A 115,343-nucleotide genomic window follows, 5' to 3' on the forward strand; every position below is an offset into this window, starting at 1 on the left:
GCTTGAATCTCGTTATCAGCCGCGTATGCTGGACAAAAGCTTGGAGGAACGTGTAGCTGAGTTAGCACAAATACAGAACGAGAATGGGTATATGGTTGATTGGTCGCCAACCCAGAACGATACCTATACGTTTAGCGAGCATAATTGCCCGATCGCGCAAGTCGCGAATACATTTGGGCAGGCGTGTCAGTGTGAACTTGCCTTGTTCCGGAATTTGCTTGACGCGAGTGTCGAGCGAACAGAATGTTTAGCCAAGGGCGGAAACAAATGCGTCTATATTATTAGCAAAAAATAAAAAAAGGCTGTCCGAAGCGTAGTATTCTACTCTTGGGACAGCCTTTTCTTTTGATTTATGATTGCCGTATAGACAAGCAAACGACAGGTTGCTATTTCAGAATAGAACTCACAGCCGATCGTAGTTGCTTTCAAACTAACGCCGAAAACTCCTGTTAATTATCACTTGCAATCCTCGTATAACCCCAATAACTGGAATTTCTCCAGCTATTTATTTCCCAGCCCCGCACAGAGATCAAATCAGCGGTAGATTTTCCTTTTATCCCAGCTCAGCAATTATCGCGAAGCCGCAAGCAGGCGGGCAGCTTTATCTGTTACCCATTCGAAGCGACCGGCTTCGATCTCTTTTAGATTAATGAGCGAGCCGCCAATCCCTAATCCATAGCAGCCTAGATCCACGAATTGCTTAATGTTCTCTTCCGTTACGCCACCAACAGCCATCATAGGAATATGGTCCAGCGGCCCCATTAGTTCCTTGATGTAGGTCAGTCCAAGGCTGGCGCTTGGGAAAATTTTGATCGCTGTCGCGCCTGCTTTCCACGCTTTGACGACCTCGGTTGGTGTCATCGCTCCCGGGAAAATCGGAACCCCCTCACGGTTTGCATAACGAATGACGTCCTCGTCCAAATTCGGCGTTACCAGAAAAGAAGCGCCTGCTTGTACAGCTTTCTGCGCATCCTCCACATCTAGCACAGTGCCTGCGCCAATATACATTTGTTTACCCAACCTAATCTGCAGCTCACTAATCATCGCCAAAGCGCCAGGTGTGTTGAGCGTTACCTCCATTACAGTGACTCCGCCTTTCAAGAGCGCTTCTGCTAAAGCAACAATATGAACTTCCTTCACGCCTCGAACAATGGCGATAATGCGCGTTCGTTCAATTTCCTTCAATCCTTGCTCTCGGTTCATGTGGCTCCTCCAGATGTTCATTTGTTTTTCATTATGACAGGTCTCTGAAATTTTTCCAGTTTTTTTGTGTCAAAACAAGCTGCTCCTACCTATACTGTAGTAATTCATAGGCATTCGTCTAGAAGCCGTCATCAATCACACAGTTTGCAGACCCAGGAGGTGCCCGTCATGACTTGGATGGAGATTAGTGCCGCTATTTCGACTCTTGCTTTTATCGTTCTTGTCGCCTTTGCCGTTCGTACGCTGATTACAGCAAAACACTTGTTACAACAGCTTAGGGAAACGGTTGCTCAAACGGAGCAGCATGTAGCAAAGGCAGCAGGCGAAGCCGAGCAATTGCTGAAGCAAGCGGGACAGTTGACCGAAGAGGTGCATTTGCAGGTGCTGGCGTTAGAGTCAACCGTTCAATCCATCGAGAAGACTGGAGCAGCTATAGGGGATGTCGCTTCGGTTCTTCGCAAAGGTGCACGCATGATGAATGAGTCGCTTCACGGTGCGGAAAAGGTCGTACATACCCACCAGAAGCGTATACAGGACGTCATGGAATGGGCAACAACGGGTCATGAGCTGTGGGTAAGATGGCAGGCGAATCGGAAAGCCAAATCAGACCATTAAGGAGTGGATTTCACATGGCAAGCGAAAAAAAAGGTAAAGATCTTCTCATCGGAGCGATCGTAGGAGGTTTACTGGGCGCAGCAACAGCTCTGCTGTTCGCACCGAAATCCGGACGCGAGCTTAGAACCGACATTGCGGACAATGCCAAAGCGGTTAGCGACAAGACGGTACAACTGGCCAACTCAGTCACTCAGAAAACGCAAGAGGTTGCCAAATCCGTCAGCACAACAACATCTGATTTCGTAGGCAAAGCGAAAGATACGGCAACAAATGTGGTAGACACTGTTCGTTCCTGGAAAGAGTCCAAGATTGACAATGTGGAATTGCAAGATGATGTGGAAGCATCCGAAGCAGCAGAAGATTTAGTCATCCTAGGCAATCGCTAAAATGGAACAAAAAGCAGCAAGCTCAAGAAATAGAGCTTGCTGCTTTTTTCATTTACCACTTCGACGGGTCAATCTTGCTAATGTCCAAACCTTCCCAGACATTCTTGATAGGTGCTGTTTCCGGATGCTCGAAGACCAGCCATGCCGTAGGCAGATACCTCTCCCCGTATTCACTGGATGGCTTATTGATGATGGCATTGTTGTGTACTAGAACGGTAGAGGCACCACCGTCTAGATTAGCAGCAGTGACAGCGCCGTGTGCCAGGAAAATCTCCTGAATATCGTACAGCGTTGCTCCTATGCTGTGCTTTTGCCTGCCGTCGATGACAGCGAATAGAATGGACCCGTCTTTCGTTTGCGCCATACTGGTTCGCGGAGCAATGCCCCAGCCGTCGGCTTGGCTTTTGATTTGTCCAACACCATTGACGATGAACCGTGGAGAGAAGGAAACAGCTTCCTGAACACCCATAGCCACCAGTTCGGAGACTTTATATTTGCCGGCAATCATGCGGCCTTCTTTATCGATGCCGACCACTTGTACAGTGCCGTTCATGCCTTTGTCATTGTAAAAGATTTTGCCTCCGGACATGACAATGCCTTCCGGTTGAAACCCGTTCCCCTCCCAATTGGGGTCGATGAAACCTCCGCCGTTAACGCCGAGAATCGCTCCCGTTCTTTTGACCATGGAGGATACTTTCTCGCCTTTGCCTACTTTCTCAGGTACGGCAATGCGGAGCTTTTTGGGATCAGAAATGGTGACAAGCTGTCCTTTGAAATTCGTCCCCGAAATGGGTTCGATGGTCACGAGCTCCTTCTTGACCGCGGCCGCTGGGGCCGCCGGGCTCACAGGTTCAATCTGAACAATCCCTTTGTCCTTCTCATCACCCATTTCGTCAAACTGCTTCCAATAAGCTTCTACGCGCTTCTGCAATTCCTCGGAGCCAATCAAATATTTGGCCCAATCCCGATGCTGCGTTGTAATCAAAGTATCCGCCATCATGAGTCGAACGCTCGTGCCTGAGGCTGTAAGGAAAAACCAACATAATGACAGAATAGAAAGAAGAACAAAACTTAAAATCGTATAGAGAAAAAAACGCATGCCCACAGAACGTTTTCTGTTCTTTCTCGTTAGTCGAGACTGTGTGTGGGCGGTCTGTTGAACGGCCATGAATTCATTACCAACCCTCTCTACCCAAAAATCAATATAATCAACCTTTATAGATAGACGAAAAAAAAGGAGCAAAGTTTCATTCTGGATGAACTTTACTCCTTTTTAATAATTGTTATTAGATGGGGCGCCTCACAGAGGATAGCAAGGAATCTGCTGCTGATGGACGCTCGTAGTGAAATTCTAAGCCCACGCCCGTATTTCGAGCTACGCTGCGCAGAATGAGGTCGTGGTACTTCTTTTGGCGAATCGCAGCAATAACAACAAACTTGGAGATCCCAAGTGCGTCAAAATAAAGTTTTCCTTCTCGTTCATTGTACTTTTGCACATGATTCATATTGACGAAAAGGTCAGTATCCATCTTTTTGAAGCCCATTTCTTCAAGCTTATCCATGAAAACACTAAAATCAAGCAAGGAAGTTACAGCTTGGCTTATGCGTTCAAAACGAGTATGATAAATCATTTCTTTCGAGCTGACTTCAATAAATAAAGTATCGTTCATAGAAACGGGTTCCTGCAAGGCGGCTTTGCTGCTGCCAACTTGCTCACTCTCGTTCTCGAGGTAGCCGGCTTTCTCCATTAAATCCGTGTACGGAATGTTGTAGGCATCCGACAGCTTTTTAAGCGTAACAGGCGATGGGTTGATTTTCTCATTGGTCGAGCGATTGCGCTCTAATTCCAAGTCTCTGATGTAGGCGTGTGAAAGTCCGCTTTTGTTAGCTGCTTCGCGCAGGGACATTTTGCCCCGTAAGCTTTCCAAAAATTTACCGAATCCTTCTAATTGCTTCATAGTGATGAATCCCTCCATATTGTTTAATTGTAAATGAGTTTCTTGGAAATGAAAATGTTTAAGCGTGAATTGGTGTCATTTACCTGAAATCCCTGCCATGTGGGCTGCGTGCATATTTATGCTTAGTGATTGGAAAATTAGTAGCATCATCTTGGAAAGAGGCTGATCGCATGGCAAGAGATTTACCCATTGGGAACGGGAATGTACTCATTAATTTTGATGCTGCTTATAATATTCGTGACATGTATTACCCTTTAGTAGGTCAAGAGAATCAATCTAGCGATCATCTTTCACATTTTGGTATTTGGTGTGCGCGAGATTTCTTCTGGATCGACCATCCGGAAGTTACCAAAAAGCTGAATTACCTAGAAGATTCGCTGGTTACAAACGTTGAATGCGCCCATGAGAGACTGGGATTAAGCTTCGTTATTCGAGATGGTGTTGATGTGCAACAAAATATTTTTTTGCGCAAAATAAAGGTGGAAAACCATTTTGATGAGGAAAGAGAGATTAAACTTTATTTTCATTTGGATTTGCAAATCTATGGCAATGGTGTCGGAGATACGATTTATTTTGATCCGGAGTTGAATTCGCTGTTGTTTTATAAAGGCCATCGCTACATGTCATTGTCGGGTTTATCTCCAGATGTAGATAAGCCGTATCCGAGCGGCTATGCAACCGGTCAGAAAGGTATACATGGTCTCGAAGGCACATGGCGCGATGCGGAAGACGGTCAGTTAGGGGGAAATCCGATTGCTCAGGGATCGGTTGATGGCACACTTGAGTTGACGATGATGCTGCCTCCTAGAAGCTCCAAAGAAGCGTGGTTCTGGGTTTGTTTCGGTCATACGAAGCAGGAGGTTGAGAGATTGGAAAGCTTGCTGCGCACAGAATCACCACAATCTCTTCTGCAGCGCACCCATGATCACTGGGTAAAATGGGTCAATCAGGATGCTCATCAGCTTACCTTGCTGAAGCCGGAACTTTCTTCCTTTTATAAAAGATGCCTGCTGATCACAAGGACGAATGTTGACAATCGTGGTGCTATTATTGCAGCAAATGATTCGGATATTTTGAAGTTCGCCAAAGATACTTACTCCTATATGTGGCCGCGGGACGGGGCTCTGGTGTCCCATGCCTTGGATCGGGCTGGTTACTATGAACTGTCCAGGAAGTTTTTTGACTTTTGTATAAAAGTGTTGACACCTGAAGGGTATCTCATGCACAAATACAATCCGGACAGCTCCGTAGGCTCAAGCTGGCATCCATGGGTGGATGGTCAGGGGAAAAAGCAGCTGGCCATTCAAGAGGATGAAACAGCACTCGTTCTGTACACGTTGTGGCATCATCATAAGCTGGCAGGCACGATAGAGCACTCGCGGGAAGATTACGAGAAGTTTGTGAAACCCGCTGCGGACTTCCTGGTTCATTACCGGGACGCTTCAGGGCTTCCGCTGCCTTCCTACGATCTCTGGGAGGAGCGTTATGGCGTATTAGCCTTCACAGTCGCATCTGTGTATGCGGGTCTAGTCGCTGCTGCTCGTTTCGCTGAATATCACAAGGATAAAGCGCGGGCCGTTTATTATGCAGATATCGCAGATCAGGTGAAAAAGGCAGCGGAACAGCAGTTGTTCGCGGCTGATCAGAATCGCTTTTTACGTGCTTTATATTGGAGCTATGAGGAAAATAAATATGTGCCTGACTGTACACTCGATATGAGCATGTATGGGCTATTCGACTTTGGATTGTTCGAGCTGGAGGATCCTAGGATTGTGACTACGATGACGATTCTAAAGGAGAAATTGTGGGTACATACGGATATAGGCGGCATTGCCAGGTATGAAAATGACTACTACCATCAGGTAACGAATGATATTGCCAAAGTGCCAGGGAATCCGTGGTTTATTTGTACGCTCTGGTATGCGGAATGGTTGGTAGCTTCGGCTAAAGTGATGGAAGATCTCCAAGAAGCGGAGAATCTGATGCACTGGGCTATACGCCATGCACTGCCATCCGGCACGATGGCGGAACAGGTGCATCCTTTTACAGGAGCGCCGCTCTCTGTCTCGCCACTGACATGGTCACACGCATCTTTCATTAAAGTAACGCAAGAATATTTGTCAAAACTAAAGAAATTGACCTCGGCGGGAACCAAGCAAGCGGCAGATGCCAGTGAAGACAAAGTTCTGGAGCCGGTTGTTCAATAGCTGGGAGGAGATGATGAGATGAAAGCGATTCGCGTCAAACAACTACGACAAGGTAACCCTTCGATTGCGTTAGAAACCGTGGACGATCCCGCGATTTCTCATCCGCAAGAAGTGATTGTCAAGGTATTGGCAGTAGGCTTGGATGGGACCGATAAGGAGATTCTGCAGGAAAAATACGGCGTTCCCCCGCAAGGGGAGGACGATCTGACGACGGGTCATGAATCCTTGGGCGTCGTAACCGAAGCTGGCGCAGAGAGCGGATTCCAGGCTGGAGATCTTGTGACTGCTATTGTGCGTCGGCCCTGCCGAAATCAAAGCTGTGTCAATTGCCGGAACGGCCACTCCGACTTCTGTCAGACCGGCGAATTTGTGGAGCGGGGCATCAAAGGTGCGCATGGCTTCCTCTCGGAATACTACAAAGAAGAAGGGCGTTACCTCGTGCAAGTTCCAACTGAGCTGCTTGGGCAAGGCGTGCTGGTCGAACCGCAGAGCATTGTTGAGAAGGTGTGGGATCAGGTGCTGCGGGTGCAGCAGAGGCTGATCTGGGAGCCGAAGACAGCGCTCATCCTGGGCTCGGGCCCGTTAGGGCTGCTTGCTGCGATGACATGCAGGCTGCTCGGCTTGGACGTGCACGTTTGGTCCAAATCCCCGCAGGATAGTCTGCAAGCGCAGCTTGTTAAGGACTGCGGGGGCGTGTACCAACCGGCGGGCGAGGGCGCCGAGAGCTTGACGGCTTATGCAGAGGGAGTCGGCAAGCCGTTGGATTTTGTACTCGAATGCACGGGCTTCAGTCCGCTGGCCTTCGAGGCTATGGCTGTGCTAGCGCCGAATGGCGTGCTGGCGCTGCTTGGGGTTACACCAGCTGATCGCAAGCTGGAGATTTCCGCGGACATGCTCAATCAGAGCATGGTGCTGGAGAACAAATGCGTGATCGGTTCAGTGAACGCGGCACGCAAGGATTTTGAGACGGCCATCTATCGGCTGCAGCAGATGGAGCGGATGTACTCCGGTTGGCTTGACCGACTGGTCACCAACCGGATGAAGCTAGAGGCTGTGCCGGAGCTGGATTTTGCCAGCATCCCGATCAAAGCTGTCGTCGACATCGTTCCGCTGGAACAGTGGCGCGGGCTGGTGAAACAGACGAAGGAAGTCGAGTATAGCTTCTCGGTTTAAATGAGCCTCGCACTCTCAAAAGGTTAGACTTCCCTCCTATATTTTTCTATAATAATGGGGAAGGGGAGGACGAGCACAAATGTCAAAAAAATTCTTAAGAGAAAACGGCATGCACCTATCGTGGCTGCTAGCTTTAATCGCCACATTAGGGAGTCTGTATTTCTCGGAAATTATGCATTTTATACCTTGCAAACTATGTTGGTATCAACGTATTCTCATGTATCCACTGGCTGTCATTTTGGGAATCGCTGCTGTCCGCAGAGACTACAAGCTGACGATTTATGTATTACCCTTGACGATTTGGGGAGCTTGTATTTCCGTTTATCACGTATTGCTCCAATCGGGAGTTTTTCACGAATCCGCAACAGGCTGCGGGCCAATACCATGTGACGTAGATTACTTGAACTGGCTTGGTTTTATTACGATTCCAATGCTTGCCGGAACTGCTTTTATTTTGATCACCATTCTTCAATTCCTGACATACCGAGCTACGAAATAAACCCTCGTACCAAAAATAGGCAGGTAATTTGTCTAGCGCTGTCGAAAGGAGTACTGAACGTATTCCTATCAAGCGAGGTGCTACAGATGACATCAATTACCAAAAGTGCTGCACTGCTGATCCTTTTAAGCGCAACATTGGTCGGTTGTGCAGACAAAAGCCTGCTTTCACCTGCTGCCGAAGCGGTAACGACACCAAGTCCGCAAGCAACAACAAAACCGGTGGCGCCAACGCCAACTCCTAAATCAACAGCAAAGCCCATAGCTACTCCAAAACCAAGCGTAGTACCGAGTGCAACTCCGCATCCCACGACTGCCCCCAGCCCTACAGCGTCAGCAAAACCTGCTGCAGGCACGACAACTACAAAACCAATCGCAGGAGACAAAACCCCATACTCATGGTATTACATGAAGAAGAAAACAGGTCAAGTTCCCGATTTTCCGAAAGAAACGAAATCTTTTACCGCAGATCAGAAAGCCGTTTGGGTAGGGACTGGGAAAAAGGTTTATTTAACAATTGATGCGGGAGGCCCGCTGATTGAAGTGGATCTCATGCTTAAATCTCTGAAGGAAAACGGCGTGAAAGCGAACTTTTTCATATCAGGAAACAATATTAAGTTAAATCCGGATTATTTGAAAAGAGTTGTGGCAGACGGTCATTTTGTGGCCAATCATACGATGACGCACAAGGATTTCAATGAGCTGAGTGATGACCAAATTCGCAAGGAAATTACCGATTTTGAAGCTTTATATAAGAAGCTGACGGGCAAGGAAGTCGAGAAATACTTTCGCTTCCCTTACGGTCACTACAATATGCATAATTTAAGTTTGGTATCCAGCATGGGGTATACGTCTGTCTTTTGGTCGACGGCCATGCGAGATTGGGAACCGAGAGAGAATGGAGCAGAGGATCCGTACAACGATATCATGAATAATTTGCATGATGGCAATATTATTTTGATGCATCAGGGGTCCTTGGAAAACATGCAGGCGCTTGCGCGCATCTGCAAAGAAATCAAGAAACGTGGCTATGAATTCGCACTAGTGAATGATTTGCAACCCAAAAAATAAGTGACCGACCACCGATAATCAGTGTTGTAAGCCTAGGTACCTTTCAGCTTGTACGTTCATATTCTATCCATGTAGCCTGTGAAATTCATTAACCGGCAAAGGATGCGGATAGGTGTGCAGCAAGCGATAGCCGTACTGGACTCCGGAGTCGGAGGATTAACTGTAGTAAAAGAACTCATGAGGCAGCTGCCGCAAGAAAAAGTCATCTATTTCGGTGATACGGCTCGAAGTCCTTATGGACCGCGATCAGCTGTAGAAGTACGTATATTTACCCGGCAAATTGTGGATTATTTAATTCAATTTAACCCTAAAATGATAGTGATTGCTTGCAATACGGCGACTGCGGTAGCCATAGAAGATATTAGAGAACGTGTTTCTATTCCGGTTTTGGGTGTGATCTCGCCAGGTGCGAGAGCGGCAATTAAGCACACACGAACTGGGGTTGTTGGGGTTATTGGCACGGAAGGGACGATCAAAAGCAAGGCATATGAACATGCCTTAAAGTTAATTTCGCCGAACATTCAGGTGTATAGCGAGCCTTGTCCGCTTTTGGCGCCTTTCGTGGAGAAAGGGCTTTTCGGCAGAGAGCAAGAGCAGGAGATTGTTGAGCAATCGCTCCAGCCGCTAATCGGCAAGCCAATTGATTGTTTAATACTGGGATGTACGCATTATCCCTTTCTGATGGAGCCGATCTCCCGAGTTATGGGGCCGGACGTAACTTTGATTTCATCTGCAGACGAAACAGCAAGAGAGATCAGCACGATTCTGTACCACCGTGATCGGATGGAAACATCGGGAAAACTGCCGATTCACCAATTTTTTTGCAGTGGTGAACCTACGTTATTTAAGCGTATTACGGAAAGCTGGCTCAAAGATCAGATTGCCATTACACCTGTCGTCTGGCAGGTGCCAACTATTTTTTGAATAGACCCTCAGGGGTCTATTTTTTTGTTGAGGCATGCCTCAAACATAACTTCGCTATGCCGCATGTTTCTAAGGGAGCAGGCATATTCATAACCTACGTAGGAGATCAAAGAGCTGTGAGGTGGTCGTATGTTGGGTTATGGGTATGGGACGTTGTGTGATGAATTAAATCGGCTAGGCAGGATCTATCCTTTCCTGCATGTCGAAGTTATAGGGGAAAGTGTGATGGGCAAAGGCATACCGGCACTGCGCATCGGTCAAGGGGCTAGGGAGCTCCATGTCAATGCGTCGTTCCACGCCAATGAGTGGATTACGACACCGCTTATTATGCAATTCGTGGAGGATCTTGCTTGCTCTTATGCCAGAGGGACGGCATGGCAGGGCAGAAACACCAGACGCCTGCTCTCAGAGTATTCCCTATGGATTGTTCCTATGGTGAATCCAGATGGCGTAGAACTTGTTTTGAACGGCATCAGTCCTGATCATCCGTATCAAGCGAACTTGCTGGAATGGAACGGAGAACAGCCGGATTTTAGCAACTGGAAAGCGAATATAAGGGGTGTAGACCTCAATGATCAATTCCCCGCACATTGGGAGGACGAGGCTGAGCGTAGAGGGAAGTTGGGCCCGGGGCCGCGGGATTATGGCGGTGAAACGCCGTTGTCTGAGCCAGAGGCTGCAGCGCTTGCGCGTTTTACAGAATGTCACCCCTTTGAGCTTGTCGTTGCCCTACATACCCAAGGGAGAGAGATCTATTGGAATTACCGTGGGTATGAACCAGCGGAATCCGAGTCGTTTGCTGAGCAATTAGCGATCGTCAGCGGCTACGAGGCTGTGAAGTTAACCGACAGCGATGCAGGGTATAAAGACTGGTTCATACAGCATTTCAGAAGACCTGGATTTACTGTTGAGTTAGGTGTTGGCGTCAATCCGCTGCCAGTGGAATCCTTTGCCGATCTCTATGCGGAGATCGTTCCGATCCTGCTGACTGCGCTGGAATTACAAACAGTTAACCGTTAGACAAGTACCGTGAACATAACCTTGTTTCTCAAGAACCGATCTGTCCATCCTTCATATACTGGAGTAAGGAGACGGTTGGGAGGCGAGGTTATGGCACCACCTAAAGGTAAAGGCAAGGTTGCTAAGAAGAAAGTGCTATCTTCCAGAGAGCAGTACACGATGAGAATTGTGGAGTCGTCAACGTGCGCGGTTTGTAAAACACAATGTACAAGAGGACTTCGTTATTTAGAGCAAATGTCTCAACCGGGGGCTGTTGGTAGAGGGGTTCCATGTATTTTGACCAGAAAAAAAATCAATTAATTGAAAAAAAGTCCACGCCTAATGGAAGAGAGGCATGGACTTTTCTTTATTTATGACTTTATTTGTGTCCTTTATTGCTCTTCTGATCTTGCGTTTTGGTCGTTGTGTTTTTGCGGGATTGCCCTTGCTGTTTATGATCTGCTGACATGTTTGTTCCTCCTCGATTATCGTTGTTGGAGAGCGCGTCATTATTATGATCAGTTGGTTGATTTTGATACGGCTCCAAGAGGAAAATAAAAACCCAACGGACGATGGTGATCGTTCGTTGGGCTGTATGCGAAGATGGTAGGGTACAATTAATGGTTAGGAGGAAGCAGCTTATCTTCGAGACGTTGCTTTACTTTCTTGATGGCATCTCTTTCTAATTTGTGGTTTAAGTTGAACTTCGCACCTGTTAATGCAAGCGCTTCCTTAACAGTCATTTCTACATAAATAATCTCTTCACCTTGACGAATTTGAATAGAATTTTGTTCCATTACCATCACTCCTATGTCAACTTTTTGAAGAGGAAACCTTGATTTGTCGCACTTTTAATATAACATACCATGTAAGGTTAAACAAGGGTCATTAAGACCTATTTATAGAAAAACAATGTCGGAAACCAAGCCGAGCGGCAAAGAAAAAAACACGCAAAACGGCAGCATATGCTAGGCCAATTTGCGTGTTATTGATCATTAACTATAGCAGCGAATCTCTACAATTTCAGCTCTCTCAGCTCCATTTGTTGACTCTACAAGCAAGCGTAATCGATTAGTTACTACGGTTTCTGGGAAGGTATGGATATGATGGCGGGTGTGATTATTAAGTTCTTCAGCGACAGTTTTCCACTCTCCATGAGCGAAGGCTTGCAGCTTGTAGTCCTTAACTAATTCAGGAATAACCTCGAACTCTGTCCGATGATGATGCAAATTAATTAGATCCTCATGGACATCATCATTCAGTGTAAGCTGTACGCTGCGGATCGGCACTTCGTTCGGCCAGCTGATTTCTAGCCATTCCGGTTGATCAGCTTCTATACGAGCTGAAGACCACATGTTTGGGCCGCCGTAAGGCCTTTTAAAGCCATTAGCCGCTTTATCTGCGGAGTAAGCCGAAGTAGGCGAGAGCAAGCGGAAGCAGATGGGCTGGCGGTTGAACTCTCTAGGTGTCCAATCAACAACAGGCTGATTAGGTGTCGTGTCACCATAATCTGCTGAATTACCATTATCTTTGTATTTAAGTCCAAGGACACCAGACTGTAATTTGTCGGACTTATGAATAGATAGCGCAGGATTGCTGCGTAAAATAATAAATGCATTTTGAGCGACATCCGGGTGCCAGCTCAGCGGAACAGGGATCCACTGCTCTGATCCTTGCGAGACGGCTACTTGGACGGCTGCTACTTGCGTGTGCGGGACATAGTTCTGCGGCTTGCCCGTGCTCCACAACTCAACGGTTAGCTCCGTATTCTCCGAAGCGTCAAGCAACAGCTCTATACCTTCGATGTGTGGGTCTACGGGCACGAGAAGTGCCACACTGTCGGTGAGCGGATACACCGATGCGGACGTTTCAACCGCCAGCTGACTCAAGGTGCTGGACGCTGTCAAGGACGCGCTCAGCACGAGGTCGTCAGCGTCAGCGTTCTTGATCCCGAGCACGGAGGCATCCTGCCGCAGCAGCGTTTGCTGCAGCTCGCACAGATGGCTGCCATGCAGCTCGCGAGGGGAAATGCCTTTCGCTGCGCAGAGGGCAGCGCCCGTTCCTGCGGCTTCGCCGATGACGGCACAAGTCGCCATGACGCGCGTTGTGCCGAAAGCAACGTGGGACGCGCTGATATTGCGCCCAGCCATGAGCATATTCGTCGTATTGACCGAATAGAGGGAGCGGAACGGAATGTGATAGCTGCCATCCACATGCATATGTTTAGAGCCCTTCGCCGTAGCATACATGCCTTGCGGCGGATGCAAGTCAATCGACCAGCCGCCGAAGGCGACACGGTCTTCGAATGGCTCCTGCGCGATGACATCGTTTTGATTCATCACGTAGTCCCCCACGAAACGACGATACTCTCTTTTGCCTGGAAGGGAACCGATCCATTCAAGGGTAAGGTTATCGGCTTCGAACTTACCGGAATTTTTGATATAATCCCAAATCCCGTAGATCACGGAGGACAGCTCATCGCGGATTTTCTCATTATCATGAACGGTATCCAATTCACCGCCCCACTCAATCCACCAGTAAGCGCAACCATTATCACCGCTGCGAATTACCCGTTTCATAGGGATAGTAGTCTGTGTAATATCTTTAGCGAAGCTTGGCGCGATATATTTCACAGGTCGGCCCACGTCTTTGGTATAGAAAAGCAGGGTGCTCCCTAGCGTAATATCATCTGGAACGAGAGGTGCCCACTCTTCGCTAAACTCCTCTTGCGCTTCACGTCCAATACGGAACTTCGCGCCCGCCAGGAAACCGACGAGCCCGTCGCCTGTGCAGTCCAGATACACGCGGCTTTCGAAGCGGATACGTCGTTCTGATCCCATCATCCAGCCTGTAACGGATCGGATCGTCCGGGAATCCTCATCCCCATCCGCATCAACTTCATGAACATCTGTGTTTAGGAAAAGGGTAATATTTTTCTCCGCTTTTACTTTTTCGAGCACAATCAGATCCCACAGATATGGGTTACCATCGATATTGCGGTATTGGTTCTCAACAAACATTTCGCCCATGATACCGGTTTCACGCGCATACCGATGAAGGCCGTGGGAAGTAGCTCCACAAACCCACACGCGAACTTCACTGCTGGAATTCCCGCCAAGAACAGGCCGATTTTGAACAAGAGAAACAGTTTGACCTAATCGGGCAGCTGCAATTGCGGCACATACCCCTGCTAAACCCCCGCCGACAACGGTGATGTCGGATGTAACGATTTCGTGTTTCATGACCAGCACCTCACTAGTTATAGAATATCCTTGATTTCATTGTAAAATAATTTATTTCCATTGAACATGCAGTTAGTTACAATGGACATATACTTTATTTCACATGGAGGAGAGCGAGATATGGCTTTTCGTGATGTGGCAGTAAAACTCATTTCCCATGTTTATTGGCATCATAAAGAGGAGTTTATGTATAACGAGGACACCTATCCTTACTGGACGTTATTTGCCGTGGAAAAGGGGAGATTTGTCTATGGAATCGGGGAGCAAAAGGGTGAAGCAGGATTTGGCGACTTTGTCATCTGCCCGCCTCATACCGGTTTTCGAAGGAGGACACTCGAGCCGCTGTCGTTTCATTTTCTGCATTTTGTCTGGCTGTCAGAACCGAGCTCAGAGGAAGCGAGCAGTTGGAGAGGCAAACTGGTCATTAAGGATGTAGAGAGACTAGCCTCGAATTATCACTATTTGAAGAAACTGCCGGGTTGGGATGAGGAGAGCACGCTGCATAAGCAGTACATGCTTAGCGATATGTTTAGGCTAGTCGCCATGGAGCGAGAATACAAAGACGAACTCACCACAGAAACTGATATTTTGATGGAAAAAGCACGTAAATATTTGTCGAATCACGCCTATGGAAGTTTATCGCTGCTCCATTTAGCCGAGAGCTTGGGGCTTACTCCCGTGCAGTTTACTCGAAGGTTTCGCAGAGCTTTCACGCAAACACCTTCTGAATTTCTGAATGAACTGCGGTTAACGAGAGCGCGCCATTTATTGGAAGGGTCGACCTTGACACTTGATGCAATCGCTGGAAATTGCGGATTTGAGAACGGTTTTTATTTGAGCCGCGTGTTTACTCAGAAAATCGGGATGGCTCCATCGGTGTACCGCAGCATGTATCGCGTTTAACACGAAAGGGGCTGTCCCGAAAGTTATGTAATGCCCGAGAGACGGCCTTTTTGAACTTTTGGGAGCACCTCTTAAGAACAACGGGAAATACTACCGCTAAATCTTTGCAAAACAAAGCAACAGATATGAATAAATGGAATTTCTCCAGTTAATGCGGAAGATTGAGCTTGGAAGCATGATTAAGGTGCGATTTAAATGGGATTTTTCCAATTATTGGGTCTACGCAACAAGGTCCGGTTTGAAATAAAGGGAGTTTCTCCCGCTATTTCATTCGGCCATATAAAAAAGAGGCGATCCCAAGTCAGGGACAGCCTCTTAGATGTTTATGGCCCGGCTGAAGGAGACCTGCCCTGAGCATATTCATCCTCAGGTTTGCGTATCCAGCGCTGGAAATAACCTTGTGTATACAGGGCTTTGAGCAGAATGATTAAGACAGGCGAGAGGATGACTCCAGCAACGCCAAATAACGAGAGAGACACGATCATGAAGGCTAACGTCGTAAAGGCCGACACGCCTAGGGATTCACCTGTAATTTTAGGTTCCATGATCTGTCTGACAAGGATAACGACAAGCAGCAGCGCGCTTAACCAGATTGCAAGTGTTGTCTGACCCACGATAAACAAGTAAATGATCCATGGAATGAACAACGTGGAGACACCCAGCAAGGGCAAAACATCGAAGATGGCCGAGAGCAGGGAGATAGAAAACGCATTATTGACGTTGAGTAGAAGCAACGCGAAAAAAACGACGACAAACGTTAGGGTAATCAGTTTAAGCTGAGCTTTTACATAAGAGACAATACCCTTCACGACATTTTCCTTCAGAAAGAAGAAAACGGACTTAAACGTTCTTGGTGTTTTCTCACTGGCAAGGCGTTTCCAAGAGTCAATTTCGATGCTGAGGAAGTAGGCCAAAATGATTCCGACAATGAAGTTGAACATGAAGGTGGAAAAGGAAGTCAGCGAGGCTACTAAACCGGATAGGAAAGAAATAATGAATCTAGATGCATTTCCTGCGAATTGTCCTGCATATTCTTTGGCTTTGATAATGACATCAGGGGGCAATGTTTGGAAACGATCATTTAATTCGCTAATCTTATGTATGATTTGGTCATTAAAAACGGCTTGATAATCGTCTACTTTATCGACAAGGCTCATGATCTGGCTTGTGAAAATAACAGCAGCACCTGTCAGCGCGCCCAAGATAATCAGGACGAAGAGGACCGTCGAGATCGCTGATGCAATCGACTTTCGCATCCCTTTGCGATTCAGAAACCTAGCAAAAGGCTCGATCATCATGAAAATGATCAGAGCCAGAAAGATAGGCGTCGCGATGCGGTACAGATAGCTGAACAACAGCATGAAGAGGTAGACGGTTAGAACAATGAGAGCAATGTCAAAGGCAGTTCTCCAATATTTCTTGTAAAAAGAAATCATGCATGTTCCTCCGGGGCTTTATGTTTATTGTTCCGTTAAAATTATTGGTCCTTGGCTTGTAATGGCAATCGTGTGTTCATATTGGGCAGATAGACTGCCGTCATTGGTTCTTGCTGTCCATCCATCGCTATCTACCTTGGCATGATATTTGCCGACATTCAGCATCGGTTCGATGGTGAACACCATACCCTCTTTAATGCGCGGCCCTTTGCCTGCTGGTCCGTAATGCGGAACCTGCGGTTCTTCATGCATCTCGGCGCCGATTCCGTGTCCGATAAAGTCTCTGACGACGGAGAAACCATGTGATTCTGCGTACACCTGGATCGCATGTGCAACATCGCCGATGCGGTTGCCTGGGATTGCTTGCTCAATGCCTTTATATAGGGATTCCTTGGTTACTTTAAGCAATTTCTCGGCAGTCGGAGAGATGTTACCAACGGCATAGGACCAAGCGGAATCCGCCAACCAACCATCAATCCGAACAACCATATCAATGGTTACGATATCGCCGTCGTTCAAGGCTTCTTTCTTCGGAAACCCGTGGCAGATGACGTCGTTAACGGATGCGCAAGTGGCGTAAGGGTAGCCGTGATATCCTTTTTGTTCCGGTGTTGCGCCGTGCTTCGCCAAAAAGCCCTCTACGAATTGGTCAATTTCCCAAGAGGTGATGCCGGGGCGAATCATGGTGGCAATTTCTTTATGGCAATCGGCCAGAATGCGTCCAGCTCTGCCCATCTTTTCAATTTGCTCTTTTGTTTTAATGATAATCACGTAAGTCCAACTCCTCAGCTGTTATTCAATCATTATGTCCACTTTGCAGACCATAGCTTCATTTCTTTTAATATTTGATGCAAATCCTGGCCTTTAGGTGTCAAAGTATACTCAACAGTAACAGGGACAGTAGGGTATGCCATCCGCTCCAAAACACCGTGATCCTCGAGATGACGGAGAATATCGGTTAGAGATTTAGGGCTGATTCCAGTCACTTGACGCTGTAGTTCGCCGAAACGCTTCGTACCGCAAAAGAGTTCCCGAAGAACGAGAAATGCCCATTTCCCACCGATTACTTCCAGTGTGCGTTCTATAGAGCATTCAATTTCTTTCGGTACTTTAGGGACATAGTTGCTGAGTGGGGCGACTTTTTCATTTTCAAGAGTTGACATTCAGAAACGCGTCCTTTCCATTTTTGGAATGTACATAACTATCCATGAAGTAAGTAAGTTACCAACTTGTATTTAGGGTAAAATAGTTTCACTACTATGTATTTTAAAGTTCGTGAAGCCAATTAGCAAGAGTAAGGCTTTATTGTGAAGATTGTAAATCCCTTTCAAGACAGTCATGGACAAAGGTTGATTTCGCGTCTTAGATTCTTTACAATAAGAAATAAAATTATTGTTTCAGGAGATGTGTACATATGAACGTCAAAATTTCCCGTAATGCTGCGAAAGTACTTCAATTGGAACTTACAAAAGAAGAAAACAAAGGTCTGTTGGTTCGTGTACAAGTGACTCATAAGCATGGTGACCATGCTCACTATGGCTTGGGTCTTGACGATAAATCAGATAATGACGTCGTTGTAAGCACTGATAAAGGCATAGATGTTTTGTTGGATCAAAGTGAACCATTGCTTGATGGTATCCGTATTGATTACTTCTACACACCAGAAGAAGGTTTCATGATTACGAACCCAAGCAAGGGGAACACCGGAGATCACTAATGCGTAATGATATTCGCATTTGTGATAAATGCAAACATATGAAAGTGAAATCTGCACTTTCAAAAATTAATGCTATTGCACCTGATGCTGAAGTCAAAATTGCCTGCAAATCCTATTGCGGTCCTTGCTCTCGTTTTGCTTTTATATTCATTAATGGCCGCTATGTGACAGGAGCAACAGAAGACGAAGCAATCGAAAAGGCTAAAAAATACGTGAAATGAAAAGAACCGTCTAGGCGATCAAAGCCTTGACGGTTCTTTTTAGATTAAACCTGTACGGTGGAATTCGCTAGCAACTTACGAATTTGACTTTCAATTTTGCGTGGCGTTGTAGTGGGTGAGAATCTTTTAATAACGTTGCCGTCTTGATCGACTAGAAATTTAGTGAAATTCCATTTGATGCTGGCGCCTAGAAGACCGGAAGCCTGCTGCTTCAAGTAGCGATAAAGTGGATGTGTGTCAGCGCCGTTGACATCAATCTTGGAGAACAAAGGGAAGTTCACACCAAAGTTGATTTGGCATGCCTGTTCAACCTCTGCGTCGTTGCCAGGCTCTTGATCTTTGAATTGGTTGCACGGGAAGCCTAACACGTTAAAACCCTGATCTTTATATGTGTCATGAAGCTCTTGTAGTCCCTTAAATTGAGGAGCGAATCCGCATTTGGTTGCCGTATTTACAATGAGCAGCACTTGTCCTTTATAGTCTGCAAGGGACTTATCTTCACCGCGGATCGTCCGGGCAGAAAATTGATGAACGGTCAAAAGGATCACCTTTTTCACAATTATTTTATACAATTTAATTTTACACAAATTTTATCGGTTTGGGAAGCGAATATTTATAGGGCAAAAACCTGGATAGAGCCATGCTCGAACATCCAGGTTTATTTGTTCACGATATCCGCTAGCGCATCGTCAACGTCGTTATATGTAAAGGTAAAGCCATGCTGAAGCAGGACGTGCGGCAGTACTTTCTGGCCATCCAGAAGCAGTGTGGACAATTCTCCGAAAGCAAGCTTCATGATAAAAGCAGGGAGAGGGAACAGATTCGGTCTGTGCATCGCTTTGGCGAGCTGCGCTCCGAACTGCTTGTTCGTAACGGGATTCGGCGCTGTGGCATTGACAGGTCCGCTGATTTCTTCGTTTTGCAGGCAGAAATCGATCAGCCTCACCATGTCTTCTATATGAATCCAGGATAGCCATTGTTTGCCGCTGCCGATAGGGCCGCCAACGCCAAGTTTATACGGGAGGGCCATTTTCGGAAATGCTCCCTCTTTCCCATCGAGCACAAGACCAACGCGAATTTTTACGATTCGGGGGACTTTGATTTGATCTGCCGCCTCTTCCCATTCCACCACAACACTAGATAAGAAATCCATCGAATGGTGGGGGCTGCGTTCATCGAAAGTTGCTGTCTCTGATGTGCCATAAATGGACATGCCAGAAGCGTTAACGACGATTTTAGGTTTCTTGTCTAATCGTTCTACCAGTTGTCCAACTTGCTGTGCCGCTTTAATACGGGATTCTAAGATGCGCTGCTTAGCAGCAGCCGTCCAGCGCTGATTAATCGATTCACCTGCCAAATTAATAACGGCATCCAGGCCTTCAAGCTTCTCAGGCTCATCTTGCAGTTCTTCCCAGGTTATCGTGCGTGCACCTTGTACAACGGCTCGGGATGAGCGTGAAATCGTAATCAGATCATGGCCCTGCTGATGGAAATGGGCAATTAAACGTCTTCCAATAAAGCCGCTGCCACCGGTTACCGCTATTTTCATGATTGAACACCTCCGTTTGAATGAAATTTACAAATTTTACATATTGACTTAATGCTGTGTAAATTATTCTCCATTACTCTTTTAAAGATGTATCTATGGAAGAGGAGATGGAACTTACTATGAAAACAACATTCAAAATGATCGCTGGTTCAGCGCTGGCTGCCCTTCTGCTGATGCAATCCAGTGCTTTGGCCGCTGAAGAAAGACTGCCTTTGCGCAGTCAACTTGAAGCGACAGGAGCTTCAGTGACTTGGGAAGTAAGCACGAATACAGCATTATTTACGTTGAAAAATGGCGTGAAAGGTTCCGTTACCGTCGGAAAGAAAGAGTATGTACTAGGCGGAAAAAGCGGGAAGCTGAGCAACGAAGTGGTGAATGTAGAAGGCAGTCTGATGGTGTCCGCTGAACTCTTCCAGGCTGTAAAGGAATCTGATGCGCAAGGAGAAACAAAGCCGGCGGCACCTACTAGTGTGCAAGTTCAGGCTGATGCGGAAACAGGCGTTGTGGAATCTAGCAGCGACGCGGCTGATGATCCTGCCGTATGGGTGCATCCGAGCGATGCGTCGAAAAGCAAAATCATTGCCACGAATAAAGGTGGCGGCGTGCTTGTTTACGACTTGGACGGGAAGCAGGTTCAGTCCTATACCATTGGCAAAATGAACAATATTGACGTTCGTTATGGGCTTCCGCTTGGCGGTGCAAAAGTCGATATCGTAGCGGCTACGAATCGGACAACCAACACAGTCGACGTGTTTTCCATTAATCCGGAAACGGGCGCGTTAACGAACATTGTAGATAAGCCTATCCACTCCGATATGGGAGAGGTTTATGGTTTTAGTTTATATCACTCCACACGTACGGACAAGTTCTATGCACTCGTTCTGGGCAAAAATGGTGAATTTGAGCAATATGAGTTAAAAGATAACGGCAGCGGCAAAGTTGAAGGCAAAAAAGTTCGCGATTACAAATTCAAAACGCAGGCAGAAGGCTTGGTAGCAGATGATGAGTATGGTGTCATGTACTTAGCTGAAGAAGACGTGGCTATCTGGAAAATGAACGCAGAACCAGATGGCGGCAATGACGTGGTCAAGCTCGCTGAAGTGGATAATAAAACGTTAACTGCTGATATTGAAGGCCTAACGATCTATTATACGGCAGATGGCAAAGGATATTTACTCGCTTCAAGCCAAGGCAGCAGCACTTATGCGGTCTATAACCGTACAGGTAAAAATGAATACTTGGGCAGCTTCGCTGTAACTGACGGAGCTCAAGTAGACGGTACTTCGGGAACGGACGGCATTGATGTGATTGGATTAAGCTTGGGTGCCAAATATCCCAATGGATTGTTTGTCACACAGGACGATGAGAATTTCGAAAAAACAGAGAAATTGAATCAGAATTTTAAAATGGTGAGCTGGGACAAAATCGCCAAAGCGTTCGCAGAACCATTGACAATCGATACCTCAGTCAATCCGCGCAATTTCGTGAAACGCGAAGTTAAATAAAAAATTGAACGAAAGGGCTGCTCACATTGGGTGAGGCAGCTCTTTTTGCATTGACAAGAAATAGCAAACAAATGGTATATTGGAAATAGGAGGGATGCCTATGTTTCGTTTTTTATTTGGAAAGTCATCTAAACCGCCTAAGCGCAGTCGACCTGGTAAAGCTAAGCCAGTCTATCGGGCCTCGGAATTGCCACATGGTTTAGGGTTGCTTCAAGGTATTCCGTTAGATCGTATTGTCGCTAAGCTGAACAGTTCAATTCCAACAGACTATGCTGAAAGAATTCAATATCGGGTGAAAACCGAACATCCACGTATAACAGACGACGAATATGCTTGCAAATGGTTCGAATTACAGCGTTATTTTGTCATGAGCCTAGTAATGAAATCAACACCGATGTTTAGCAGTGAAATCGATGACTTGTGGCACGAAATGTTGATGTTCACAAGGGAATATCAGCGTTTTGGCGAACAATTTGCTGGAGGCGTCATCCATCATTCTCCAGAACGTGAACCCAAGCAGATGCCTGGAGAACGCGCTTGGTTTGACTGGGTGTATGCTCACCTGTTCGAGTTTGCGCCGAGCAGCAAGCGCTGCTGGAATGGATTTTTCCGGAATGCGCTTGATCCTGAACGTACAGAGCTGCTTCGTGAAGGCAATGTAGATGCGATCTCTAGCAGCTTGTTCAATATGGATCAAGCAGGCCGATATCCCGAGGTGGCAGAGACCATTCGCCTCTTAGTTGAGCAAGCCATTCTTGAAGCGCAGAAGGCCGCAAACAGCCGCCAGTTCAAGGATACAGGCTGGGATTATTCAACAGCAAATCCGAACTCAATGCTCTATCTGGCAGGTGCTATGATGTTCTTCTCCATCCAAAGTCCACACAGTTATGCCAGCGATATGAATGCTAATTTCCCGGAGAATACCCCAGAAGACCCGCGTGATAAGCATAGCAGCTGTTCTTCCTCTGGTTGTGGAACGATTGGAGGAAACAGTGATAACTCCGGAGATCAGGGGGGAGGCAGTTCCTGCTCGTCCAGCTCATCTTGCTCATCAGGCTCATCTAGTTCAAGTTGCGGGTCCAGTTGTGGTTCAAGTTAGTGGTCAGAAGCACTTTCCTGGGAGATCTCAGGGAAGTGTTTTTTGTATGAGAGGGCATGCTAAAATTTAGACTAGAAAAATTCAGATGCCATATGCTATACTTTTTTTCAAACGGGAGATGATCAGATGAATTCTAAAATGTCCTTCCAGCCGCTGAACCGCCCAAAGTTGGTAGACGATGTAGTGAATCAGCTGCAGAAGAAAATTTCAGAAGGTGAAATTAAACCTGGCGACAAGATTCCGACGGAGCCGGAGTTGATGCAGCAGTTCGCTGTGGGTCGTTCAACGATCCGCGAAGCGGTCCGTGTCCTTGTGCATGCTGGTTTGCTTGAGAAGAAGCAGGGCTTTGGCACCTTTTTAAAGGCACAGTCAGCTGTGCAGGAACCGCTTGACCACAGGCTGCGCAGAGCGCAGATTCTAGAGGTTTACGAGGTTAGAAGGATGCTGGAGCTGGAGATTTCTCGATTGGCTGCTGAGCGCCGCGATGACAATGATCTTGAGCAGATGCGAAGCGCGCTCGATCAACGTTTTGAGGCATTGGAGAAAGGTGACACGGATACATATTTGCGTTTTGACGTGAAGTTCCATCTATCTATTGCTATCGCCAGCAAAAATAGTGTTGTCATCGACCTGTATCGTTCGTTCACATCGGCGCTTCTCGAAGCCTCCCAGAAATTGATCGTGACAATGCAAGATCCGCATCATCTGTTTCATGAGAATATGTACTTAGCTATCAAAGACAGGGATGTCGCAGCAGCTGAATTTTGGACCATGAAGAATCTAGATGAAACGGTCACACAGCTTAAACAATTTGTAAACCAGGAGTAGTTTCACTCTCCTATATTTTTAAACATCAGATGATATGATGAAAGGGGTTAGTTGCCATGTCAGATTCAAGTTCAACACGCAATCATACGGTTTATGCTATTTTATTCTCGATCTCTCTAGTCCATTTATTGAATGATGCCATTCAATCCGTTATACCAGCAGTGTTCCCGATACTTCATAATTCGCTGCAGTTGAGCTTTACCCAAATCGGGTGGATCGCTTTTACACTGAACGTAACAGCTTCCATGTTCCAGCCCTTGATTGGGCTTTATACAGACGCAAAACCAAAGCCGTTTTTATTGCCCGCAGGTGTATTTTTCTCTTTATTAGGTGTCATTTTGCTCGCCGTAGCGTCTTCGTTCACTCAGGTGCTCGGGGCTGTTGTGCTTGTGGGTCTAGGCTCCTCTGTACTTCATCCTGAAGCATCACGCGTTGCTTACTTAGCTGCTGGTCCTCGCAGAGGATTGGCGCAGTCGATTTTCCAAACAGGCGGTAATATCGGGCAAGCGCTTGCTCCCATTTTTACAGCGCTCATTTTCGTTCCATTCGGTCAGTTCGGAATCATTTGGTTTTCGTTTGTCGCGGCAGCAGCGATTGTCGTTCAATTTTTCGTGGCCAAATGGTATCGTAATGCGGGCAGCAGCCGGTCAGCGGCATCAAGTAAAGCCTTTGTTAGCAAGCAGCCTCTGCCGCGTAAAACCGTCACTTATGCCATTTCGATTTTGATCATGCTCTTATTTTCCAAGTTTGTTTATGTGGCCAGCATGACTGGTTTCTACGCTTTTTACTTGATAGAACACAATCAACTTTCCGTTGAAAAAGCACAGCTATTCCTATTCACTTTGCTTGCCGCTGGAGCAGTTGGTACATTCTTAGGCGGCCCGCTTGCGGATCGATTCGGCAGAAGAAACATGATCTGGTTTTCCATTTTGGGAACGGCTCCGTTTTCGCTGCTATTGCCATATGCCAATTTGTTTTGGGCTGGCGTGTTGTGTGCTTGCATTGGATTCATTCTGCTATCCGGTTTCTCCGTCATTGTCGTTTATGCGCAGGAACTTCTGCCTGGCAAAGTAGGGACGGTATCCGGCTTATTCTTCGGCTTAGCTTTCGGGTTAGGCGGGATTGGTTCAGCCGTGCTAGGTACGCTTGCGGATGCAACCAGCATCTCGTTTGTTATTAAACTCTGCGCTTTCTTGCCTCTAATCGGGCTGTTGGCTGCTTTCCTTCCTTCTGATAAAAAATTGAACATGACGCAAGTTGAATTACCGCAAAACGTTGCAAAAGCCTGATTAATTAAGAGGTGAAACGGAATGACACCAATTATTGAAATGAACAACGTCTCCTGGTATAGAGATAATAAAACGATATTGAACCAAGTGGACTGGCAGGTGACCAAAAATGAGCACTGGGCCGTACTCGGTTTGAACGGTTCAGGCAAGACGACCATTCTGAATATGATTAATGGTTATATCTGGCCTAGCCAGGGGCAAATGGCTGTACTTGGTCACCCGTTTGGAACGGTGGATCTAAGGGATCTGCGCAAAATGATTGGCTGGGTGAGTTCATCCCTGCAGGAGAAGCTATATGCCTCTGATAAAACGCAGCATGTCGTTATAAGCGGTAAACATGCTTCAATCGGGCTGTATGAGAAACCGAGCATGGCAGATTTCGAACAAGCCAAAGAGCATATGCAGCGGCTTAATTGTTTGCATTTATATGACCGGACTTATCAATCATGCTCACAAGGTGAGAAGCAAAAGCTACTAATCGCACGTGCTCTCATGGCCTCACCGAAGCTGCTGATTCTGGATGAAGCTACGAATGGCTTAGATTTTCTTTCCCGGGAAGCTTTGCTTTCCAGCATTCAAGAATTAGCCAAAGAACCGGATGCTCCGACGTTAATATTCGTGACCCATCATATCGAAGAAATTCTTCCCGTCTTCAATCAAACTTTATTAATTCGTCGCGGTGAGGTATTTGCAAAAGGGCAGTCGCGTCATGTCTTGACAAGCGAAAGTTTATCCTCTTTTTTTGAGACGGAGGTTGAAGTGAAATGGCAGCGTGAACGACCGTGGCTTTCGATCCCTGCGAGTGATGAGTGAGGTATGATTCATACAAAGTTTCTAAGAGCCCTTTCTTTATGGAAGTGCTCTTTATTTTGTGGAAATTATTGACATGAGCTTCTTGATAACCTACTATATATTTAGATATCTAATTAAATGGTGAGGAAGGAGGTTGCAGAATGACATCATGCCCGATTAATCCTCGTAAATCACTACTGAAGCCCAGGTTTTTCGGCTGTCTCATCTGTTATGCGGCTGGTTGGATTTCATATTGGAATGCGAAGAGGAAAATGTCCAAAGGCCAGTATTAAGTATACTTGCTTACAATATGTTCATCAGTGAGGTGATCGTATATAATGGCAATATAACGCTAAGCAACTTGTAAAGGGAGAACCAACATGAACGCTACACTACATGGATCTATCGGATTCTGGTTGAAGAAGAATTATCGCAATGCCTGCAATTATTTGGATCAAAGGCTAGAGGAGCAGGGTGTCACGAACTCTCAGCTCGGTGTCCTTATGATTCTATGGGAAGAAGAAGGACGGACCCAAAAAGATATGGTGCACATTTTAGGCATTCAACCGGCTTCCATGACCTTTCTTCTTCGTGGATTAGAAGATAGAGGGATGATCTATCGTGTACATGACAAGTTGGATACTCGAATCAATCGTATTTTTTTGACGGAGAAAGGCTCATCGATCCAAGATGCTTGTTTAGCTATTGTCGAAGAGGGAGAAAGGATGATTCGCCAAGGTTTTTCCGACCAGGAGATCGCCTTGATGCTGCATTGGATGAAGCGAGTTGACAGTAATTTTCAAATGTAAGCAGACTGACAGGTTAAGGTTACGTGCAGTCTTTTTTTTGAATATATAGTTAGATATCTAATTAATTGTAATTCGGATTGATTTTATAATAGCTTTAATTATAGCTTATTTCATGCTAATGGTGTAGATATAGATGAAAATTTAACAAATAAAGTTTAAATATATATTTGTTGACAGTCCAAAATAAGTTAGATATCATAATGTTTAAATCATAGAAATGGAGGAATATGGGAATGAATCTTAAAAATTCTAATTCATTGTATGAACGCAGTAATTTAAGAAGGGTTGCTGAGCTGCAGGAGATTGCACCACAAGGTTCCAAAGCATTTTTTCAATTTATGGGTGAAGCTTTTGCTGAGAAGGCTATTACTTCGAGGACGAAAGAATTAATTGCCGTTGCTGTTACGCATGTTACAGGATGTCCTTACTGTATTGATGTTCACACGGGTAAATTCAAAAAGTTGGAAGGTTCTATTGAAGAGGTAGTGGAGGCTATTCTTGTTGCAGGGGCTGTGAATGCAGAAACGGTTTTATTCCATAGTGTGAATGCATGGAATACCATGCAGGATCTTGTTACCAATGAGCTATATGCAGCGAGCAACGCAAGTAAACTGCCGCAGGTGAAGGAAACGCGTCCAGAGACATTCGCTGCTTTCGAGCAATTCCAGTCCACGGCCATGGCGGATGGTGCTATTGATGCCAAAACGAAAGGGCTGATTGCAGTCGTCATCGCACATGTGAATGGCTGTGCTTATAGTATTGACAACCACACTAGAAAATTCAAAGAGTTGGGCGGCACAGCGGAGGAACTCATGGAAGGACTGCTAGTCGGCGGTGTTGCGAATGCAGGCTACGTCTTGACTCATGGAATTAACGCGCTCAATGCCTTTGATTATCAATCGGACGCAGTAGCCCAGAATTAGTAACGAAGTTAAATCATGCTTCACGAGGGAAGGAGGCGTACAATGTCCACGTTAACGATGGTTGTTGTTGGATGTTTGCTAGTCTGTTGCTGCGCATTTATCGTAATAAGTAAGATGCGTAAACGATCGAAATGAAGTAAGAGCAGTTTTTGGCCAGCAATTCAACCATCTTTGGGTCTAAATCTTGCATGGCAAGGATGGTTGGATGGCTTACATCAAGATGGGAAGGTGAGTGACAGATGCAACTTGAATTAAAAGGTGCTCCCTCCACAGCATCCGGAATGTATCAGGTAATGGTAATTAGTCTTGGGTTGTTTGTCATCTTTCTCGACAGTACGATTGTCAATATTGCACTGCCAACGATGATCGAACAATTTGCCATTTCATTAAAAACGGCCGCCTGGGTGATGAATGCCTACACGATGACTGTAGCCATTTTACTCATATTTATGGGAAAGCTGGCTGATCTCTACGGGAAAAAGCGGATGTTTACACTAGGATTGATGTTGTTCATGCTCAGCTCAGTTTTGTGCGCTTTGTCTCCAAATGCTGCTTTTCTTATCGCAGCCAGAACCCTGCAAGGAATCAGTGGAGCTATGGCCATTCCCGCAAGTATGAGTCTTGTTCGATCTATCGTTCCAAAAGAAAAAGTTGGCGCAGCTATGGGGATTTGGAGCGCGGTTGGCGCATTAGCCATTGCCATCGGGCCAAGTCTAGGTGGTTTAATAACGGAAGCGTTCAGTTGGCATTGGGTTTTCTACATGAATGTTCCTGTCATCCTTCTCGCACTTTTTCTACAGAGAGTCGCGTTAAAGTCTCATCAGGACCAATTGCAACCCGGTAAGCTTGATTGGTGGGGCACTTTGTTGCTTAGTTTGGGTTTATTCTGCTTTATTAATGGATTCTTGCAGGTGACGGAATCTGGTTGGTTAAGCGAGGCGGTCTGGTGGCAAATCTTGATCGCGTTACTCACGCTCAGTGGATTCTTATGGACTCAAACAAAACGTGCAAAACCTTTATTAGATCTCACTATTTTCAAAAACCGTCAGTACTTGGCTGGTCTCCTTTCGAATACATTAGGCGGTCTCCTGTTAATGGGAACGATGATGATCTCCCCGCTATTTTTAACTCGCATTTTGCATTTCAGCACACTTAAAGCATCTATTCTGATGACGCCATTATCTGTCAGCTTACTGCTTATTGCACCATTCATTGGTAAGTTGATCGACAAAATCGGTAGTCGAATTCCACTAACAATCGGATATGGCATTACCATTATCAGTTTTATCCTCCTTGGAACACTTCATTTACAATCTTCATTAGGTTTGTTTGTTGGTTGCTTAGCTTTAGCAGGAATTGGGATAGGTATTTTAGCTATAGCGAGTCTCACGCTAAGCACGATGTCTATCTCAGAAGATCAACTGAATATAGCTTCAGGCACCTTTGCTATGTTTCGTAATCTTGGAGGGGCGCTTGGAATTGCTTTGTTCGTTTCAGTTACTTTGGGAAGCGCTGCTGCATCTGCGAGCGCTGTGAATACATTTCGAACAGAGGGGTTTCAACATGCCTACCTTAGCGGTGCTATTCTAGCAATTGGTTTTATGTTTTCATTAGTGCTTTTGAACAGGAAGAAAGAGGGGGTAACCCAAAACTAAGGGGGCTAAACATGTCTACGTATGGTGAGTTTTTTGAAAAATCGGTCAAAATGGGCATGGACCCTGTTGGCAGCGTTATAGCGTCAATCAAGTCCATCTATCAATTGCCAGATGAGTCCCAAAACGAGATGAAACTAGAGCTGATTAAACATAGTTTCCAATATCACTATACGCATAATGCCCTTTATAACAAAATTTGTGAAGAGAAAGGAGTGACATTGACGAATTTACAAAGTATCGAGGATGTAACGTTGATACCAACGATCGGTATTGGAAAATTTAAGGATGTTAATGCTCATTTGTTGTTAACGAAACCGATTTACGAAGTAGAACATGAGTTGAGAAGCACAGGGACTAGTGGAATACCGAGTATTTCCCGGCGGGATGAGCAGACATTAACTCGCAGTGTGCTCAGTATTTTTTCCATGTTTCGCGAGATGTTTGGATTTTTTGGCGGAGCGGCCATTTATTTAGCGCCATCCGCGGAGGAAATGCCAGAGATGGGACTCGTAAAGCTGATTAATATGTTCTCGGGATTGTTGGATTCAAACCGATTTTTTATTAGCGGGCATGCGTTTGATCCAGAGGCCGTTATTCAACAATTGAGAGACTGGCAGCATGTGCATACCCGTCATATTATCGGACCGCCCTTTCTGGTCGAAAGGTTAGCTGCTTATATCGAGGAACATCGAATTGATATTCAACTCGACAAGCAATCACAAGTTATTACACTAGGAGGCTGGAGAAGTTTTACGGGAAGGGAGATTAACCGGCTTGAGTTTTATGAACAAATTGCGCAAGTCTTTGGCGTCCGTCAGGGGCAAGTGCGTGATATGTTCGGCTTAGTCGAAACGAATTTCATGGCTATCGAATGTGAGCATCATGCTAAGCACGTTCCTCCTTGGGTTCATTTTTCCATTCGCAATCTGGATAAGTTAGAACAAGAGGTAGCGCATGGTGAGCCAGGACGCTTGGTCGTGTATGATCCTACTTCGTTATCGTATCCGGGCTTTATTATGACTGATGACCTTGTGTATGCGGACAGTAATCCTTGTCCTTGTGGCAGGAAGGGACAAGTCGTGAACTATATGTACCGTATCAAAGGGGCCGAAGTAGGCTGCTGTGCGATTAATTTGGAGAAATTTATGTCAGATCGAGATGCAAAAATTACACAATGCCCAATTGGATAGAGGGATACTCAACCTAATCAAAGGAGAGTAGTAGAACATGTATAATGCAATTATTTCTGATCATTTTATGAATCCTAGAAACATTGGTGAAATTGTCCATCCTGATTTGGAGTTCCGAATCGGTAACCCGATATGCGGGGATACGATACATGTTTGTGTGAATTTTCATGAAAGTAGAATAAAAGAAATTAAATATAAGGCATATGGATGTGCAACGTCGATTGCAACAGCAAGTATTTTTAGCGAATGTGTACAGGGTAAAGCGGTGGATGAATTAATTGACATCACGCTTGCATGCCGTGAAGAAATGCTCGGCGAGCTTGAGCCTAACCAGAAGCATTGCCTCGATATCTTAAATGAATTATTCAATTCTTTTCAAGAAGGTCAAGTGTGGAAACCGTGATAGGCCGTTATTTTGATTATAATTCCACGACGCCAATCCATCCGCTTGTACGAGAGGTTATGACGGAAGCTTTAGAAACTTTCGGCAACCCTTCAAGTGTTCATCGTATTGGTAAGGATGCCAAAGTCGCACAACATCTAGCACGCGAGCAGATTGCCGGATTATTGAAATGCGAGCCAAGTGAGCTGTATATCACCTCAGGTGGAAGTGAAAGTAACAATTGGATTATTAAAGGTTATCTAAGCCGGTGGACTGGAGCGCATTTTCATGTAATCTCATCTGTCATTGAGCATCCGTCTATTCGAGAAACGCTGCGGCACTGGTGCCGCTTTGCGGGCGGGGAGGTTACATTCGTCCCTGTGGATGAGAATGGATCTATTTCCTCTGAGATGGTGATGAACGCGATTCGACCAGACACCAAAATGATAAGTATCATGCTTGCCAACAATGAAACGGGAATGATTCAACCCATTCAGGAGATAGCTGCAGTTGCCAGATCAAGAGGAATATTCTTTCACACGGATGCTGTTCAGGCTGTAGGGAAAATTCCAATTCATGTGCAAGAATTGGGAGTCGACGCGTTATCTTTCTCCATTCATAAGTTGTATGGTCCTAAGGGTGTCGGCGGGGTATACGTGAATAAAGCGTATTTGCTGGAACCGCTCATCCATGGAGGCGGGCAAGAGCAAGGACTGAGAAGTGGTACGGAGAACGTAGTTTCATTGCTTGGTGCAGCAGAAGCATGCCGCGTGGCTCAAGTAGAGATGGAAAACTTGTATGGAAGAATGACATCCTACAAACAACTTTTAGTTGACCAGCTGAGTGTGCTTGCTCCGAATCTAAGGATTAATGGAACTTTGGATTCAGTATGTACGTTGGCCAATACCCTTAACTTTGCAATTCCAGGGATCCGAGGAGAGGCGCTAGCCGCCTATTTAGACCAATGTTTCGGAATTGCTGTTTCTGTTGGCTCGGCTTGCAGTTCAAACCATGAGAAGAAGCTCTCCTATGTTTTGCAAGAAATGGGGCGTGACGAGGATGAGATTCGCTCGTCAGTCCGGATAAGCATGGGCTTATTTACAAGTAAATCGGATATCCATTATTTCTTACAAAGCATGGAGCGTTCATTAGCTCATTTCTTTCAGTGTATGCCAAGCAAGTAGACGAAATGGAGAGGTGGATCCTATGGAAAATAAACCAAAGCATTATGATAAAGCAGAAATAGCGAAGCTGATTAAGCAAAAGATTATTATTGAAAACTTAGAGTTAAAAGGGGTTTCACCGGATGATATTGTAGATCATGCGCCTTTGTTTGGCGAGGGGCTGTGTTTGGAATCCGTTGAAGCATTCTATATTGCCGGTGGCATTGAACAACAATTCGGAGTTCAAATTGATCGTACGAAACTTCATCAGTTGCGGCATCATTTTCATTCTGTTGATGCACTGACTTCTTATGTTTACGAGCGTATGGCATCTTCCATTTCATAATAAGGGTGTAGGGAATATATGGAAATCAGCATAATGAAAGCAACCATTCATTCGAATCTTGTGGACCTGCTGCAGTATCGGGCATTAGTCACACCTGATCTTAAGATGTACACATATTTGGTTGACGGAGAGAATCAAGAAACGAGAAAAACGGCGGCTGAGTTGAACAAACGAGCAATGACGATTGCTTCAGCTATTCATAGGCGCAGTAAGCGACATAAGACGGCATTGCTGCTTTATCCACCTGGTCTGGAGTTTATAGCTGGATTTATGGGATGTTTGTATGCCGGAGTGATTCCAATTCCAGCGTACCCTCCTCATATGAGACGTCCAACACCGAGACTTGATGCCATTATTCGCAACTCGAGCACCGAAATCGCGTTATCGACGGATAAATTAATTGTAGACGTATTATCAAGTGCCGATAAAGATTCCGTGCTGCCAAATTTGGAATTTATGGCTACGGAACATCTAGTCTCAACTGGCAGTTTCTTCTGTATGCCTTGTAAGGCCGATGATATTGCCTTCTTGCAATATACATCCGGTTCGACTGCAGATCCCAAAGGGGTCATGGTCAGCCATAAGAATCTAATGCATAACATGTCATTAATCGCGAAGTATTTTCAACTTTCAGAGACGACTCGTATTGTGAATTGGCTGCCTGCTTACCATGATATGGGCTTAATTGGTCAATTGCTTATGTCTTTATATTTGGGCTGCGAACTCACGTATATGTCTCCGGTTAGTTTCATGCAAAAACCAATACGGTGGTTACGGGCAATCACTAAATATCGTGCAACGTACAGCGGAGCTCCTAATTTTGCCTACGAGCTATGTGTAGAGAAATTTAATCCGGAGATAGACGGAGATATCGACCTTAGTAGTTGGGCACTAGCATTCAATGGCGCGGAGCCAGTTAGAAAAGAAACATTGGAAAAATTTATTCGCGTCTTTGTCCCATACGGGTTTCAGGCTAACAGCTTAGCGCCATCTTATGGGTTAGCCGAGGGCACCTTATACGTTTCTGGGTATAAGAGAGAACAAACGTATACAACATTATGGTTGGATGCCGATCTTCTTGAGATGGATCAAGCTGTTCCTGCTGCCGAAGATTCGGAGAATGTTCGAGCGGTTGTTGCATGCGGGATAGTAGTTCCCGAACAACGTACAGTTATCGTTAGCCATAAAGATGGCCAGCTGTGCAACGAAGGCATGGTTGGAGAAATTTGGGTAAGCGGGTCCAGCGTTGCACAAGGCTATTGGGAGAATGAGGGGGCAACGCAGCTGTCTTTCCAAGGCGAGTTGGCTCATTTCCCAGGTGAAAGCTTCCTACGTACTGGGGATTTAGGCTTTATCCAAGACAATGAACTTTATATAACAGGTAGAATCAAAGATGTATTGATTGTGAATGGGCGAAATCTGTATCCGCAAGATATCGAGTTCTCCGTGCAAAATAGTCATCCAGCCGTGCGTAAAGAGTACCTTGCTGCTTTTCAACGACAATGTGCCGATGGTAGCGAAGAAATCGTCGTTGTTGCAGAACTCAATCGCGAATACAGGAGTCGCAGCAAGGTGGAAGAGAAGGTTAGTGATAGAAGCTTACAATTACAGAACGAAGTGTTAACGGCAGCCCGAAGAATCTTATTGGAGCAGTGTGATATTCACCTGAACGATCTTATTTTGATTCGTACAGGGACAATTCCGAAAACCTCCAGCGGCAAAATTCAGCGCAGCTTGACGAAAAAATGGTATGAAACAGGCGAACTTCAACGAAGTTGACTAGCTGATTCGGAGGAATAAATTCATGAAGCCAAATGAAGTGATGCATTGGTTAAGAAGTGAAATTGCGCTCATGGTTGACCGAAAGTCGGAGGAAATTGATATTCATGAGCCATTCAGCTCTTATGGACTTGATTCATCAAAAACGATGCTGCTATCAGGTGAACTAGGGGCAGCGCTGAATATGCCTGTTTCTCCGACGGTTTTTTGGGACTACCCGAACCTTTACGAGTTATGTCATTATTTGGGGGGAAGCGCAGAAACGCAGAAGCTCAATCAGGAGCCTGCCGCTTCACGAGAAATGTTGGATCGACGCGATCCCATCGCTATTGTAGGCATTGGCTGCCGCTTTCCGAGTGTATCTGGAAGCGGGCAGTTTTGGGAACTTCTGCTCCAGGGAGGCGATGCAGTCAAGCAATCCCCACCTCATCGCGAGCAGTTAGGCGAATTGAAAGTGGAAAGGCAAGGTGGCTATCTCGATCAGATCGATGGTTTCGATTACCCTTTCTTTAACGTATCATACAGGGAAGCGATTCGAATGGACCCGCAGCAACGACTGCTGTTGGAGGTTGTGTGGGAAGCGCTCATGGATGCTGGAATTTCCCCCGAATCGTGGGCTAACACGAATAGCGGTGTGTTTATTGGAATCTCCAATAGTGACTATGGAAGGAGGGAACTGGAGTCCTCTGATGACTTGCATATTCATTCGGTCGTTGGCGGTGCCTTCTGTATAGCGGCAAATAGATTATCTTACTTTTTGGGCCTTCAAGGACCAAGTATGGCAATTGATACGGCGTGTTCCTCATCATTGGTCGCTGTACATCAAGCTTGCAGCAGCATTTGGTCAGGGGAGAGCGTACAGGCCATTGCCGGCGGTGTGAATGTCATCCTTTCGAGCGAAATTACATCAAGTTTAAGCAAGGCTGGTATGCTGGCAGCAGATGATCGTTGCAAAACCTTCGATGCTCGGGCTGATGGATATGTTCGAGGAGAAGGCTGCGGAATTGTTGTGCTTAAGCCGTTATCCAAAGCGCTTGGGGATGGCGATGAGGTTTACGCTGTCATTCCGGGTAGTGCCGTCAATCAGGACGGCCGCAGTAACGGAATGACAGCGCCAAATCAATCCTCACAGGAGAAACTGCTCGAGTCGGCCTATGACAAAGCTGGTATTCAGTCTCATCAAATTGGCTATATCGAAGCACATGGAACAGGTACTTATCTGGGCGATCCTATTGAAGTAAAAGCACTTGGAAAGGTACTTTCTCAAGACAAGGATGCTGCCGAAACTATCTATCTGGGTTCCGTGAAAAGCAATATTGGACACTTAGAGTCTGCGGCAGGAATTGCTGGTCTCATTAAGACTGCACTGATTATGAAGCACGGGGTCATTCCGCCAAGCTTGCATTTTCAGAATTGGAATCCTGAGATTCCACATGAGAGTTTTCCTTTTGTAGTACCTACGCAAAGTGTAGAACTACGATCTGGGAACGAGGTATACGCTGGGGTTAGTTCGTTCGGGTTTGGCGGGACCAATGCGCACGTTGTGTTTGGCAGGCATATTCATCAATTGCCACCGCAATCGGACTGTTCACCATTTCTATTTATGCTGTCTGCTGCGCGAAAAGATGGTTTAGCGGTATTGGCTCAAAAATATGTGGATTGGTTGAAGCTCACGAATCTGCCTGATCTGCCCTCGATTTGCTCAACCTTGCTTAGGGGCAGGAAGCATCACGAACATAGACTTGCCATTGCAGCAACATCCAAAGATACTTTGCTGGAAGCATTGCAAGAGTGTGTGAGCTCCTTTAACAGCAATCTCCTATGTAAGAGCTATGGTCATGTATTACCTAATTCATCAGGCGTGGTGTACTACTTTCCGGAGCATGACACGAGAAGTGGAGATGAAATGAAGGAAGTACTGACTTGCGATGCGATCTTTCAGCAATCATATTTTGTCGTGAGCCAGCTGTATCGTCATTTGGCACCGGATTCATGGCAAGATCATGGCGAATGGCGAACTTTCGCGAAACAATTTGCGCATGCGGAGATGTTACGAAGTTGGGGAATAAGGCCGATTAGTTGCTGGGGTGAGGGAATTGGCACTTTAACAGCCATGGTCGTAGAAGGGCAATTGCCATTACCGGAAGCTATCCGGCGGTTAGTCCACGCGGATTATAATCGTTCAGTGAAAGCTGACACGGAAATTGCTGCTGGAGAAGTTGTTTTATGCTTATCAACTGCGCCTGTCTGGTTCCCGCGCAAAGATGAATCCATGATTATTTGCAATGGCAGCGATGAGCTTGGGAAGCTACAATTACAGAGTCAATTAGTAATAAAAGGTCTTTATATGCCTGAATGTTCCGTACAAAAGAAACGATCTCATATGCTTCCGGGATACCCGTGGAATCATCATTCGTGTTGGAAGCCAATAGGAAAGAATGAGGCAGAGTCGAGCGGCATGACTTGTTTTTGTTAATTGGGGGAGTAGCATTGAAAAAAATAGATATTGTCGTGATTGGCGGAGGGCAAGCAGGTCTATCGACAGGTTATTATTTAAGCTCTGAGCAGCGGGAGTATATCGTATTGGATCAAAGCCATGAAATCGGATATTCATGGAGCAACAGATATGACTCGTTAACGTTGTTTACCCCTCGTATGTACAGCGGCTTGCCGGGTTTGGCACTGGAGGGAGATCCATGGGGTTACCCAACGAAGGATGAGATGGCAGCTTACCTAAAGAAATATCAAGAGAAGTTTGCCATTCCCATTCAGCTAGACTCAGAGGTAATACAACTTACCTATCAACTGGGGAAATTCCTCGTAACGACCAATAAAGGTTCATGGTTAGCCAACCAAGTTGTTGTGGCAACAGGTCCCTTCCAAACCCCATTTATTCCTCCGATTACATACTCATTAAGTTCAGACGTGTTTCAAGTACATACCGCCGACTATCTTAATCCTGAAATGCTGCCACAGACGGGAGAAGTGCTCGTAATCGGCGGAGGAAATTCTGGTGCACAGATTGCCCTTGAGATTTCTCAGACGAGGCAGGTTTATTTGTCCGTGGGACATGACATTCAGTATTTACCCTATCGCTTTCTCGGTAGAAGTCTTTTTTGGTGGTATGAAAAGGTCGGGCTTTTGCGAAAAAAACCAGAGTCATGGGTGGGGCGAAGATTTATTAAAAAGAAAGATCCACTTTATGGTTTTGAGTTAAAGCATGCAATCAGCTGTGGAAGAATCAAGGTATTAGCAAGAGCGACAGATGCGAGCGAGAAACAGATTGTTTTTGCCGATGGCTCATCTCTTGAAGCAGGAACAATTATATGGGCTACCGGGTTTCGGTCCAACTACCCTTGGCTTCAAATTCCTGAGATTTTCAATCACACGCAAACCGTGATTCATGAGACGGGAGTTACGCTAATTCCCGGGTTGTATTTTGTTGGTCTGCCTTGGCAGTCTTCCCGAGGGTCAGCCTTAATAGGTTGGGTACATCGGGATGCCAAATTCATCTGTCAAATGATTAAACAATTTGGGGATCACTATGCAAATGAAGATTATAGCCACGAGGATTTGCCATCGCACGGGAGCTGACATTTGGCAGTTATTTGATGCTCAGCTTAATGAAACAAGAAGGTCAAAGATTAACAAATGTCTGCAAAAAGATCAACAAAAAAGAATGATCATAGGGGATATTTTACTGCAATTTGTGCTGCGTCACGAGCTGTGTAGGATTGAAAAAAGAACACCTAGCGTCATATACAGCCAACTAGGAAAGCCATCTCTAAGCGACTGGCCAGACATTGCTTTTAATGTCTCTCATTCCGGGGAGTGGGTCGCGATTGTCCTTGCTTCTTGTGAGGTAGGGATTGATGTTGAGAAACAAAATCCGCGTTTCTCGAAGTTGGAAGAATGTATACTATCTCCTTCGGAACGGAGGGAATATCGCACTATTCAAGATCATGAGGCTTATCTTTGTGAACGCTGGGTAATGAAAGAAAGCTTCTCCAAACTGATAGGCGTTGGACTAGGTTATTCATTTGCGGAGGCATCGTTTGATAAGTTTACTGCAAGTGAAGCCGTAACCTTGTATGAGAACAAATGCTATTTCTGCAAGACCTATGTGTTAGAAACGATGAGCTGCGATAAGCCGTATCATATGGCGGTTTGCAGCGAGGCGTATAACTTCCCGAATGAGTTGACCCTTCTTCCTTTTGACAATTTAAAGATATGGGCACTTGGTGCCGCAAAAAGTGTGTAACTCTGGCTTCCCGTTCACTGCGGGGAGCCAGTTTTTTATTCGACAAAAACATATAAATAAGGACACGAACCGCTGCTTTTCGTGTATAATGGTTTCTTGATCTCATTTTCTTAACCTTTGGTAAATTAACAGCGAGAGGAGTTCTGACAGATGAATCGATTACGTGGTTTTCTGGGTTCATATCATCCAATTGTACATACGTTAATTCTAGGAACGGTCATGGCCAGGGCGGCGTCTTCCATGAGTCTGCCTTTTCTGGCGATTTACTTAGCTAAACATACATCGATGAGCGCGGTAATGATCGGGGTCGTGATTGGCATGGGAGCTTTAGCAGGAACCGTCGGAGGCTTTATCGGCGGTAACTTATCGGATCGATTCGGTAGACGTATTATTATGCTGGCTGCTCTATTTGGATGGGCTGTTGTGTTTGTAGGCTTCAGTATCGTGAAACTGCCTGTTTTGTTCATGATGCTCAACATGCTTAACGGCTTGTGCCGCTCCTTCTACGAACCAGTCTCGCAAGCCTTGATGGCGGACTTGACCGAGCCGGCGAAGCGACTCAGTGTGTTTTCAATGAGATACATGGCGATCAATGTCGGTGTTGCTGTGGGACCTTTATTAGGCGCATTTTTTGCAACGATGGACGGGTCACTGCCGTTTCTACTGACTGGAATCGTTTATTTTCTCTATGCCGTTACACTTTATGTTCTCCTTATCGTCTTTGGCATTAAGCAAATTGAAGGGGATAAGAAGCAACCGGTTACGTTTGTCGCCGCTTTGCGGGTCATTCAACGTGATGTCACATTTCGCTATTATATTCTTGGCGGAATTATTGGGGCTATCGGTTACTCGCAAGTTATGGTGACACTATCGCAGTATTTGGAACAGAATTTCACTGAAGGTGTGAGAATGTTTGCTGTTCTAATGAGTGTTAATGCTATCGTGGTCATTGCGATGCAGATACCGCTTACACGGATTTCTAATAAGTACTCGGCACTCGTAGCGATTATTTTTGGGAATCTGATGTTTGCGCTAGGGGATATCGGTTTTGCGTTCTCGCATTCCTTAGTTCCAATGATTATTTCCATGGCGATTTTTACGCTAGGAGAGATTTTGAATTACCCTGCGGCAAACATGCTGATTGATAAGCTAGCACCCGAGCATATGCGAGGTACTTATTTTGGTGCACAAACATTAACAAACGTAGGTCACTTTATGGGACCTTGGGTGGGCGGATTTCTGCTCGTTGCGTACGGGGGCACCACGCTTTATGTAGTCATCGCCTTTGTGACACTGGCGGGATCACTCTTTTACTGGAAAGGCGCCAAAAATTTACAATTACTCTTGAGAAATAGGTCGAAAAAAGAAATTTTTTGATAGATATTGCAAAATTAGTTCTTTCGAACTATACGAATTCAAAACAACTTCCCTTATTCTTGAGAGTGTAGTTATTTCTTGTAAAAGAACTCACAACACATCTCGACAATGGCAAAACTGACGAAAGTCAGTGACGCAAAGCTACAGGGGCTACCTTGTTCTGAAAACGGACTCGTTGCCAGCCAGCTGCCGAACGATTGGGAATTCAACTTAGAGCCCCCTCCGATCGGTACACTATGGTGGGGTTTTTCTCTGTCATAACTTTCATAAACTATGGATAAAAAGGAGGACCAAGCAGCATGCAGTCTGAATTACATGAAGAGCAAAAAGTAACATCACTTTGCGGCAATCATGTTGCCCGTTTGGTGCCATCCTCGGATGGACCAAAGCTATTGATTAATTTAGAAGAATACGCGCTTAATGAAGCATGTTGGGATGTTGAAATGTTTCAGGGGAGAAGCAACAGCATTCTGATTTTCTACTGGAAAGGTGAAGTTAAGCTTTCCGTGAAAATGCCTCCAATGCCTCAAATTGAAGCATTTATGACTAGACTTTATCAAATTCTAACTTCCAAATTGAGAACGGTTCAGCCCATCTAGGCGAACTGTTCTTTTTTTTATATCCGATATGCTCTTACGACAAAATGATTGTCACAAATCGACAGGTGCTGATATAATGGTACACATAGTCATACATAGTTCTTAAGTACTATTCGGTTTAGGGGGATTTGCGCTATGAGATTAATTACGCGTTCGGATTTTGACGGTTTAGTATGCGCAATGCTTTTCAAAAAGCTAAACATGGTCGATGAAATGAAATTCGTTCATCCCAAAGATATGCAGGATGGTTTGATCGAGGTTACCGAGAACGATATTTTGGCGAATGTGCCTTATGTTGCAGGTTGCGGATTATGGTTTGATCATCACTCCAGCGAACTTGAGCGGATGGGTGAAAAGGTAGCCTTCAAAGGGGAAACCCGCATTGCGCCTAGTGCAGCACGCGTCGTATACGATTACTACGGGGGGCAAGAAACCTTCGGTGATATTGACGATATTATGCAGGGCGTAGATAAAGCAGATGCGGCACAATTCAGTAAAGAAGATATTTTGAACCCAAGCGGTTGGGATCTATTGTCGTTCATCATGGATGCCCGGACGGGTCTAGGACGATACCGGGACTATCGAATTAGCAACTATCAGCTGATGGAAGAACTTGTGGATCATTGCGCCGTGATGACCGTTGATCAAATTATGGAACTTCCAGACGTCAAGGAACGTGTGGAGCGGTATTATGAACTCGATGCACTGTATCGTGAAATGCTTGAAAAGCATACGCATACGGAAGGAAACGTGATCATTACGGATCTTCGAGATGCTGAGACGATCTATCCCGGCAACCGATTCATGGTTTATGCGCTTTATCCAGAACAGAATGTATCCATTTGGATCGTAGACGGACGCAATAAACAAAATTGTGTTTTTGCATGCGGGCACAGCATCGTGAATCGCACGTCCCAAACGAATATCGGGACTTTGATGCTCCAAAATGGCGGAGGTGGTCACCAGGCAGCAGGTACGTGTCAGGTAGAATATGCACAAGCAGAGAAAATTTTGAAGAAAATTGTTGAAACTATGCGAATTGACGGATAAAATATAATAAACAAGCCGCAGGATGGGGAGTTTGTCCCGGAATGCGGTTTATTTACGGAGTGAGGGGGCGTGTTAGTGAACATCGATCGCATTCATCATGTGGCTATTATTAGCTCGAATTACGAACGGTCGAAGCATTTCTATGTTGATTTACTTGGAATGACGATCGTAAATGAGACGTACCGGGCAGAGCGCGATTCCTATAAGCTGGATTTGCGCATAGGACAAACGGATCAGCAGATCGAGTTGTTTTCGTTTCCTAATCCACCAGTAAGAGTGAATAAGCCAGAGGCGCGTGGGCTTCGACACTTAGCTTTTGTAGTTGGGGATATGGACGAAAGCGTGAAAGAACTAGAGAGCAAGGGAATTACGATCGAACCGGTACGAATTGATCCCCTAACAGGCGATCGGTATACGTTTTTTGCAGACCCAGATGGACTCCCGTTAGAGTTGGTGGAACATGCTGAATGATGAGTTGTCACAAAAGGAACAACGAGCAAAATTAGGATTCGCTATAGGGTGCTTATGGAGTGTCGTGCTGTCTATTCCACTCTGGGCCATAGTGATTTGGCTTTTGATGAAAAAATAAATCCCTCAAACGCTTAACTGACCACAAGTCGGAGTAGCGATTAGGGATTTTTTTATTGGATATCGTAGTGGACGTCACTAAATTGAAATATTATACTCATCTTGTATTCATATTTTAAATCTATAATAAATTGCGGCTTCCTCTAATATATAAACCATAACGGTACCCATTTTTATGAATTTCGAACAGTAGAACAATGGATACAGTATAATGACAAGACTAGATCATGTTCATTCTTGCTGAGCTGAGGAGGATACACTTGGAAGACATTCTATTATACTGCTTATACGTAGTCATAGCCTTCTTTATTTGCTATATAATCTTCATCTTACCAACACAATGGCTCAAAATTGAGCGGATCAAATATCCACTTCATCTAAATGTGAAAATTCTACAAATTAGTGATATGCATGTTGAAAGATTAAGAATTAGTCCAACAAGAATAACCACGATTATTAATGATGAAAAACCGGATTATATATGGATTACTGGTGATTTTACCAAATACCGAAAAATGCTTCCTAGTCTAGAAGAGTACCTAAGAGCGATGACTATTTGCAACGTGCCCATTTATTGTGTTCTTGGCAATCATGATTATCAGCAGAAAAATGTAAAAGATATTGTTAAGCTTCTAAGTAAATATGGAATTCATTTACTAAGAAACCAGTCGCTACATTTAGAACGGTTTGAATTGATTGGAATTGATGATTTCAATTCAGGTAAGAGTGATATTAAAGCGGCATTCCGAGCAGTTGATGATCGTAGAACTAAACTAATCATTACTCACGATCCTAACGTCGTTCTACATTTGAATAAAAAATTTGATTATTTAATGGCTGGACATCTCCACGGTAAACAATTCAATATTCCATATTTCTTTCATATCAAAAACGCTGGTAAAATGCCTAGAATGGGGATTTATAAAGGATTACATAAACATCAGAATGGGACTTACTACATTTCTAAAGGTATTGGGCAAACAGGGATCAATGCAAGATTTCTTGTTAGAAGTGAAGTAACCATGCATTATTTATAAGAAGAGTCCGGACGGGTTACCTACCATCGGGCAACACGCTTGCGGTGAAATAGTGCTAACGGACACCTGCGCCGTTATTGCCCTGCTATGCGCTTCGTTTCGCGCCTAACGGACACCAGAGCCTTTATTCGCCTATTTCGCGGGCAAACTCCATCGAAATGGACGAATAGCTGCGCTGGTGTCCGTTAGAATTCTGAATCGGCATTGTTTCGCCGTATAGAGGCTCCTCTGTTCGTTAGCTGAAGCAGGATTCCACGGTCTTTTTCTACATAGCAGCAAGGGTTAACGGAACATCCATACCTAAGTAAAGATCAAAAAAAACGGTTGCTAAAGGACAAAACAGCTAAAAGGAGATTTGAAATGAATCTGAACCATGAACTTTTTACAATGTGCATGATTTTGAAAGATGATAAAGTTCTTTTAATAAATCGACCTAATAAATTAGGTTTTCCAGGTTACATTGCTCCTGGAGGCAAAGTTGATTATCCAGAAAGCATAGTAGATGGAGCAATACGTGAAGTAAGAGAAGAAACAGGTCTAATTATTAATAACATTATTTATAAAGGATTAGCGGAATACTGTGAACCAAAAACCGGACTCAGATCAATGGTATTTAATTATTTAGCTACTTCTTTTGAAGGTGAGTTATTACAGAACCCACCTGAAGGAGAATTACTTTGGATTGAAAGGGAGAAGGCAATAGAATTGCCAATGCAAGACTGGTTTAAGAGCAGATTTCCATTATTCTTTAAACAGGGGACCTTTGAAATAAGTTCAATTTGGGATAAAGACAATAATATAACAACAGGGAAAACTGAGAAATATTATGCAGAGGGTAAATTCGAAGAAGCCGGCTTCATCAGATAACAGCATTTTCATGTTTCGGGTATACGTTAAGATAAAAACGTTAGTTTAAATAAAGACAGCGGCAGCTATGAGGAATAGCTGCCGCTGTCTTTTGAATGAATCATTCCAACAGTATAGACCTACCTACGCGGAGGAAAAGGCCCAAGATATTGATACAGGTTACATTCAATCCGTCCGTTAAACAACTTGCGCTTCTTATCAGCGCGGCGGTTCATATAATGCTCGAGCTGTGTGCTCGGGCTGAGGATGAACATGCTCCACGAAGGCATTGGAGCTGTAAGAGCACCGAGCTCGCGCAGCGCGACCTCGACATCCTTGGCTTCACCAAGCCGCTCTCCATACGGAGGGTTGGTGATCAAGCAGCCATAGTCGCCGCGCGGGCGGGCTTTGGCTACTGGTTCCACGCGAAGCTGGAACTGCTTCGTTAGCCCAGCCGCCTTCGCGGCGGCTTCTGCCACTTCGATGGCAGACGGGTCAATGTCACTGCCGATAATGTGAAGCGGCACATTATCGCGGACCGCGTCGAAGGCTTCGTCGCGTGCCTTGTCCCAGAGCTTGCGAGGCACGTTGCCCCACGCCTCGCTGGGGAAGCTGCGCCGCAAGCCTGGCGCGATATTCCAGCCGATCATGGCGGCCTCGATCGGGATGGTTCCCGACCCGCAGAACGGGTCGTAGAGCGGCCGGTCGACGGTCCAGCGGCTGAGCAGGATCATAGCCGCTGCCATGGTCTCCTTCAGCGGTGCTTCAGTCACGAGCTTGCGGTACCCGCGCTTGTGCAAGCTTGGGCCTGTCGTGTCGATCGTGAGTGTCGCGATATCGTTCAGAAGCGCGACCTCAATCACGTAACGCGCCCCGTTCTCGGGGAACCATTCGGTGCCGTACTCAAGCTTGAGCTTCTCGACGACAGCTTTTTTGACGATGCCTTGGCAGGCAGGAACACTGGAAAGCTGTGACTTATGGGAACGCCCTTGCACAGGGAATTCGGCATCGTTCGGAATCCAGTCGGGCCAAGCGAGCGCTTTGGTGCCTTCAAAAAGCTCATCAAAGGTCAGAGCTTTAAACTGGCCCATTTGTACCAGAATCCGGTCCGCTGTACGCAACCATAGATTGGCTCGGCAAATAGCAAGCTCGTCTCCCATAAAGCGTACGCGGCCGTTCTCAACGGTAACCTCGGTATAACCGAGGTCGCGGACTTCGCGAGCAACGATGGCTTCAAGTCCCATTGGGCAAGTTGCAATTAGTTCGATAGATTGTGGCATGTTTAGATTCCTTCCATCCGGGTTGTGCTTCGTTCATTAAACTCATACAATTAACAAGTATAGGACAAATAAGATATACTTACAAACGAAACAGCAAACTCTTAGGAGGAATGACATGGAAACCACTACAGCTGAAAGCTATATGGAAGGCTTATATGCGGATGATCCCGTGTTAGAGCGGGTAAAGGAAGTCATACGAACCAATAATATGCCAGAAATATCAATTGCACCTGGCTACGGCAGATTGCTCACGATGCTAGTGAGAATGATTGGCTCAAAAAAGGTGCTTGAAATAGGAGCTTTAGGCGGCTATAGCGGAATTTGCCTAGCTAGAGGGCTGCAAGCAGGCGGCAAACTCGTCTCGCTTGAGTTGAAGCAGGAATTCGCCGATGTAGCCAAACAAAATGTGGCTGACGCAGGTCTTGGCGAATTCGTCGAGTACCGCATTGGCGAAGCGTTGACGCATCTGAATGAGCTGCTTGTGCAAGGGGAGCGATTTGATTTCTTTTTTATCGATGCGGACAAAGTGAACTATCCAAACTATTTGGAGCTTGCCATTCAATTGGCGAATCCGGGGGCGATCATTGCGGGCGATAATACGCTGATGAGGGGCAAAGTGGTTGATGCGAACCAAACCAAAACTTCCGTGCAAGCGATGCGCAGCTTCAATAAGCTCATCGCTACAGATCCGCGGTTGGAAAGTACGATCCTGCCAGCATATGACGGCTTGGCGTTGGCTCGGGTGAAATAAGACGTACATAACAAGGGCTACCTAGGATGTCTGATGAGACGTTCCTGGTAGCCCTTTGCATATGGCAGATGTGAAGGTTTATCTTAGGAAGTTAGCTGGTGCATGTGAAATAACTTGAATTCGTTCATTTGCCATGGTGCCTTCACCTCTAGCTTGGTAACGGGCTGAGCGGGCTGTGGTGTGGATATAGGGTGTACAATTTGCTGTTTCTTGAAAGGTGTAGCGCTCATCCCATTCCAGTAAATAAGCAAAATCTCCGCACTTAATACGATAAAAGCAATTTTGGGCCAGTTCAGCTTCATGGAGGGCATCCTCACTTTCAATGATGCACCTATATTATCATGTAGTGGAATTAATTTCCATAATAATTTTTCGTGCAATCTATTATTTATGTACCAGTCCTGTTGAAATCTCAAGTGCATAGCGCTCTGTGTCTGGCATATTCACTGCGCGAGCTCTGCTGATTGCAAGGTCGATATCATACGGTACTCGTACATATTGAATGGAGAATCCTGCATGCTCTTGACTGTCCATAGTGCCGTCCAGAACGCAGTAGCAGGCTTGTGGAAGGCCATCATAGGGGATGCCCACACTGCCGACGTTAAAGAGCATTAGACCGCTATCGGTGCTTTGAGTAGCACTCTTTTCCGAGGGATTCTTCATGGTGATCAAAAAAGGAATGTGAATATCCCCGTAGCCGACGATATCAGGCAGCTTTCCGTTAGGAGCCTCCCCTGTCATTTCTGTATTTTGAAACAGTGCCAGACGTTCTTTCTTGGAAGCTTTGCGCTTTACGCGGTGGTAGACGCTTTGCGAGGAAGCGTGGAATAACCGGAACATTTTGCCGCTAAGGTAGAAATCAACGGAGAAGGGAAGCCCTGCCAGATAAGCAAGCCTCTCAGGACCTAACTGCTGCTGCTGCCAGATGCCTGCTGGCTGGTCTTGCGGCATATTGATGCCTAAGTCCCAGTTCCCTTGGATAACAACATCACAGGTGCTTTGTATAGCGTCAACAACGGCTGCCGAATCAGGTCCTTTGCCGACCAAGTCTCCTAAACAATAGATTCGCTCAATGCCGCGCAGTTTAATGTCAGCAAGTACGGCTTCAAGCGCAGGCAGGTTTCCATGGATATCTGAAATAATCGCAATTTTGTCCAACATGATAAATTCCTTTCCGTGCTTGTCTCATCTGTAATCTTAATTCTTCAGTTATATCATACGGATCCCATTCTGAAAATGAGTGTGCTTGACTATTACCCAATGCTAGAGTCTTCTGCTATAATTTGTAGGGGGAAAGGGGAAGGTTTTGAATGGAATCCAGACTAGATCGTCACCGCAAGGTGAAGGTAGTGCGCACTCCTCAGAAGAAAACTCCGCTGAAAGTAATTGGAGGACTCACGCTGGCTGCAGTCGCTTGTTTCGCCATTGGGATTGGTGCTTCCTATTGGACGTCGAACAATCATACGGCTGAAGAGCAGGACGCTGCTTCACCACCCTCGGCAGTTAATTCGTCTCAACCGACGAGTGCAGCGAGTAGTAGCAAGCCCAGTCCTACGTCCACAGCAAACGCAATCGCTCCATCGTCATCACCAGCGGTTACGGACAAGCCAGTGAGCAGCGACGGGCAAGTGAAACTGACTTTTGTGGGAGATGTGCTGCTAGCCTCCAAAGTGGAAGATATTTTGAAGCAAAAAGGCTATGATTACCCTTATACGAATGTTAAAGACTATTTGACCAAACCGGATTTTACCATCGCTAATTTGGAAACACCCATAACGACTAGAGGTACTGTTCAAAATAAGGATTATGTTTATCGGTCCTCGCCACTGGCTTTACCTCCACTCAAGGATGCCGGCATTGATCTCGTTAATTTAGCCAATAACCATGTCATGGATTACGGCCCTGAAGGTCTGCAGGATACGATGAACGCCTTGGACCAAGAGGGTATTAAACGCATGGGAGCGGGCAATGATCTGAATGAAGCCTACCAGCCAGTCATTATGGAAAAAGACGGCATTAAGATTGCCTTCTTCGGCTTTAGCCGTGTTGTTCCTGAGGCCTCTTGGAAAGCAGGTCCCGGACGAATCGGCGTGGCAGAAACGTATAATTACAAGCCGCCTGTTGAAGCTATCCAAAAAGCGAAAGCCAGTGCTGATCTCGTCGTCGTTGTTGCCCATTGGGGCGTCGAACGAAGCGACCATCCGGATAAGTATCAGACGGATTTGGCACACCGATATATCGATGCCGGCGCAGATTTGGTTGTTGGCGGCCATCCACATGTGATGCAAGGCTTTGAACAGTACAAAGGCAAATGGATCGCTTATAGTTTAGGCAATTTCATATTTACAACGAATGATGTTTCAAAGACGTGGGAAACGGTTATCTTGGAAGCAGAATGCTCGAAAGACAAATCGTGCAATATTCATCTTGTTCCTATTTTAAGCAAATTCGCACTCCCTACACCGATGAATTCAGAAGACGGCGCTAAGCTGTTCCAGAGACTAAGCCAAATTTCAATTGGTTCCAAGGTCGATGCGGAAGGTAATGTTAGCAAGAAATAATGTGAGGAGAAGACACATGACGGATATTCGCAATATTTACTGTGTAGGACGCAATTACCGGGCGCACGCAGCCGAGCTGGGGAATGATGTTCCCGATCAACCGATGATATTTACGAAACCGACGCATGCTTTGGCTGAAATGAGTGGCGGGGAGCTCGCCCTTCCAGCCGATCAAGGCGAGATTCACTATGAAGCTGAATTTGTCTTGCATATCGCGAAGCCCTACCATGAAGGCATTCAAGTAGATGAGATTGTTGATAAGTATGCGCTTGGCATCGACTTCACGCTAAGAGATGTGCAGTCTGTTATTAAGAAAAAGGGCCAACCTTGGCTGCCGGCCAAAGGATTCCTGAAGTCAGCACCACTCACGGAATTCCGTCCGTTCCCAGGTGCTTCCAAACTGACGGAAGAGAACTTCCAGCTTCGCCAGAATGGGCAAGTCGTTCAAAACGGCAACATCAGCAACATGATTTTCGATTTGCAAACAATCATCGATTACATAGCTAAGCATTACGGGCTTGGCGTAGGCGACATCATTTACACGGGAACTCCTGAGGGCGTGGGAGCTGTAAATAATGGCGATCGCTTGGAATTGGCATGGGGCGAAGAGGTATTTGGAGCGGTAACCATACGATTATAAAACAAAAAGGGCAGTCTCTTACGGTCATCGTTGACCTGAGAGATTTGCCCTTTTTATTGTACATCGGCCGAGTCCTCTAATGTGCTATCGGCATAGTGTTCGCGCGCTTGAAGGATCGCTGGTAATTGTTCAAAAAACACATCAATGAGGTGAGGGTCGAAATGTTCGCCTCGTTCTTCTGTGAGCAGCTGTAAGATGCGGTCTAATTCCCATGCTTTTTTGTAGACACGCTCGCTGCCAAGCGCATCGAAAACGTCGGCAATCGCGGTAATGCGCCCGTAGATATGAATGTCTTCCCCTTTGATTCCTCTTGGATACCCGCGACCATTCCATTTCTCATGATGCTCATAGGCGACAATCGCAGCTGTTTTGAGAATATGGCGGTTGGAGTTTTTGAGCAAGTTATAGCCGATCACGGTGTGATTTTGCATGATTTTGAACTCTTCATCGGTTAATTTGCCTGGTTTATTAAGCACACTGTCAGGAATGGCTACCTTCCCGATATCGTGCATGGGCGAAGCAATTTTGAGGAGGTCCGACTCTTCCTTACTCATGCCTAATCCTCGTGCAAGGATATAGGAATACTCGGCAACACGTTTGACGTGGTTGCCCGTTTCTTTGGAACGGCTCTCCCCAATTTCACCCATTCGGAAAATAATTTCTTTCTGGGTTGCTTCAATCTCGTTGGTAAGCAGTGCAGATTCTAATGATTTGCCCGCATAAGAGGAAGCAAGTGTTAAATATTCCATATCTTTATCCGAAAATTGCTGGCACTCTGTCAGTTTATTAATAGCTTGGTAGGCGCCCATAATTTCACCTTGGCTATTACGGAAGGGAATAACCATCAAAGCTTTCGTGCGGTAGCCTGTTTGCTGGTCCGTGTGCAGCGCGCCATTAAGCAAGTAGTTTTTATATTCTTCGTTCGTATAGGCGTCATCAATAAATACAGCTTTATCATGCGTGACCGCATAACCGACTAGTCCAGCTGATTTTGGAATACGAATCTCATCGAGTCCATGAGCCACCTTGGACCAGAGCTCATTTTTGCTCGTATCCAGCAGCCAAACCGTACAGCGATCAGAGACAATCATCTCCCGGCCCATATCGGCCATCAGCATAAGGACGTTCTCGAGAACTCGTTCATTGGCAATTTTGGCCGCGTAATCAAAAATAACGCGCAGCATTTCTTGCGGATCCAAGTCTTTTTTTATCTGGGATCTAATTATGATCTGGTCGTTATCCATAGCAGCCTCCTAGCTTTCGGAAATTATTTTACCATAATATTCTCGTAAAAAGGTTAACTTCCTGCTAAAATTGCTCGTGAAATGATTGATTTTGTCGAAAAAAGCTAGATTTCATCAGGATGATGCACAATACCGTATTATGTTACAATAATAAGTGGAAATTGAGGTGTTTAAATGGAATGGATTTGGGGGTTAGCTGGCAGTTTGCTCATTGCAGGCGCAGCTTACTGGAGAGGATCGCTCTCAGTATCTGGTTTGATTTCGGCGGTTGTTCTTGGGACCTTGATGTTTGTCTTTGGAGACTTGGCTTGGTTTGGGACGTTGATCGCCTTTTTTATCTCTTCGAGCATCTTATCGAAGCTTAAGCATAAGCGTAAAGCTGCTGCGGAAAGCGGATATGCCAAAGGCGGAAGGCGCGATGCCGGACAAGTTGCTGCTAACGGCGGGCTTGGCTTAGTGCTTTGTATAGGCAATGCGATTTGGCCTGATCCTGTTTGGTGGGCGTTGTTCGTTGGCGTGATGGCAACTGTCACGGCGGATACGTGGGCAACGGAAATTGGCGGAATGAGTCCTTCAGCACCGAGGTCGATTCGCAATTGGAAGCCCGTTCCAGCCGGAACATCAGGTGGCATTAGCACGATTGGCGTGTTGGCTTCTGTGGTGGGAGGAGCCTTCATTGGCTGGCTCAGCGGTTGGTTCAGCAGTCTAGGTGATATGGGTTACGAAACAGTCTCCGTTCCTGTTCTAATCCTATTTGGAGCCATTTCAGGTTTGCTTGGTTCATTGGCTGATTCCTGGTTAGGAGCAACATGGCAAGTGATGTATCAGTGTACGGTATGCGGGAAAACAATTGAGAAAGAAGTCCATTGTGGTCAGAGTGCTAAGCAAATACGCGGTTTCCGCTTTATGACCAATGATCGGGTAAATGCACTCTCCTCGCTGGTTGGCGGTGTGGTGTGCTGCGTATTATTGCTAGTATCGATATAGCCTTATAACATATAAAAAAAGTGCAGCAAATTTATGAATTTTCGAATTCAATAGATTTGCTGCACTTTTTTACACTAATGCACGGTCGGGGACGCCTCACTTGCCGTGTCTTTCACTGGCTGCGCGGCTGGGGGCAGGACAGCATCGTGCAACTGTTTCTCTAAGTGTCTTACTTTACGATGCAATTTGTACTGACGAACCATTCCGAAGAGACCGACAATCAGCCCACCTAATAATGTGGAGGTTAGAATAACGAGAATGAGTGGCGTGGATGTTTGGGCAAATATGAAATTTACTAGCACCGGTTCGACATTCACAACCGCGAAAACGGCTGTAATAAGGGCGAATAATAATGCGCAGATCAGAATCCATTGCATCTTCATCCAGCATTCATCCTTTCCATGGAGAAGAGGTTGAAGGCTTGCGCCTCCAACCTCGCTCTTGTTCTTACTTCGTAAGTTCTTCCATCTGATCGAGCAAGGAACTGAAGACGCTCATGGCTTGCTTGATCGGCTCTGGTGTTGACATGTCCACGCCGGCTTTTTTCAGGATATTCAGCGAGTAGTCGCTGCCGCCGCTTTTCAGGAAGCCCAAGTAACGGTCAACGGCTGGCTGGCCTTCATCCAGAATTTGCTTCGCAAAGCTAGTTGCTGCCGAGAAGCCCGTTGCGTATTTATAAACATAGAAACTGTTATAGAAGTGAGGAATACGTGCCCATTCCATCTCAATATCCTGATCTACGACCATGTCATTGCCATGGTACAGCTTATTCAAGCCGTAGTAGATTTCGCTGAATTCTTGAGGTGTAAGGGACTCGCCTTGCTCAGATTTCTCATGTGTAATCATCTCGAACTCGGCAAACATCGTTTGACGGAAAACCGTAGTACGGAACTGATCCGCATAATAAGTCAGCAGATAGAGCTTCTCTTTTGGATCCGTCACGCGCTTCAATAAATAATCCATGAGCAGCGCCTCGTTCAGGGTAGAAGCGACCTCTGCAAGGAAAATCGTATACTGCGCATAGCGGTACTCTTGATTGGCGTCGGACAAATAGGAATGGATGGCATGACCCATTTCATGCGTCAAGGTGAACATGCTGTTTAAATTGTCTTTGTGGTTCAGCAGCACGTAAGGGTGTGTGCCGTACGCACCCCAGCTGTATGCGCCGTTACGTTTGTTCTTGTTCTCATAAACGTCAATCCAATGGTTGTCGAAACCGTCTTGAAGAATTTTTAAGTAATCTTCGCCAAGTGGGGCAAGACTTTTCTTGATTTCTTCTTTGGCTTGCTGGTAAGTGATATCCATTTTGAACTCTTCAACCAGCGGAGCAAAGAGGTCATACATATGTAATTCATCGACTTTCAGCAGCTTTTTACGGAGCTTCAGATAACGCTGCATTTCAGGAAGAGAGTCGTGAATGGTGGAAATTAAGTTGGTGTAGACTTCCTTCTTGATGTTATCGCCGAAAAGGGTCGATTCCAGTACGGAAGGATAGTGCCGCGCTTTGGTATAAAAAATGTTTTTATTAATATTAGCGCTGAGCGTAGCGCCGATCGTGTTCTTATTGTTGCGGTATGTTTCGTAAACAGCTTGGAAGGCATTCTTCCGAACTTCCGGATCACGGCTCTCCAAGAATTGAATGTAGCTTCCGTGAGTGAGTTCGACTTCCTCACCTTTTTCGTTCTTCACTTTCGGGAACTTCAAATCAGCATTGTTCAGCATGCCGAAGATTGTGCTTGGTGCTCCCGCCATATTGCCAGCTTGAGCGAGCAGTGCTTCCTGTTCTTTGGATAGCGTATGCGGCTTCTGACGAATCATTTCTTCGAGCGTGTCTTTATAAAAAGATAAAGAAGGATCGTTCACAAGTTGCTGAAGCTTTTCATCAGATAAACTTAAAATTTCCGGCGAAATGAAGGAGAGAGCTTCGCCCACTTCGACACTGATTTTTTTCGATTTATCGGATAAGGCCTGGTAAGTAGGCTCTGCTGTATCTTCATGATGTTTCATGTTGGCATACACATAGAGTCTTTCTGTCTTCAGAGAGACCTCATCTTCCAATTGGAAACATTGTTTGACGGCAGCGGCGTCGTTAAGTTTTCCTTGGAAGGCGCTGATTTTGCTGATGGAGCCTTTAACATCTTGAAATTCTTTTTCCCAAGCCTTCGCATCGGCAAATAAATCTTCCAGATTCCAACGGTGCTCGGCAGGTACTTGTTTGCGTTCCAATAGTTGAGCCATGGGAGCCCTCCTGTCCTTGTTTTGAGTTTGGGGTAAACGGTTTTCCTTCGCATGCAAATCGGCTGCTGGGACAGAGCTGAGCAGAAGTCCCATTGCCGCAGTTACATAGATCCAGCGCATTACGGTCACGCTCCCGGCTTATGCCCATGTGGGGGTTTCTTGATCTAAACCCAGTTCATGGTTTTCACCTAGTATGACCGTTAACCCACTCATTTATGATTATAAGAAAAAGCTGGAAGGAAGTAAATTTACTTTCCAGCGCCAAAGAAGCTGATCAAGATAAGTACAAACGATAACGAGACCATGACGATTGCGAGCAAGGCAAGGTACCGTTTCATTCTAGCTGGAAGGCTGTCTTTTTTTATAATCAAAATGATGGCAAGACAGAAGGATACGAGTACAAATGTGAGTATAGAACCGGAATCGGTCATTGGTGAATCATCCTTATCCCTATAGAATATGACGCATGCTAACTACTGCATGATAGTAACTTTCGCTACCTATAGGCAAACTCCTTTTTCAGCCGGCATGCTGCATCGTTTCATCTGGATTTTCATCCTCTTCTGTCTTTACCAGAATTAACTTCCCACGAGAATCCATCTTTACTGTAAAACGATCCTCCGGAGCAATTTGCGCTTCATCGCTTAATTCTTTAGGCAGTTTTAATTGTCCGCGGTCCCCGACTTCTACGAGGTAACCAACCATTTTGGACCATTTGCCTGCCGCAAGCACGATGATAACAAGCAGACCGATAAGCAGCCATTTGCCAAGCGGATTTGAAGCAAAATAAGGGGAGAGGAACTTCTCGCCGGTAATCATTTTACCTGCTGTTAATGCGAGTACGCCTGCGCCGATATACATGATCCACGGATATTTTTCAATCCATTTGATGAACAAGGTGCTGCCCCAGACCACGATAGGGACACTAACGAGTAGACCGATGATGACTAGCAGGAAATTTCCATGAGCTGCGCCAGCGACAGCAATTACGTTATCCAGACCCATTACGGCGTCAGCGATAATAATCGTACGAATCGCAGCCCACATGCTGCTCTTAGCTTGAACTTGTTCGTGATTTTTCTTTTCGCTAAGCAGCTTATACGAAATCCATAGGAGCAAGATGCCACCGGCCAAGAGAAGACCAGGAATTTTCAAAAGTGTGACCACGATGAGGGTTGCCAGAGCGCGAATAACGATGGCGCCTACTGTACCCCATAAGATGACTTTCTTTTGTGTTTTCTTTTCCAAATTACGTGCCGCCATACCGATAACGATCGCGTTATCTCCTGCAAGTACCAAATCAATGAGGATAATACTGAGTAATGAAACGAAAAAAGCTGCTGATAACCATTCCACAACGACCACTCCTTTAGCAATTTTTTTGAAAAAAAATAGAGCCCAGCACCGATGACCGGTGAAGGCTCTAATTCATCAAAAAAGACCTTCACCAAAAATTTGGCAAAGGTCTTGCTAACAACGATAATCGTTGCCAATAAAGCCGGGATCTGATGAGGATCCGAATTGACGACTTTACTGTATCAGCTACTCCCCTTTGGAGTATTACGTATGAACTTGTAACTTAATTATAAAAAGATAGAGAAGGAAAGTCAAGGCATTTGGTCTAATCCGCTTATACTTCTTTGAAAGCCTCCATAATCGCTTGCCATTCTTCTTCCGTACCATCGAACTTATCCTTAGCAAATCGTTCATTTGCCCAGTGCAGCATCGCTGGACGCCCGATAAACGTGTGACACTCTTCGCCCCACTGGTCGGAGATCTCAGTAAGCACAATTTTGGTTCCCTGGACCTCAACATTGAGCATGTTCCATTTATCTTTTTTGTAGATCGTATGTTTCTTGAAAGGTTGTTTTGACACGGTTGTTCCTCGTTTCTGTAGTAAGCTTATAGATATATGCAATCGTATCATAAATAGACTTGATTTCCAAACAGGTCCTCGAGAATTCCTTATTGCCACAGGCAGACCCCCCATGATAAAATTCTCCTAATCCTTTCCAGAGGGAAATGGGTTACGAGGCAGGTTGCTGCGCACATTAGAAGAGCTGAGGAGAGATGAGCATGGAACAAAAGCAGATTTATGAGCAAGCGGGGGTCGCTATGACCTCAAGATCTTTCGCCGAGTATGAGAAAATGTTTATGCTGCAGACGGAACAATTGCAAGGTAGACGCGTCCTGGATGTTGCTGGCGGTGCTTCTTCATTTACGACAGAAGCAAGGAAGCTTGGCATTCTCTCGGAGGCAGTTGACCCGTTGTATGAGAAATCATCAGAAGAGATCGACAAACATGGCAGACAAGAAATTGAGCTCGTTGCGGCCAAGATGGAGAAGCTCCAGAAGGTCTATGACTGGACGTTCTATGGTTCACTTCAAAATCATACGGCAGGACGTGTAAAGAGCCTAGAAAGGTTCGTAGAGGACTTCTCAAGCTATGATGGAGAGGCAAGGTACCATGCAGCTTGTCTTCCGGTACTGCCGTTCGAGCAAGAATCCTTTGATCTTGTGCTATGCAGTCACTTTCTCTTTCTGTATGAAGAGCAGTTCGATTATAATTTTCATCTAGCGGCGGTGCGAGAATTGATTCGCGTCGCAAAGTCAGGCGGAGAAGTAAGGATTTATCCGCTGCTCAGTTTTCGAACAGAGGAGTATAGCAGACTGCCTGATTTAATAAATGAACTCACAAATGCGGGATATTTGGTTGAAAAAAGAGAGGCAAGCCTACCATTTTTACCAAATTCCCATCAATATTTAAGCATAATTAAGATGGCCTCTGCATAGAGGAAAACCTTGGTACATCAACAAATTTTAGCATGTCCAGAGCTTTTTATGCGTTGATTTATCCCCATTCTGATGGTATAATTTCCTTATTCGTCATAGATGGCGATATTTTTAGGAGGTTGTTCATTTGAAAGGTACAGTTAAATGGTTTAACGCAGAAAAAGGCTACGGTTTCATTTCTGTTGATGGAGGCGACGATGTATTCGTTCACTTCTCCGCAATTCAGGGCGAAGGATTCAAAACATTAGAAGAAGGCCAATCCGTTGAGTTCGATATTACTCAAGGCAACCGTGGTCCTCAAGCAGCTAACGTCACCAAATTATAAGAAATTGGGAGTCCCCACTTATAAATAGAGTGTCATAGCACAAACAACAGAGACAGTCCCCTGTGGGACTGTCTTTTTTGCTGCAAGAAAGGCCTGCACACGTCCAATTAGGGGGTGCACAGGCTTTTAATTTTAAACGAAGATATCGATAATGAGCACGGTACCGAATGCAATGAAGGATAGGAGTGTTTCTAGCACGGTCCACGTTTTGAACGTTTCTTTGACGGTTAGTCCGAGGTACTCCTTCACCATCCAGAAGCCAGCGTCGTTGACGTGGGAAAGCATCAGTGAACCCGCGCCTGTGGCGATAACGAGCAGCTCGAGATTAACGCCAGACATATGCTCAACGATGGGGGAGACAATACCCGCGGCTGTCGTTAATGCGACCGTCGCTGAACCTGTCGCGACACGGATTAACCCAGCAACCATGAACGCCAGCACGATAGGAGAGAGCGAAATATTCTCGGCCATTTGCGCGATAGAAGTACCTACGCCGCTTGCGATAAGGATTTGTTTAAATCCGCCGCCAGCACCGATAATCAAAATAATCGAACCAACAGGCAACAGGCAATCATGGGACAGTTTGCTGATATAATTTTTGCTCATACCTTGGCGGATGCCCAGGAAGTAGAAGGCAGCGAAACAAGAGATGAGCAGCGCGATTACGGAATTCCCGATAAAAATAAGGAATTTCATGAATCCGCTTGGTATGGGCAGGTAAGGCGCAATGACGGACAAAACCATCAATAATACGGGCAGTAAAATGATGAAAAAAGAAATACCGGCGCCAGGCAATTTTTCAGGCTCCGTGCTTGAATCAAGAAGCTCCGGTTCATTCGCAGGAATAACACGTTTGTTTATCCACTTGGCAAACAGAGGGCCAGCAATGATAGCCGCTGGAATCGCAATGATCAGGGCGTAGATCAGCACTTTGCCGATATCTGCTTTGAAAATGCCGATAGCCGTCATAGCACCAGGGTGAGGCGGAACCAGACCGTGTACAATGGATAAACCAGCAATGACGGGTAAACCGATGAGCAATATATTTTGTTTCGTTGATTTGTGAATGGAGATCACAAGCGGCAGCAGCATAACGATCCCAACGTCAAAAAATACGGGGATCCCGATAATAAAACCGGATAGCAGCATAGCCCATGGCAAACGTTTTTCACCAAAAACGCGGATAAAGAAATTGGCAACTTGAGTGCCAGCCCCGGAATCCGACATCATTTTACCTAGAATTGTACCTAATGCTAAAATACCGACCAAATGGCCCAGAACAGCACCGACGCCGGTTTCGTAAGCGCCAACGATTTTATCCATAGACAGACCCGCCATTAGCGCTAAGAACAAGCTAGCAACGGTTAAAGATATAAAGGCATGCCATTTCCACCAAGCTACACCAAGAATGACAATGACAATAGCAAGCAGGGTAACAATCAGTAGATATATATTCATCGTAGATCCCTCTTCTCAAGAAGTTAGTAAGCGTTATCAATGTGTCGACGAGAAAAGGAAACGAGCTGCAGCCAGTATTCCTAGGTATCGTAATTAACTACATAATTGTGCATTTCGGTACTGTAATGCCCAGCGCTGAATTCGATCAGATTGCCTTGTTCATCATAGGAGTATCGCAATCTGTTCAGTAAGGGCGTGCCTGCTTTCACTTGCAGCATGTCCTCCACATGGGAAGAAGCGGTGACAGCAGCAAATTCATCCCGATATTTCTCTAAGACAATGCCGTGGTCTTCAAGGAGCTCATAGAGGGATTGTTCGTTCAAATCCGTGAGTTCGATGGAGGCCATTTGCAGGGAGAGATAATGGGAATAGTGAATATAGGGTTTCTCATCTAAATGGTAAAGACGTTCGATATAGAAACATTGCTCGCCAAATAGCTGATAGGGCAGTGTTCCTGGTGTATTCGAGACAATCTCAGCGCGCAGCAACTGCTTGTGAATCTGGTGGCCTTCTTCAACAAGCACCTCTGTGAACCGTTTCCATTTGGAAAGCTTCGACAGGGAAGCATTGCGAATCACTTTGGTTCCTTTGCCGCTGCCTTTTTCCAAGTATCCCTCTTGTGCCAGCTCTTTGATGGCATTGCGAACGGTAATCTTGCTGACGTTAAATTCCTGCTCCAACTGGGGTTCAGAAGGAATATTGGTACCCAAAGGATACACACCGTGTAAGATGCGATCCTTCAGGATATTCATAATTTGCAAATATAAGGGCCGTTTATTGCGAGATAAGTTCACCTAAACGTTCACTACCTTTCTACATCGCCCACAGCTTCCGTCATCGCTCGCAGGATATCGCTTTCTGATGACATTGGCGTATCGCCAACAATCGTATGCGCGAGCATGCCTGCGGCAGCTGCAAAACCGACTGTTTTTTCAGGCGAAAATCCTTCGATTTCCCCATGTACGATACCGCTTGTGTAGGCATCTCCAGCACCAATTCTATCATAGATAGAAAATGTGAGTAGATTAGAAAAGGTGAACGCTTGATTCTTATAAATGAATCCACGTAAGGAATGCGTGTTATCACTGTTGATGTGTCGATGTGTTCCTGCAATGACAGCGATCTGATACTTGTCTGCAACCGCTGGAATCAGTTCCATCAGTTGATCTTGACGTTCCGTATGATCGGTATGCATGCCCAGGATATACATGGCATCTTTCTCGTTCATCATGACAATGTCAGCGAGCTGAAGCATGTCTTCGTAATGAGGTTTTGCTTTCGTATAACCGCCTTCACCCCAGTGGGCAGGACGATAATTGCAATCGAAAACAACGGTGCCGCCGTGAGCCTTGACTTCTTTGGCCAAAGCTTTCATATGCTGACGCACGTTATCATTCATGGCGAGAGTAATCCCGCAGAAATGGATAATATCGATATTTTGAGCAATCTCAGCAAAAGCATAAGTGCCTTCCGGAGCCGTGTTGAAACTGCTTTCTTGCCGGTTGGAGTAGGTCACACGGCTGGGCCGCGCACCGAAACCATTTTCTAAGAAATACATACCGACAAAGTTGCCGCCTCGGGTAATCATCGACGAGTTGATGCCTAATTTGCGTAAATAAGCTTCTGCCGCATCTCCAACTGAGTTGGATGGCAATCTGGAGACCAGGAACCCGGTATGACCGAAGCGAGCAAGCGCGGAGCTGATATTCACTCCTGTACCGGAGAACGTATAGTTTAGCGAGCTGGCTTGGGACAAGAGTTCATAACCTGGCACCTGCAGGCGCATCATAACCTCTCCAAAAGCAGCAATTCGCTTAGCCATGTTGATCAACCAGTTTCTTCATGATGCTGAGCAGTTCGCGAACATCAGATGTATTCGTTTTTCCAGTTGTTTTGTCAATGATCGATGAATACACGTGAGGAATGACCACCGGAACTTTGGCTTCAAGCGCAATGCGCAGAATCGCTTCAAAGTTTTCCATGTCAATGCCCCCAGTTGGCTCTAAGGCAAAGCCTTCTTCGCCGCAAGCCTGTGCAACTGCGCGAAGTTCGTCTTCACAGCTGAGGCCGTTCATCGGGAAATACTTCAAGGCATTTCCGCCCATGTCGCGAACGAGCGCGATAGCTGTTTTGACAGGTACGATGGCATGCTCAGGTTGAGCTGCACTCACAGGACCTGTTGAGATATTGACATAGCCGACGCGGCCAGTAGGGGAGACCAAGCTGTTGATCCAACTGTCTTGCTCGCCAAGATTAGCGCGTGTAGCACCAACAGCAGGGAACACTTGATTGATGTGTGTGCCCGGATAATGCTTGGCAATCGCAGCAACCACAGCTGCTTGACGATTGTCACCAGCTCCTAGACCGATAGATACGGCTTCGTCAATCGCTAAGCCGTATTCTTTCATAGCAGCAACGGCGGTTTCCACGGTTGGATAGTCTTTCGACAGAACGCCGACAAGCACATAACCTTCTGCGGCTTCGAATATTTCTTTTGCATTTTCAACAGAGTTAGCAAGCACGTTTAGCGCTGCGCGGCCTTTATATAGTCTTTTTGCCATGTTGGACATGTTAGTGACCTCCTGCTAGTTTACGTATTTGAGCAGCGATAACCTCAATATCATCGCCTTGAAGCGGACGTGGATCGATATCAAAATAGCCTTGTCTCACGCCATAATCACGAGTGTAAATAGCGATTTCGCCATCGAGAAGCCCATTTACGACTTCCTTAGCTGTCGTCCCGGCTTGCTCGGGATCAATCTGAATGCGTCCGCGGAAAATAGCGCGGCCTGCTTCGTCTTGTACGATTGTCACTTTAATGCCTGGTAATTCGCTTAGCGGCATTAGCACTTGTAAAGCTGCTTTCTCCTGCTCGCTTTTGTCTTCTTTGACGCCGTATTCGTCAAGCGCTTGTAGCAAGCCAAAGGAAGTTTCTTTGCCGACTTTCATGCTCCGGCCTATGCCGTGCAGTTGAACTTTAAGCCATTCGATATAGGTGCGTTTACCGCCGACAATACCTGAAGTAGGGCCTTCAATTGCTTTGGAACCGCTGTAAATAGCTAGGTCTGAATATTTCACATATTTTTGAATATCTTCTTCTGCAGCCGCATCTACGATCAGAGGCACGTTATTCCGCTTTGCGATATCCCAAGCTTCTTCAACAGAAATCATGTTTTTTTGGACAGCATGATGGGATTTCACATAGAGAATAGCAGCCGTATTTTCGGTAATGGCATCTTCAATATGCTCCGCTTTACCTTCATTGGCATAGCCAACTTCGATGAGTCTGCCCCCGCCAAGGTAAACCATGGTTTCAACAGGAGCTCCGTATTGAACGTTGTGACCTTTGAGGATGATGATATCACGTTTGGCAATCGGGTCCTGATGCAGCCGTTCGCTAGCTCGGCGATTTCCCTGAGTAACCACAGCCGCGACGGAGAGTGCGATGCCGCTGGATGCCGAGTTGACGACAACGGCCGCTTCGGAACCAAGGATTTTGGCGATATAGTCGCCGGCTTTATCTACAAGATCAGCAATCTCGACGTAATTTTGTCCACCATGTTTCATAGCTTCCATCACTGTGTCGGTCGGAGCGGATACACCGAGAATACTCATGCGTCCACTGGCATTGATGACACGTTTAAGACCGTATTTAGCATTTAATGAGAGCGCCATTTACAACTACTCCTTTAGATTGAATTGTTTGATCTGCCGTGCGTATGTCCCCTTCAGAATCAACGAGCTGAATCTTCTCATTCTGAACGGTAAAAAGTGTGAGATTCGCCGTATCTCCAACCTGAATTCGACCAAGCTCAGGTCTGTTCAGCCAATTTGCAGCATGGGTAGTCACTGTGGCAATGACCTCTTCAAGCGAGTAACCCAAGTATAGAAATTTCGTCAGCACGTTGGACATACTAAAAACAGGACCATTCAAACGATTCCCGCGATAGATATCCGTTGAGATCGTGTCCAAACCGATATGATGCTTTTTCGCGGCTTCCGCAACTTTGAAAGAGAAGCTAGCTGTGCCGTGGCCGACATCGAGATGAACGCCTCTTTCAATCGCTTTCATGAGCACATCGAGTGGCTTACCGTCATTGTCAAAAAGATTATTGGCTTTCCCATTCAAATAATGGGTAATGATATCTTTCTTTTCTAAAAGCGAAATGACATCTTCGATGCTTGGCGGTCCAGAACCGATATGGACCATCAAAGGGAGAGCGGTCGCATTTGAGAGTGCTCGTGCAGCACGCAAAGGCTCAATGCCGGAATCGCGAACAACACTTTTGCTAATTCTTGCTTTTAAACCGACGATGAAGTCTGCGTAGTTCCTCACAGCTTCAACAACCTTCTCATGATTAATCCAAGTCATGTCGGATAATTCATCGATCCTTTGTAATCCAATGTGCGAAATGTTCAAAAAAGCAAACAAGTTCGTTAGCGCGTTTTGTCTGCTTGCTGCTAGTTCGGCAATACGATCAGCTCCGCAGCTCCCAGCGTCAACAATTGTGGTAACACCTTGCTTGATGCCGATCTCATCGATTTCATCGCCGTAGGGATCAAAGGCAGGAAAGGCATGAACGTGCATATCAATCCAACCGCTTGAAACATACGCGCCTGAGTAGTCAACGATCTGTTTTCCTTGTCCTTGCCCGGGATCAGCCAACTCCGCAATTTTTCCGCCTTCGATTACAATATCGAGATATTCCCCGTTTACATGCTTAACATTGTGTAGGACGAATCGCTCCTGCATGTCTGTCACCTTTTCCATAACTCGAATTATGAACGCTTTCACTAAGATTTCCTTGTAGGTACTCCTACTATGTAGGAGAAGGTTGCAAACTATTAAATTGAGTATAACGTTATAATGTTAGATTAGCATATTGCATTGCTTAAGTAAATATAACGTTATAATGTTTGTGGTGGTAATTTTGGTATAGGCTGTAAGGGGGGACTGGCCAATGTTTTGGCGTTTAGGGGGCTGTCCCGCAGGTCATTTCCGATCTTTGAGACAGCTTAATTTGATTATACAGGTGGGAATAAACCATGCCATAGGATGTCGATAATTTGGGTGGCCGCTACACTTTCCTGCGGAAACATTTTATTGCCTTCTCCATCGCGGGCGTGTCCCATCATCAGCAGGGAAGTATAAGCGCGTGCAATAAAACGTGGATCAACCGGACCAATCTCGCCGGAAGCGGCGGATTTACTGAATTCTGCCTCCAGCGCATCAAGGATGCCCTGTTCGGATTTACGCAACATATTCATTTGTTCCTCAGAGAGGACAGCCTCCATTTTGCGCATAAAGGAATGTAGGTCGAAATCGATGGCTTTCAGATGTGCTTCTGTAATATTAAGCAATCTCTCACGCAGAGAGGTCGGTTGATTTAATCGCAATAAGGTGACTCTTTTTACATTATCCATTAACTGTACCATGGAGGCCGTCAGCAGATCAGACTTGGACGGATAATAGTAATAGACAGATGCTTTGGTCACCTGGCACTCCTTCGCGACATCATCCATCGAAACGGATTCATAGCCTTTAGATAGAAACATGGGTATGGCTGTCAGAATAATTTTTTGCGGGAGTGGGATGTCGCCTTGCGAAGCTCGGGGGCGGCCGAGCGGTTTAGATTTCTTTTCCATATGGGGTACTCCATTTCTGAAAAAATGAAAATTTAAGTAAGCCATTGATTAATTAACTATCTGGTATATATAATTAAATCATATCGCAATGCCATGACACACCAAAATAGGATTTTGAGGAAAGAGGTTGCATATGCACGAAAATCCTTTATTCAGCAAGCTGGGCACCATCGTCGCCGGACGGCGCAGTAAATGGATAACCATTGTCGTCTGGGTTTTGTTAACTGGAATTTTATCCGTCTTTTTACCTAACGTCAATTCACAAGAAAATAATGCAGCTCAGCAACTGCCAGATGATTCATGGTCACTTCAAGCAAACGATACAATGCGTGAGTATTTTCCAAGTGATGAAGGAGTGCCTGCTCTAGTCGTGTGGTACCGCGAATCCGGGTTAACGGAAGGGGATATCAGCGGTGTTCAGAAGGTAACGAAGCACTTGATGGAAGTGCCGGTGACCGCACAAAAGGGTCTTCCACCGCTGCATCAAATGCCGACTCCGGCAATTAAAAGTATGATGTCTAAAGACGGGACTCTGCTCGTGCTGCCAATCTCTTTTGAAGAGGGGACAGAGACAGCGGTTCTGCAAGAGAGTTTGAAGAAGCTGCAGGAAGTTACGACAGCTCAGCTCGGTAGTGATCCTTTCACTGCCACTGTAAACGAGGAAGGGCTTCATGCCCGCATAACAGGTCCTGTCGGTATTCAAACGGATGCTACCGCATTATTTAAAGGGGCGGACTTTGCGCTGCTGCTTGCAACGGTACTTCTGGTACTTCTGCTGCTCATACTGCTGTACCGATCCCCGATTCTCGCCATCATTCCACTCGTAGGGGTTGGCTTTGCTTACGGCATCATTTCACCGATCCTCGGCTTCCTTGCCAAACAAGGGTGGATTACAGTCGATGCGCAGTCCATTTCAATTATGACCGTGCTGCTGTTTGGTGCGGGAACGGATTATTGCTTGTTCTTCGTTGCTAGATACCGTCAAGCTTTGCTTGAAGAGAAGAATAAATATGCTGCTTTACGCGTGTCCTTCGGTGGTTCAACGGGCGCGATCGGCATGAGTGGATTGACCGTCATTGTTTCTTTACTTGGGCTTTTATTTGCTCATTATGGCTCGAATCATCGTTTTGCGATCCCTTTTAGCGTAGCGATTCTTATTATGGCGATTGCCAGCCTAACGTTGGTTCCGGCGCTACTGGCTATTATTGGCCGCGCGTCATTCTTTCCGTTCATACCGCTGACACCTGAAATGCGAGCAGAAAAGAAAGCTCGCAAAGGTAAGAAGGTGCGTGAGCAGAAAGCGGTTGGAGCCTTCAGCGCAGCACTAGGGAGAGTAGTAACAGAGAAGCCTAAGCGGGTCTTAGTGGTCAGTTTGATCATCCTTGTAGCGCTTGCGGCATTTGCTCCCCAAATCAAATTTACCTATAACATCCTTGAGTCGTTCCCGTCATCAATGCCTTCTCGCGAAGGGTTTACACTTCTTGCCGAGCATGTGTCTCCGGGTTCACTGGCACCAGTGAAAGTCATTGTTAACACGGAGGGGAAAGAGATTGATGTACAAGGAGCGCTTGCAAAACTGCCCTATGTTGAATCGGTTTCAAAATCAGTGGATAGTAAAAAAGTAGCAGATGTAAAAGCATTCGAGCTTATATTCAAGCAAGATCCTTATGATCTAGCTGTGATCGACAGAATACCTGAAATTCGTGGAACAGCAGAACAGAAACTCATTGAAGCAGGCTTGTCCACACCACAGATTTGGGTCGGCGGAGAGACTGCAACGCAGTATGACACCAAAACCGTCGTGGAACGTGACACACGTATAGTCATCCCGATTGTTATCACCGTGATTGCTCTATTGCTTCTCGTTTATTTGCGATCAATCGTCGCCATGGTGTATCTGATCGCTACTGTGCTGCTCTCGTATTTCTCAGCCTTAGGTGCGGGCTGGCTCATTCTGCATTATTTCATGGACACGTCAGCTATTCAGGGATTAATTCCGCTCTACGCTTTTGTCTTCCTTGTAGCCTTGGGAGAGGATTATAATATCTTCATGGTTTCAAGCATATGGCAGGAGCGAGGCCGCCTAAAGCTGAAGGATGCGATCCGCCTAGGGGTAAGCACGACCAGCTCTGTGATTACATCGGCAGGACTAATCCTTGCAGGCACTTTCGCAGTACTCGCTACGCTTCCAATCCAAGTACTTGTTCAATTCGGGGTCATCTGTGCGATTGGTGTTATTTTGGATACTTTTATCGTAAGGCCTTTCCTGGTGCCATCCATAACAATACTGCTTGGAGAAGCCTCCTTCTGGCCTGGTAAAATTAAAAGGCAACCGCAAGCCGCGGTGGAAGACACGCGCTCATAATAGAAAGGAGCTGTCCGCAGAATTGCGGCAGCTCCTTCTTATCATTAGTCGATAATTTGAAGAATATCATCAATTTCTTTGCGAGCCAGTTTGCCTGGACGCTCTTTCGGATGACCAAGGGAAATGACCATATTGATCTGACATTCCTCGGGGATACTCAGATATTCGCGAATTTGATCTTGGGCTAGCAACACAGGCCCAGTCATCGGACATGTCGCTAGACCTCTGGCATGCGCGGCAAGCATCAGATTCTGCGAGGCTAGGCAGGAACTCTTGATTCCTTCTTCTGCCCATACCGCATCTTCAACAAGCTCAATCGGATCAAAAATCCGATCCCGGAACTTCGATTCGTAAGGTGTTGCTAAGCAAATAATCAGCACAGGAGCATTGGAAAACGCGGTAGCATAAGGTCCGAATGATTTCACAAGCATGCGCGCTTCGCGGGAGAGACCTTTCTGCTCGGCCTCAGAAGCTCTGAGATGAAGCTGTTCCCAAGTCAATTGTTCGATATGTTTAATCTTTTCTGTATTTCGTATCGCAATAAACTGCCACGTTTGGGAGTTCGTATCGCTTGGCGCATAGCGGGCACAGTCGATAATTTCTCGAATATCTTCTATCGAGACTTCCTGCTCCGTAAAATTTCGAACGCTGCGGCGCTCTAACACAATCGTCTTAAAATCCTCATAATTCATATAAAACAATTACCTGCCTTTGCTGCTTCATTTTCAATATCATTATTACTTGGTCCTAAGGCTATAGTATAAAACAGTTGTTACTGCAGCACAACCGTATCGCCCTCTTTGAGTCCCTTGATGACCTCTGTTTTCTCAGGTGTTTCTAAGCCAATCTCAATTTCACGGCGTTCTGTGCCTTGCGGAGTCTGCAGCATGACGTAGTAGCTATCTTTCTCATGCATCACAGCTAATGTGGGAACGACTGTTGTTCCGCTTTTTTTCTCTGTCTCAATCGTCCCCGAAAGACTAAGTCCTGCGATAAGCTGTTCATCCGGTTCCAGAGATATGGTTATTTCGAATTGTGCAGAAGATGTGCCTTGATCGGTGCCAGTTTTGGCAAACTTGGAAACCTTCTCAACTTTGCCTTGCAGCTTTTTCTGCTTAAGAGCATCTACTTTTACCTGGACGGGCATCCCTTGCTTGATCCGGAATACATCAAACTCGCCAACGGTGCAAACAAGCTGCAGTTTCGTTAAATCCACGATTTTACCGATTCGTACGCTCTCTTCCACAGACTTGGGGATTTTGGAGGAATCCTCGAATAAGAAGATGCCGTCCTCAGGTGAAACAAAAGCCGCCTGTTCCAATTTCTCTTGCTTTTTTGCCAGCTGCAATTGACTGGATTCATCGTTGACCTGATTCAACAGCTCCTGGATTCTGCGTCCTTCAGAGGCAGCAAAGCGTGAACGGGAATCGTCTTCGCTGACGGCTCCAGCTGGTAGGCTGGTTGTTTCACTTTCCGGCCCAGCAGCTTTGAAATTGGCAAGATCAGCCTCAAGCTTCTGCTTTTTCAAATTGGATTGCAGCGTTGCGATTTCACTTTTCAGTGGTGTCGCATCAAGCTCAAACAGGAGCTGTCCCTTTTTAACTTGTGCTCCATCTGTGATCTGCCATGCTTTAATTTCGCCGCCAAATGGCGCGTAGACACGTGTTTCTTTCTCGTAAGACGATTTTCCTTTTACTTCAACGCTGTTGACTAAATCCTCTTTGGTTACTTTAAATTGCAGAGCATCGGGAGCCGCGGAGGTTTCCGTATTTGCTCTCTTCATGGCATTGGGATGGCTGGATATGTATAAAAAGCCGCTAAAACCGCAGATCAGGAGGGCTGTAATAAGCAGCACCCATGTTTTCTTTTTCCTCATGCTAGGCAGACTCCTATTCTCGTTTAATTGCTGTCAACGCGTCCGTGCGCGATGCTTTGATTGCGGGGTATAGCCCTGAAAGAACGCCGGTCATAACAGCGAAAAACATACCAACCGGAAGAATCCAAAAGGAAATAAATAAAATTTCTGCAGGCTCTCCGGCATTAGATCCGAAACGAATAATGAGCAGATTGATGCCCCATATAACCCAATAAGAAAGGATAATTCCTACAACACCGCCTAACATGCCTAACAGCGATGATTCCACAATAAACATGTTGCGGATTTGTTTTAAATTCGCACCCAGTACTTTCATGATGCCAATCTGTCTCCGGCGTTGATGAGTGGACATCGTCATAGCAACAACAATGGAAATTGAGGCTACGAACAGCACAAAAAGACCGACACCCGTGAGCAGCAATCGAACGATAGCGAATTCGCCTTTCATCCGATCCTCTTGATATAAATTAGTTTGCGTATCGAGCTGAAGCTTCTTGATCCACTCATCCACTTGCTTGACATTGACGCTATTGTCGATTTTCACTTTTACTTCGGAATATCGAACGCGACCGTTTTGCGATGATTTGTTCAAGGCTTCCAAAATTTTCTGACCCGTTTGCGGAGAGACATAAGCCGTTTTGTTCCCTTGCAGCATGTTGTCGGGCAGACCATCGGGTTTCTTCAAAATGCCAGTAACCCGGAGTGTCACTTCTCTGGGTTCAGCCTGGCTTGCACCTGGATCCCCTCCTGATTGCTCTTGTTTGAGCAGCAATTGCTTCTGATAAAGCGGATAAGGGATCGCACCCATTTGACGGTAAGTTTCAGACTGCTCTTTAGTTGGATTTTGCTGCATCAGCTTATTCCTAGCTTCCATCGTCTTCACATCCAGCACGCCGAGGGTTGTCCCATAATTGAGTACAATATGGTTGTCCTGATTACTGGCTCCGCCTTGCCCAAATTTGGAGTCGAAATCTTCCAGCGCATTTAGCTCAGTGGCAATCAGATGCAGATAACTTTGTTTGCCATCATCAACGGTGAAAGAGAATTGTCCTAAATCCTGAAAACTAGCAACGGATTTTACATGTGGAAAAGTACGAATGAGATCAAGCTTGCTCGTTGTTAGTTTAGGAGGGCTATTCGGGTCATTGTTTTGCTCGGAGATGATCGTAATTTCATCTGTTTTGAGATAGAAGCTCATTTGTTTCTGACTGTAGTGCTGAATGGATTCCCCGAATCCGAGCGCCACCATAATGGAAGCTGAGCCGATGGCGATTCCTACGGTGCATAAGGCTGTAACGACTTTGCGCCGTTGCAGCTGGTCCCAGCCAAGACGAACGTAATCTTTGAGCTTCATCCCGTTTCACCATCCTGCTCGTATCCTTCCAGCAAGTATCCGTCGCGAAGCTGTAAGATCCGCTGCGTTCGGCGCGCTACTTCATGCTCGTGAGTAACGATAACGAAGGTGATGCCTGAGTTCTCATTTAAATCAATGAGCAGATCGATGATCTCGGCTTCCGTCTTCGTATCTAGATTACCTGTAGGTTCATCAGCAAAAACGATGGCAGGTTTCGTAATGAGGGAGCGAGCGATACTTACGCGCTGCTGCTGTCCGCCGGATAGCTGTGAAGGGAATAGATCTGATTTATCACGGATACCTACTTGTTCCAGGAGCGCCAAAGCTCGCTGTTTGCGTTCTGAGGCCGCTATGCTTTGAAAGACGAGGGGCAGCTCAACGTTCTCACGGACGGTTAAATGTGCTATTAATTCATAAGATTGGAAAATGAAGCCAATATGCGTCCTTCGAAATTCCGCCAAGCGGTTTTCGCTCATTTTTTCAATGGCATGCCCTGCGATGGTAATACTTCCTCGGGTGGGCTTCATTAAGCCCGCCATTAAATTTAACAGTGTTGATTTCCCGGAGCCCGAGCTCCCAAGCAAGGCGACCATCTCGCCTTGCTCTACCCGGAAACTAAGTTCATGCAGAACGGGAGTATCCTCTTGCCCTGTGCGGAAACTATGAGATAACCGTTCAATGGCTAACACGTAATCATTCCCTTCAATAAAAACTATCTGGTACCCGGCAAACGGTCATCGTTTTGGAATAGATGTGTAGCAAGGAAACCGATCGCTGCAACGATCGATAAACAGCCGGCAATGACGTAGACCGTGCTTCCCCCCACAGCGTCATACATCCAACCGCCTAACATGCCGCTGATTAATCCAGCGATACTGGACCAAGCCACAGCGAAAATCGCTTGTCCAGACGAGCGGTATTCATCGGGTATAATTTGGCTAATGTAGCGATTGGCCGTTATGAGAAAGACACCGAATGTTAAGCTGTGTAGCAGCTGAACGCCGATGATCCATGCGGGATTATGGATAGAACCCATGATGAAAAACCGCAAGGCGTAAATGATACCCGCAAAGGCAAGGAGCGGTAATTCTTTGAAGCGGTGTCCATGTCTGCTTAGAAAGAAGAACATGGGGATTTCACTTAGTGCGGAAGCCATCCAAGCGTAACCAATCACGGAATCAGAGGCGCCAAGCTGCCGCATATAAAGGGCAAGGAAGCCATCATTAAAGCGATGGGAGACTGACATAATGATGATCAATAGTAAGAACCAGACAAACTTCTTCGAACGCAGAATGCTCAGCATACCGCCTAAAGCCATTTTTTTGCCGCTTTGACGCGCATCCTTTAAGAAGAAAACAAGGATTAATGTGCAGGTAATGGTGAACAGACATAGAATTGGCGTGAGTCCAGTCCCGTAATGTCTAAGCAGCAAACCAAACCCTCCAGCCGATACAGCGAACCCGATGGAGCCCCACACACGGAAAGAGGCGTAGCTTTTGCCACTTGCCCGAATACTCAACATGAGTTGGCTGTCGTTGAGAGAATTCACTGGCTGCTGAAAGAAGAAAAACATCGCTAAACAAACGTACAGAAGGGAAAACCATCCCGCAGTAAACACTAAGATGGCTGTGATGAGCTGGCCAAAGATTAGAATGATCATATTTTTTTTGACGGTTTGAAAACGGTCGCTCAAGAAACCCCATAATAAATTTGTCGCGATCCCAATCAGCGGCCCAATGGCATACAGCAATCCAATTTGAATCTTGGAATATCCTTTGTAATCAAAGTACAGGGGGAAAAAAGTGACCACGATGCCCATTGTCATAAAAAAGGAAAATGTGAACAAACGGAGCAGCCGATGTTGTGACTTTAAAACATTAGACGTATTCATAGATGATTATCACTCGTTTTCACTACAAATTTTTTGAAGATAGGCTCGGTTGTGAATCCTCGGACGTTCGTTTGAGCACGTAAACCACGACCAGCAGCTCAGCTAGCGTGCCAACGGATTGTGCTAATGCTCCAATCATTCCGTTCCAATAGGGTACTGTCCAAATGGCAATGAAAAGGGTTAATACGGTTATCATAGCATTCGCTGATTGCGAGAAAATCATAATTTTTGTTTGTCCTCTAAGCATGATAATTCCGTTCATATAATCCAACCAAGGGAATACTAATGTCATAATCATAAAGATTCGCATAGCACGAAGACTGGCATACATAAGCTCAGAATTAACACCCATTACATGGAACATAAACCAAGGACCAAGAGGCGTATAAGCAAGAATTGCGATGAGAGCTCCAGGAATGAAGCTTAGAATCAAAACAAACCGCAGCACGGATTTTGCATCTTTGCGATAGAAGTTCAAGACGATTTGATGGATATAAGAGAAAAAACTTAAAACCAGCTGTGTTAAGGAGCCGGCAATCGCAAAGGAAGATATAGCAAGGTGGATATGTGTTGTTTTTCCTAAGACCGCATTGATTGATGGACCGATAATGACGGCAATAATAGATGAATACAAGAGCGGCTTATAGAAGCTGAAAATTTGTTTTTTGGTTTCAATGAGATGGCCAGGCGCCTTTTCAGGAATGACTTTCTTAAGCAAGCTAGTGCCTTCCCAGATGGCTACTAGAGCTTCTATCACCATGCCCAGTAGAAAAATAATCGCGCCAACTCGTCCGCTGGTGACATTATCTGTTGTAATAAAATATAACGATAATAAATACATAGCGACGATCCGTACACCCATCCCGATGGTTAACCACTTGGTCCGCATATTAAAAATAATAATGCCGTGAAACAAGCACCGCAGTCCGGAAAAAATGCTTACGTACATCAATATGCGGTAAACACTTATCGTAGAGTCTAGCAGCTCGGGTTCGACACCAAAGAAATAAAGAAATACCCACTCTCCGACGGGGGTGTAGCATATAATGAGACCAAGAAGGATGATACAAGCAAATACATAAGAACTAACCGCTGCCATAGCCCGAAATGAGATGCGGTCCCTGACGAGGGCTGAACAAGCTTGTCTGAGCAGAACGGCCGGTCGCTCGGTAATACCTAACAAACTCAGTGGTAGCGCATAGCTGGCAATGACCAATTCGGGATTATCAGCCCGGGCGAGTGTGCTATTAATGATAACGTGCGAGAGGGTAACTAACGTTGCGGAAAGACCGAGGGGGAGAAAAAAGGAGATAAGCTGGTTCCATGAGATCGTACTCTTCGTAGTTGAAGCGGTCATTTCTGTATCTCTCCTAACGAATTGTCCCTTCTAAAAACGTTAATTAAGTATACCAGAAAATGAAATATTGTTGACATACAATTTTAACTGGAAACCCAAGGTTTGAAGTGATACATTTAAAGGTAGAATGTTTGTTGAACTATCGCAGCATGTTTTTACTGCAAGGAGGTAATTCAGAAGAATGAGCTGCTATTTTCATTACAATGCCAGACTTGGCATCGAGACGCCAGCTTTAGAGCAAGATTGGGACTCATACCCCTCTGATGTACGTGTTGAAATCCTATTTCGATGGGAACAAATTCGAGGAGTCATACCCGACCGAATCATGAAGCTAGAGAGCGTAATTATTCGTAAACAAAACCAGTTAGATCAAGAAGATGATTTCATAACTTCCTGTCGTTTGAATTCTGAAATTGCTGATTTGGCATCGATTATAAATGATCTTCACCTTTGGTTCCGGATTAATCAGGATCTGGAAGCGAAGACCCACCATTAAGTTTGTCTAATGAAAGGGAGAGTGACTGGCATGCATAGCAATAAAGATGGTGCAGACTGGCTGGAAGCTATTGCGAAGCCGCTCTTGGAGCATCTGCCTGCCTTATATCCAATTGAAGAATGGGATTTAGCAATGGATGCGAACATTGAAGCGATGTTACCGGCGAATATGATCCAAGGCAATCCGGAGCAAGAGATGTATGGCTTGGCCATCAAAGCAGGTCTTTATTTACTGAATGAAAGCCTCGACAAGTCGCATGATATTGCCCAGGAAATTACCAATGCTACAGGCAGTTATTGGCACGCTCTTATGCACCGGATGGAAGGCGATTATAGCAATGCGAAATATTGGTTTAATGATGTCGGCCATCATCCTATTTTTTCGAATTTGATTGCCTGCGTAAGAGATTATTTGAGTGTGAAAGATTTAGCTGATCTAGATAATGAAGCGTTGCGCCAGAAACTGGAAGTGCTGATTACTTCTCCTGTTTGGAATCCATGCGTATTCATTGACGTAGTAGAGCTTCAGGTATCCCTGGTTCAAAATTCAACAGTCGATAGTTGGCTGAGACATATTCAACGCTACGAAATGCAACTGCTGCTGCAGTATTGCTATGAACAAAGTTGTGGAGGAAGTCTGCTTGAAGCAATTGGACAGAAGTAGTACGAAGGTTCCGCAAGGTCCGCTCCGGTTAATGCTCAGAGTGTATCGATACATTTTGCCAGATGTAGGCCAAGAGCTTTCCATGTGGAAAACAAGAGCGGAGAACATACCGGATACTGAACTGCGTACGCAAGCTTTAGCCAGTATAGCAACGAAGAAATTTCATTGTCAGGGCGGCGCCGTCTATGCGGCTGCCAATTTGTCGATGCGCCATGTACTTATACCGCTCATTGTTGCCTTCCAGACGATCAGCGATTATCTAGACAATTTATGTGATCGCAGCACGTCTTTAGATCCGCAAGATTTCCGACAATTGCATCAATCGATGCTGGATGCCATAGATCCTTCAAAGCCTTTGCATGATTATTACGCGTTCAGGCAGGAGAAAGAAGACGGCAACTATTTAAGGGATCTTGTTCTGAAGTGTCAATCCTGTATTGATTTGCTGCCGTCGTATGGACAAGTCGCAGATCAAGTGCGGGATTTCGTTGCTTTATATTGCGACTTACAAGTGTACAAGCATATCCGCAAAGATATGCGAGAACCAGAGCTACAGCAGTGGTGGAATCTCCATCATCATCGTTATCGCCAGATTGATTGGAATGAATTTGCAGCAGCTACGGGGTCGACTTTAGGGATGTTTATGCTGTTCTTGGCGGCATGCGATACGCAGTTAAATGACAAGCAGGTGGAGGCGATTCGTGAGGCGTATTTTCCTTACGTGTGTGGGCTGCATATTTTGCTTGATTATTTAATTGATCAAGAAGAAGATGTTCTTGGTGGAGATCTGAACTTCTGCAGCTATTATGGCTCTATGGAGGACACGGTTGAGAGGATTGCATTTATCGTGCAGGAAGCGCGCAGCAAAATTTTGTTCTTGGAACATCCGCGATTTCATCGTATGATAATCGAAGGTTTGCTCGCGCTCTATTTGTCGGACCCTAAAGTGAATGGACAACAACAAGTAAAAAACATATCCAAGCGTCTTATGAAAAATAGTCCGTTAACCCGGTTGTTTTTCTGGCTAAATAGCATGTATATCCGTACAACATCATGAATGTCATTCACAAGAATTTGAAGGAGGAAATTGAAATGTCAGCAGTAAAATCAATTGCAGTTTTAACAAGCGGAGGAGACTCCCAGGGGATGAATGCGGCGGTACGTGCGGTTGTAAGAAGCGCATTGTTCCATGGACTCGAAGTTTATGCCGTGCAACGTGGCTATCATGGATTAATTAACGATGATATTCGCAAAATGGATCTTAGAAGCGTTGGAGATATCATTCAACGTGGTGGAACGATCCTGCAGACAGCACGCTGCAAAGAATTTTTGACGCCAGAGGGTCAACAAATCGGTGCTGATAACCTGCGCAAGCGCGGAATTGACGGCTTGGTTGTTATCGGTGGAGACGGTTCCTACCAAGGAGCGAACAAACTAAGTAAATTGGGTATCAAAACGATGGGTCTGCCAGGGACAATCGACAATGACATTCCATTTACGGACTTTACGATCGGTTTCGATACAGCAGTAAGTATCGTGGTGGATGCGATCAATAAACTTCGCGACACGATGACGTCCCACGAACGTTCATCCATTGTAGAAGTTATGGGTCGTCACTGCGGAGAGATAGCGCTCTACGCAGGATTAGCCAGCGGTGCAGAAACGATCATCGTTCCGGAAGTTGAAGTTGACATTTGTGAAGTGGCTAACCGTATGAAAGACAACTTCGCCCACGGCAAACGTCACAGTATCATCCTGATCGCAGAAGGAGCAGGTACGGGCGACGGCGTTGCGAAGCAGATCACAGAGGTTGTCGGTATTGAACCGCGTGTTACCGTTCTAGGTCACATCCAACGTGGTGGAACACCGACGCATAACGACCGTATCCTAGCAAGCCGTCTTGGCGATTTTGCTGTTCGTAGACTGATGGAAGGCGATTCTTCCAAAGCTTGCGGCGTCATCAAAGGCGAGTTAGTCGCTACGGATATCGACTTAGTCGTTAATACCAAGCGTGAATTCAACAAAGAGCTGTATGAGTTGGCAAGCCGTTTATCCCAATAAGCTTAGTAAGTAATAAGCCTATTGACCTGAGGAATGACTTCGTCTATAATAGCGAACAACGTACAAAGCGACATTATGTCTATGAAGAGCATCCAACTCGGAGACGTTTATGATCGGAACGGCTGATGGCTGAATAAGCATCGACTCTCTCTAAATAAACCGGCACCGCCCGTTATCGCGGAACCAAGCGGATGATGGCAAGAAATTGTCGTCATCAAGTTGGGTGGCACCGCGAGCAGAACGCTCCTCGTCCCAATTCGGACAAGGGCGTTTTTTGTCTTTTTCACATAATCGAAAAGGAAGCGGTGACTGGGGATGTTGGATATCAAGTGGATTCGCAACAATCAAGATCAGGTTAGGGAAGCAGCTGTGCAAAAGGGAATGGATTGTCCCTTAGAGGAGCTTCTCGATGTTGAAGAGAAGAAGAGGCAGCTGCAACATCGGATTGATCTGCTTCGAGCAGAACGCAATCGAGCTACTGCACGAATTGCATCGTATATGGCTGAGAAGAACCGGTCAGAGGCCGATGCGCTGAAGGAGCAGGTTCGCAGCTGGAATGTTAGCCTGGCTGCGGATGAAGAGGAGCTAGCGAACTATGAGCAGCGGTTCAAAGAGCTCATGTTGACTGTGCCGAATCTCTTTTCACCTGACACACCTGAAGGCGCTACGGATCAAGATAATGTTGTCGTGAAAATAGTCAGAGAGCCTGCAACATTTACTTTCGAGCCTCGCGATCATTTGCAAATCGGGGAAGATCTCGACATTTTAGATATACCAAGAGGTGTTAAGGTAGCTGGGACCCGCAATTATTACCTCAAAGGAATGGGATTGTATTTGCACCGGGCGGTTCAACAGCTAGCCATCGATCTGTTAACGGATCGTGGCTTTACGGTCATGGATGTACCGCTCATGGTTCGTGAAGAAACACTGGTGAATGCAGCATTCTTTCCAGCAGGCAAGGATCAGACTTATGAGTTACAGGATGAGAACAAATGGTTAGTGGGTACATCGGAAGGACCGCTTGTTTCGTACTATGCGAATGAAATTGTAGATCTGTCGGAGGGCCCTATTCAGTTGGCTGCGGTATCGAACTGCTTCCGCAAGGAGGCTGGATCGGCGGGGAGAGATGTGCGAGGATTGTATCGCGTTCATCAATTTGCGAAGGTAGAGCAGGTAATTGTCTGTAAGAATGATCCGGAGATGGCTGATCTAATGATGGAGCAGATTACGAGGAATGCGGAAGATATTCTTGATCTGTTGGAGCTGCCATATCGAATCGTTGCCGTGTGCGCTGGTGATATGGGAGCCAAAAATTATAAACAGTACGATATCGAAACCTGGATGCCAAGCCGAGGTGCCTATGGAGAGACGCATTCGTCGTCAAGCCTCCTTGATTTCCAAGCACGCCGCAGCGGGCTGCGATATCGCGATCAGAATGGCGAACTGCGCTTTTGCTACACACTTAACAATACAGCAGTAGCCACACCTCGTATTTTGATTCCCTTGCTTGAAAACCACCAACAAGATGATGGTTCGATCTATATTCCTACGGCTCTTCGTCCCTACATGAGAGGTTTAGCAGCGATAACGGCCAAATAGCGAAGAAACGCACCTTATCACTCGGAAGCAATTCCCCGTAGGATAAGGTGCGTTTGTTGTTTAGTAACCTTCGTGGATGTTCACCAAGTTCATCATTTCTCCGCCATCCAGGATCGCTCGCAAATTATGATAAAAGATTGCGGATACACGCTCTGTATAATGAGAAGATGAGCCTGCGATATGCGGAGTGACAATCACGTTATTCATACTCCACAGTGGAGAAGTTGCCGGTAAAGGTTCCTGTTCGAAAACATCGAGCGCAGCGCCAGCGAGCTTACCTTCCTGCAGCATAACCGTTAATGCACCCTCATCAATCACATCGCCTCGAGCAAGGTTGATCAAGAAGGCGCTTGACTTCATTAGGCTTAGATGTTCTTTCGTGATTAAGCCACGTGTTTTCGGAGTGCTAGGCAGAAGTAGGACAACGAAATCACTTTGCGCAAGCAGACTGCGAAGCCCGTCATCGCCACTGACGGTTTGATCATAACCAGGCTGCGGCGCACCCGAGCGATTTAAACCTATAACCGACATATCGAATGCTTTGGCTTTGCGTGCAACGGCTTCACCGATTGCTCCAGCACCAACAATACCAAGTGTTTTACCGGCAAGCTCATCGACAGAGATGCGTTGAAACCATTCTTTCTGGAGCTGGCATTCATACAGCTTGTTTGATTTACGTACCCATTGAAGCATAAGACTTAGCGTGAACTCACTCATCTGGATTGTATGTACTCCACGTGCATTAGTCAGCGGAATTTCGCGCTCTGCCAACTCTTGGAGAGGCAGCTTGTCGACTCCAGCGGATAATGTTTGCATCCATCTGAGCTTAGGGGCTCTTTCTTTGGAAACATATTCCGGATTAATTCGACCTGCCGTAATGATGACTTCAGCATCAGCAACATGTTCAAGAGCATCCTTTGAAGATCTAAACCATTGGAATTGGCTGCGGTCTTTTAGATCCTGCGGCATCTGCTCCTGCATAAGGGATAGATCCATATCCGTAATGGCAACAATTTTCATTTCTCCAACTCCTTTAGAAGGTCTCTTGTAATTGGCACTTGTGTAACTTTTAGTGTACAGCTTAACCTCAAATCTGGTAACATAATCTTGATTATACGATAAAACACCCTGAGGTATATAGTCCTCAGGGTGTTTCCTTGATTAGTAACTGACATTAGGTGTGTAGTTGTTATTAGCATTCCAAAGCAAGAACTCGTCTACACCATTATCTTTCAGTGCACGAATTTGTTCTTGTACCTCATGCGGGCCGTATTTAATGTAGCCTGACACCCATGAGGCGGTAAAATCTTGAATCCAAGGGCGAACAACTGGCTTCCAACCTTTTTTGTCGATAGCTTCTAATTTCTTCGTCGTATCCTTCGATGCACCATTAATAGTCACATAAGGAGCGGCATCTGGTACTTTAGCGCCAAACCAGCCTGTACTATAATGACTCGGATAAATCATAGGGGAAATGACATCAACATTTTGAGAAATTTTCTCGAAATCTTGACCAATACCCTCAGCTGCTGGGACCGATGCGGCATATCCGAAAATATCAACGGAAACACGTACGCCAAGCGGCTGCAATTGTTCTTTGGCATATTTGACGAAAGAAGCTACAGCATCGATGCGAGGACGCTCATCTTTGGTGTATTTGAGTGTGTCAGCTCTTTTCTCAAAGCCTTCAGGGAAACGGACGTAATCGAACTGGATTTCTTTAAATCCGGCTTTAACAGCTTCTTTGGCCACAGCGATATTGTAATCCCATACTTCTTTGTTGTAGGGATTTACGAAGCTGTCCGGGGGATTTTTGCCATTGCCCCAAAGCGTGCCGTCTGGGTTAACAAAGGATAATTCTGGTTTCTTCTTAGCAAGAACGGTGTCCTTGAAAACGACGATACGTGCAATGGGATAAATCTTATGTTCATTAAGCGTGCTCATCAGTCCAGGCATATTGCCGATGATTTTCTGGGTGGTCCCCATGGCATCCAGCTCAGGATTGCCTGTTTCCCACGTGATGTAGCCCCAATCGTCTTTGACGTCGATGACCATTGCGTTCAGTTCCGTGTCGTCCATCAGTTTCAAAAGTGTATTGAGACGAGCACCACCGGCACTATGCGCAGTAGCATAGACTCCTTTTACCTTAGGAGCGTCTTTTTGCGGATCTAGTTTGTTAGTAGGGGCGAGAGGATCAGTTGGATCATTAGTTGGGGCAGGTTGAACGACTGCTACGGCATTCTTAGCGTCCAAAGATGCTTGTACGAGCTGCTCGAAGCTTGCGTCAGGGTTAGCGGCAGTAACATTGCCCCAAATAAGGGCAAGTGAAGCAAGTAAAATTTCCATGATGTATAAGTCCTCTCCAATCTTGTTCTCTGCTTTATTATAAAGCAAGTAGTAAGCTCCGCACAGAGGAAATTTGTTGAGAGTTGTAGAAAGAAGGTAGTCGTTGTTGAAACTTGATAAGCAAATTGTATCTTTGTCGGGAGTTAACTTTTTTTACTATGCTTCAAGCGCAATCTTGCTGCCCTATTTGCCCTTGTATTTACAAACGAAAGGCTATACAGCAGCAGAAATTGGACTGTTAATGATGATTGGTCCCTTTATTTCCATATTCGCTCAACCCTTCTGGGGCTATGTAAGCGATAGGTTCAATTCCGTGAAAAACATCGTATTTTTACTGTGGGTGCTTTCTTTACTAGGCAGCTTTGGACTTTTTTTGACGAACGGATTCGGGCTTACTTTGGGCTTCATCCTGCTGCTCTATTTCTTCTTGCTCCCATCAATTCCTCTCATCGATAATTTGGTTGTGAAGTCAACGGCTGTCCGCGGCATGTCTTATGGCTCCGTTCGGGTATGGGGCTCCATCGGGTTCTCGGGGGTTGCCTTAATTTCGGGGCTGCTGCTGGATCAGCTCGGCGGGGTAGCGAGAATTCCTTATTTCTATTGGGTATTATGGATTTTTCCATTTCTGCTTCTAGCTTTTATCAAGGATGAGAAGAGCAGTGGACAGCGAATTACGTTAAGTGCCATTAGTATTATTTTTAAAAGTAAAAGCTTTCTGTGGTTCATGTTAATGATCTTGATCATTTCAATCCCGCATCGTATGAATGATGCATTGTTAGGCTTGTATCTCAATAAGCTGGGAGCCACGGACGCGATGGTAAGCTGGGCATGGGCGATTGCAGCATGCAGCGAAATCCCGGTATTTGTATTAATCAATCGATATATTCATCGCTATCATGAGCTGACCATTCTTGGAATTGTCGCGATTATCTATACAATTCGTTGGATTCTTTATTCAGTCATCACGGATCCTTGGGTGTTAATCGGGCTGCAAGTGACACAAATGCTCACCTTCGCCGTGTTGTGGATTGTCGCGGTGCAATATGTTGTTCGTCTGTTGCCAGAGCAATTTGGATCAACGGGGCAATCCATACTTGCCATGGTGTTCATGGGATTAGCAGGAATTATCGGAGGTTCGATAGGGGGCTGGCTAAGTGAACAATGGGGAGGCGCCAGCATGTATGTGTTCGCGACGGCCATGTCGGCCATTGCGGCGGTTATGTTCTTAGGTACACAGGCGGTTATGCGCGGCAGAAGCTAAAAAAAATAAAAGCACCCTGTAGATGAACCTTACCGGGTGCTTCTCATTATTTGTTAATTTGACCTGTCTCTGCGTTCGTTACTTCTGCAGGATTGATCTCTTTACGAACCGGTGCAGGCTGATCATCCGATGTGTTGTTACCGCCATTACCGCTCGTTGCATCTTTGAATTCACGAAACATTTTGCCAAAACCTCTGCCAAGTTCAGGCAGCTTATTAGGCCCGAACAAGAGAAGGGCAACAATTGCAACTAAGATGATGTGCCATGGAGATAATGCTCCCATATTAGACACCTCCAATAATTTATCTTAAGCTCTATTATATCATGTTCTTATCATAACCTATATAGCCTAATTATTACAAACGCAATAACAAAGTGTAAAAAATTGTGCATAATCAGAAAAAAACGCCCCTTAATGATAAAGGGCGTCTTTATGATGTTCCGAAATGCTGAATTGAATAATCTCCATGACATCTTCCGCCTCGAGCGCCTCGATACCAAACCGAAGGACGATCTCAGAGTCCAGCTCACAGCTGGTTAAGAAGGGGTACAACTCGGGTGTTAATTTCATTACAATCCTGGATAATTTGACTGTTTCCACAAGCATCACCCTTCCAATCATAAGATTAGAATAAGAACTACGCCTGAACCACTCACGATGAAACCAGAACTATATGAAATTACAATCATTATAACACAATTTAATTCGGATGAAAGAGGCGGGTTACACGAGTTACGACTTCAGCTTGCGGAATTCGCCAACGACACCAACGGTTTCAACGATATTTACGAACGCTTTTGGGTCTATCTTCTTTATAATACGTTTTAGCTCAGCAAGCTCATAGCGGGTTGTTACAGTCATTAGCATATCATGTTGCTGTTTCGTATAAGCGCCTTCTGTTTTTACTAGTGTCACACCTCTGGGAAGCTGCAGCAGCTCATGTGTCAACTCATCCTTCTGTTTCGTAACGATGAACGCGGTCACCTTAATGTGGCGAATATGTACCGTATCGACGACTTTACCACAGATATAGATGGCTAACATGGAGAAGAGGGCGAGGTCCCAATTATTTTTATAATAACCGAGAGCTACAATAACGATTCCGTTCATACCGGATATAATCGTACCGAGTGGAAAATCAAATTTGCGGGTTAAAATCAAGCCAACAATATCAAAGCCGCCGGTAGAACCGCCAATCCTTAAGGTGATACCGCTTCCGATCCCGATTAATACACCGCCGAACACTGCGCCAAGAATAGGCTCCTGCGCAACATAACTAGTAGGCAGGATCTGCATCAGCCATGAGGTTAAAATGACAGATGCAACACTGATCATAATGAATCTGCGGCCAATCACAATCATTCCCCAAATCATAAGGGGCAGGTTAAAAATTAAATATAATAAGCCAATGTTCCAGTTCGTAAAATAGCCGATAATCATGGCGAATCCCGACACCCCGCCGCTAAGCAGTTGGTGAGGGATGAGAAACATGTTGAAGCCGACCGCGACAAGCAGAGCGCCAACTAAAATGATGACGGCATCCAGCGCTTTTTTCAAAAAAAATCACCTCTAAAATAGTATGCAGCATAATGCAAGTATAATTCATTCTTTCAAAACTTCAATCATTATTTAACCACCGTTTAATTAAAATAAACAGAAATAAAAAAGCTGTGTCCATTTCGTGGACAACAGCTTTTCTAATGAGATTAGCGCCTTTTGAAGGAGCCGGTCTTTTTCGTTGTGCTTGGCTTGCTGGTCGAAGGTTTTGTCACTTTATTAGGTGTGGAACCATCGTTTTTGCGTGCCGTTGAGGAGCTGCCTGCGCTAGGATTAGCCGTGCCGCTCTTGAAAGTCCCCGTCCGATCCGACGTAGTCGGTTTCTTATCCTTGGAGGTATCGGTCGTTGGCGTAGTAGCTTTGCCACTGCCTGCATTATACGTCGGTGTCTTCGTGTAGCCTCGATAATCGTAAGACCCTCTATTATTGAACCAGCTTCCTCCGAAGAGGTTCTGTAATAAGGCCGCTGTCAGAAATCCTTGTAAGAAGGAGGAATCATAGTGGGTTTTGGCATATTCAATACTGTCTACTTGAACCAGGGTGTTCTTGCTCTCGTTAGGATCTTTCTGAATGTTGATAACTTTATCACTATAAACAAGGAACATTTGATCTTCGGATTCCTTGCTCTTTTCTTTCGGTGACTCTTTCGCGGCCAGTTCAGTTGCAACAGCAGGGACATTTTTGCCTTCAACTAAATATACTTTAGAAAGGTTAGTGCCTTTGCCTTCTACACTGACAAGCGGGTACTCATCTTTGATATAACGTACGGCATCAGCGCCACACCCGGTTAGAAGGGCGATGATTAATAAGAAGGAAAGCCATGAGGTCCATCTTTTCACTTTTCAGTAAACCCTCCTTTTGGGGTATGACTAAATGATATCACAGGTGGATTAATGCGTCGATTTCAAAAATTTAATCTGATTCCCTGGTGTCCGCTCCCCTTCGAGGGCGACAAACTTGCCATCTTGCCATTGAAGGAAGAAGAATCTGCGATCAGGACCAAAATAGCGCCAAAAGATAACATCATCACCACTACGGAAATCGGTGTTTCCTTCGGTCCGCGTAACATCATTACGATGAAACTCTAAATCGAACGTCAAATCGTCATCTAACTCAAGACGGGTTGGGACATCATTGGGGTCATCGAGTGCCCCTTCAACAAAGCTGCAAAGGAAACAATCATAGGTTCGTCCTTTTTCCACAATCAGACACTGAATATTTTTGCCGCTTTGCAAATAATAGGCGTAGCGATGCGGAGCGAAACCCCGGTCGAAATAAATGACTTTACCGGATACCACGTATTCCTCTAAGTCTACATTTACAATATCCCCAACTCTGGCGTCTTCAAGCGGGTTGCCAGCGGGGGTTGTTTCCGGTACTTGTTTCTGACTTCGCAGAATGCTGCTTACACGTTTAAATATGGACATTGAAAAACGCTCCTCTGTTCCGAATGTTGTTCTAATCTGTAATACGTTTAGCTTATGCTTAAGGTTTCGTTCTCATCATTCGTTGTGTTCATGAAAGCAGCCTCTGGCATTGTGTATATAACTTGTGCTATAATACTTTAGATGTTCTTAAGGGCGGCCCATTGGATCATGGAAGATGATGAATCGAAATGTTATCCACCAAGAAACTATAGACACGGATAGGAAGTCGTACTTAAGGGTAAAAAAGATACAAGGCATTAGCCTGCCCTGTACAAAAGGAGATTGAATTTATTTGAAAACATTTCAGGAGTTTGGTTTAGAGCCGGCGATTTTACGTGCGGTAACGGAGATGGGGTTTGAAGAATCCACGCCGATTCAAGAAAAAACGATTCCGTTAGCCATGGAAGGCCGGGATTTGATCGGTCAAGCACAAACTGGTACTGGTAAAACAGCAGCTTTCGGTATTCCGTTAATTCACAAAATTAATATGAAAGAAGAGCGTATTTCCGCTCTTATTATGTGTCCAACACGGGAACTTGCCATCCAGGTTGCGGAAGAGATTGAGAAGCTCGGCCGTTTCAAAGGCATTCGTTCCTTACCTATTTATGGTGGACAGGATATTGTAAAACAAATTCGTGCACTTAAAAAGAAACCGCAAATCATTATCGGTACGCCTGGTCGTTTACTTGACCATATTAATCGCAAAACGATTAAACTTGATGATGTACAAACGGTTATCTTGGATGAAGCGGATGAAATGCTTGACATGGGCTTCATGGATGATATCCAATCCATTTTGAAACTCGTTCCGGAAGAGCGCCACACGATGCTGTTCTCAGCAACAATGCCAGCGAACATTCAGAGATTGGCACAACAATTCCTTCGTAATCCTGAGCATGTATCGGTTATCCCGAAACAAGTCAGCGCACCGCTTATCGACCAAGCTTATATCGAATTGCACGAAAAACAAAAATTCGAAGCATTAAGCCGCTTGCTTGACATGGAAGCTCCAGATCTGGCCATCATCTTCGGACGTACGAAACGCCGCGTTGATGAACTAGCGGAAGCTCTACAAAAAAGAGGCTATGCTGCAGAAGGTTTGCACGGCGATTTGTCCCAAAATCAACGTGATAACGTAATGAGAAAATTCCGTGACGGAAGCATCGATGTGCTCGTTGCTACAGATGTCGCGGCTCGTGGACTTGACGTATCTGGCGTAACGCACGTTATCAACTTTGACCTTCCGCAAGATCCAGAAAGCTACGTTCACCGTATCGGTCGTACGGGACGTGCTGGTAAAGAAGGTACAGCTTGGACGTTTGTAACACCAAGAGAGATTGATCACTTGCACTTCATCGAGAAAGTTACTCGTCATAAAATCAGCAAAAAGCCGCTGCCTAGCTTGGCAGAAGCGATTGAAGGCAAGCAAAAAATGACAGCTGAACGTATTCTTGATGTGCTTCAAAACGATGCACAATTCGAATTCAAAGGTTTGGCTATCCAAATGCTTGAGCAATATGATTCCGTAAACTTGCTTGCAGCTGCTATGAAGCTTCTGACAGGCGACAAAAAAGAATTAAATATCGAATTGACTCCGGAAGATCCGATTCGTGCTAGAAAGAAAAAATTCGACGTGCGCAGCTCAGGCCGTCGTGTTGGTGGCGGATATGGTTCAGGATCAGGATCAGGAGATCGTCGTCAAGGCGGTGGTTATGGATCTGGTTCTGGTGGTTCCGGCAGCTCCAATTCCCGTTACCCGCGTAAGGATGGCGGCGGAAGAGACTACGGTTCTAACAGAGAAGGTGGAGAAGGACGCAGCTCCTCTTCCAGAAACCGTGAATACGGCAGCAACAATCCGGGCAACCGCGATCGTTCCAGAGCTCCTCGTAAAAGCGAAGACACTTTGGTGAACAAATAAGGGTTAACACCCACACAAATAAAGGCGGAGATCCTTGGAGGATCTTCGCCTTTTCTATGTAAAAGAAACCTAGAATGACTAGACGTCTACCTATATGTTCAAAAATAGGCTATAATTAAACCATGGTTGGCGAGACAAGCTATATGATTATTTATGGACTATCAACGTAGAAAGTTTCCTAAAGGAAACGCTAAGGAGGAAGCGGTTTTGGAGTTTAGAGGAGTTATGGGTGGACTTTACAAAATATCAGAATGGATCATGCGTTTATCGGTGATTAATCTGTTGTGGATGTTGTGTTCAATTCCGGTTTTCTTTTTTGGCTTTATGGGTTTGGTTAGTCCATCTCCTGATGGGCTGAAAGCCATGTTACCAATCATCGCAGTTTTGACACCGTTTACTTTATTCCCGGCGACTTCTGCCATGTTCGCAGTTGCTAGGAAATGGGTTACTGGAGAAGAAGATGTTCCTCTACTTAAAACATTTTTCCGCGGATACAAAGAAAACTACAAGCAAAGCATGGTCGGCGGTATTTTCTTTGTGATCATCTTCGTAATCATTAGCGTGAACTATTTCTTTTATTTAAAACAGGGGAGTTCACTCAAATTATTGGCCGTTTTGTTCATTGCATTCACGGTCATAATTATTATTTCCTTATTCAATTTCTTTTCAATAATGGTTCATTTGCATATGAAAATTTTTCAGATTCTTAAAAATTCGATCTTGATTTCTATTGGAAATCCGATCAATTCCATCGTTTTATTGCTTTGTAATGGAGCTATTCTCTACATTTGTGTAACGAAATTTAATTTCTTCCTTGTGGTTTTCTTTATGGGGAGCATTATGGCAACCTTTTCATTCTGGCAGTTTAACCGCAGTTTCACGAAACTGCAAATTAAGCAGCAGGAACTTGAAGAGAAAGAACTTCAAAAGCTTGAAGAGGCTGAAGCAGAAGACGAAGCTAATCCAGATGATGCGGTTGAGGATGAAACAGAAAATAGAAATTCTTCCGTTAGCTTGCATAAAAATGATGAAAAGAATAGAGAATAAAGCTACCAGTTGATTATCAGCCGGTACAGCACTATAATAAGAACTACAAAAGAATCCTGCGATGTACGTAACGGTTTTAAGTTGTTTTAAACCAATGACTGTTTCTAGGGAGACCTACATCGAAGTGTGGCTGACATGCCCTCGAAAGGGGACCTCAAATACACTTCTGCGGACACCCACCTGCGAGAGCGGGTTTGAAGCACCAAAACCGGACGGCATAGGCGGGTTTCTCTGCATCTTCACACACAAAATAAAGCGGTTGATCAGGAGGTTTCCTGTTCAACCGCTTTTTTAATTGTTGGGATTAGGATTGACCGGCAAGGTCGCTTAATTGATGGAACGTATTTTGAAGTGTGCCATAGAGGCCACGATAAATTTGATAATAGGCTTCGTACTTGTTTTGATTATCCAAATTCGGCTCTACGCGATCAGTGACCTGAATCCACTTCTCGCAAAGTGATGTAATATCTTCTCCGAGGACGCCTGAAGCAGCCATGATGGCAGCGCCATAAGCAGGACCGTCTGTGGAGTTAACAGTGACAACAGGAATGCCGAAGATGTCAGCAATCATTTGACGCCAGAACGGGCTTCTAGCACCGCCACCGTTCACGCGCAGTTCGGTCACTTCAACACCGGACTCCCGTATTAATTGAAGGGAGTCGCGAAGCCCGAATGTAATGCCCTCAAGAACGGCGCGGGTAAGATGCGCTTTGCCGTGTCTAAGATTAAGCCCGATGAATGCGCCGCGGGCTTTGGGATCTGGGTGCGGCGTCCGCTCCCCGGACAAGTATGGCAGGAACAGCAAGCCTTCGCTGCCTAGAGGAGCAGTGGACGCTTCAGACGTCAAGATCTCGTAGACGTCTTTGCCTTCTTGCTGCGCACGCTCAAGCTCCTCGTGCGCGAAATGGTTGCGCCACCACTGGAACGAGCCGCCGGCCGCCAGCATTACCCCCATGCGGTGCCACTTGCCAGGTACACCGTGACAGAAGGAATGAAGCCGGTACGCTTCATCCACTTGATACGTGTCGTCGTGAACGAAGACGACACCGGATGTGCCGAGGGCCACAGACGCGATGCCTTGGCGCACGACGCCGACACCAACGGCGCCGCAAGCTTGGTCTCCGCCGCCGGCTACGATCGGCGTACCTGCGGCTAAGCCGGTCAGGCTGGCTGCTTCCGGCAGCAGGTGGCCGGCTACGTCGCCGGATTCATAGAGCGGCGGCAGCCACTCGAGCGGAATCTCCAACCGCTCGGCGACGGTCTGGGACCAGCTGCGGTGGGCGACGTCCAGCAGCAGCGTACCGCTTGCATCGGCCATGTCCATGCCGAATGCGCCCGTCAGGCGCAGCCTGACGTAGTCCTTCGGCAGCAGCAGATGCCGAACGCGAGCGTAGTTCTCCGGCTCATGCTGCCGGAGCCAAATGACCTTGGGCGCGGTGAAGCCGGTTAGCGCCCGGTTGCCCGTAAGTCGACCGAGTTCGGCTTCGCCGACGGTCGACTCGATGTAAGCGCACTGCTCAGCAGTGCGCTGGTCGCACCAGAGCAGCGCAGGTCGGATGACCTGCTGCGCCTCGTCAAGGAAGACCGACCCGTGCATCTGGCCGGAGAAGCCAATACCTGCAACATCGCTGCCAGCGATGTTGGTTTTCGTTAAGAGCGCGTGGATACCTTGAATGGTGGCATTCCACCAGTCCTCCGGATGCTGCTCTGCCCAACCAGGATGAGGCTGTTGGAGCGGATATTCAACGCTATGGCTCCCAATGACATTGCCTGAGTCATCTACAAGAATACATTTAACTGCAGAAGTTCCTAAATCTAACCCCATAAAATACGACATATGCATTCACCCTTTGTTGAAAATAGAATGTTGTTCTCTACAATCTTTGTTTGTTTATTAAATATACAAAGATAGATTCTATATATTATTCGCACGAAAACATAAAATTCCTTCTTTATGATTCAATTTTTTCGGTTTTCATTTTTTCATTTTTTCATTTTTCAATTTTAATTTTCACTTTTTCGTTTTTCGCTTTTTCGTTTACTTGTTATTCGTTATTGCCAGATCAAATTCATTTCGTGCCATTGGACGCCACCATGTTCAGATGCTGATGGGGCGATGTACCGAAAACCATTTTTTTCATAGAATGAAATCAAATGTTCTTCACACATTAAAACAATACCTTGTAAGCCTTCTTCTTTGGTTATTCTAATCACTTCTTGGAGGAGATTTGTGGCGACGCCCTGCCGTTGATAATCTGGATGAACGGCAATTGTAAGTAAACAAAAATAACTGCCGTTAATATCATAATCAACGCCCTGCTTGATACTCTCATCTGCGAGGTCGTTGTGATTTAGTCTTACACCATTGGCAACACCAATTATTAGTTGTTCTGCATGTGCATCGGATTCAGCTACCAGAAAAAAGGGGGCAAACACTTCCATCCTCATCCGAAAAGCTTCCCATGTAGCAGCGGACTCTTTCGTATACACACTTATTTCAATGTTATGGGCTGCTTTCAAGTCAAGATCATTGGCAATAGGACGAATATTCATGGTTGATACTAGCTCCTCTGTGTATGTTTTTCCCATGGGAAAATTTATTTCGTATGCACATAAGTGTTTGCCTATAGCATAGTATGGGTTTATGTAGTATAATTCAAATAAAATGTTTCCCTAGGACAACATTATTGGTCTTACGAAAGAAGGAGATATGTATGGCAGTAGCATATAAAGAAGCTGAGCATGAAGGTGAAGGCTGGAAAGGCAAATCCTCCATGCCTAGCTTACCTGAGGTTCATCAGAGTATGCCAGTACCCAAAAAAGCGGGATTTTTCCGTAAATTGCTTGCATTCGTAGGTCCTGGCTATCTCGTTGCTGTAGGGTATATGGATCCTGGTAACTGGGCTACGGATTTAGCTGGCGGTTCCAAGTTTGGATATACGCTTTTGTCTGTGATCTTAATTTCAAACCTGATGGCTATTCTCTTGCAGGCGTTGGCTGGTCGCTTAGGTATTGTTACAGGCCGTGACTTGGCGCAAGCGTGTCGGGATCATTATAGCAAACCTGTTTCGTTCGTACTATGGATTCTATGTGAGTTAGCGATTGCTGCCTGTGATTTGGCAGAAGTAATCGGTGCGGCGATTGCCTTGAACCTGCTGTTTGGGATTCCGTTAATTTATGGCGTTATATTAACGGCATTAGACGTCCTTTTAGTTCTTATGCTTCAAAAAAGAGGCTTTCGTTACATTGAAGCCATGGTTATTAGTTTGATTGCACTTATCACTTTTTGTTTTGTAATGGAACTTATATTTTCACAACCGGATTTTGCAGCTGTAGCAGCGGGATTCATTCCTACAACTGAAATTGTCACTAATCCTGCAATGTTATATATTGCTCTTGGTATTTTGGGGGCGACAGTTATGCCTCATAATTTATATTTGCATTCTTCGATCGTTCAAACACGTAAAATTGAGCCTACTATCAAAGGCAAACGAGAGGCAATTAAATTCGCAACGATTGACTCTACTGTGGCCTTAATGCTTGCTTTATTCGTTAATGCGGCTATTCTGATTCTTTCTGCAGCAGCTTTTCATTCAGCAGGTACAGAAGTAGCTGAAATCCAGGATGCCTATCATCTCTTGGGTCCTATGTTAGGTACTGGAGCCGCGAGTATTTTATTTGCAGTTGCCTTGCTAGCCTCAGGGCAAAATTCAACGCTGACTGGTACATTAGCCGGGCAAATTGTAATGGAAGGCTTTCTAAACATTCGTCTTTCACCATGGCTTCGTCGTTTGATCACAAGGTTGATTGCTATTATACCTGCGGTAATTGTGATTGGCATTTATGGGGAAAGTGGCGCGACGGATTTGCTCATTCTAAGTCAAGTCATCCTGTCCTTGCAGCTTTCCTTTGCGGTCATTCCGCTAGTGAAGTTTACCTCTGATCGTAAAAAAATGGGTGAGCTCATCACACCGAAGTGGATGATCGTGCTTAGTTGGTTCGTAGCGGTATTAATTGCTGCTCTAAATGCCTATTTGCTTTATAGTACCTTTTTTGGTAATTAATGATTAAATCTTTCAGGAAGGCTGTGGAGTAATCCTATCGTTTTCATTTTCCCTCTTTTTCTTATTCCTAAACAGTGGTAATATAGAGGACAGTGTAGAGAAGGCAAGCGGTCTAAATGCACTTCATTGAAGGGGGAAAAGGCTTTTGCTTAAGAGAACTTTAATCGGATTACTTCGCAGTCACGAAACGACCGGAGATAAAGCCAAAGATCCTTTGCTTAAAACAAGGTATTATAAGCTTTCCAAAGAGCAAGTTTGGGAAGAGGTCACGGCTGTTTTGAAGAAGACACCAGGTTATAAGCTGCTCCACGAAGTCCAAAGTGTAGGCGAGATTCTCGCTGAACGCAAAACAATGACAGGCAGGACACAGGATGTTACTTTGACACTGTTCGGGATTAATCCCGTGAAAACGGCAGTGGATATATATTCAGCATCCCGCGGCTCGATGGGGGACCTAGGTTCCAACTACCGTACGATTATAGATATTTATAAACAATTAGACCGTAAACTAGCTCAATATAAGATTGAAGGATAATAAAAACAGCAGGGAAGCTTGGCCTCCTTGCTGTTTTATTTGTTTCTATTAGATTAATTTTTTAACAGCTGCAACAGCTGCTTCGTAGTTAGGGTGAGCAGTCATTTCGCCCAGGTATTCCACGTATTGTACGGTATCGTTAGCATCGATAACGAAGATTGAACGCATATCAAGTTGAAGTTCTTTGATCAATACGCCATATGCTTCACCGAAGGATTTTGTTTTGTAATCGGACAAAGTGATAACTTTATCGATTCCAGCTGCGCCACACCAACGGGATTGTGCGAAAGGAAGGTCAACGCTGATTGTCAGTACAGTAACATTATCGCCAAGGCCAGCTGCTTCTTCATTGAAGCGGCGAGTTTGTGCGTCACAAACGCCTGTGTCCAAGGATGGAACTACGCTGATCAGTTTTACTTTACCAGCATAATCTGCCAAGGTTACTTGTGTCATCAAGTCTTTGTTAACAGTGAAGTCAGGTGCTTTGTCACCTACTTTAATTTCAGGTCCTACCAAGGTGATCGGATTGCCTTTGATTGTAGCAACACCAGTACGGTCTTGAGCCATTTGAACAGTTCCTCCTTTGATTTCCATGCAATTTAACAACTTTTTCATTATAAGCTTTTTGAAGTTAGGTTGTCCAATTGAAGATGTGAGGCTATAATTTAAATGCATAAAATGTTGACAGATTCGTAATCCTGTAAGAAAAGTCGGGGGATTCATCCAAGTGGAATTAAGACAATTGCAGTATTTTGTGAAAGTTGCAAGAAAGCAGCACGTAACGCAAGCCGCAGAAGAAATGCATGTGGCTCAGTCGGCTGTTAGCCGCCAAATTCATCTATTGGAAGAGGAACTTGGCGTAAATTTATTTGTTCAAAAGGGACGTAATCTGCATCTGACATCGGTTGGTCACTTATTTCTAAGCCGCATCGAGGGGATATTGACGGATTTGGAGCGCGCTGTTGGTGAGATGCATGAATTTCTCGATCCGGAGGCAGGGGAAATTCGGATTGGTTTTCCGCACAGCATGGTCATTAATCTGCTGCCTGCTGTTGTCGCGTCTTTTAAAAAAGATCATCCTAATGTTAAATTTCGACTTCGGCAAGGGACGTACACGTCTTTGATTCGGGATGTAACGAAAGGTGAGATTGATCTCGCATTTATCTCGCCATTTCCAGAGTCACACGAGCATGTGACAGGTGAATTATTACTGACTGAAGAATTGTATGCGATTATCCCAGCCAATCATATCCTTGTTGATTACACATCGATTCGACTCGAGCAGTTGAAACATGAGAATTTTGTAATGTTTAGTGAAGAATATACGCTGCGCTCTATTGTCATGGAGGCATGCTTGAAGGCGGGGTTCGTCCCGAAAATTGAATTTGAGGGAGAAGAGACGGACACAATTCGTGGTCTCGTTGCCGCGGGGATGGGGGTTAGCTTGTTGCCTGCGATGGCGTTAATAGAAGGCGGGCAAATGCAGCCTGCCAAAATCCGTGTTACGGATCCGCAGGTGACTCGTACAGTTGGTTTGATAAGCCGGAAAGGCGAGAAGCTTCCATTAGTAGCTGAAGTTTTCAGACGCTTTCTGCAAGAGTATTTCCAATAATAAAAGCTCTCCTTGTGCGCTGCTTACGCTGCAGCACCATGGAGAGCTTTCTTTATTAATCGTCGTTGTTGCGACCGCTAAATATCATGACATATTTCAGTAACTCCAGTACGGAAATTAACGCTGCCGCGACATAAGTCAGGGCCGCTGCGTTGAGGACCTTGGCTACTCCGCGTTCTTCTTGATTGGAGATGAAGCCTTCGGAGACCATCAAATTGCGGGCTCTGGAGCTAGCGTTGAATTCAACTGGCAGAGTGACTAGTTGAAAGGCGACTGCTGCTGCGAAAAAGATAATGCCCAGACCGAGAAGCCATGGAATCTGTTGGAACAAGAAGCCAGCTATTATTAAGAGAGGGGCGACACCAGATGCAAAGTTCACGACTGGGAACATGTAATGTCTTGCAACGAGCATTGGATAATGTACTTTGTGCTGAATCGCATGCCCAACTTCATGACAGGCGACGGAAATGGCTGATATGGAGCTTTGATAGTAGACAGGCTCTGATAGACGCACAACTCTAGCCATCGGGTCATAGTGGTCTGTTAACGTGCCTCGTACGGCTTCAACAGGGACATCGTAGAGCCCATTGGCATCTAGCATCCGGCGTGCAGCCTGAGCGCCTGTCATACCTGAATAGACAGGGACACTAGACCATTTGTTGAAGGTTCCGCGAACTCTGAACGAAGCCCACAAAGAAAGAGCGAATGCAATAATAATGAGAAAATCCATTGGGTGAAAAAATAACATTTCACACGCCTCCGTAATTCGTTATGAGAACGGATTTTTACCTAGAAGAACAATTAACGCTTCAATGCATGCTGCAGTTGGCTGCGTAAGTATGCGATAAAGCTTTTTAAGTTGATTTGGCTTCAGCTGTTGGATGATTGGCCCAAGTTCTTTGGCTTCCTTCATTAACTGTTCAAGATGAAGCTGGATAGATGTCAGCTTATCTCTCACTGTATCATCCGGGGATACTTTGCTCCATTGTTGTAAGTTTGCTTTGATCTCCTCTAAGGTATACTTCTCGTTCTTCATTGTTTCAATACGTTTAAGTCGATTCAAAGTTTCATCGCTATAAAGGCGGTAGTTCGTATCGGATCTCTTCTCTGGCTCGATTAAGTTAAGCTTGGTGTAGTAATCAATGGTTCGAGAACTAACATCGGCAAGTTTGGCTAGTTCTCCGATTTTGTATAGCTTCTCATTCTCCATGTTTCATTCACCCCTACTCCAATGTCATATAATAAATTGCTTCTATAATAATGATACCTGATTATAAACCGTACAGTCAAACGTGATGCTTATTATACCTGACAGGGGTTATAAGATAGGAATCTTAACATTTTTAACTAAAAATTAACGAAAACACGAATTATGCCTGTTCGATGTCAGGTTATTTTTCGTTTTTTTCATTTTTTTAGAGAAAATCCTATTGTCAAACCCATATAACCTGTATATAATGACATTAAGAGTTTCATTACATGTTATTTAATCTAACATTAAAGGAAGTGGTCGTATGGTTAAGAAGTTGTTGTTAGCTTTTGGTGTCATGGCCTTGTTGTTCCCTACTCTCGCATTTGCCGCAGATGAAGCAACAGTGCCCCAATTGCAAAGTGCAATCGATGCCGTTTGGGTCATGTTAGCCGCAATTTTAGTAATCTTCATGCAAGCTGGTTTCGCCTTATTAGAAGCAGGGTCGACTAGAATGAAAAATGCCGGTCACGTAGCCGGTAAAACAATCTTAACATTCGGATTATGTGCTATTGCTTTCTGGGCTGTTGGCTTCGGTTTCGCCTTCGGTGACGGAAATGCTTTCTTCGGGACAACAGGGTTCTTCGTTACAGGCTTGGAAGATCAAGCTGCAGCGTCATTCGGTTCCTTATCCTTCTCTGATGTGCCAATCGGCATCAAGTTCTTATTCCAACTAGCTTTCGCAGGTGTATCCTTGGCGATTGCTTGGGGGGGATTTGCAGAAAGAGCAAAGCTTCCGGTTTACTTTATCTTCGGAATTCTGTTCACTGTAGTTATTTATCCAATCGTTGCTCACTGGGTATGGGGCGGCGGCTGGTTGAGCAAGCTTGGTATGCAAGATTTCGCGGGTTCAACAGTCGTTCACTTACAAGGTGCGACAGCAGCTTTGGTAGCAACAATCTTGTTAAAACCACGTATTGGCAAATATAATAAAGATAAAACGCCAAACCTTATTCCTGGTCATAACCAAGTGTTGTCTGTTCTCGGTGTTATCATCCTTTGGATCGGTTGGTTCGGATTCAACCCAGGTAGTACACTAAGTGCAATGAATGATGGATTCTTCGGTTATATCGCGTTGACAACGAATATGGCTGCTGCGGCAGGCGGCGTTGCAGCACTGATTATATCTTGGATGTACTTTGGTAAAGCTGATATTCCTAGCATGTTGAACGGTGTTCTTGCGGCACTTGTTGCGATTACTGCAGCTTGTGCGTTCGTAGACACTTGGGCAGCAATTGTTATCGGAGCAGTGGCAGGTATCGTTACATTCTTCACAGCACAATGGTTTGAAAGAGCGGGTATCGACGATCCAATCTACGCTTTCTCTGTACATGGTATCGCTGGTATCTGGGGTACACTTTCCACGGGTCTATTCGCAACGCCTGAACTTTCTGCTAAAGTTGGTGTAGGTGGTGCGGGGTTATTCTACGGTGGCGGTTTGCACCAATTAGGTATTCAAGCGCTTGGTGTTTTCGGAGCATTAGCATTCGTGCTTGTTCTTTCCTTCATTATCTTAGGAATTCTTAAAGCTACAGTTGGTTTACGTGTAACAGAAGAAGAAGAAATCATTGGTCTGGATTTGTCTGAACATGGTTCATACGGCTACCCAGAACAAATGAAAAAAGCAGCTCAAAACGGCGTGTCCGTTTAATATCACATAACTTTCTACTTGGGCAAAGGGGATGCAACATGAAACATCTCTCAATGGAACAGATCCTGGAGCGTATCTATCTATCGGAACAGTTCGATGAGATGCGAATAACCAGAGATCAGGTGCATGAGATGTTTCGGGAGCATCTCCTTTTCTCTCATACACCTGAATTAGGACGAAAAGTAAACGCCATTCATGATGCTTTTATACAGAGGACGATTGAGCTTGCTGAACACATATTAGAAGATGAAGGTTTTGGGAAACCTCCTGTGCCGTATGCTTTTATATTGTTCGGAAGCGGAGGACGAAGTGAACAAACACTTTGGAGTGATCAGGACAACGGGCTTGTATATGCGGAAAGCGAAAAGCATCAAGAGGAAGAAGTGGAAGAATACTTCATTAAATTGGTTGATTGTATCTTACAAGGTTTAGATGCGTTAGGGTACCCACCGTGTGAAGGTAATGTTGTTTCTAGTAATAAACAATGGCGTAAGCCGTTAACGGGGTATACCCGAATGATGCTGGAATGGTTGCAGGAACCGGATTGGGAAAATATCCGTTATCTGCTCATCATGGCGGATATGCGGTGTATATACGGATCGCAAAAGTTGGTCGATCAACTGAGAGGCACATTTTTAACCTATGTTCAGGAGAATTCGAGTATTTTGAACTATTTATTGTCGAACACACTCCACCACAAGATATCGTTAGGTGTCTTCGGCCAGTTAATTACCGAGAGGTATGGGGAAGATGCAGGTGGTTTTGATATCAAATATGGCGCTTATATTCCTATTGTAAATGGGATTCGCCTGCTCGCTATCCAAGCTGGAATTATGCACTCATCCACGACACAAAGGATAAAGCAGTTAAAGGATAGTGGGTTTATTCCAGATCAGCTAGCGGATGAATGGTTAGAGGCATTTGGTGTTGCGCTTAAACTTAGGGATTTGACTCCGTTCCAAATGGAAGATGAGATGTATACAACCCGTGGGAAGTTAGCTGCAGATCAATTGACCAAGGAAGTTAAACAGGAATTAAAGCAATGTTTACGTGCAGGGATTGAATTGCAGAAATATGTGAAAAAGTCGATTGTTTCGCACATAGAGAGAGAAAAAGGTTAGATGGATCGGAGTGCATTTTCTAGTGCTGGAGAGGTGAGATGGGATGAAAGATATGCGACCTGGCGGACGTATGTGGCAGTTATACAAAATGGGGGGATTGACACCAGCAATAACCTCTATGTTTGATGTGCAAAGTGCCCAGCAGATGGCTTTTATTCGCTCCATGTTAAAAGAACAGCGGAAGGATTCCCTGTTTGAAATACCGCTGCACGCAATGGAAATTGTCGTTTTTGATTTGGAAACAACAGGCTTTTCTCCTTATAACGGTGATGAAATTATTTCGTTCGGCGGTGTCTCCGTCATTGGTGGTGAAGTTCAGAAGGATCATACCTTCTATAGTATGGTAAATCCGAAACGTAAAATCCCGGAAGACATTATTGAATTAACAGGGATTACGAATGAAATGGTGGCGGATGCGCCTGAACTGATCGGTGTTTTGAGTGATTTTCTGGAATTTGTACAGCAGCGGATTCTCGTTGCACATGCAACAGGTCATGATAAAAACTTTCTGAATTCTGCACTCTGGCGTACTTCTAAGGTCAGCTTGTCTCATCGCGTTCTCGATACGATGATGATTGCCAAGTGGTTGATGCCTAAAAGGAAAAATTTAAGTTTGGATTCCTTGCTGCATGCCTATGAAATTCCGATAACTCAGCGTCATCATGCCCTAGAGGACTCCCTCATGACAGCAGAGCTGTGGTCTAGATTTATGGAGGAAATTAAAGCACGGAATGTAGATACATTAGGTGATCTATATGCGCTCTTAAGCCATCATTGACCTATTACAAACGCGAGTTTGTGATAGCTGGTCGATGAGGCTTTTTTTATTTGGTAAAGCAGCAGCTCGGGCTTATCTGGATGCATGAAAGACAGAATCCAATGAGTAGGAATCGTATGCCAAAGGGTCTGAAGGTCCGCGGCGGATGGGATTGCCGGAGCCGTCGGGTGTGAGTGGAACAAGCCAATCACGGGATTTTGGCTATTTGTTAGGAAGGGAATCATCTCCACAGGGCTGAGCTCGAAATGCGTTCGAGGGTTAGTGGAGCAATTCCGCATGGGGACAAAGGAAGAGGCAAGCAGCTCTCCATTTGAATTCGATAGCTCGCCTAGAATGAGACCGCACGCTTCCTCTGGCATTTTCTGCTGGCTGTATTGAAGCAGATGAGTATAGAGTTCTCTTTGTAAAAATACGATCATTAGCGCTCCCACCTTATGAATGACTAAGATTGAGGCTAGTATATCATGCTTTTTCTTTCAGTACTTCATTAGGTTTGATGCAGAAAAAGACGAGCGCTAACATAAGAAGAGCCATTGAAGCTACTGTTATAAACAACGTCTTGTGTGAGACATTCATGAGCCATCCGAATAATGGCGGACCGAATGCGACGCCGATAAAGCGAAGGCTGTTGTACAAGGACGTAATCATACCGCGCTGGTCACGTTCTACAGAACCGGTGATCATAGTGTTTAGACAGGGAAGCAGGAGGCCAGTTCCAATTCCGCTAAGCGATAGTAATCCAATGAATACATATAGATTCGTGTTGAGAAAGATTGCTAATGTTAGGGAAACTGTCATCAAGATCAGTCCAATATTCATTAACCAACGCATCATGGTGCCATTTTGTTTGATTTTAGCGCCGGTTGTGTACGAGGTTATGACCATGCAAAGCAGGGGGACGGCAAGCACGAACCCTTTGCGGATTCCTTCTATACTATAAGGTTCTTCCTCTAATATTTGAGATAAATAAAAGAGAACGCCGAAGAGTATGAAAAGAGTGATCGACCCAGCGAAAAAAGCCGGAATGAGCCATTGCCCTTTTTCCCGCAGGATATCTCTGATTTGCTTTAAGTAGACGCCAAGAGGTTCAGCTTTTTTCTCATTAGGAGGTTCTTTGATCATAAAAATAACAGCCAGCAAGGCTAATACGCAAAATATCGGAAATGCGAAAAATGGAGCATACCAGACGATTAGAGCAAGTAAAGAGCCTAATATGGGGCTAACTACCTTGCCTGCTCCATTGGAAGCTTCTATGAGGCCGAGAGCTTTGCTTGCATCTCCTCCTTTATACAGATCACCAACAAGAGCCATGGCAATAGGGGCTGTACCAGCCGCTCCAAGGCCCTGTATGGCGCGTGCAATGATAAGGATGGTATAAGAGTTCCAAACAGCCGCAAAGCCAGCTAGGACGCCAGCTGCTCCATACACGATGAGCGATGGAATGATGACTGATTTACGTGTGAAACGGTCTGATAAGTACCCTGACACCGGAATGATGATGCCTGCTGCGATGGAGAATAGGGTAATGACTAGAGAGCTCTGAAAGCGGGAGATGCCCATCTTTTCCTGTAGATCAGGTAAAATGGGAACTAACATGGAATTCCCTAAAACGAGAACCAAAGGAATTGTTGCTAGCGCGATATATTGCCAAATGGTGCCTTTGCTTGATTTGTTGTTTGAAGCTTTGTTGGAGCCGTTGCTGTCACGGTCACTAAATCGGTTTTTGGTTTTGACGTTGGTTGTTGCAACTTTATTCACTTTGATGATTCCTTTCCGAGCAATTGATAGAATTACTTTTCCCATAAATGGGGAAAGCATACTTTATTGAGATGTTGATGTTGGAAATTGGACTGAATTGGAGATAATATAGACAGTGGAGGTGAACACATTTTTGAAGAAGAATGTATTTGTAATCGTCTTGGTCGTATTATTAGCCGGGATAGCGATCTACCAAAATGCCCAGCATAAGAATAAACAAACCCTAATGCCGACTGAGCAAGCTCCACAGGTGAATTTCCTAGCCCCTTCGTTTACCTTGACAGGGCTTGATGGGAAGGCGTACACGATTGGCGGTCCGCGTGAGAAGCCTTTGCTCGTTAATTTCTGGGCGTCCTGGTGTGGTCCTTGTGAGGAAGAAGCGCCAGATCTGGTGAATGTATATAACAAATACGAAGGACAATTTGATTTGTATGCGGTGAACGTGACGCCTGGGGATAAAATGGAGAATATCAAAAAGTTCGTGGAAACGTATAAATATCCTTTCCCAGTGCTTTTGGATAAGCAAGGAACGAACGCAGATACGTACCGGGTCGTTGCGATTCCAACTAGCTTTCTGATTGATAAGAATGGCGTCGTTCGCGAAGTAATTCATGTGCTTTCGCCAAAAGAGCTGGATAAAAAGATTGCGGGTCTCATCAAGGGATAATAAAAAAGCTGCAAGTTAGCCTCGAGGCCAATTTGCAGCTTTTGTCTGTTTGTGAGTCTTAGTGATTGATCAAACCGAGCCGCTCGTTCTGCTCTTTGTTGGCCGGCTCAACACGTTGTCTGCTGATGAGTGCATAACGTAAGCTGTCCACAAGCGCATACCAGCTGGCTTCGATGATGTTACTGGACACCCCAAGTGTGTTCCACGTTGTGTTAAAGTCTGTTGTTTCCATGAGGACACGAACTTTACCAGCTGTTGCGTCTTTTTCATCAAGGACACGAACTTTATAGTCAGAAAGATGAATGTTCTTGATGTCTGGGTAGTATTGGATAAGCGCTTTGCGTAGAGCGTTATCCAAGGCGTTGACAGGGCCGTTGCCTTCTGCCGCGGTGTAGATCGTCTCACCATGAACCTTAACTTTAACGATGGCTTCGGATACGACGGATTGGTTCGCTGATTTCTCAACAAGCATTTTGAACGATTCCAAGGTAAAAATCTCTTCAAGTCCTTCGAAAGCTTCGCGCAGCAATAGTTCTAGTGTCGCGTCCGCACCTTCGAATTGGTAGCCTTGATGCTCTAGATCTTTAATCTTCTCAATCACTTCTTTGGTTTTCTGGTGCTCTCTGTCAAAGTCTAAGTTCAGCTCTTGCGCTTTGACAAGCACATTGCTTTGGCCGGCAAGCTCTGAGACAAGGACGCGCTGCTTGTTGCCGACGAACTCAGGTTTCGTGTGCTCATACGTACTTGCATCCTTAAGAATCGCAGATACGTGAATACCGCCTTTGTGAGCGAATGCAGCGTTGCCGACATAAGGCTGATTGATCGGCATATGCATGTTGGCGATTTCACTGATATATCTTGAAACTGGCGTTAAAGTTTTCAACTGTTCCGGGGAAATAACCTCGTATCCTAGCTTCAGTTGTAAGTTAGGGATAATTGAGCTTAAATTGGCATTCCCGCAACGCTCGCCGTAGCCGTTAATCGTACCCTGAACTTGTCTAGCGCCAGCTTGAACGGCAGCAAGGCTGTTGGCTACACCTAATTCACAATCGTTGTGCGCATGAACACCAACAGGCGTCGTTACATGCTGCTTCACTGCTGACACGATAGCTGTAACTTCACCTGGGAGCGAGCCGCCATTGGTGTCGCATAATACGATCCAGTCTGCACCGGCATCTTGCGCTTTTTTGATCGTTTGCAGGGCATAATCAGGATTGTTTTTGTAACCGTCAAAGAAATGCTCTGCATCATAAATGACTTCTAATCCGGAACTTTTCAAAAAAAGAACGGAGTCATAGATCATAGCCAGGTTTTCTTCGAGGGTCGTTTGGATAGCTGTATGCACGTGGAAGTCCCATGACTTCCCGAAGATTGTGGCTACCTGCGCACCAGATTCAACAAGTCTGTTCAGATTAATGTCATCAGATGCAATGGAATCTTTGCGTCTAGTGCTGCCGAATGCAGTAATCTTGGCATTGGTGAACTTCATGTCGCGGACACGCTCAAAGAATTCGATGTCTTTGCTGTTGCTGCCCGGCCATCCGCCTTCAATATAATGAACCCCAAGCTCATCGAGCTTACGGGCAATTTTAATTTTATCCTCAACAGATAGGCTAATGCCTTCTCCTTGAGTTCCGTCTCTTAGTGTGGTGTCGAAGATTTTGACTGATGTTGGCATGGGTTCCTCCTTCAAAAGCTAGCAAAAGTGACTTGGATGCTTATGTGCAGGTTAATATGCTTGCTTTAAAGCGCTAATGTATAATTTACGATTATACCATAATATTACGGGTAAAGACATCATAACTCAAAATTGCGTTTGCTTGAAACAATATTTTTTTGTATGCTGAAATTGGCTATATACTAGGTCTTTGATCATGGGAGGGGTTGTGAAATGACGACGATCGAGCATCACTATCCCAAACAAGGCAGAGTTATTTTGCATATCGATATGAATGCGTTCTATTGTTCGGTCCATGAGGCTGTTGAGCCTGAATTATATAGAGGGAAGCCAATTGCAGTTGCAGGGAGTGTTGAGCTCCGCCGAGGGATTATTGTTACTTCATCTTATGCTGCGCGATCGATTGGGATTAAGACAGGCATGCAAGTTAGGCAAGCATTGAAGATATGTCCGGATTTGATTCTGATCCGTCCTGATTTTGAATTATATCGTGGGTTTTCAAGACGTTTTATGCAAATCGCCTATAGCTATTCGCCAATGGTTGAATCTATGTCGATTGATGAGTGTTTTGTTGATATTACCGGTTCCAAACAGTTTGGTACGCCGCTTGAAATTGCCTCAGCCATTCAGCTAAGGATTATGAAAGAGTTGCAGTTGCCTTGCTCCATCGGCGTTGCACCCAATAAATTATTAGCTAAAATGGGCTCGGATATGAAAAAACCGAATGGAATTTCAGTTCTGCGGCTGCGGGATGTGCCTAAGGTTTTATGGGATCAACCATGTAACTATTTATATGGAATCGGCAAAAAGACTGCGGACAAGCTAACGAAGCTGGGAATCTTTACATTAGGTCAACTAGCAGTAGGCGACGAGTTATTGCTGAGTAAGCATTTTGGTATTATGGGTCCACACTTAAAGCGTTCGGCGAATGGGATTGATAACTCGCCCGTTAACCCAGAGCAAGAACAAAGTAAATCTATCGGTCATACAACTACGCTGCCACGGGATTATATAGAAAGAAAAGAGATTCACCGTGTTTTCTTGAACCTTGCGGATCAGGTGGCAAGGAGGCTTCGCAAGCAGGAATTGATGGCGTCTACGATCCAAATTACCATTCGCGATCCTGAGATGAGGACCATTACGAGATCCGTTACTTTGCCAACGCCGACGGAGCATATGGATGATATCTACAGAACCTCCTGCCAGTTGTACGATCATCAGTGGGAAGACGGGAACCCCGTCCGGTTATTAGGGATTACCGTGCAAAACCTAACTAGCAAGGAAGAAACATTCGTGCAGCTTGATTTATTTGACTATGAGAAGCAGCCAAAACGTGAAAATTTAAATAAGATCATGGATGGACTGCGAGATAAGTTTGGGGAGAACGCCATTCTAACCGCGGGTATGATGAGTGACGACCCTTCTGCTTTCATTAGAAATCATAAATCAAGGGGAACTTCCTTGCAGATGGATCACTTGAAGAACAATCCGCTTCATAAGGAAGAGGAGAAGTGAGGGAGCTATGGCACATTGCATCGGTTTTGCCGGATATTCCGGGAGTGGAAAAACGACTCTGATTACCAAACTGATCATTGAGATGAAGCGTCGCGGCAAACAGATTGCCGTATTGAAACATGATGCTCATGGACACTATAAGGAAGCACCCGGAGCTGATTCTACAATTTTTGCTCAATCCGGCGCGGAAGCGGTTGTGACAATTTCTATTGACTCTATTCATGTCTTTGAGAAAAAAAACAAGCCTGACCTGCAAGAGCAGATCAAAGCTTTTTCGCACATGGATTATGTTTTTGTTGAAGGATTTAAGCGGGAAAAGCATCCAAAGATCGCTGTTTTTCGTACAATAGAGCAGAGTGAAATTATCAAAGCTCTAGAACAGGAGCCTATTGCGATTGCAACGGATATGGAAGTGCTGGATTCTCAGGTTTCAACCTTGCCAACGCTTGATTTGAATGACATTGTTGCTCTTGCTGACTTTGTTGAAAGGTATTTTAAGGCAGAACAATTTTAAGGTTTGAACTTTGTCCTCATTTATATTATATTTTACAATGAGGATAAAATGAGGAGGAGTTAAACTATGGCAAAGTATACATTCGTTGATAAAGATACTTGTATTGCTTGTGGCGCTTGCGGAGCTACAGCACCAGACATCTATGATTACGATGATGAGGGCTTGGCAGAAGTGATTTTTGATGGAGATGGCAACAAAGGGGTAACTGAAATTCCGGAAGATCTATTTGATGATCTACAGGATGCACAAGATGGCTGCCCAACTGATTCCATCAAAGTTGCGGATTCACCTTTTAACTAATCATAACCTAACTTGCGGAGGAATCCGCAATATATGTCGAAAAAGCTCAGTTCCTGTCATGGGACTGAGCTTTTTTTTGCTACAATTTGTATTTTTTTGTAACAATTCATTGCCAATTGTTTCCCTCCATCTTACAATGAAGCTAGTATGCATGGGGAGGCTCTTATGGGTAAAAAGAAATGGATCAATACGTTGGCAGTAGGGCTTGTGTTACTGCTATTGTCGACATATTTCTACACGGTGAACTCGAGCGGATTATTTTATTTTATTGAGGGTCCCCTTCAAGATGTGTTGCGTAAAGCCAAATCGGTCGATGAACGCCAACCTGAGGATCGGATCAAAATTGTTAAGATTGATGAGAAATCTTTAAAAGCAATCGGGAAATTCCCATGGGACCGAACAACTTACGCGCAATTGATAGAAAAGCTGGAGCAATCCGGCGCAGCCGCAATCGGCATAGACGTTGTGTTAGCTGAACCTTCAAAAAACCCCGCAGACGATAAAGCTTTGGCTGATGTACTAGCCAAATATCATAATGTTATCCTGCCCGTTCAAATCAATTACCCCTCCAAACAGCAGCAAGCAGGAGATTTAGTACCTGAGAAAGTTGATTACCCAACCGCAACCTTAACTACGAACAAACAACAGATGGCACATATAAATGTGTTTGTCGATAAGGATGGAAAAGCCCGTAAACTCCCAGTTGGTTTACCAGATGAGAACGGGACTTTCATACCAGCTTTCAGTGTCGCCCTTGCCAATCTAGTTCTTGACGACAAAGAAAAGGTTAAGAGAGATGAAGTGACGGGAGAATGGAAGCGCGGCAGCATTGTTATGCCAACGAATGAGAGAAATCAAGTAACAACAGAGTTTTTCACGTTGCCTAGACAGAAAGTCGATGCTACTACTGGATACGAAATGCTATCTTTCGTGGATGTCATGAATAGCAAAAATCCTTTGCCTCTGCAGGGCAGCATTGTATTGGTTGGGCCTTTCGTTACAGCGATGCAGGACGAATATCCTACTCCGATCAGTTCTGTTAAAATGTTTGGGATCGAAATACACGCCAATATGATTCAAACTCTGTTGGAAAGCAAATTTTATAAAGACACAAGTAAACCAGTTGGTATTGGTCTAATTCTATTGATTTCGTTATTAGCTATTTACTTATTTGGGAGATTCAAAGGAAAGACTGCACTTTTTATTTTTATTGGCATGTTCGTGATTTATGGCGGTGTATGGTTAGCTTTTTATATTGCAGGCTCAACTTTTGCGCCACTCGTTTATCCGCAATTTGCCTTAGTAACAATATACATATGGTCATTAGTAAGTCATTACCTGGAGGAGCGTAAAGAGCGCAATCGGGTAACAGGGATATTTGGTAGATTTGTTTCGAAGTCTGTGGTAGATGAATTGCTGCAATCTGGAGAAGATGTCAAGCTTGGGGGAAGCCGCAAGGATATATCACTTATTTTCGTTGATATTCGCGGGTTTACGCCAATGTCGGAGAAGTTAGAACCCGAGCAGGTGATTCAAGTTCTGAACGAATATTTGGATGTGTGTACGAAAGCGATTTTTAAATTCAATGGAACGCTTGATAAGTTCATCGGTGATGGTGTTATGGCGATGTTCGGCGCTCCCATTGAGTATGATAATCACCCGGAAATGGCTGTTCGCGCAGCGATCGAAATGAAGTCACAGGCAAATAGGCTTGAACAGAAGTTGATTGAGAAGTACGGGATTGGTGTGAAATTTGGTCTAGGAATCAACAGCGGACCTGCTGTCGTCGGGAATATCGGTTCCGAAGATCTGCGTCTGGACTATACGGCGATCGGGGATACCGTGAATTTGTCAGCACGTCTGGAATCCAATGCAAAGCCAGGTCAAATTCTCATTAGCGAGCAGACGTATGAGCGGGTCAAAGATCTTTTTGAAATAGTGTCTATCGGTAAAATCAAGGTAAAAGGAAAAGAAAAACCCGTGGCAGTATTTGAAGTTATCGGGAATCTTTAAAGTTGGAAACTAGGGAGGAAGTCGGTGTGGGGATGTCCAAGAAATCATTTGTCTCATTATGTGTAAGCCTAAGTTTGATATTTAGTTTGATCTCCGTGCTGCTTGTGAAGCCTGTAGACGCTAAAACCGTTCGGGTAGCTGTGGTATCGTCATTATCAGGAGAAGTAACGGTCAAAAAAGGCGGCGGCTCCAAAACATACGATGTTTATGAAAGTATGAGTTTGAATCAAGGTGATACCATTTATACAGGTGCTAGCTCATCTGTAACGCTTAATTTGAGCAGTGGTGATGCCGATGTAACCTTGGGGGAAAATGCGGAAATCAATGTGTCCGACCTCAATTCTTCGGATGGAAACAAGAAGTCCAAGCTCAAAGTCTGGGCTGGTTCGTTGTGGGTTAAGGTGAAATCATTAGCCGGTTCTAATGATGAATTTGAAGTTGAAACTCCGACGGCTGTAATGGGTGTACGTGGGACGCAGTTCTTTGTGATGGTTGATCCGGTAACAGGTGCTATCAAAATGGCCGTTGGAGCAGGTAAAGTTTCTGCTTCTACCGTAACGACAACCGAGGATTCGGACCAGAAAACAACCGTTACCTATTTGTATCCAACACAACAAATTTCTCTTGATTCCAGAAATGAAACGGAGGATTTGTCATTGAAAGTGGATTTCCTTGATCTGGCTGATTTCGTTAAGCAGGCATCGCCTGAGGTTATCAAAGAATTCATTCTGAACAAAGCAGAAATTGATAAAGAGAATGATGAATTTATTGCCCAAAAAGCAAAAGAACTTGCTGAAGGCAAAGTAACGGATGACGAGAATCTAGTTGTGAAAAGCAAAGAAGAGCTCGATAAAGTGAAACAAAACTTCGATAACTTAGTTGGCAACATTGCCAAGAAAGCTTTGACGGAAAATAAATTCGATCAATCTTCGATGGATAAAGTCGTTGCTGATGCAAACAAAAAGATATCTCAGGAAAACAAAAAATTAGATTTAAATAAAGTTGTGGATTTGGATAAAACAGCGGGTGTTGATGCTGAAAAAGAGAAGCAAAAGCAAGAACTGTTGAAGAAACTCGAAGCTGAGAAGTTGAAAATTAAGCTCGAACAGGAAAAAAAGTTAGCTGAGCTGAAGAAACAGTTGGAAGCGCAGCTTAAACTTCTGGAAGAGCAGAAGAAAAAGATTGAAGCGGATAAGAAGGCGGCTGAGGAAAAAGCTAAAGCAGATGCATTGGCGAAGTTGAACGAGACCGTAGTCACTAAACCACCTGTGACTGGCGGCGATTCCGGTTCTGGAGGAGACTCAAACCCAGGAACACCTGAAACCCCGGTGCCGTCTGTAAGTCTAACAGCGACATTAAATCAAACAAGCGCAAATGAAATTTCGAATATGTATAACTTGGATGTTAATTTGAGTAATTTCGTTGGGTCTAATGATATTTATGGCGTTGAAGTCCATTTGTTGTATGGTTCAAATACTTTTTACAGTGCAGATAAGCCGCTTATAAATGGGACGATTTTTGGTCGAGACAACCATACGAATTACGCTCAGAATATCAAAGAATATGAGGGCGATAATCAAAAAGAGTTAGTTTATACGGTAACAGGCTTCGGGGATGCAGCGAATATCGCGGTTTCCGGCACTCAAAAATTTGTAACCATACCGATGAATGGTTATGGACATCAAGAGGTGAGTGTTGGGAAAATTGTTATTGTGCGTAAAAATGGAACTTCCATTCAAATCATCCCGATTGTTGAATCGAGCATTCAACCTGCAATTCTAGAAATCCATGCCGGTGTTTAATTGAATTATGAATGAGGAGAAACCTATGAAACCCTTAAAATATCTACTAATTTCATCGCTTGCGGCTGCAACTTTACTTGGCGGTTCATCCGCGTGGGCAGCAGGTTTGTCTGCGGATACGCTGCGTTCGAGTAATGGCCAAATGCTTGCGGATGTTACCACCTTCGCGGGAATTGGCGATTTTGAAGATTTGAATGGCGATGCGCTAAGAGCCGGATTCCGTGCTCCAGGCAGTGTTGTTCAGCTGCCTGACGGCAGTGTTCTGATTGCAGACACTCGCAATCATCTTATTCGTAAGGTTTCGGGAGGCAAAGTCACGACGTTCGCAGGACCGGAGATCGTTGTAACCACGAATAGCCTAGGTTTCCCGACAGGGGGACTGCTTGATGGGAAAGCCCCGGAAGCATTCTTTAATGCGCCGTCAGGATTGGCTGTCGATGGCAAGGGGAATGTGTATGTAGCGGATTCTGCGAATAATGCGGTTCGAAAAGTGGATACGAACGGGCAAGTTACGACACTTGGAGGAAATGGTGTTCCCGGTAAGAAGGATGGCAAAGGATCGGCCGCAAGCTTCAATCATCCAAGTGATGTTGCGGTAACGGCTGACGGAATTGTGTATGTAGCAGATTCGTTGAATCATGTGATTCGTAAAATTGCTACGGACGGCACGGTTTCAACACTCAATGCGGCTTCTACTCGTGCAATTATAATTCGTCCTGGTGAAGCGTCATTTGCTGGCGAGTATCAGGATGGTAGTTTGGCAGAAGCGAAGTTCAACGAGCCTGCGGGTCTTGCACTGGACAGCAAAGGAAATCTATATGTGAGCGATACAGGTAATCAGCGTGTGCGTTATATAGATCTGCAAGCTGGCACCGTGAAGACGGTTGCTGGATCTACAGCGCGATTAAGCAATAATTCGATTTATGAAAAAAATGAGCTATATGCTGGTGGAGACTATGCAGATGGTGAGGCGTTACTAGCTAAATTTGACTTTCCAAAAGGGCTCGCTGTCACTTCTGAAGGTGGAGTTTTGATTGCAGATAGCTTAAATCATGCGATTCGTTATTTACTGGATGGCAAAGTGACAACGATTTCTGGTACGATTCAAACGGGTGAGAGTGACGGCGTGGAGCGGGCTGCTGAATTTTACAATCCTAGTGATGTAATTGTAACTGCTCAAGGAAATATAATCGTTGCGGATGCTTCGAACAACAAAATCCGTAAAATAACGCCATATCATTTACCAACAAATTTAACCAATCAGGGAATTAATGTTGTACATGGCGACAAAGCGATTTCTTTCGATGCTCAGCCTGAGATTCAGGATGGTCGGACGATGGTTCCGGTTCGCGCGATCAGTGAAACCTTTGGTTACGAAGTCAAGTATGCTGAACAAGCGGGCAAAAAAGTTGTGCAGCTAGTTAAAGGAAACACCACTGTAGAGCTGACAATCGGTGATACTGGCGTTGTTCTTAAGCAAGCAGGACAAGTTGATGTGAAGCAAGCTACAGACGTTTCGCCCTATGTGAAACAAGACAGGACGTATGTACCGATTCGTTTCTTCGCAGAGCAGATCGGTTTGGACGTTCAGTGGGATGATTCAACTCGAACAGCGATATTACGTACATTATCTTTTGTGAAATAAAGGCCAAACGGGCTTGACGGGGGAAACCTTGTTAGGCTCGTTTTTTAATTTAGCTTCAACTCCAAGCCTCATCTGCCGATAAATTTGAGAGAGTCAGTCTCAAAGTACGCGCGGGGAGGTATCCGAGATGAAAAATAATCATCGCCAAGATCAGCTGGAACGTTTTTTTCAGCATAATCCGATCGAGGATCCGCTGTATCTTAAGAAATATGTCAAAGAGCATCCTGATCATAAAATGGCTTGGTATTTGCTAGGGCGTGAATACGCAGCGCAAGGAAAAGAAGGCAAGGCAGCCTACTGTTTTGCGCAGTCTGGCGAGATTTACGAGGCTTTTGAGCGGCAGAAAATAACGATCGAAGGGCCGCTTCCTTCTAGTCCATCTGCTGCCTCTAAGACCGCCAAGAATGCGGAGATGACGAGTCGGGTGAGGGGCAAAGGGAAGTGGATGCCCCTCTTGGTTCTTTTGCTGCTATTGGCAGTTCCGGCCGCGATAGATTCTGCGAAGAACGCCGTGCCAAGTGAAGCTGCAAAGGCAAATCCAAGCAAAGACGCGAGTGCGCTTGCTGTGATGAAGCCAGATCAGACGCAAGGAGATTCGGCTGTACCTGGGACGAAGTTATATTTCTCTGAAGGGGACTTTGGAAAAAAGCTTCAGCAGGTTCTTGTTTCGTCCAGCTCGAGCGCTGGAGAGTCGGTTATTATGCAAGCACCGCGAAGTGCAGATGGCAAATGGATTGAGTGGAACAGATCGGTGAATCCGCTGCTAAGTGTGACGTCTGATGGCGGAGGCGGGAGTTCATCTGCTTTGAAGTACTATCAGCCGCAAATATGTTCCTGTCAAATTGCCGATAGCTCGGCGCTTGTTCCGGTTATTGATCAATGGATGAAGGATCGTGAGCAAGCGATTGTGCTGCAAAGCGCGATGAAGGCTTATCAAGCAAAAACGGGTTCGCTGCCGGAGACAGCTGATCAACTATCCAAGCCCTATCCCGATAATTTGCTTCCAGGGCTTACGCTAGAACTGCAGGAGCTGTTTCCGCAAACGCTCAAGTTGTTGAAAGCTGATGCAGCGAAACCAGGACAACCTCAGGAGACGAAGCCACTGGAGGGACAAGCTCAGGCCAATCAAGGAGCCAAAGAAGTTACTGGGCCAAGCAGTTCGCAGCCCAAAGCATCAAGCGATCCCTTGCGTGAACCGCTCAGAATTATGATTGATACGGATAAGCACGTTCTCGCATTAGTCAGCGGAGATAAGATCATTCGCAGTTATCCTGTTGGGTTAGGCGGTGAGAAAACACCTCAGGGTGATTTTATCATTAGCGAAAAGGTTCGTAATCCGAACGGCAAATCAAACGGCGAGTTTGGGAGTCGAGGTATGACTCTATCCGATACGCTGTATGCTATTCATGGGACGAATAAGCCTTCCAGCATCGGCAAAGATGAGTCGCACGGCTGTGTTCGCATGCAGCAGGCGGACATTGAAGAACTCTATGACATGGTGACACATCAAACGAAAGTGACGATTGGCAAGGGGATACTGCCTGAGCCTGGTTCAGGCGAAGGGGGAGGGTCCCCTGGCAGTGGTGCTGGAAGAGGGAAACCAGATCAATCCTTCGGACTGCCGCTGAAGACAAATGACAGCAATCCAGGCAAAAAATATAAGTGGTTGGATTAGTTCTATTGTCTTACTAATAATCGAAGCAAACCCCGCCGGAATCAGATTCAGGCGGGGTATTCGTTGCTTATTCAAACAACAAAGAATTTTTATTGACTTTCAATAAGAAAGCGATTACAATTCAAAATGTGATGAATTCAATCATTTCATTTACATTCATTTGTCCAAAATGAGCAGTAATGTCATAGCTACGATGACAACAACCAAAATGGCGCCTGTCCAAATGATGGCTTTCTTATTGACTTCCTCTTTGGCTCTACGATTGACTGCTGTTGGTTTGCGTTTGGACATAGGAATCACCCTTTACTTAGAATTAAATGATATGATCTATCATATCACAAGTATGGCCGAACATAGAATATAGTAGGCACAAGGAAATTTTTGAAACATGTATTGACGTCTATGTCATTGTGTTGTAAGATTTAGTCACATGAGGGAACAAAAGCAATTGAATATGTTAGTTTTGATAACATGTTACCGTAAGGGCATTAGTTATTAGAAGAATGCAAGTCTTCTTCTATAACTATGCCCTTTTATTTTTTTCAACTGCTGAAAGCTGAAAGGGGTTGGTAGCACAAACGACGGAAGCTTAGTAAACCGGGAAATCGCTACTCCAAATAACAAAACAGATTAAAAAAGGGAGAAGATGAACACATGAATATGAAAAAATGGTCAACAATGGGTTTGGCTGCATCGATGGTACTTGTAGCAGCAGGCTGCGGTAAAACCGCTGCTCCGGCAGAAACAACAAAACCAGCTGCAACAACGGCACCTACAGCCGCAGCGACAACAGCAAGCGCTGCACCTACAGCAGCAGCTGCGAAAAAATTAACAGGTGATTTTGAAATCCAATACTTTGTTGGTGGATATGGCGACAAATGGTGGAAGAAAGTTATTGCTGATTTCCAAGCAGCAAATCCAGATTTGAAAATTAAAGAAAGTGCGGGACCAAAAATCAACGAACAAATGAAACCCCGTTGGATCGCTGGTACTCCACCTGATTTCGTATATATCGACGGACCTGAGCTATTCGATCGCCAAATGGTGACAGATGGTCAACTGGAAGATTTGACAGAATGGATCAAAGACGCGAAAAACGTTGACGGCGATAAAATTATGGATTTGCTTGCTCAAAAACCACAAGAGTTTGACGGCAAAATCTATAACGTTCCTTTCGTCATGAGCTCATGGGGTATTTTCTACGATAAAGCTCTATTTAAAGAAAAAGCTTGGGCAGAGCCGAAAGACTTTGAAGAATTCCTGGCTGTAAGCGAAAAAATTAAAGGCGCAGGCATTAATCCTTTTATTCACACGGGTAAATACCCTTACTACATCAATGGCGCTGTACTATTCCCAGCCATCGTATCGGCGAATAACAATGACTACAAATTGCTGCAAGATATGTCCACAAACAATCTTGAAGCTTGGAAAAACCCTGCGATCATCAAAGGTCTGAACAAAATCGTTCAATTACGCGATAAAGGATTCATCGATAAAGCATCCGTTCAAATCAATCACACGGATTCCCAATCCTTGTTCCTGCAGCACAAAGACGCTTTCATCCCGAATGGTCTATGGCTGCCAAACGAAATGGCGAAAGACGTTCCTGCTTCCTTCGACTTCGGATTCATCCCTTCCATCACGCAAGATAAAGGTGGAAAAGTTGTAGCGAACACGTCCACAGCGACATTTGCTATCGCGAAAAAAGCGAAAAACAAAGATGCTGCAAAAGCATTCATGCAGTTCGTATTCTCTAAAACGCAAGCGTCCCAATGGGCAGAGCTGAGCGGTGCTCCTTCTAACGTTAAAGGTGATATCTCTTCCTCCAAAGCACCTAACTTCGTGAAAGACGCTGCCAAATTCTTGTCCTCACCTGACACCGTGGTAGTACCTACAGTTTCCTTCGCAGCAGATGTGGATAAAGCCATGCAAGATGCGAGTGTTGCTTTGACAATCGGAACAATTACACCTGAAGAGTGGGTAAAACGTGTTACGGATGTCGTAGCTAAGCAGAAGAAATAGGAACTGAATAAGGTAGTGCGGAGAACAAATAAGGCTAAGTGCCCTAGGCGTTCTCCGCCATTTTAATGATAGGACGGTGAGGATAGAATGAAGGCCAAGTCAAAAGTGTGGAAACGGAATATGTTCATCGCTTCATTCATCATTCCGACTTTTTTGTTCTTCTGTGTGTTTACAATCTACCCTGTCATACAGGCCTTGCAGAAGTCATTCTACGATTGGTCAGGAATGTCGGAAAACAGTACGTTCATCGGTTTAGACAATTTCAAAGAGATATTTAAAGACCCCATTATTCTTAGAGCCATTGGCAATGATTATTTCTTAGTCGTTGGAAAAGTGATTGGCATTATGATTCTGGCAACGTTTTTCGCTGTTGCTTTGACGCGCTTCAGAGTGAAAGGCTCTGGATTTTTCCGGGCAATCTTTTTTATCCCTAATGTCATCTCGGTCGTTGTTATCGGTGTTCTCTGGAACTTCATCTACAATCCGCAAATTGGATTCCTGAATGCTTTCTTGTCCCTTTTTACAGGTGAGAAGGTGGATATTACTTGGTTAGGCTTTCCACAGCATACGATTTGGATGTTACTGCCGCCTACAATCTGGGCTGGGATCGGTTTCTATATGATCTTGATGATTGCTGCAATCGTGAATATTCCTGCTTCCTATTATGAAGCAGCTAATATAGATGGAGCCGGTCAATGGTCGCAATTCCGCAACATTACGATGCCGCTCATCTGGGAGCAAATTAAAGTTTCGGTTGTTAACATTGTTATTACGACGCTCAATGGTTCCTTCGTCATTGTTCAGCTAATGACGAACGGCGGACAGCCTGATAATACAACCCAAGTGATGGGATCTTACCTGTATCGGATGGCTTTTCAACAATATCATTTCGGTTATGGAGCGGCCATCGGTGTTATGATTCTAATCGTCTCACTGATCACAACCCTTATCCTGCAGCGTATTATGCGCCAAGAAGCAATCGAAATGCATTAAGGTCATCTTAGAAAAGAAAGATTCCGAAGGAGGGGGAACCATCTATGGAGATCAAAAATCCGTTAGCCAAATCGTTTGTCTGGATCATTCTTCTAATCTGGAGTGTTGCCGTCCTGTATCCTTTGTTATGGACGCTGCTTGATGCACTCAAAAATAATGAGCAATTTTTCCTGAATGCCCCTTGGGCGCTGCCCAAAATCCCGCTGTTATGGTCCAACTTCTCCTATGTCTGGAGTAAATATAACTTTAGCACTTATTTCCTTAACTCCATTGTTGTTACAGTAGGAAGTACCTTGCTTGGGATGATTCTTGCGGCGATGACCGCGTATATCTTAGCTAGGTACGATTTTAAAGGAAATAAAATCATCTTTACGATTTATATCTCCTCAATGATGATTCCTTTCGCATTGGCTTTGATTCCACTGTTCTTCTTGCTTAATGATTTGCAATTGATCAATACGTGGCTCGGGTTGATTCTTGTCTATGCGGCGCTTAACCTGCCATTTGGCATCTTCTTGCTGGTTGGATTTTACAAATCGCTGCCAAAAGAAATTGAAGAAGCCGCTATTATTGATGGAACATCCCATTACGGCACATTCTTCCGAGTCATGCTGCCGCTGTCGCAGCCAGGACTGATTACGGTTATGATTACGAATATGCTCAATAACTGGAACGAGTATTTCTTAGGGGTTGTTTTGACCAACGAACCAACGAAGTACACGCTTCCCATCGGCCTTGCCGTTATGCAAGCGGAAATGCAGTATCGTGTGGAGTGGGGGCCGTTGTTCGCAGGACTACTGATTACAACGCTTCCAACCCTGATTGTGTATATCATCTTCCAACGCCAAATCGCAAGTGGAATTACGGCTGGAGCGGTGAAATAACAGCAAACTGTTGCATAGAAAAAACACCTTATCCTAGAGGATTTTATCCTTTCGGGAGGGTGTTCTTTCTACTATAATTGGGATAGGAAAGAGCAAACAAGAAAC

116 protein-coding genes, 1 other RNA gene and 1 riboswitch (1 of these 118 cut by a window edge) are annotated in these 115,343 nt (G+C 45.2%); of the genes, 68 read left to right on the forward strand and 49 right to left on the reverse strand.

Annotation, left to right across the window (positions count from 1 at the left end):
- On the forward strand, positions 1-295 hold the 3' end of the coding sequence (locus GQF01_RS23780) for a helix-turn-helix transcriptional regulator (RefSeq protein ID WP_161409159.1). Its footprint begins 335 nt before the window's first position; the window shows 295 of its 630 coding nt (coding positions 336-630); the start codon falls outside the window, past its left edge; the stop codon is at positions 293-295.
- Between the two features lie 275 nt (positions 296-570).
- Here GQF01_RS23780 and GQF01_RS23785 read toward each other — a convergent pair whose 3' ends face one another.
- A complete protein-coding gene (locus tag GQF01_RS23785) occupies positions 571-1,203 on the reverse strand; it encodes a bifunctional 4-hydroxy-2-oxoglutarate aldolase/2-dehydro-3-deoxy-phosphogluconate aldolase (RefSeq protein ID WP_161409161.1) in 633 nt (210 codons plus the stop codon).
- 168 nt (positions 1,204-1,371) lie between these two features.
- Here GQF01_RS23785 and GQF01_RS23790 point away from each other — a divergent pair, with 168 nt between their 5' ends.
- Together GQF01_RS23790 and GQF01_RS23795 are read left to right on the forward strand one after the other, a co-directional pair.
- Positions 1,372-1,818 carry a DUF948 domain-containing protein gene (locus GQF01_RS23790; RefSeq protein WP_161409163.1) on the forward strand — a complete coding sequence of 149 codons (447 nt, stop codon included), beginning with the start codon at positions 1,372-1,374 and terminating at the stop codon, positions 1,816-1,818.
- 14 nt (positions 1,819-1,832) lie between these two features.
- A complete protein-coding gene (locus tag GQF01_RS23795; RefSeq protein WP_161409166.1) occupies positions 1,833-2,204 on the forward strand; it encodes a YtxH domain-containing protein in 372 nt (123 codons plus the stop codon).
- A gap of 52 nt (positions 2,205-2,256) precedes the next feature.
- Here the strand turns inward: GQF01_RS23795 and GQF01_RS23800 are convergent, their stop codons facing one another.
- Complete coding sequence (locus GQF01_RS23800; protein ID WP_161409168.1) at positions 2,257-3,372, reverse strand: phosphodiester glycosidase family protein; 1,116 nt, start codon at positions 3,370-3,372, stop codon at positions 2,257-2,259.
- Between the two features lie 118 nt (positions 3,373-3,490).
- Positions 3,491-4,162 carry a helix-turn-helix domain-containing protein gene (locus GQF01_RS23805; RefSeq protein WP_161409170.1) on the reverse strand — a complete coding sequence of 224 codons (672 nt, stop codon included), beginning with the start codon at positions 4,160-4,162 and terminating at the stop codon, positions 3,491-3,493.
- 170 nt (positions 4,163-4,332) lie between these two features.
- Between GQF01_RS23805 and GQF01_RS23810 the strand changes: the two genes are divergently transcribed.
- From GQF01_RS23810 to GQF01_RS23820, 3 genes are all read left to right on the forward strand, one after another.
- Positions 4,333-6,369, forward strand: a complete 2,037-nt coding sequence (locus GQF01_RS23810; RefSeq protein ID WP_161409171.1) for a glycoside hydrolase family 15 protein — start codon at positions 4,333-4,335, stop codon at positions 6,367-6,369.
- 18 nt (positions 6,370-6,387) lie between these two features.
- On the forward strand, positions 6,388-7,542 hold the full coding sequence (locus GQF01_RS23815) for a glucose 1-dehydrogenase (protein ID WP_161409174.1): 1,155 nt from the start codon (positions 6,388-6,390) through the stop codon (positions 7,540-7,542).
- A gap of 79 nt (positions 7,543-7,621) precedes the next feature.
- Positions 7,622-8,041 (forward strand): disulfide oxidoreductase, encoded by a 420-nt coding sequence (locus tag GQF01_RS23820; protein WP_161409176.1) that lies wholly within the window; start codon positions 7,622-7,624, stop codon positions 8,039-8,041.
- Here GQF01_RS23820 and GQF01_RS36395 read toward each other — a convergent pair.
- Positions 8,031-8,426 carry a hypothetical protein gene (locus GQF01_RS36395; RefSeq protein WP_235960184.1) on the reverse strand — a complete coding sequence of 132 codons (396 nt, stop codon included), beginning with the start codon at positions 8,424-8,426 and terminating at the stop codon, positions 8,031-8,033. The two genes, GQF01_RS23820 and GQF01_RS36395, sit on opposite strands and share 11 nt — an antisense overlap.
- 22 nt (positions 8,427-8,448) lie before the next feature.
- Between GQF01_RS36395 and GQF01_RS23825 the strand changes: the two genes are divergently transcribed.
- The 4 genes from GQF01_RS23825 (at position 8,449) to GQF01_RS36005 (ending at position 11,355) form a co-directional block, all read left to right on the forward strand.
- Positions 8,449-9,111 carry a polysaccharide deacetylase family protein gene (locus tag GQF01_RS23825; RefSeq protein ID WP_235960192.1) on the forward strand — a complete coding sequence of 221 codons (663 nt, stop codon included), beginning with the start codon at positions 8,449-8,451 and terminating at the stop codon, positions 9,109-9,111.
- A 114-nt stretch (positions 9,112-9,225) separates the two neighbouring features.
- Entirely contained in the window at positions 9,226-10,035 is an 810-nt protein-coding gene (racE, locus tag GQF01_RS23830) for a glutamate racemase (RefSeq protein WP_161409179.1), read from the forward strand.
- A gap of 129 nt (positions 10,036-10,164) precedes the next feature.
- Positions 10,165-11,055 carry a M14 family metallopeptidase gene (locus tag GQF01_RS23835; protein ID WP_161409180.1) on the forward strand — a complete coding sequence of 297 codons (891 nt, stop codon included), beginning with the start codon at positions 10,165-10,167 and terminating at the stop codon, positions 11,053-11,055.
- Positions 11,056-11,145: 90 nt separating this feature from the next.
- Positions 11,146-11,355, forward strand: coding sequence for a hypothetical protein (locus tag GQF01_RS36005; protein WP_202556731.1), 210 nt, complete (start codon positions 11,146-11,148; stop codon positions 11,353-11,355).
- A 296-nt stretch (positions 11,356-11,651) separates the two neighbouring features.
- Here GQF01_RS36005 and GQF01_RS23840 read toward each other — a convergent pair whose 3' ends face one another.
- Positions 11,652-11,831: a hypothetical protein gene (locus GQF01_RS23840; protein ID WP_127454688.1), complete on the reverse strand. Its 180-nt coding sequence runs from the start codon at positions 11,829-11,831 to the stop codon at positions 11,652-11,654.
- 198 nt (positions 11,832-12,029) lie between these two features.
- Positions 12,030-14,276 carry an FAD-dependent oxidoreductase gene (locus GQF01_RS23845; protein ID WP_161409181.1) on the reverse strand — a complete coding sequence of 749 codons (2,247 nt, stop codon included), beginning with the start codon at positions 14,274-14,276 and terminating at the stop codon, positions 12,030-12,032.
- Positions 14,277-14,396: 120 nt separating this feature from the next.
- Between GQF01_RS23845 and GQF01_RS23850 the strand changes: the two genes are divergently transcribed.
- Complete coding sequence (locus tag GQF01_RS23850) at positions 14,397-15,179, forward strand: helix-turn-helix domain-containing protein (RefSeq protein ID WP_161409182.1); 783 nt, start codon at positions 14,397-14,399, stop codon at positions 15,177-15,179.
- Positions 15,180-15,502: 323 nt separating this feature from the next.
- Here the strand turns inward: GQF01_RS23850 and ytvI are convergent, their stop codons facing one another.
- Genes ytvI through GQF01_RS23865 form a run of 3 tightly spaced genes read right to left on the reverse strand, consistent with a single transcriptional unit; the run spans position 15,503 to position 17,778 of the window.
- Positions 15,503-16,615, reverse strand: a complete 1,113-nt coding sequence (gene ytvI, locus GQF01_RS23855) for a sporulation integral membrane protein YtvI (protein WP_161409183.1) — start codon at positions 16,613-16,615, stop codon at positions 15,503-15,505.
- 24 nt (positions 16,616-16,639) lie between these two features.
- Positions 16,640-17,386, reverse strand: a complete 747-nt coding sequence (gene map, locus GQF01_RS23860; RefSeq protein ID WP_161409184.1) for a type I methionyl aminopeptidase — start codon at positions 17,384-17,386, stop codon at positions 16,640-16,642.
- Between the two features lie 32 nt (positions 17,387-17,418).
- Positions 17,419-17,778 carry a winged helix-turn-helix transcriptional regulator gene (locus GQF01_RS23865; RefSeq protein ID WP_145659322.1) on the reverse strand — a complete coding sequence of 120 codons (360 nt, stop codon included), beginning with the start codon at positions 17,776-17,778 and terminating at the stop codon, positions 17,419-17,421.
- A gap of 251 nt (positions 17,779-18,029) precedes the next feature.
- On the opposite strand from GQF01_RS23865, the gene GQF01_RS23870 reads away from it, so the two are divergent.
- Together GQF01_RS23870 and GQF01_RS23875 are read left to right on the forward strand one after the other, a co-directional pair.
- Entirely contained in the window at positions 18,030-18,332 is a 303-nt protein-coding gene (locus tag GQF01_RS23870; RefSeq protein WP_161409186.1) for an iron-sulfur cluster assembly accessory protein, read from the forward strand.
- Positions 18,332-18,553, forward strand: a complete 222-nt coding sequence (locus GQF01_RS23875; protein ID WP_161409188.1) for a DUF1450 domain-containing protein — start codon at positions 18,332-18,334, stop codon at positions 18,551-18,553. Before GQF01_RS23870 ends, GQF01_RS23875 begins: the two co-directional genes overlap by 1 nt.
- Positions 18,554-18,597: 44 nt before the next feature.
- On the opposite strand, the gene GQF01_RS23880 is transcribed toward GQF01_RS23875, so the two are convergent.
- A complete protein-coding gene (locus tag GQF01_RS23880; protein WP_202556631.1) occupies positions 18,598-19,092 on the reverse strand; it encodes a glutathione peroxidase in 495 nt (164 codons plus the stop codon).
- 119 nt (positions 19,093-19,211) lie between these two features.
- Positions 19,212-20,102 carry a TIGR01777 family oxidoreductase gene (locus GQF01_RS23885; protein WP_161409190.1) on the reverse strand — a complete coding sequence of 297 codons (891 nt, stop codon included), beginning with the start codon at positions 20,100-20,102 and terminating at the stop codon, positions 19,212-19,214.
- Between the two features lie 119 nt (positions 20,103-20,221).
- On the opposite strand from GQF01_RS23885, the gene GQF01_RS23890 reads away from it, so the two are divergent.
- The 22 genes from GQF01_RS23890 to GQF01_RS24000 all read left to right on the forward strand — a co-directional run bounded on the left by GQF01_RS23890 (position 20,222) and on the right by GQF01_RS24000 (position 43,641).
- The gene (locus tag GQF01_RS23890) at positions 20,222-21,607 is read left to right on the forward strand and encodes a phytase (protein WP_161409192.1); all 1,386 of its coding nucleotides are present in this window, start codon (positions 20,222-20,224) and stop codon (positions 21,605-21,607) included.
- 100 nt (positions 21,608-21,707) lie between these two features.
- Entirely contained in the window at positions 21,708-22,706 is a 999-nt protein-coding gene (locus GQF01_RS23895) for a glycine-rich domain-containing protein (protein WP_161409194.1), read from the forward strand.
- A gap of 126 nt (positions 22,707-22,832) precedes the next feature.
- Positions 22,833-23,534 (forward strand): FadR/GntR family transcriptional regulator, encoded by a 702-nt coding sequence (locus tag GQF01_RS23900; RefSeq protein ID WP_161409196.1) that lies wholly within the window; start codon positions 22,833-22,835, stop codon positions 23,532-23,534.
- A gap of 56 nt (positions 23,535-23,590) precedes the next feature.
- Entirely contained in the window at positions 23,591-24,823 is a 1,233-nt protein-coding gene (locus tag GQF01_RS23905) for an MFS transporter (RefSeq protein WP_161409198.1), read from the forward strand.
- A gap of 21 nt (positions 24,824-24,844) precedes the next feature.
- Entirely contained in the window at positions 24,845-25,636 is a 792-nt protein-coding gene (locus GQF01_RS23910; RefSeq protein WP_161409200.1) for an ABC transporter ATP-binding protein, read from the forward strand.
- A 359-nt stretch (positions 25,637-25,995) separates the two neighbouring features.
- Positions 25,996-26,424 carry a MarR family winged helix-turn-helix transcriptional regulator gene (locus tag GQF01_RS23915; protein WP_161409202.1) on the forward strand — a complete coding sequence of 143 codons (429 nt, stop codon included), beginning with the start codon at positions 25,996-25,998 and terminating at the stop codon, positions 26,422-26,424.
- 233 nt (positions 26,425-26,657) lie between these two features.
- Positions 26,658-27,347: a carboxymuconolactone decarboxylase family protein gene (locus GQF01_RS23920; protein WP_161409204.1), complete on the forward strand. Its 690-nt coding sequence runs from the start codon at positions 26,658-26,660 to the stop codon at positions 27,345-27,347.
- A 239-nt stretch (positions 27,348-27,586) separates the two neighbouring features.
- Entirely contained in the window at positions 27,587-29,002 is a 1,416-nt protein-coding gene (locus tag GQF01_RS23925; protein ID WP_161409206.1) for an MFS transporter, read from the forward strand.
- An 11-nt stretch (positions 29,003-29,013) separates the two neighbouring features.
- Positions 29,014-30,192, forward strand: coding sequence for a LuxE/PaaK family acyltransferase (locus tag GQF01_RS23930; protein WP_161409208.1), 1,179 nt, complete (start codon positions 29,014-29,016; stop codon positions 30,190-30,192).
- Positions 30,193-30,229: 37 nt separating this feature from the next.
- Positions 30,230-30,595, forward strand: coding sequence for an iron-sulfur cluster assembly scaffold protein (locus GQF01_RS23935; RefSeq protein WP_161409211.1), 366 nt, complete (start codon positions 30,230-30,232; stop codon positions 30,593-30,595).
- Complete coding sequence (locus tag GQF01_RS23940; protein ID WP_161409214.1) at positions 30,583-31,758, forward strand: cysteine desulfurase family protein; 1,176 nt, start codon at positions 30,583-30,585, stop codon at positions 31,756-31,758. Before GQF01_RS23935 ends, GQF01_RS23940 begins: the two co-directional genes overlap by 13 nt.
- A gap of 22 nt (positions 31,759-31,780) precedes the next feature.
- The gene (locus GQF01_RS23945) at positions 31,781-32,083 is read left to right on the forward strand and encodes a phosphopantetheine-binding protein (protein ID WP_161409216.1); all 303 of its coding nucleotides are present in this window, start codon (positions 31,781-31,783) and stop codon (positions 32,081-32,083) included.
- A gap of 18 nt (positions 32,084-32,101) precedes the next feature.
- Positions 32,102-33,862: a fatty acyl-AMP ligase gene (locus GQF01_RS23950; RefSeq protein WP_161409217.1), complete on the forward strand. Its 1,761-nt coding sequence runs from the start codon at positions 32,102-32,104 to the stop codon at positions 33,860-33,862.
- Between the two features lie 25 nt (positions 33,863-33,887).
- The gene (locus GQF01_RS23955; protein ID WP_161409219.1) at positions 33,888-36,338 is read left to right on the forward strand and encodes a type I polyketide synthase; all 2,451 of its coding nucleotides are present in this window, start codon (positions 33,888-33,890) and stop codon (positions 36,336-36,338) included.
- 14 nt (positions 36,339-36,352) lie between these two features.
- Positions 36,353-37,456, forward strand: coding sequence for a flavin-containing monooxygenase (locus tag GQF01_RS23960; RefSeq protein WP_161409221.1), 1,104 nt, complete (start codon positions 36,353-36,355; stop codon positions 37,454-37,456).
- The gene (locus GQF01_RS23965; RefSeq protein WP_407945419.1) at positions 37,413-38,123 is read left to right on the forward strand and encodes a 4'-phosphopantetheinyl transferase family protein; all 711 of its coding nucleotides are present in this window, start codon (positions 37,413-37,415) and stop codon (positions 38,121-38,123) included. Before GQF01_RS23960 ends, GQF01_RS23965 begins: the two co-directional genes overlap by 44 nt.
- Before the next feature lie 150 nt (positions 38,124-38,273).
- Positions 38,274-39,500 (forward strand): MDR family MFS transporter, encoded by a 1,227-nt coding sequence (locus tag GQF01_RS23975; protein WP_161409228.1) that lies wholly within the window; start codon positions 38,274-38,276, stop codon positions 39,498-39,500.
- A gap of 100 nt (positions 39,501-39,600) precedes the next feature.
- Positions 39,601-39,694: riboswitch (cyclic di-GMP riboswitch) on the forward strand.
- 105 nt (positions 39,695-39,799) lie between these two features.
- On the forward strand, positions 39,800-40,099 hold the full coding sequence (locus tag GQF01_RS23980; RefSeq protein WP_161409230.1) for a hypothetical protein: 300 nt from the start codon (positions 39,800-39,802) through the stop codon (positions 40,097-40,099).
- 135 nt (positions 40,100-40,234) lie between these two features.
- Positions 40,235-41,149 carry an exopolyphosphatase gene (locus GQF01_RS23985; RefSeq protein ID WP_161409232.1) on the forward strand — a complete coding sequence of 305 codons (915 nt, stop codon included), beginning with the start codon at positions 40,235-40,237 and terminating at the stop codon, positions 41,147-41,149.
- Between the two features lie 75 nt (positions 41,150-41,224).
- On the forward strand, positions 41,225-41,620 hold the full coding sequence (gene gloA2, locus GQF01_RS23990; RefSeq protein ID WP_161409234.1) for an SMU1112c/YaeR family gloxylase I-like metalloprotein: 396 nt from the start codon (positions 41,225-41,227) through the stop codon (positions 41,618-41,620).
- Positions 41,621-41,997: 377 nt separating this feature from the next.
- A complete protein-coding gene (locus tag GQF01_RS23995) occupies positions 41,998-42,774 on the forward strand; it encodes a metallophosphoesterase (protein WP_235960194.1) in 777 nt (258 codons plus the stop codon).
- A gap of 360 nt (positions 42,775-43,134) precedes the next feature.
- Positions 43,135-43,641 (forward strand): 8-oxo-dGTP diphosphatase, encoded by a 507-nt coding sequence (locus tag GQF01_RS24000; protein WP_161409236.1) that lies wholly within the window; start codon positions 43,135-43,137, stop codon positions 43,639-43,641.
- Positions 43,642-43,760: 119 nt separating this feature from the next.
- On the opposite strand, the gene GQF01_RS24005 is transcribed toward GQF01_RS24000, so the two are convergent.
- Positions 43,761-44,900, reverse strand: a complete 1,140-nt coding sequence (locus GQF01_RS24005; protein ID WP_161409238.1) for a THUMP domain-containing class I SAM-dependent RNA methyltransferase — start codon at positions 44,898-44,900, stop codon at positions 43,761-43,763.
- A 115-nt stretch (positions 44,901-45,015) separates the two neighbouring features.
- Between GQF01_RS24005 and GQF01_RS24010 the strand changes: the two genes are divergently transcribed.
- Complete coding sequence (locus tag GQF01_RS24010) at positions 45,016-45,651, forward strand: O-methyltransferase (protein ID WP_161409240.1); 636 nt, start codon at positions 45,016-45,018, stop codon at positions 45,649-45,651.
- Between the two features lie 83 nt (positions 45,652-45,734).
- Here GQF01_RS24010 and GQF01_RS24015 read toward each other — a convergent pair whose 3' ends face one another.
- Together GQF01_RS24015 and GQF01_RS24020 are read right to left on the reverse strand one after the other, a co-directional pair.
- Entirely contained in the window at positions 45,735-45,953 is a 219-nt protein-coding gene (locus tag GQF01_RS24015) for a hypothetical protein (RefSeq protein ID WP_161409242.1), read from the reverse strand.
- Positions 45,954-46,035: 82 nt separating this feature from the next.
- Positions 46,036-46,809 carry a metallophosphoesterase family protein gene (locus tag GQF01_RS24020; RefSeq protein ID WP_161409914.1) on the reverse strand — a complete coding sequence of 258 codons (774 nt, stop codon included), beginning with the start codon at positions 46,807-46,809 and terminating at the stop codon, positions 46,036-46,038.
- A 152-nt stretch (positions 46,810-46,961) separates the two neighbouring features.
- Between GQF01_RS24020 and GQF01_RS24025 the strand changes: the two genes are divergently transcribed.
- Together GQF01_RS24025 and GQF01_RS24030 are read left to right on the forward strand one after the other, a co-directional pair.
- Positions 46,962-48,212: a CapA family protein gene (locus GQF01_RS24025; RefSeq protein WP_161409245.1), complete on the forward strand. Its 1,251-nt coding sequence runs from the start codon at positions 46,962-46,964 to the stop codon at positions 48,210-48,212.
- A 16-nt stretch (positions 48,213-48,228) separates the two neighbouring features.
- A complete protein-coding gene (locus GQF01_RS24030) occupies positions 48,229-48,852 on the forward strand; it encodes a fumarylacetoacetate hydrolase family protein (protein WP_161409247.1) in 624 nt (207 codons plus the stop codon).
- A 53-nt stretch (positions 48,853-48,905) separates the two neighbouring features.
- On the opposite strand, the gene GQF01_RS24035 is transcribed toward GQF01_RS24030, so the two are convergent.
- Positions 48,906-50,096, reverse strand: coding sequence for an HD domain-containing phosphohydrolase (locus GQF01_RS24035; protein WP_202556635.1), 1,191 nt, complete (start codon positions 50,094-50,096; stop codon positions 48,906-48,908).
- 174 nt (positions 50,097-50,270) lie between these two features.
- Here GQF01_RS24035 and GQF01_RS24040 point away from each other — a divergent pair, with 174 nt between their 5' ends.
- Positions 50,271-51,083, forward strand: coding sequence for a DUF92 domain-containing protein (locus GQF01_RS24040; RefSeq protein ID WP_161409249.1), 813 nt, complete (start codon positions 50,271-50,273; stop codon positions 51,081-51,083).
- 74 nt (positions 51,084-51,157) lie between these two features.
- On the opposite strand, the gene GQF01_RS24045 is transcribed toward GQF01_RS24040, so the two are convergent.
- The 5 genes from GQF01_RS24045 to GQF01_RS24065 all read right to left on the reverse strand — a co-directional run bounded on the left by GQF01_RS24045 (position 51,158) and on the right by GQF01_RS24065 (position 55,143).
- Positions 51,158-51,466, reverse strand: a complete 309-nt coding sequence (locus GQF01_RS24045; protein WP_161409251.1) for a LapA family protein — start codon at positions 51,464-51,466, stop codon at positions 51,158-51,160.
- A 64-nt stretch (positions 51,467-51,530) separates the two neighbouring features.
- Entirely contained in the window at positions 51,531-53,321 is a 1,791-nt protein-coding gene (gene pepF / locus GQF01_RS24050) for an oligoendopeptidase F (RefSeq protein ID WP_235960197.1), read from the reverse strand.
- Positions 53,322-53,569: 248 nt separating this feature from the next.
- Positions 53,570-53,752, reverse strand: a complete 183-nt coding sequence (locus GQF01_RS24055; protein ID WP_161409254.1) for a hypothetical protein — start codon at positions 53,750-53,752, stop codon at positions 53,570-53,572.
- Positions 53,753-53,840: 88 nt separating this feature from the next.
- Entirely contained in the window at positions 53,841-54,677 is an 837-nt protein-coding gene (locus GQF01_RS24060; RefSeq protein WP_161409256.1) for a YjbE family putative metal transport protein, read from the reverse strand.
- A 274-nt stretch (positions 54,678-54,951) separates the two neighbouring features.
- Complete coding sequence (locus GQF01_RS24065) at positions 54,952-55,143, reverse strand: hypothetical protein (protein ID WP_161409916.1); 192 nt, start codon at positions 55,141-55,143, stop codon at positions 54,952-54,954.
- A gap of 254 nt (positions 55,144-55,397) precedes the next feature.
- On the opposite strand from GQF01_RS24065, the gene GQF01_RS24070 reads away from it, so the two are divergent.
- Together GQF01_RS24070 and GQF01_RS24075 are read left to right on the forward strand one after the other, a co-directional pair.
- Positions 55,398-56,114, forward strand: coding sequence for a class I SAM-dependent methyltransferase (locus GQF01_RS24070; RefSeq protein WP_235960200.1), 717 nt, complete (start codon positions 55,398-55,400; stop codon positions 56,112-56,114).
- Positions 56,115-56,241: 127 nt separating this feature from the next.
- Positions 56,242-56,439, forward strand: a complete 198-nt coding sequence (locus tag GQF01_RS24075; protein WP_028556542.1) for a cold shock domain-containing protein — start codon at positions 56,242-56,244, stop codon at positions 56,437-56,439.
- Between the two features lie 132 nt (positions 56,440-56,571).
- On the opposite strand, the gene GQF01_RS24080 is transcribed toward GQF01_RS24075, so the two are convergent.
- From GQF01_RS24080 to GQF01_RS24110, 7 genes are all read right to left on the reverse strand, one after another.
- Entirely contained in the window at positions 56,572-57,897 is a 1,326-nt protein-coding gene (locus GQF01_RS24080; protein WP_161409260.1) for a GntP family permease, read from the reverse strand.
- Positions 57,898-57,977: 80 nt separating this feature from the next.
- Positions 57,978-58,691: a GntR family transcriptional regulator gene (locus GQF01_RS24085; protein WP_161409262.1), complete on the reverse strand. Its 714-nt coding sequence runs from the start codon at positions 58,689-58,691 to the stop codon at positions 57,978-57,980.
- An 11-nt stretch (positions 58,692-58,702) separates the two neighbouring features.
- Positions 58,703-59,719 (reverse strand): sugar kinase, encoded by a 1,017-nt coding sequence (locus GQF01_RS24090; RefSeq protein ID WP_161409265.1) that lies wholly within the window; start codon positions 59,717-59,719, stop codon positions 58,703-58,705.
- Positions 59,712-60,467 carry a 2-dehydro-3-deoxy-phosphogluconate aldolase gene (gene dagF / locus GQF01_RS24095; RefSeq protein WP_161409267.1) on the reverse strand — a complete coding sequence of 252 codons (756 nt, stop codon included), beginning with the start codon at positions 60,465-60,467 and terminating at the stop codon, positions 59,712-59,714. Before dagF ends, GQF01_RS24090 begins: the two co-directional genes overlap by 8 nt.
- A 1-nt stretch (position 60,468) precedes the next feature.
- Positions 60,469-61,572 carry a DgaE family pyridoxal phosphate-dependent ammonia lyase gene (locus GQF01_RS24100; protein WP_161409268.1) on the reverse strand — a complete coding sequence of 368 codons (1,104 nt, stop codon included), beginning with the start codon at positions 61,570-61,572 and terminating at the stop codon, positions 60,469-60,471.
- The gene (locus GQF01_RS24105) at positions 61,550-62,650 is read right to left on the reverse strand and encodes an amidohydrolase/deacetylase family metallohydrolase (RefSeq protein ID WP_161409917.1); all 1,101 of its coding nucleotides are present in this window, start codon (positions 62,648-62,650) and stop codon (positions 61,550-61,552) included. The genes GQF01_RS24100 and GQF01_RS24105 overlap by 23 nt, the downstream gene beginning before the upstream one ends.
- 272 nt (positions 62,651-62,922) lie before the next feature.
- Positions 62,923-63,543, reverse strand: a complete 621-nt coding sequence (locus GQF01_RS24110) for a TetR/AcrR family transcriptional regulator (RefSeq protein ID WP_161409270.1) — start codon at positions 63,541-63,543, stop codon at positions 62,923-62,925.
- A gap of 133 nt (positions 63,544-63,676) precedes the next feature.
- On the opposite strand from GQF01_RS24110, the gene GQF01_RS24115 reads away from it, so the two are divergent.
- A complete protein-coding gene (locus tag GQF01_RS24115) occupies positions 63,677-65,908 on the forward strand; it encodes an MMPL family transporter (protein ID WP_161409272.1) in 2,232 nt (743 codons plus the stop codon).
- 44 nt (positions 65,909-65,952) lie between these two features.
- Here GQF01_RS24115 and GQF01_RS24120 read toward each other — a convergent pair whose 3' ends face one another.
- The 6 genes from GQF01_RS24120 to GQF01_RS24145 all read right to left on the reverse strand — a co-directional run bounded on the left by GQF01_RS24120 (position 65,953) and on the right by GQF01_RS24145 (position 72,386).
- A complete protein-coding gene (locus GQF01_RS24120; protein ID WP_161409274.1) occupies positions 65,953-66,600 on the reverse strand; it encodes a nitroreductase family protein in 648 nt (215 codons plus the stop codon).
- Positions 66,601-66,680: 80 nt separating this feature from the next.
- On the reverse strand, positions 66,681-67,784 hold the full coding sequence (locus tag GQF01_RS24125; RefSeq protein WP_161409276.1) for an efflux RND transporter periplasmic adaptor subunit: 1,104 nt from the start codon (positions 67,782-67,784) through the stop codon (positions 66,681-66,683).
- Between the two features lie 13 nt (positions 67,785-67,797).
- Entirely contained in the window at positions 67,798-69,138 is a 1,341-nt protein-coding gene (locus GQF01_RS24130; RefSeq protein ID WP_161409278.1) for an ABC transporter permease, read from the reverse strand.
- Complete coding sequence (locus GQF01_RS24135) at positions 69,135-69,827, reverse strand: ABC transporter ATP-binding protein (RefSeq protein ID WP_161409280.1); 693 nt, start codon at positions 69,825-69,827, stop codon at positions 69,135-69,137. Before GQF01_RS24135 ends, GQF01_RS24130 begins: the two co-directional genes overlap by 4 nt.
- A 23-nt stretch (positions 69,828-69,850) precedes the next feature.
- On the reverse strand, positions 69,851-71,029 hold the full coding sequence (locus GQF01_RS24140) for an MFS transporter (RefSeq protein WP_161409282.1): 1,179 nt from the start codon (positions 71,027-71,029) through the stop codon (positions 69,851-69,853).
- Between the two features lie 22 nt (positions 71,030-71,051).
- Positions 71,052-72,386, reverse strand: coding sequence for a multi antimicrobial extrusion protein MatE (locus GQF01_RS24145; RefSeq protein ID WP_161409284.1), 1,335 nt, complete (start codon positions 72,384-72,386; stop codon positions 71,052-71,054).
- A 181-nt stretch (positions 72,387-72,567) separates the two neighbouring features.
- Here GQF01_RS24145 and GQF01_RS24150 point away from each other — a divergent pair, with 181 nt between their 5' ends.
- From GQF01_RS24150 to serS, 5 genes are all read left to right on the forward strand, one after another.
- Positions 72,568-72,882: a hypothetical protein gene (locus tag GQF01_RS24150; RefSeq protein WP_161409287.1), complete on the forward strand. Its 315-nt coding sequence runs from the start codon at positions 72,568-72,570 to the stop codon at positions 72,880-72,882.
- Positions 72,883-72,912: 30 nt separating this feature from the next.
- Entirely contained in the window at positions 72,913-73,545 is a 633-nt protein-coding gene (locus GQF01_RS24155) for a hypothetical protein (protein ID WP_161409289.1), read from the forward strand.
- 31 nt (positions 73,546-73,576) lie between these two features.
- A complete protein-coding gene (locus GQF01_RS24160; protein ID WP_161409918.1) occupies positions 73,577-74,602 on the forward strand; it encodes a tetraprenyl-beta-curcumene synthase family protein in 1,026 nt (341 codons plus the stop codon).
- A gap of 35 nt (positions 74,603-74,637) precedes the next feature.
- Positions 74,638-75,606, forward strand: a complete 969-nt coding sequence (gene pfkA, locus GQF01_RS24165) for a 6-phosphofructokinase (RefSeq protein WP_145659250.1) — start codon at positions 74,638-74,640, stop codon at positions 75,604-75,606.
- A gap of 315 nt (positions 75,607-75,921) precedes the next feature.
- On the forward strand, positions 75,922-77,205 hold the full coding sequence (serS, locus tag GQF01_RS24170) for a serine--tRNA ligase (RefSeq protein ID WP_161409291.1): 1,284 nt from the start codon (positions 75,922-75,924) through the stop codon (positions 77,203-77,205).
- A 60-nt stretch (positions 77,206-77,265) separates the two neighbouring features.
- On the opposite strand, the gene GQF01_RS24175 is transcribed toward serS, so the two are convergent.
- Together GQF01_RS24175 and GQF01_RS24180 are read right to left on the reverse strand one after the other, a co-directional pair.
- Positions 77,266-78,225 (reverse strand): D-2-hydroxyacid dehydrogenase, encoded by a 960-nt coding sequence (locus GQF01_RS24175; RefSeq protein ID WP_161409293.1) that lies wholly within the window; start codon positions 78,223-78,225, stop codon positions 77,266-77,268.
- A 141-nt stretch (positions 78,226-78,366) separates the two neighbouring features.
- Positions 78,367-79,551 carry a putative glycoside hydrolase gene (locus tag GQF01_RS24180; RefSeq protein WP_161409295.1) on the reverse strand — a complete coding sequence of 395 codons (1,185 nt, stop codon included), beginning with the start codon at positions 79,549-79,551 and terminating at the stop codon, positions 78,367-78,369.
- A gap of 103 nt (positions 79,552-79,654) precedes the next feature.
- Here GQF01_RS24180 and GQF01_RS24185 point away from each other — a divergent pair, with 103 nt between their 5' ends.
- The gene (locus GQF01_RS24185) at positions 79,655-80,812 is read left to right on the forward strand and encodes an MFS transporter (RefSeq protein ID WP_235960201.1); all 1,158 of its coding nucleotides are present in this window, start codon (positions 79,655-79,657) and stop codon (positions 80,810-80,812) included.
- 46 nt (positions 80,813-80,858) lie between these two features.
- Here the strand turns inward: GQF01_RS24185 and GQF01_RS24190 are convergent, their stop codons facing one another.
- The 5 genes from GQF01_RS24190 to GQF01_RS24210 all read right to left on the reverse strand — a co-directional run bounded on the left by GQF01_RS24190 (position 80,859) and on the right by GQF01_RS24210 (position 83,797).
- Positions 80,859-81,095 carry a Sec-independent protein translocase subunit TatA/TatB gene (locus GQF01_RS24190; protein WP_161409296.1) on the reverse strand — a complete coding sequence of 79 codons (237 nt, stop codon included), beginning with the start codon at positions 81,093-81,095 and terminating at the stop codon, positions 80,859-80,861.
- 129 nt (positions 81,096-81,224) lie between these two features.
- Positions 81,225-81,383 carry a hypothetical protein gene (locus tag GQF01_RS24195; protein ID WP_407945420.1) on the reverse strand — a complete coding sequence of 53 codons (159 nt, stop codon included), beginning with the start codon at positions 81,381-81,383 and terminating at the stop codon, positions 81,225-81,227.
- Positions 81,384-81,545: 162 nt separating this feature from the next.
- A complete protein-coding gene (locus GQF01_RS24200) occupies positions 81,546-82,370 on the reverse strand; it encodes a YitT family protein (RefSeq protein WP_161409298.1) in 825 nt (274 codons plus the stop codon).
- Between the two features lie 149 nt (positions 82,371-82,519).
- Entirely contained in the window at positions 82,520-83,209 is a 690-nt protein-coding gene (locus GQF01_RS24205; protein WP_161409300.1) for a DUF4247 domain-containing protein, read from the reverse strand.
- A gap of 51 nt (positions 83,210-83,260) precedes the next feature.
- Positions 83,261-83,797 (reverse strand): DUF4178 domain-containing protein, encoded by a 537-nt coding sequence (locus GQF01_RS24210; protein ID WP_161409302.1) that lies wholly within the window; start codon positions 83,795-83,797, stop codon positions 83,261-83,263.
- A 292-nt stretch (positions 83,798-84,089) separates the two neighbouring features.
- Between GQF01_RS24210 and GQF01_RS24215 the strand changes: the two genes are divergently transcribed.
- From GQF01_RS24215 to ssrS, 3 genes are all read left to right on the forward strand, one after another.
- Positions 84,090-85,715 (forward strand): DEAD/DEAH box helicase, encoded by a 1,626-nt coding sequence (locus tag GQF01_RS24215; RefSeq protein WP_161409304.1) that lies wholly within the window; start codon positions 84,090-84,092, stop codon positions 85,713-85,715.
- Positions 85,716-85,868: 153 nt separating this feature from the next.
- Positions 85,869-86,762 (forward strand): YesL family protein, encoded by an 894-nt coding sequence (locus GQF01_RS24220; protein ID WP_235960203.1) that lies wholly within the window; start codon positions 85,869-85,871, stop codon positions 86,760-86,762.
- A gap of 50 nt (positions 86,763-86,812) precedes the next feature.
- Positions 86,813-86,994: non-coding RNA, 6S RNA (ssrS, locus tag GQF01_RS24225), on the forward strand.
- Between the two features lie 72 nt (positions 86,995-87,066).
- Here ssrS and xylB read toward each other — a convergent pair.
- Together xylB and GQF01_RS24235 are read right to left on the reverse strand one after the other, a co-directional pair.
- The gene (gene xylB, locus GQF01_RS24230) at positions 87,067-88,605 is read right to left on the reverse strand and encodes a xylulokinase (protein ID WP_328803519.1); all 1,539 of its coding nucleotides are present in this window, start codon (positions 88,603-88,605) and stop codon (positions 87,067-87,069) included.
- A 209-nt stretch (positions 88,606-88,814) separates the two neighbouring features.
- Positions 88,815-89,315 (reverse strand): GNAT family N-acetyltransferase, encoded by a 501-nt coding sequence (locus tag GQF01_RS24235; RefSeq protein WP_161409308.1) that lies wholly within the window; start codon positions 89,313-89,315, stop codon positions 88,815-88,817.
- A gap of 161 nt (positions 89,316-89,476) precedes the next feature.
- Here GQF01_RS24235 and GQF01_RS24240 point away from each other — a divergent pair, with 161 nt between their 5' ends.
- On the forward strand, positions 89,477-90,826 hold the full coding sequence (locus tag GQF01_RS24240; protein ID WP_161409310.1) for an Nramp family divalent metal transporter: 1,350 nt from the start codon (positions 89,477-89,479) through the stop codon (positions 90,824-90,826).
- A 145-nt stretch (positions 90,827-90,971) separates the two neighbouring features.
- A complete protein-coding gene (locus GQF01_RS24245) occupies positions 90,972-91,361 on the forward strand; it encodes a DUF1499 domain-containing protein (RefSeq protein WP_161409311.1) in 390 nt (129 codons plus the stop codon).
- Positions 91,362-91,409: 48 nt separating this feature from the next.
- On the opposite strand, the gene tpx is transcribed toward GQF01_RS24245, so the two are convergent.
- Complete coding sequence (gene tpx, locus GQF01_RS24250; RefSeq protein ID WP_145659233.1) at positions 91,410-91,928, reverse strand: thiol peroxidase; 519 nt, start codon at positions 91,926-91,928, stop codon at positions 91,410-91,412.
- Between the two features lie 160 nt (positions 91,929-92,088).
- Between tpx and GQF01_RS24255 the strand changes: the two genes are divergently transcribed.
- Positions 92,089-92,973, forward strand: coding sequence for a LysR family transcriptional regulator (locus GQF01_RS24255; protein WP_145659232.1), 885 nt, complete (start codon positions 92,089-92,091; stop codon positions 92,971-92,973).
- Between the two features lie 55 nt (positions 92,974-93,028).
- Here GQF01_RS24255 and GQF01_RS24260 read toward each other — a convergent pair whose 3' ends face one another.
- Both GQF01_RS24260 and GQF01_RS24265 read right to left on the reverse strand, forming a co-directional pair.
- Positions 93,029-93,721 (reverse strand): zinc metallopeptidase, encoded by a 693-nt coding sequence (locus GQF01_RS24260; protein ID WP_161409312.1) that lies wholly within the window; start codon positions 93,719-93,721, stop codon positions 93,029-93,031.
- Positions 93,722-93,742: 21 nt separating this feature from the next.
- Complete coding sequence (locus tag GQF01_RS24265; protein WP_145659229.1) at positions 93,743-94,183, reverse strand: MerR family transcriptional regulator; 441 nt, start codon at positions 94,181-94,183, stop codon at positions 93,743-93,745.
- 304 nt (positions 94,184-94,487) lie between these two features.
- On the opposite strand from GQF01_RS24265, the gene GQF01_RS24270 reads away from it, so the two are divergent.
- Genes GQF01_RS24270 through GQF01_RS24280 form a run of 3 tightly spaced genes read left to right on the forward strand, consistent with a single transcriptional unit; the run spans position 94,488 to position 97,772 of the window.
- Positions 94,488-95,873 (forward strand): ammonium transporter, encoded by a 1,386-nt coding sequence (locus tag GQF01_RS24270; protein ID WP_161409313.1) that lies wholly within the window; start codon positions 94,488-94,490, stop codon positions 95,871-95,873.
- Positions 95,874-95,911: 38 nt separating this feature from the next.
- Positions 95,912-96,994, forward strand: coding sequence for a DUF294 nucleotidyltransferase-like domain-containing protein (locus tag GQF01_RS24275; protein WP_161409314.1), 1,083 nt, complete (start codon positions 95,912-95,914; stop codon positions 96,992-96,994).
- Between the two features lie 43 nt (positions 96,995-97,037).
- Positions 97,038-97,772 carry an exonuclease domain-containing protein gene (locus GQF01_RS24280; protein WP_161409315.1) on the forward strand — a complete coding sequence of 245 codons (735 nt, stop codon included), beginning with the start codon at positions 97,038-97,040 and terminating at the stop codon, positions 97,770-97,772.
- Here GQF01_RS24280 and GQF01_RS24285 read toward each other — a convergent pair.
- The gene (locus GQF01_RS24285) at positions 97,766-98,191 is read right to left on the reverse strand and encodes a Mov34/MPN/PAD-1 family protein (RefSeq protein WP_161409316.1); all 426 of its coding nucleotides are present in this window, start codon (positions 98,189-98,191) and stop codon (positions 97,766-97,768) included. The two genes, GQF01_RS24280 and GQF01_RS24285, sit on opposite strands and share 7 nt — an antisense overlap.
- A gap of 43 nt (positions 98,192-98,234) precedes the next feature.
- A complete protein-coding gene (locus tag GQF01_RS24290; RefSeq protein WP_328803540.1) occupies positions 98,235-99,425 on the reverse strand; it encodes an MFS transporter in 1,191 nt (396 codons plus the stop codon).
- A 238-nt stretch (positions 99,426-99,663) separates the two neighbouring features.
- Here GQF01_RS24290 and GQF01_RS24295 point away from each other — a divergent pair, with 238 nt between their 5' ends.
- The gene (locus GQF01_RS24295; RefSeq protein WP_161409319.1) at positions 99,664-100,197 is read left to right on the forward strand and encodes a TlpA family protein disulfide reductase; all 534 of its coding nucleotides are present in this window, start codon (positions 99,664-99,666) and stop codon (positions 100,195-100,197) included.
- Positions 100,198-100,255: 58 nt separating this feature from the next.
- Here the strand turns inward: GQF01_RS24295 and cimA are convergent, their stop codons facing one another.
- Positions 100,256-101,875, reverse strand: coding sequence for a citramalate synthase (gene cimA, locus GQF01_RS24300; protein WP_161409320.1), 1,620 nt, complete (start codon positions 101,873-101,875; stop codon positions 100,256-100,258).
- A 213-nt stretch (positions 101,876-102,088) separates the two neighbouring features.
- Between cimA and GQF01_RS24305 the strand changes: the two genes are divergently transcribed.
- The 7 genes from GQF01_RS24305 to GQF01_RS24335 all read left to right on the forward strand — a co-directional run bounded on the left by GQF01_RS24305 (position 102,089) and on the right by GQF01_RS24335 (position 111,339).
- Positions 102,089-103,390 (forward strand): DNA polymerase IV, encoded by a 1,302-nt coding sequence (locus GQF01_RS24305; protein ID WP_161409321.1) that lies wholly within the window; start codon positions 102,089-102,091, stop codon positions 103,388-103,390.
- A gap of 7 nt (positions 103,391-103,397) precedes the next feature.
- Entirely contained in the window at positions 103,398-103,904 is a 507-nt protein-coding gene (gene mobB / locus GQF01_RS24310; RefSeq protein ID WP_161409322.1) for a molybdopterin-guanine dinucleotide biosynthesis protein B, read from the forward strand.
- A gap of 66 nt (positions 103,905-103,970) precedes the next feature.
- Complete coding sequence (locus GQF01_RS24315) at positions 103,971-104,204, forward strand: ferredoxin (protein ID WP_127454548.1); 234 nt, start codon at positions 103,971-103,973, stop codon at positions 104,202-104,204.
- Positions 104,205-104,369: 165 nt separating this feature from the next.
- Positions 104,370-106,217: an adenylate/guanylate cyclase domain-containing protein gene (locus tag GQF01_RS24320; protein WP_161409323.1), complete on the forward strand. Its 1,848-nt coding sequence runs from the start codon at positions 104,370-104,372 to the stop codon at positions 106,215-106,217.
- A 32-nt stretch (positions 106,218-106,249) separates the two neighbouring features.
- Positions 106,250-108,019 (forward strand): FecR family protein, encoded by a 1,770-nt coding sequence (locus GQF01_RS24325; RefSeq protein ID WP_235960457.1) that lies wholly within the window; start codon positions 106,250-106,252, stop codon positions 108,017-108,019.
- 25 nt (positions 108,020-108,044) lie between these two features.
- Entirely contained in the window at positions 108,045-109,664 is a 1,620-nt protein-coding gene (locus tag GQF01_RS24330) for a stalk domain-containing protein (RefSeq protein WP_161409325.1), read from the forward strand.
- A 127-nt stretch (positions 109,665-109,791) separates the two neighbouring features.
- On the forward strand, positions 109,792-111,339 hold the full coding sequence (locus GQF01_RS24335) for a L,D-transpeptidase family protein (protein WP_161409327.1): 1,548 nt from the start codon (positions 109,792-109,794) through the stop codon (positions 111,337-111,339).
- Positions 111,340-111,495: 156 nt separating this feature from the next.
- Here the strand turns inward: GQF01_RS24335 and GQF01_RS36685 are convergent, their stop codons facing one another.
- Complete coding sequence (locus tag GQF01_RS36685) at positions 111,496-111,630, reverse strand: hypothetical protein (protein ID WP_268894379.1); 135 nt, start codon at positions 111,628-111,630, stop codon at positions 111,496-111,498.
- 363 nt (positions 111,631-111,993) lie between these two features.
- On the opposite strand from GQF01_RS36685, the gene GQF01_RS24340 reads away from it, so the two are divergent.
- The 3 genes from GQF01_RS24340 (at position 111,994) to GQF01_RS24350 (ending at position 115,238) form a co-directional block, all read left to right on the forward strand.
- The gene (locus tag GQF01_RS24340; RefSeq protein ID WP_161409329.1) at positions 111,994-113,361 is read left to right on the forward strand and encodes an ABC transporter substrate-binding protein; all 1,368 of its coding nucleotides are present in this window, start codon (positions 111,994-111,996) and stop codon (positions 113,359-113,361) included.
- An 87-nt stretch (positions 113,362-113,448) separates the two neighbouring features.
- Positions 113,449-114,354, forward strand: coding sequence for a carbohydrate ABC transporter permease (locus tag GQF01_RS24345; RefSeq protein ID WP_161409331.1), 906 nt, complete (start codon positions 113,449-113,451; stop codon positions 114,352-114,354).
- Between the two features lie 44 nt (positions 114,355-114,398).
- Positions 114,399-115,238: a carbohydrate ABC transporter permease gene (locus tag GQF01_RS24350; protein WP_161409333.1), complete on the forward strand. Its 840-nt coding sequence runs from the start codon at positions 114,399-114,401 to the stop codon at positions 115,236-115,238.
- The last annotated feature ends 105 nt before the right edge of the window (positions 115,239-115,343 follow it).

The organism is Paenibacillus silvestris, assembly GCF_009882985.1.
GTDB classification, from domain to species: Bacteria; Bacillota; Bacilli; order Paenibacillales; family NBRC-103111; genus Paenibacillus_E; species Paenibacillus_E silvestris.

Excerpts from the sequence above, each read along its gene's own strand:
- tpx (WP_145659233.1), bottom strand. The coding sequence starts at position 91,928 with ATGGCTCAAGACCGTACTGGTGTTGCTACAATCAAAGGCAATCCGATC.
- GQF01_RS24130 (WP_161409278.1), bottom strand. The coding sequence starts at position 69,138 with ATGAAGCTCAAAGATTACGTTCGTCTTGGCTGGGACCAGCTGCAACGG.
- GQF01_RS24175 (WP_161409293.1), bottom strand. The coding sequence starts at position 78,225 with ATGAAAATTGTTGCCATTACGGATATGGATCTATCCCTTATGCAGGAG.
- GQF01_RS23885 (WP_161409190.1), bottom strand. The coding sequence starts at position 20,102 with ATGAAAATAGCGGTAACCGGTGGCAGCGGCTTTATTGGAAGACGTTTA.
- GQF01_RS24080 (WP_161409260.1), bottom strand. The coding sequence starts at position 57,897 with ATGAATATATATCTACTGATTGTTACCCTGCTTGCTATTGTCATTGTC.
- GQF01_RS24270 (WP_161409313.1), top strand. The coding sequence starts at position 94,488 with ATGGTTAAGAAGTTGTTGTTAGCTTTTGGTGTCATGGCCTTGTTGTTC.
- GQF01_RS24000 (WP_161409236.1), top strand. The coding sequence starts at position 43,135 with ATGAATCTGAACCATGAACTTTTTACAATGTGCATGATTTTGAAAGAT.
- cimA (WP_161409320.1), bottom strand. The coding sequence starts at position 101,875 with ATGCCAACATCAGTCAAAATCTTCGACACCACACTAAGAGACGGAACT.
- GQF01_RS24070 (WP_235960200.1), top strand. The coding sequence starts at position 55,398 with ATGGAACAAAAGCAGATTTATGAGCAAGCGGGGGTCGCTATGACCTCA.
- GQF01_RS23820 (WP_161409176.1), top strand. The coding sequence starts at position 7,622 with ATGTCAAAAAAATTCTTAAGAGAAAACGGCATGCACCTATCGTGGCTG.
- GQF01_RS23840 (WP_127454688.1), bottom strand. The coding sequence starts at position 11,831 with ATGGAACAAAATTCTATTCAAATTCGTCAAGGTGAAGAGATTATTTAT.
- GQF01_RS23865 (WP_145659322.1), bottom strand. The coding sequence starts at position 17,778 with ATGTCAACTCTTGAAAATGAAAAAGTCGCCCCACTCAGCAACTATGTC.
- GQF01_RS23910 (WP_161409200.1), top strand. The coding sequence starts at position 24,845 with ATGACACCAATTATTGAAATGAACAACGTCTCCTGGTATAGAGATAAT.
- GQF01_RS24195 (WP_407945420.1), bottom strand. The coding sequence starts at position 81,383 with ATGAAATTAACACCCGAGTTGTACCCCTTCTTAACCAGCTGTGAGCTG.
- GQF01_RS23850 (WP_161409182.1), top strand. The coding sequence starts at position 14,397 with ATGGCTTTTCGTGATGTGGCAGTAAAACTCATTTCCCATGTTTATTGG.
- mobB (WP_161409322.1), top strand. The coding sequence starts at position 103,398 with ATGGCACATTGCATCGGTTTTGCCGGATATTCCGGGAGTGGAAAAACG.
- GQF01_RS24190 (WP_161409296.1), bottom strand. The coding sequence starts at position 81,095 with ATGGGAGCATTATCTCCATGGCACATCATCTTAGTTGCAATTGTTGCC.
- ytvI (WP_161409183.1), bottom strand. The coding sequence starts at position 16,615 with ATGATTTCTTTTTACAAGAAATATTGGAGAACTGCCTTTGACATTGCT.
- GQF01_RS24040 (WP_161409249.1), top strand. The coding sequence starts at position 50,271 with ATGGAATGGATTTGGGGGTTAGCTGGCAGTTTGCTCATTGCAGGCGCA.
- GQF01_RS23800 (WP_161409168.1), bottom strand. The coding sequence starts at position 3,372 with ATGGCCGTTCAACAGACCGCCCACACACAGTCTCGACTAACGAGAAAG.
- GQF01_RS24325 (WP_235960457.1), top strand. The coding sequence starts at position 106,250 with ATGTCCAAGAAATCATTTGTCTCATTATGTGTAAGCCTAAGTTTGATA.
- GQF01_RS24025 (WP_161409245.1), top strand. The coding sequence starts at position 46,962 with ATGGAATCCAGACTAGATCGTCACCGCAAGGTGAAGGTAGTGCGCACT.
- GQF01_RS23845 (WP_161409181.1), bottom strand. The coding sequence starts at position 14,276 with ATGAAACACGAAATCGTTACATCCGACATCACCGTTGTCGGCGGGGGT.
- GQF01_RS24335 (WP_161409327.1), top strand. The coding sequence starts at position 109,792 with ATGAAAAATAATCATCGCCAAGATCAGCTGGAACGTTTTTTTCAGCAT.
- GQF01_RS24045 (WP_161409251.1), bottom strand. The coding sequence starts at position 51,466 with ATGAAGATGCAATGGATTCTGATCTGCGCATTATTATTCGCCCTTATT.
- GQF01_RS23930 (WP_161409208.1), top strand. The coding sequence starts at position 29,014 with ATGTCTACGTATGGTGAGTTTTTTGAAAAATCGGTCAAAATGGGCATG.
- GQF01_RS24010 (WP_161409240.1), top strand. The coding sequence starts at position 45,016 with ATGGAAACCACTACAGCTGAAAGCTATATGGAAGGCTTATATGCGGAT.
- GQF01_RS24220 (WP_235960203.1), top strand. The coding sequence starts at position 85,869 with ATGGACTATCAACGTAGAAAGTTTCCTAAAGGAAACGCTAAGGAGGAA.
- GQF01_RS23900 (WP_161409196.1), top strand. The coding sequence starts at position 22,833 with ATGAATTCTAAAATGTCCTTCCAGCCGCTGAACCGCCCAAAGTTGGTA.
- GQF01_RS24345 (WP_161409331.1), top strand. The coding sequence starts at position 113,449 with ATGAAGGCCAAGTCAAAAGTGTGGAAACGGAATATGTTCATCGCTTCA.
- GQF01_RS23955 (WP_161409219.1), top strand. The coding sequence starts at position 33,888 with ATGAAGCCAAATGAAGTGATGCATTGGTTAAGAAGTGAAATTGCGCTC.
- GQF01_RS24350 (WP_161409333.1), top strand. The coding sequence starts at position 114,399 with ATGGAGATCAAAAATCCGTTAGCCAAATCGTTTGTCTGGATCATTCTT.
- GQF01_RS23985 (WP_161409232.1), top strand. The coding sequence starts at position 40,235 with ATGAGATTAATTACGCGTTCGGATTTTGACGGTTTAGTATGCGCAATG.
- serS (WP_161409291.1), top strand. The coding sequence starts at position 75,922 with ATGTTGGATATCAAGTGGATTCGCAACAATCAAGATCAGGTTAGGGAA.
- GQF01_RS24035 (WP_202556635.1), bottom strand. The coding sequence starts at position 50,096 with ATGGATAACGACCAGATCATAATTAGATCCCAGATAAAAAAAGACTTG.
- GQF01_RS23905 (WP_161409198.1), top strand. The coding sequence starts at position 23,591 with ATGTCAGATTCAAGTTCAACACGCAATCATACGGTTTATGCTATTTTA.
- pepF (WP_235960197.1), bottom strand. The coding sequence starts at position 53,321 with ATGGCTCAACTATTGGAACGCAAACAAGTACCTGCCGAGCACCGTTGG.
- GQF01_RS24160 (WP_161409918.1), top strand. The coding sequence starts at position 73,577 with ATGCTCAGAGTGTATCGATACATTTTGCCAGATGTAGGCCAAGAGCTT.
- GQF01_RS24145 (WP_161409284.1), bottom strand. The coding sequence starts at position 72,386 with ATGACCGCTTCAACTACGAAGAGTACGATCTCATGGAACCAGCTTATC.
- GQF01_RS24315 (WP_127454548.1), top strand. The coding sequence starts at position 103,971 with ATGGCAAAGTATACATTCGTTGATAAAGATACTTGTATTGCTTGTGGC.
- GQF01_RS24265 (WP_145659229.1), bottom strand. The coding sequence starts at position 94,183 with ATGGAGAATGAGAAGCTATACAAAATCGGAGAACTAGCCAAACTTGCC.
- GQF01_RS24005 (WP_161409238.1), bottom strand. The coding sequence starts at position 44,900 with ATGCCACAATCTATCGAACTAATTGCAACTTGCCCAATGGGACTTGAA.
- GQF01_RS24030 (WP_161409247.1), top strand. The coding sequence starts at position 48,229 with ATGACGGATATTCGCAATATTTACTGTGTAGGACGCAATTACCGGGCG.
- GQF01_RS23980 (WP_161409230.1), top strand. The coding sequence starts at position 39,800 with ATGCAGTCTGAATTACATGAAGAGCAAAAAGTAACATCACTTTGCGGC.
- GQF01_RS24090 (WP_161409265.1), bottom strand. The coding sequence starts at position 59,719 with ATGGCTAAGCGAATTGCTGCTTTTGGAGAGGTTATGATGCGCCTGCAG.
- GQF01_RS24180 (WP_161409295.1), bottom strand. The coding sequence starts at position 79,551 with ATGGAAATTTTACTTGCTTCACTTGCCCTTATTTGGGGCAATGTTACT.
- GQF01_RS24155 (WP_161409289.1), top strand. The coding sequence starts at position 72,913 with ATGCATAGCAATAAAGATGGTGCAGACTGGCTGGAAGCTATTGCGAAG.
- dagF (WP_161409267.1), bottom strand. The coding sequence starts at position 60,467 with ATGTCCAACATGGCAAAAAGACTATATAAAGGCCGCGCAGCGCTAAAC.
- GQF01_RS23825 (WP_235960192.1), top strand. The coding sequence starts at position 8,449 with ATGAAGAAGAAAACAGGTCAAGTTCCCGATTTTCCGAAAGAAACGAAA.
- GQF01_RS23915 (WP_161409202.1), top strand. The coding sequence starts at position 25,996 with ATGAACGCTACACTACATGGATCTATCGGATTCTGGTTGAAGAAGAAT.
- GQF01_RS24235 (WP_161409308.1), bottom strand. The coding sequence starts at position 89,315 with ATGAATATTCGTCCTATTGCCAATGATCTTGACTTGAAAGCAGCCCAT.
- GQF01_RS23875 (WP_161409188.1), top strand. The coding sequence starts at position 18,332 with ATGCGTAATGATATTCGCATTTGTGATAAATGCAAACATATGAAAGTG.
- GQF01_RS24260 (WP_161409312.1), bottom strand. The coding sequence starts at position 93,721 with ATGTTATTTTTTCACCCAATGGATTTTCTCATTATTATTGCATTCGCT.
- GQF01_RS23895 (WP_161409194.1), top strand. The coding sequence starts at position 21,708 with ATGTTTCGTTTTTTATTTGGAAAGTCATCTAAACCGCCTAAGCGCAGT.
- GQF01_RS24120 (WP_161409274.1), bottom strand. The coding sequence starts at position 66,600 with ATGAATTATGAGGATTTTAAGACGATTGTGTTAGAGCGCCGCAGCGTT.
- GQF01_RS24140 (WP_161409282.1), bottom strand. The coding sequence starts at position 71,029 with ATGAATACGTCTAATGTTTTAAAGTCACAACATCGGCTGCTCCGTTTG.
- GQF01_RS36685 (WP_268894379.1), bottom strand. The coding sequence starts at position 111,630 with ATGTCCAAACGCAAACCAACAGCAGTCAATCGTAGAGCCAAAGAGGAA.
- GQF01_RS24275 (WP_161409314.1), top strand. The coding sequence starts at position 95,912 with ATGAAACATCTCTCAATGGAACAGATCCTGGAGCGTATCTATCTATCG.
- GQF01_RS23795 (WP_161409166.1), top strand. The coding sequence starts at position 1,833 with ATGGCAAGCGAAAAAAAAGGTAAAGATCTTCTCATCGGAGCGATCGTA.
- GQF01_RS24125 (WP_161409276.1), bottom strand. The coding sequence starts at position 67,784 with ATGAGGAAAAAGAAAACATGGGTGCTGCTTATTACAGCCCTCCTGATC.
- GQF01_RS24065 (WP_161409916.1), bottom strand. The coding sequence starts at position 55,143 with ATGCTCAATGTTGAGGTCCAGGGAACCAAAATTGTGCTTACTGAGATC.
- GQF01_RS24150 (WP_161409287.1), top strand. The coding sequence starts at position 72,568 with ATGAGCTGCTATTTTCATTACAATGCCAGACTTGGCATCGAGACGCCA.
- GQF01_RS24340 (WP_161409329.1), top strand. The coding sequence starts at position 111,994 with ATGAATATGAAAAAATGGTCAACAATGGGTTTGGCTGCATCGATGGTA.
- GQF01_RS24280 (WP_161409315.1), top strand. The coding sequence starts at position 97,038 with ATGAAAGATATGCGACCTGGCGGACGTATGTGGCAGTTATACAAAATG.
- GQF01_RS23810 (WP_161409171.1), top strand. The coding sequence starts at position 4,333 with ATGGCAAGAGATTTACCCATTGGGAACGGGAATGTACTCATTAATTTT.
- GQF01_RS23975 (WP_161409228.1), top strand. The coding sequence starts at position 38,274 with ATGAATCGATTACGTGGTTTTCTGGGTTCATATCATCCAATTGTACAT.
- GQF01_RS23965 (WP_407945419.1), top strand. The coding sequence starts at position 37,413 with ATGAAGATTATAGCCACGAGGATTTGCCATCGCACGGGAGCTGACATT.
- GQF01_RS23920 (WP_161409204.1), top strand. The coding sequence starts at position 26,658 with ATGAATCTTAAAAATTCTAATTCATTGTATGAACGCAGTAATTTAAGA.
- GQF01_RS23815 (WP_161409174.1), top strand. The coding sequence starts at position 6,388 with ATGAAAGCGATTCGCGTCAAACAACTACGACAAGGTAACCCTTCGATT.
- GQF01_RS24285 (WP_161409316.1), bottom strand. The coding sequence starts at position 98,191 with ATGATCGTATTTTTACAAAGAGAACTCTATACTCATCTGCTTCAATAC.
- GQF01_RS23870 (WP_161409186.1), top strand. The coding sequence starts at position 18,030 with ATGAACGTCAAAATTTCCCGTAATGCTGCGAAAGTACTTCAATTGGAA.
- GQF01_RS23925 (WP_161409206.1), top strand. The coding sequence starts at position 27,587 with ATGCAACTTGAATTAAAAGGTGCTCCCTCCACAGCATCCGGAATGTAT.
- GQF01_RS24055 (WP_161409254.1), bottom strand. The coding sequence starts at position 53,752 with ATGACCGATTCCGGTTCTATACTCACATTTGTACTCGTATCCTTCTGT.
- GQF01_RS24320 (WP_161409323.1), top strand. The coding sequence starts at position 104,370 with ATGGGTAAAAAGAAATGGATCAATACGTTGGCAGTAGGGCTTGTGTTA.
- GQF01_RS24100 (WP_161409268.1), bottom strand. The coding sequence starts at position 61,572 with ATGGCGCTCTCATTAAATGCTAAATACGGTCTTAAACGTGTCATCAAT.
- xylB (WP_328803519.1), bottom strand. The coding sequence starts at position 88,605 with ATGCATATGTCGTATTTTATGGGGTTAGATTTAGGAACTTCTGCAGTT.
- GQF01_RS23950 (WP_161409217.1), top strand. The coding sequence starts at position 32,102 with ATGGAAATCAGCATAATGAAAGCAACCATTCATTCGAATCTTGTGGAC.
- GQF01_RS23945 (WP_161409216.1), top strand. The coding sequence starts at position 31,781 with ATGGAAAATAAACCAAAGCATTATGATAAAGCAGAAATAGCGAAGCTG.
- pfkA (WP_145659250.1), top strand. The coding sequence starts at position 74,638 with ATGTCAGCAGTAAAATCAATTGCAGTTTTAACAAGCGGAGGAGACTCC.
- GQF01_RS24105 (WP_161409917.1), bottom strand. The coding sequence starts at position 62,650 with ATGCAGGAGCGATTCGTCCTACACAATGTTAAGCATGTAAACGGGGAA.
- GQF01_RS24015 (WP_161409242.1), bottom strand. The coding sequence starts at position 45,953 with ATGAAGCTGAACTGGCCCAAAATTGCTTTTATCGTATTAAGTGCGGAG.
- GQF01_RS24330 (WP_161409325.1), top strand. The coding sequence starts at position 108,045 with ATGAAACCCTTAAAATATCTACTAATTTCATCGCTTGCGGCTGCAACT.
- GQF01_RS24240 (WP_161409310.1), top strand. The coding sequence starts at position 89,477 with ATGGCAGTAGCATATAAAGAAGCTGAGCATGAAGGTGAAGGCTGGAAA.
- GQF01_RS23935 (WP_161409211.1), top strand. The coding sequence starts at position 30,230 with ATGTATAATGCAATTATTTCTGATCATTTTATGAATCCTAGAAACATT.
- GQF01_RS23890 (WP_161409192.1), top strand. The coding sequence starts at position 20,222 with ATGAAAACAACATTCAAAATGATCGCTGGTTCAGCGCTGGCTGCCCTT.
- GQF01_RS23785 (WP_161409161.1), bottom strand. The coding sequence starts at position 1,203 with ATGAACCGAGAGCAAGGATTGAAGGAAATTGAACGAACGCGCATTATC.
- GQF01_RS23790 (WP_161409163.1), top strand. The coding sequence starts at position 1,372 with ATGACTTGGATGGAGATTAGTGCCGCTATTTCGACTCTTGCTTTTATC.
- GQF01_RS24305 (WP_161409321.1), top strand. The coding sequence starts at position 102,089 with ATGACGACGATCGAGCATCACTATCCCAAACAAGGCAGAGTTATTTTG.
- GQF01_RS24115 (WP_161409272.1), top strand. The coding sequence starts at position 63,677 with ATGCACGAAAATCCTTTATTCAGCAAGCTGGGCACCATCGTCGCCGGA.
- GQF01_RS24210 (WP_161409302.1), bottom strand. The coding sequence starts at position 83,797 with ATGTCCATATTTAAACGTGTAAGCAGCATTCTGCGAAGTCAGAAACAA.
- GQF01_RS23805 (WP_161409170.1), bottom strand. The coding sequence starts at position 4,162 with ATGAAGCAATTAGAAGGATTCGGTAAATTTTTGGAAAGCTTACGGGGC.
- GQF01_RS23835 (WP_161409180.1), top strand. The coding sequence starts at position 10,165 with ATGTTGGGTTATGGGTATGGGACGTTGTGTGATGAATTAAATCGGCTA.
- GQF01_RS36005 (WP_202556731.1), top strand. The coding sequence starts at position 11,146 with ATGGCACCACCTAAAGGTAAAGGCAAGGTTGCTAAGAAGAAAGTGCTA.
- GQF01_RS24110 (WP_161409270.1), bottom strand. The coding sequence starts at position 63,543 with ATGGAAAAGAAATCTAAACCGCTCGGCCGCCCCCGAGCTTCGCAAGGC.